The following is a 101,449-nucleotide window of genomic DNA, read 5'->3' as shown; positions in this document are numbered from 1 at the left end:
GCAAGATTATTGCCCGGATGCGTTACAACATCCCAGGGCTGAAGAACGGCGTGGATGTGACCACGACGCCGGAAGGCTTCAAGTTCGTCTTTCTCCAGTTCGTGAAGCAGCTACGCGACAAGCCGGCGCTGAAGGAAATGTATGGCCTGATTCAGGCAAGCACCTTCGACAACGAACTGAACCTGCCTGACGACTACATCGCATCACTGATGGAGTCGTACCCCGAGCAACTGATCCGCGCGTACCTGAATGGCCAGTTCGTCAACCTGACGTCCGGATCGATCTACCACGCCTACGACCGCAAGTTGAACCAGTGCTTCGACACGGTCCAGCTAGGTGAGCCGCTGTTCATTGGCATGGACTTCAACGTCGGCAAGATGGCCGCGATCACCCACGTCAAACGTGATCAAGGCCTACCGCGCGCTGTGGACGAGTTAATGGATGGCTATGACACGCCGGACATGATTCGTCGCATCAAGGAGCGGTACTGGGAGCACACCGGCAACGACTACAAGAAGACTTGCGAGATCCGGATCTACCCGGACGCCTCCGGTGATTCGCGTAAGTCGGTCAATGCGAGCCTCACCGATATCGCCATGCTCAAGCAGGCAGGCTTCACGGTCATCGCGCCGGCGGCCAACCCACCGGTGAAGGACCGAATCAACGCCATGAACGCCATGTTCTGCAACGCGCAGGGCGAGCGCCGCTATCTGGTCAACCCGTCTACGTGTCCGACCTACGCCGACGGCTTAGAACAGCAAATCTGGGCACCCAACGGCGAGCCGGACAAGAGCCAGGGAAACGACCACGCCAACGACGGCGGCGGTTACTTCATTCACCGCGAGTACCCGATCGTTAAACCGGTCACCTCAATGAAAATGGGAGTCGCCCGATGACGGACGTCACTTTTACTCGTCCCGAGTACAAGGCGGCACAGTACCGCTGGCGCTTGGTGCGCGACGTCTGCAAGGGGGCGGAAACGGTAAAGGCCGCCGGCGATTGCTATCTGCCAAGGCCGAACGCGTCGGACAAGTCTCAGGACAACCGCGACCGTTATGACGCGTACAAGAAGCGCGCGGTGTTCTACAACGCTACCGGTCGCACGAAGCACAGCCTCGTCGGCGCAGTGTTTCGTACCTGGCCTACGCTGACTGTTCCCGGCGCACTCGACTACGTATCCAAGGATATCGACGGGCAGGGCGTGAGCGTTTACCAGCAATCGCAGTCGGTGATCGGGCATCTGCTCGAAGTCGGCCGCCATGGGCTGCTGGTGGACTATGTTTCCGTTGTGGCTGGGACAGTCAGTAAGGCTGACGAGCAATCTGGTCGCGCCCGGGCGAACATCGCCAGCTACACAGCTGAGTCGATCATCAACTGGAAGACCCGCCAAGTCGGCGGCCAGCACCTGTTGAGCCTTGTCGTGCTGCGCGAAACGGTCGACGTAGATACGGACGATGGTTTCGGTAGTGAGCAGGTTGTGCAATACCGGGTACTGCGCCTTGATGTCTCCGGTCAGTACACGCAGGAAGTGTGGGAAGAGGGTTCAAGCGCGACAACTCAGAAAGTCGCGCCATTCACACCATTGAATGGTCTTGGCCGCCCGTGGCAGGTGATCCCGTTCCAATTCGTTGGCAGCGAGAACAACGACACCACCATCGACGACGCCCCACTGTACGACATGGCTGAGGTGAACATCGGTCATTACCGCAACAGTGCGGACTACGAAGAAGCTGCCTACTTGGTGGGCCAGCCTCAGCCGTGGATGGCTGGTCTTGATGAGCAGTGGCGCGATCACATGGAGGAAAGCGGCATCTTCCTCGGCTCCCGCGCACCCTGGATGCTTCCAGTAAACGGCACCTGCGGGGTTTGGCAGGCTCAGCCGAACACGGTGGCCAAGGAGGCGATGGAATCCAAGAAGCAGGACATGGTTTCGCTCGGTGCCCGGCTGATTGAGCGCGGAAGTGCGGTGAAGACCGCAACCCAGGCTGACAACGACAGCGCCGCAGAACACAGCGTTCTGTCGCTGGTGGTCAGCAACGTCAGTGAGGCCTACAGCCAGTGCTTGGCATGGATGGCTGAATTTGTGAATGTTTCCGGTGAGGTGGTCTACAAGCTCAACCAGGACTTCAGCCAAATCACTCTGGACGCGACGATCCTGGCTGCGCTGTTCAACGCAGTGCAGGGCGGCAAGTTGCCTGAAGGCGACTTCTGGCAGTACCTGCGCGATCGAGGTGTGATCAATCCGGAGAAAACGGACGATGAAATTCGGGGTGAACTCGAAGCACAAAGCACCGGGCTGGATCTGGATGACGACGACGAGGCAAACCTAAATGGCGGCAAACCAAGCGATCCTTGATGCCACGATTCGGCACGCCGTCTTCCTTGAGCAACTGAAGTCGGGGGAGGTGGCGAAGTTCGCGCCATTCCTCAAGGAGATCGACCGCTCGATTCGTGAGCGGCTGACCCGGGCGGATCTGACGGATTACACGGTCGCCCGTTTGGAGCGGCTGCTGAGCGAGGTCGACAGCCTGCTGCTGGGCATCTTCGATCGGTACAGTGAAAAGCTGAACCTAGATCTGGTGGATATCGCCAACTACGAAGCTGAGTTCGAGGCGACCAGCCTGACCCGTGCGGCACCGATGGGTGTCACCTTCGACGCGGCGGTGCCTGGCGCTGCTGCGATCCGGGCGGCAATCCTCACCAATCCGCTTAGCGTGCGTGGCGCCGACGGCGGGAAGCTACTCAAGTCGTTCATTGATGGCTTCACCGCCACCGAGCGACAACGCCTCACAGGCGCGATCCGGCAGGGCTTCTTCGAAGGCCAGACCAACTTCCAGATCATCAAGAAAATTCGCGGCACCAAGGCGCTGCAGTACAACGACGGCATCTTGGCAACGACCAACCGCAATGCCGGTTCGATCGTTCGGACTGCGGTGCAGCACGTCGCTACTCAGGCGCGCATGGAGACGCTTAAGGCGAACGCCGATGTCGTGCAGTCCGTGGAGTGGGTAAGTACGCTGGATTCGAAGACAACCAGCCAGTGCCGGACGCTCGACAAACGTCGGTTCAAACTCACCGAAGGGCCGAGGCCGCCGATCCACATCAACTGCCGGTCGACGGTGGTGGCGGTTACTCGCTTCAGCGCGCTGTTTGCCGAGGGCGCCACGCGTGCATCCGTCGGCGACTCTGGCGCGCAGCAGGTAAGGGCAGACCTCAGCTACTACGACTGGCTCAAGCAGCAGCCGGCAGCGTTTCAGGACAAGGCTATCGGTCCGGTTCGGGCGAAGTTGTTTCGAGACGGTGGGCTGAGCATTGAGCGGTTCGCTGAACTGCAGCTTGATCGCAATTTTTCACCACTGACTCTCGTACAGATGAAAGCTTTAGAGCCTCTAGCGTTTGAAAAAGCCAAGCTGTAGATTCCCAGGCTCATCAGAACGGAGCGTCTAACGTGGTTAAACATTTGACCATTTTCGAAAGGGAAATCTTGTCTGCGATCTTCAAGTGCGTCATGGCCAATCCGAATGATTCGGCTCTATGCAAGGCTAAACACGATGAGCTTAAGGCTTTGACCGAAAGACCGGTGCGCGAAGGCCGGCTTAGAGAAAACATATATGACGCAATGTTGATGGCGTTTATTCAGAACACCTGGATGTATACCAAAGGTCAGGAGCTGAAAAGTATCGAAATGGCGGAGCCGTACTATCCGTTTGGAGAGGACGAAGTGAATATTTGGCGCCTTGAGAGCGATCTCGGCCTGTAGTAACGCCTACTTAAAGACTTGTTAGAAAACCCGCTCCGGCGGGTTTTTTTATGCCCGCAGGCAGGGCCTGCACCTACGTCTCTGGGAGACAACCAATGCTGAAATTCCAACTGGATACCCTGGAAGGGGTAGATGAAGCCGTGCGCGCTCTTTACACCGAGAAGGACGGCAAGTTCGTACTCGGCATTGAAGGTCTGCCGCAGCAAGAAGATGTATCCGGCCTGAAGGCCAAGGTTGATGAGCTGCTCGGCGAGAAGAAAGCCGCCGAGAAGAAGGCGCGCGAAGCTGAAGATGCAGCGCGCCTTGAGCGTGAAGAAGCCGCTCGCAAGTCCGGCAACGTCGAAGAGCTCGAGCGTTCCTGGACTGAAAAATTTACCCGCCGCGAAGCTGAGCTGAACGGCATGTTGGAACAGGAGCGTGGAACGCTGAGCGGGCAGATCCGGGATCTGACTGTTGGCCGTACCGCTACTGATATCGCATCTGCCTTGGCTGTTCAAGGCAGCGCAAAAGCCCTGTTGCCGCACATCGAACGCCGTCTGAGCGTCGAGCAGCGCGACGGGAAGCCTGTTGTGGTCGTCCTCGACGCACAGGGCAAACTCTCGGCGGCAACGCTGGACGAGTTGAAAGCAGAAATCGCGAATGACGCGGCGTTCGCGCCGTTGATCGCGGGTAGCAAGGCATCGGGCGGCGGGGCCGGCGGTGCAGGTGGTGGGGGCGGGGCCCCGAAAGGAAAAATCGGCGGTACCAAAGAGGAACGCACGGCTGCAATCGCAAGCCGGTTCCCAGATCTCCCTCAATCGTAAGGAAATAACTCATGTCCCTGTCGCAAATGCAGGTTTTCAACGAATACATCATGCCGGCGACTCTCGAGACGCTGGATCAATATCTCGCCGCGTTCAACGCTGCGAGCCGGGGCGCTATTGTGCTTTCCCCGGACGGCTTCACTGGCGACTTCCTCCAAGAGTCGTTTTTCCAGACTCTTGCTGCTGCCCAGCGCCGCGTAGACCGCTACAGCGCCAACGCCGCCGTTGCTGCCACCGACCTGACCGAGCTGAAGAACACTTCGGTTAAAGTCGCCGGCGGCTTCGGCCCGATCCGCTACGAGCCATCGCAGATGACCTGGCTGGAGCGCCCAACCGCGCAAGGTATCGAAGTCGCGAGCCGTGCGTTCGCTGAAATCCTGCTGAAGGATCAGTTGAACACTGCGATCGCGGCGCTGGTGGCAGCAATCACGGCCCAAGCCTCCGCGGTCAACGATGTATCGGCGACCGCAGGCATCACCTACGCCGGCCTGAACAACGCCCACGCGAAGTTCGGCGACGCCAGTCAGAACCTGGTCACCCAGGTTATGCAAGGCACCAGCTACCACAAGTTGGTCGGCCAGAACCTGGCGAACCAGCAGCAGCTGTTCCAGGCGGGCAACGTTCGCGTGGTGGACATCCTCGGCAAGATCTCCGTTGTGACGGATGCCCCGGCGCTGATGCAGGCCGGCACCCCGAACAAGGAAATCATCCTGTCCCTGGTGCAAGGCGCTGCGCTGGTCCACGACGGCCGCGACATTATCAGCAACGTCCAGACCACCAACGGCAAGGAGCGTATCGAAACCACGCTGCAAACCGACTACACCTTCGGCCTGGGCCTGAAGGGCTACACCTGGGACACCACCACCGGCGGCAAGTCGCCAACCGACGCTGAGTTGGCAACCGGAACCAACTGGGACAAGACCGCTACCAGCATCAAGCACACCGCCGGTGTGGCCCTGATCGGTGACGCCTCCAAGTAACCCTGTAATGTCCAAGCCGGGACGTGTGCCCGGCTTGGCGGAGATGCAATCATGAGCAACAAAATCTGGTATCTACCCGGGCCGTTTCACCAGTACCGGGAAGACGTGAAGGCGCTGGCGAAGGAATACGGGCTGCGCATCATCGACGCGAACATCACCGAAAGTCGCGAGGGTGAGGCCGATGATGTGCCGGAGGTGACGGTGCGACAGGTTGAACCGGCACCGGTGGTGCTGATCGTCGATAGTGGTGATCACGCTGCGCTGCAGGAGCTGATCGACAAGTTGAATGCGGAGCGTGACGGCATCGTGTTGCTGATCGACGCCGCCGAAGGCCTGACTGAACTGGAACACCCGGGCGCCGGCGAACTGCCAATTCGCTTGTTCGGTGCACTGAAATCCATTCATGAAGGCTTTGAAGCGCTGACGGGGGAGCGTGACAACTTGGCGGGCGAGGTTGAATCCTTACGCGCCGAAGTCGAACGCCTCAAGGCAGCAGCGGAACCGGTCGACAATGTCGAGAAGATCGCTGGTCTCAAAGCGAAGCTCGACGCTGCCAATGTGCCGTATCGAGCGAATGCTTCGGTTGAGTCGCTGGAAAAGGCGGTCTCTGAGCTTCCGAGCGCGTGATAATCCGGGTGCGCAATCACTGGTGCCCGATTCAAAAAAACACAGCGAGCTGATTCATGACTCTCATCATCGAGGACGGTACCAGTAAGCCTGACGCCGAAAGCTACGCATCCGCTGAGGACTTGGCCATGTACGCCGTGAAGTTCGGCGTGGTCATCCCGGCGGAGGTGCCAGCACAGGAAGCATTGCTGCGCCGGGCTGCGCTGGCAATGGACGGTATGGCGTGGAAAGGGCGGAAGACCAACAGCGAGCAGGCCTTGTCTTGGCCGCGCCGAGGTGTTGAGTTGGACTACGAGATCAAACCTGACAACTACCTGCCGGCGCGAATTCAGTACGGCCAGATGGCGCTGGCTGCTGAGATCCACACCGACGACGTTGACCCGATCGACCAACGTCAAGGGGCGGTAATTCGCGAGCGAGTCGAAGGCGCGGTTGATGTTGAATACGCCCCGATCAGCAACAAAAGCGGAAGGCTATTGCCGGCCGCACCAGATCGCCCAAGCCGAACACAGTTTGCTGACTATCTGGCCAAGCGAGGCCTGTTTGCCGTGAGGGCCTGACAATGAGCACGTTCTACGACCGCACGGCTGCTACCGCTCTGCGGTTGATAACGCAGTTCAGCCAGCCCGTAACCATCAGCAAGACCGAACCGGGTGAGTACGACCCTGAGGTCGGTGGCGACACGCCGGGCGCCACCATTGAACAGACCGCCCAAGGCATCTTGCTCGACTTCACCGGTCAGGAATTCCAGAACAACAGCCTCATCAAGCAGGGCGACAAGAAGCTCAAGATCGCCGCGCAGGGGCTGGAGTGGGCGCCTGAGTTACTGAACAAGGTCGTTGTTCAAGGTCGTACCTGGTCAATCGTCCCTCCCTTGAAAGAAATCAACCCGGCCGGCACGCCGATTCTCTATGAATTGCAGGTGAGGTCGTGAGCCGGGCGGGCGCCGGTCAATCCGGCAGCTTCGCGCTGAGTTTCGCCGAGTTTGCGGCCCAGACCAGCGAAGCCATCGACGCCAGTGTGCGCGAGATCATCATCGAGGTCGGCAGCAGCCTGATCCGCATGTCTCCCGTCGGTAACCCGGAGATCTGGGCGCAGAACGCGATTGCGACCGAGTACAACAAGGCCGTCGACGACCACAACAGCGCTTTGCGCAGTGACCCGGCCAACCTCACGAAGGGCGGCAGACTGAAGAAGGGCCGCAAGTTCAACGACGGCATGGACATCAAGGCGCCAGAAGGCTACGTCGGCGGCCGGTTCCGCGCGAACTGGCATATTTCCCTCGGTGTGGTCGAAAGCGTCACCTTCGACGAGGTTGACCCGAGCGGCGCCGAAACTACCGCCGCGCTGGTCGCCGCGATGAGCGATTTCACTGCCGGCCAGATGGCTTACATCATCAACAACTTGCCCTATGCGATTCCTCTGGAGTTCGGCCATTCCACTCAGGCCCCCGGCGGAATGGTTCGGGTAACCGTGGCCCGCTTCCAGCAGATCGTGCAGGAGGCCATCAGGAACAATCAGGTATGAGTCACGCGATCATCGCCTCTATCTACGAGGCAAAGCTCATCACTTGGAATAATGCCAAGCCGCAGAAGTTGAAGATCGTCTTCGAGAACATTGCCTATACGCCGTTAGCGGATGAAACCTATCTGCGGGCGTTCACGATCCCGGGCGATACCGCGAGCAACACACTCGGCGGCGATCATCGGCTGTTTACCGGCTTGTTTCAGGTAAGCGTTATTGCGCCAGCCGGTACCGGGAAAACGAAGACTAATCCGATCGTCGATGAACTGACGAGCCTGTTCCCTCTGTACTCTCGGGACACGAAAGGAGCGGTCACTGTGGTGACTATGTCGCCAGTCGACCAAGGGCCCGGCATCACCGGTGATTCTGCGTATACCGTCCCGGTCTCGTTCTCCTATCGAGCCGACACCAACTAATCCGCCCATTGGGCAAACCCAAAACCCGCCATCGAGCGGGTTTTGTCATTTCTGAAAAGGGGAATCACCCATGGGCTACAAAATTCCGAACGGCGGCACTTTCCAGCACGCTGCTACCTATGCTGCTGCATTGGCGTTCGCTTCCATCACTAACGCCACTGAAGCGGTGGCCACGGTTGTGGGCGGTACTCTCGTCGCTGGCGATATCGTTCTGCTGACCTCTGGATGGAGCAAGCTGGACAGCAAGGTGGTACGTATTAAAGCGGCGACCGCCACGGCAATCACGCTGGAAGGCATCGATACGACCGACACCCAGATCTTTCCGGCCGGCGGCGGTGCGGGCACCATGCGCAAGGTTCTGACCTGGGTGCAGATTCCGCAAATTTCCGATGTTGCCTTCTCCGGCGGTGAACAGAACTACCTCGACGTGGTTTTCCTCGAGGATGACCAGGGCAAGCAAATTCCGACTGACAAATCCGCAGCCAGCATGGTGCTGACCCTGGCGGATGACCCGGCGCAGGACTTCAACAAGGTGCTGATGAAGGCCGACGCCGGCAAACAGGTCGAGGCTGCACGTCTGAACCTGCCGGGCAATGACACCCTGTTGTACGGCGCTTACACGTCGTTTTCCAAGCAGCCAGCAGTGTCCCGCAACAACCTGCTGACCCGCACTGTGAACCTGGCGCTTCAGGCCGAGCCGACCCGCTACCTGACCGCGGTGGTGTAACCCATGGCAAAAATCCGAATCGCTCAGAACCCGACGTTCCAAGCAATGGTGCTGATCCCGATCGTTGGCAGCGTGCCCGAAAAGATCGAGTTCACGTTCAAGTATCGCGACCGGCTGGAACTGGCCGCTCTTTTCGATGAGTGGAACCAGAATCGCAAGGAAGCCTTGGCCACGCTCGGGGATCAACCATCGCTTTCTGAAGTGGTTGCTGCTGATGCAGCCCAGCAGGTTCGGCAAATCAAGGATCTGGTGGCTGGCTGGGCCTTCGACGATAAGTTCGATGAAACGAGCATCACCGCTCTGGTGAAGTCGTGCCAAGGCGCAACCGAAGCGGTAGTCGAAGCCTATCAGGGCGCATACAACCAGGCCCGCCTGGGAAACTGACAGATGCCGCGCGCGCCCTGTATGCGCCCGCGGCGCCGGTTGAGTTGATGAGTATGTTCGGCCTCTCGCCAGGTGATCTTGAGGAGGAAACGGAGGTTTGGCCATGCAACTGGCCGGCCTTTCTCCTGTTCAACCGAATGTCCACGCAGTGGCGGGTCGGCACCGGTGGCGCCATCGGCCTTGATTACAACTGCATCCGCGACGTCGCCGGATTCCTCGGCATCAAGAAAAAGAAACTCGCTGAAATCTTCCCTGACCTTCAGGTGCTGGAAGGCGAAGCCCTGCGCGTCATGGCGGAGGAAAGGGAAAACAGCCCGTAAGCACGAGCACTTATTCAAGGTGAGTCGATGAACATTGCAGAACTCGGCGTCAAGATCGACTCGGTCGATGCGATCGAGGCCAAAACGAGCCTGGATGAGATGGCGAAGGCCGGCGGCCGGGCCGAGCGGTCCGCCGTTTCGCTGATGAACGAAATGCAGGCGCTGGAGAAGTCGCTCTCTACCAGCGCCAAGACTACGCAGGACCTTGCCAAACAGCGCGATGCGTTGGCGAAGCTGACCAAGACCGGCGCCTATGGCGAGGCTGAGGCCGCGAAGATCTCTGCGCAGCTCGACAAGCAACAGGTAGCGCTGGCCAAGTCGGCCATGGATGAACAGAAGGCACTGAACAGCCTGTTGGGCGCCATTGACCCGGCCCGCGCCGCGCTGGCGAAGCTGGATACTCAGGTCGAGCAACTGGGCAAACATCTGGATGCCGGCCGGATCAGCCAGGACGAGTACAACACCGCCCTGAGCAAGATCGATAAGGACTACGACAAACTCAACAGAACCACCACCGGTTTCGACAAACTGCGACTTGGCACGCGCCAGGCACAGGAAAACGTCGTGCAACTTGGGAATGCGCTGTCTTCGGGAGACTGGGGTAGCGGCGTTCGCGCAGTCGCACAACTGGGCGCTGGTGCAGGTGAGGGTGCGGCGGGTCTGCTGGCCATTCTCGGCCCGCTTGCGCTGGCCACCGCCGCAGTGGGTGGGCTGGCATACGCTTTCTACAAGGGCAGCGAAGAGCAGGACAGCTACAACAAATCGCTGATCCTGACCGGCAACTACGCAGGTGTGAGTGCCGGGCAATTGGGCGATATGGCCCGTCAGGTCAGCGCAACCGTTGGCACCACTGGCCAAGCCGCAGCCGTGCTGGCTCTGCTGGCCGACAACGGCAAGATCGCCGGCGAGAGCTTCACCGGAATCACCCAAGCCGCCGTGTCGATGCAGGAAGCGACAGGCAAGGCAGTGAGCGAGACAGTTGCCGAGTTCTCCAAGCTCGCCGACGACCCGGTCAAGGCGTCTGCCGCGCTGAATGAGCAGTACCACTACCTAACTGCTTCGGTTTACTCGCAGATCACCGCGCTGGAGAAGCAGGGCGACCATGCCGGCGCCGTGAAGCTGGCCACCGAGTCGTTCGCTGATGCAATCAACGAGCGCACACCGCGAATCCTCGAGAATCTGAGTTTCTGGGAGAAGGGCTACAACGCCGTTGCTCGGGCTGCTGATGGGCTGAAGAATATCGGGCGCAGTGATATCGGCGCCGATATCGAGCAAGCCCAGCGCGACTTGGCGAGCGCTCAGGCAGGCAATGTCGGCCTGTTCCAGAATAAACAGGAGATGATTGATCTCTACCAGAATCGTCTCAACATGCTGGAGGATCAGAAAGAAGCAGAAGCCGATATCGCTAAGTGGCAGGGCGAGCAGGCGAAAGCTCAGGGCGATGCCGTCTCCTCAATGGCGAAGGTCGACGCACTCACCAAGTCAGCATGGACGAATGAGCAGAAACGTACCGACGCGATCAAGGAGTACAAGCGGCAGCTCGAAGACATCCGCAAGGTAGCGCCGAACGATCCGCGCCTGAATCAGGCCGCAATCGACAAGAACCTGGCGAACATCAATGACCAGTTCAAGGATTCGAAAGCGGCTGGTTCACAGGTCGATCTGACCGGCTTCAATAACACCAAGAACAACTTGGCAGCCATCAGCGAAGAGTACAAAAACGCCCAGAAGGAACTGGACGCCGCGCAGAAGGCCGGACTCGTTTCTCAAGCCGACTATGCCCTGAAACGCGAAGCGTTGATCGGCAACGAGCGCGACGAGGTTACTGCGGCCTACGAGGCGGAGATTGCTGCGCTGGAAGCCGCGAAGGCGAAGAAGACCACTTCTGCCGCGCAAAGCATCCAGCTCGATCAGAAGATTGCCGACGCGCGCGCGGGAATGGTCAAAGCGCAGAAGGACGCGGATAGCCAACTCGATGTCTTGGCCACAAACGAGACCGGCCGTCTCGCCCGACAAGAGCGTTCAATCACCACCTACGTTCAGGCCTTGGCTCAGCAACAGCGAGCGCTGGAACTGGCAGGGCAGCGCGCCGTTCTCGGCGTCGGACAGGGCGATCGACAGAACGCACTCAACAATGAGCTGAACAGCCAACAGGATCGGTTCGCTCAGCAGTCGCTGGAACTGGCAAGCCAGAAATCAGATCCGTCGCGAAACATGTCGGAGGAGGAGTTCGCCCGGAAGTCGCAGGCTCTCGCCGATGCGAACAAAGCTGCCACCGATCAGATCCAGCAGAACTACGCCGATGTCGAGAAAGCTCAAGGGGACTGGACCAAGGGCGCAACGTCGGCCTGGGCCAATTACCTGGACTCGGCGAGCAATATTGCCGGCCAGACAAAGACCCTGTTCGGCAACGCTTTCAGCTCGATGGAAGACGCGGTCGTCAACTTCGCCATGACCGGGAAGCTGTCGTTCGCCGACTTCACCAAGTCGATTCTGGCTGACATGGCGCGGATCGCGACCCGTCAGGCCAGTTCTGCGTTGCTGAGTAGCCTCGTCGGTGCTGCCACCAGCTACTTCACTGGCGGAGGCGGAGGTAACGGGCTGGCGGCTGGATCTGCCGGTGCGACGTCTTCGAATCTCGGCGCGTCCTCGGCAGGTTACTCCAGCACCTACTTCCCGCAGGCGCTCGGCGGTGCCTGGTCGTCGGGTGTGCAGATGTTCGCCAACGGCGGCGCCTTCACCAACAGCATTGTCAGCGCTCCGACCGCCTTCGGGATGGCCGGCGGCCGGGCGGGAGTTATGGGTGAGGCGGGGCCGGAGGCGATCATGCCGCTGACCCGGACTTCCAACGGCAAACTGGGCGTTCTCGCGGCTGGCGGTGGTTCCGGGGCTGCAATCAGCATCAGCGCGCCGGTCACGGTGGTGACCGAGGATCGCAGCTCTGAAGGCATGCAGATCGACCAGCAGGCATTGTCGAGAAATCTGCAATCGCAAATGCAGGCCGTGGCCGAGAAAGCCGTCGCTGACTCTTGGCGCGCGGGCGGTACCAGCTTCCGAAATGCAAATGGGAGGGCCTGATGGCCATCGAGAAATTCACCTGGCCAACCGAGCGCGGGGAAACACCCGATATCAATTATCGGGTGCGCACCTCGAAATTCGGCAACGGCTACGCGCAGAACGTCGGCGACGGCCCGAACAACAAAGAGGATTCGTATCCGATCACTTTCGCAGGCCAGAAGGCCAAGGTGCTGGAGATCATGGCGTTCCTCGACCGGCATGCTGGAGCAAAGGCATTTCTATGGACAACTCCACTCGGCGAGCTCGGTCTGTTCACCTGTAAAAATCCAGCTCCCACACCAATGGGCGGCGGTGTCTTCAAACTCACCGCTACGTTCGAGCGGGCATTCCGACCATAAGGGGCAATCATGCCGCTGATCAGTGACATCCAGGTGCTTGAACCTGGCAGCGAAGTCCTGCTCTTTGAATTGGACGGCACGGACTACGGCGCGGACGTTCTGCGCTTCCACGGGCACGCGATTCCGCACACGGCGGCCGAGTTGATCTCCGCCGGCGACAATGCCGACCAACTGCCGGCGAAGGCAATCTACTGGCAGGGAAACGAGTACAGCGCCTGGCCGATGCAGATCGACGGCATCGAGGCGAACGGCGACGGCACAGCAGTTCGGCCCACACTGTCGGTCGGCAACGTCAACGGTCGCATCACCGCACTCTGTCTGGCATTCGAGGATCTGCTCGAGTTCAAGCTGACAATGCGGCACACGCTGGGCAGCTACCTCGATGCCGCCAACTTCCCGGCCGGCAACCCGACGGCAGATCCAACCCAAGAGACGATCGAGATCTGGTACATCGACCAGAAAACGAACGAGGACGGCGAGAATGTCAGTTGGGAGCTTGCCAGCCCGGGCGACGTTGGAAACGAGTCCATCGGCCGGCAGGCCACAACGCTGTGCCATTGGTGCCTCACCGGTGGTTATCGCGGGCCGAACTGCGGGTACACCGGGCCATACGTCACGAAAGATGGCGTCATCACCGACAATCCGGAACTGGACGAGTGCGACGCCACCTTGGGAAAAGGCTGCATCCCGCGCTTCGGCGAGGGAAACCCGCTGCCGTTCGGCGGCTTTCCCGCTGTATCCCTGATTGCAAGGAGCTGACATGCGAAAGCACATCTTGAATGCGATCCAGGAACACGCGGTCGCCGAGTACCCGAAAGAGTGCTGCGGGCTTCTTCTGGCGATCGGTCGCAAGCAACAATACTTCCCCTGCATCAATGTCTCGACTGAGCCGAACGAAGAGTTCCGTATCGACCCTGAACAGTACGCCAAGGCCGAAGACGCAGGCGAAGTAATCGGCGTAATTCATTCGCATCCGGACGCAACCAGCAGGCCGTCACCGCGTGACCTCGCCATGTGCGAAGCGACCGCAATGCCTTGGCATATCCTGAGCTGGCCGGAAGGAGACCTGCGCACCATCGTGCCGACCGGCGAGGTGCCGCTGCTGAAACGGCCATTTGTGCACGGGGCTTGGGACTGCTGGCAGGTGTGCGCCGATTGGTACAAGCGCGAGTGGGGGCTGGAATTCGAAGCATTCAAGCGCGCCGATGGCTGGTGGGAAAGCAAGGACAACACCAGCCTCTACGAGGCGAACTACGAGGCAGCCGGCTTCTACCGCGTCGACCAGCCGCAGCGCGGCGACATGATCGTGATGGAAGTGGGGCGCACCGTTTACCCGAACCACGCCGGAATATTCCTTGGCACTGATCCTGCGCTGCCCGGTGAGGATGCTGCCACTTTCGGCCCAGGTCCGTTCCTGCTGCACCACCTGTATGGCAGGCCATCTGAGGTCATTGTCTTCGGCGGGCCGTGGCTCGACCGCACACGACTGGTGCTGCGCCACAAGGGCGCGCAGTGATATCGTGGGACATTTCCACAGGAGTGACCTGCATGAAATTGATCGTAGGAGCGCTGGCGGTAGCGCTTCTGTTGGGGTGCTCCCACAAGAGGCAACCACTTGATAATCGTGACCCTTGCTTAGATTTCGGCCCCCCTGAAAGCTCAGGTTTTAAAGCCTGCTTAGATCGTCGAGCCCAAGCTCTGAAGGACCTTCTTGAGGGTACTGGTAGAAAACAGTATCAAATAGTTTTCGATGAGAAGGTCGATCCCTGACTCGAAATCACGAGCGCAACTGGAACTGGTATTGGAGCAGTAGCGCTGCGTGCCTTCAGCCGATCTGCAATCGGAGTCATAAATGGAGCTGCCTCGCTTAAACGAACTCCTTTTCGAGCACAATTGCGTAGCTGCGATCAAGCTCGAAATGGTGGATTTCAAGTATCGCCTCAGCCTGACTATGTCTTCCTCGGAAGATCCAGAAATCGAGGGTGTGACGGCTATTTTTCATGATGTCAGCTCACTGAACCTAAGCGGTTTCGGGGGCGGACTAACCCAATTCATGGACCTCGTCGTAACTCGCATCGACCGCGGTCTGGATAGAATCCGTTACGAGTTAAGGGATATCGAGGACGAAAAAATTTCGTTCTATTTCTTCACCTTCAGCGTGCGAGACCATAAGGAGTAAATATGCGGATTGTGATAGGGGCGTTGGCGGTAGCGCTGTTGGCGGGGTGTGCGACTTCGCCAACGCCTTCCAATGAAGCCAAGCAGGCGCCGGCCAGTCAGCTGTCGGCCTACCAGGCCAAGCCATCAGGGGCATATGGGACACTGCAAGTGATCCGTGACTCTGGGCAGACCGGTAGCCTTTGCGCGATGGCAGTTTTTATCGATGGCAAACAGGCCGCCAAGCTCGAGCCGGGCCAGAAAGCATCGTTCTACCTGCCGCCGGATTCGGTTTCAGTCGGCGCGGCTTACACCGGCTCAGGCATCTGCTCGATGGGGGCTGCGCGAGTGGAGCGGGAAGCGATCGTGAAAGACGGAGCGGTCAAGAAATACCGAGTTTTCACCGGAGGCGATGGGCAGATCGACATACTGCCCACGACCCTCTGAACAGACCGCCTTCGGGCGGTTTTTTATTGCCTGGAGAATGGCATGTGCTCAGCAATTACCTACACGCCGATGACGAAAGTGATGATGTCCGGTTCGCTCGCCAAGAAGTTTTTTCGAAGCAAGCAATTCCTTCTCGACGGCGGATCCGCCGTGGAAGTGTTCCGCGCGCTCAATGCAACCATCGACGGTTTCGCTGAAGAAATTAAACGGTTGGAGCGCCTTGGGCTGAAGTTTGCGATCTTTCGAAATCGCGCAAACATCGGGATGGATGGATTCGATCTCGGCGGTACGCGCGAAATTCGCATTGTTCCGGTGATTGCTGGGAGTAAGCGCGCCGGTGGACTGCAGACCATTATCGGCACAGTGATGATCGCCGCTGCCTACGTACTGTCGTTTACTCCGTTTGCAGCCGCATCGCCGTTTTTGTATGCGGCCGGCGCTTCGATGGCGATCGGCGGCGTGATCCAGATGCTCAGCCCTCAAGCCTCTGGCCTGAAGCAGAGCGCATCCCCCGAGAACTCCCCGTCCTACGCCTTCGGCAGCGCCAAGAACACCACGGCCAGCGGCAACCCGGTACCGATCTGCATCGGCGAACGCCGGTGGGGCGGGATGATTATCTCGGCCTCGATCCTGGCTGAAGACAAAGTGTAAAAAGTTTATGGCTGAGGGGAGGCGGAAGGGCGCGGTTGCTTCTTAAAGTTTGAGGTCCGAATGTACCTGGCAAGCATCCATAATCCGCTACCAACTGCGGCAAACACTAGAGCGAAAATCAATTCGGCCAATCCCTGACCAATCTGTTGGGGCGTTACATATCTGGAGAGCATTTTTACCGAAGAGGTGATGATTGTGTATGCAGTGAAAATCCACAACACGGCTGAAATTGCGTACACCGGAAGCGAAAGGATTGTTCGTAGCCAAGTTGGAGCTTTTTTCATCAGCACTTATTTCCTTGATGACTGAGTCGAGCGCCTCATCGTAGGAGGGCTCAGCATGCGAATTCTATCATCACGACTTTTACAGAAATGCCATTAGGCCGCCCGCGAGGCGGTTTTTTTATGCCTGGAGGAAAGCATGGGCGCAGCGGAACAGATGGAAATCCACGGCGAGAAGGGCGGCAGCAGCAAGCCGAAGTCGCCGACCGAAGCCAGCGACAGCCTGCGCTCGACCAACCTGGCCAAGCTGCTGATTGCCGTGGGCGAGGGTGAGTTCGACAGCGTCCCGACCGATTACGACATCTACCTGGACAACACGCCGATCCGCGATGCCAGCGGCAACTACAACTTCCCGAATGTGAAGTGGGACTGGCGTCCGGGCTCGGTGGATCAGACGTACATCCCCGGCATTCCTTCGGTGGAGAACGAGACGTCCCTGAACATTGAGCTGCGCAGCGATTCGCCATGGGTGCGCTCGATCACCAACACTCAGCTATCCGCCGTGCGCATGCGGTTGGCCTGGCCAGCGCTGCAACGGTCTGATGACCAGGGCAACGTCGGCGGCTACCGGATCGAGTACGCAATTGACGTGGCCACCGACGGCGGCGCCTATCAGCAGGTGCTGGTGGACGCCGTCGATGGCAAGACCACCACGCGCTACGAGCGCTCGCGCCGCATCGATCTACCGGACGCCACCACCGGCTGGCAGATCCGCGTGCGCCGCCTGACGGCGAACCAGAACACCAACAAGATCGCCGACACCATGCTGGTGGCCGGTTACACCGAAGTCATCGACGCCAAGCTGCGCTACCCGAACACCGCGCTGCTTTACATCGAGTTCGACGCCGAGCAGTTCACCAACATTCCGGCCGTCACTGTGAAGTGCAAGGCTCGGCGCTGGATGGTGCCGAGCAACTACGACCCGATTCAGCGCACCTACACAGGGACGTGGGACGGCTCGATGAAGTCGGCCTGGACCAATAACCCGGCGTGGATCACCTACGGCGTGTGCACCGAAGACCGATTCGGCCTGGGCAAGCGAATCAAGCCTTTCATGGTCGACAAGTGGGAGCTTTACCGGATCGCGCAGTACTGCGACCAGCTGGTGCCGAATGGATTGAATGGCGTCGAGCCGCGCTTCCTCTGCGATATGAACCTGCAGGGCAAGGCCGACGCCTGGTCGCTGTTGCGTGATATCTCGGCGATTTACCGGGGCATGACGTACTGGGCGCAAGGTCAACTGGTGATGCAGGCGGACATGCCGCGCGCGCAGGACTTCGACTACGTCTTCACCCGGGCCAACGTCATCGACGGCAAGTTCTCGTACGGCAGCGCCTCGGCGAAAACCCGGTACACCCGAGCACTGGTCAGCTACGACAACCCGGCGAACAACTACGACACCGACGTCATCCCGTTCGCTGACTTGGATCTGCAGCGCCGCTACGGCGACCGGCCAACAGAGCTGAGCGCGATCGGCTGCACGCGCGCATCCGAGGCTCAGCGCCGTGGCAAGTGGGCGATCTTGAGCAACAACCAGGACCGCACTGTGTCGTTCAAGACCGGCATGGAGGGAGTGATTCCATTGCCGGGTCACATCATTCCTGTGGCTGACTCGTTGCTGGCGGGTCGTGAAGTCGGCGGCCGGATCTCGGCGGTGGCGGGGCGGGTGATTACCCTCGATCGCGATACTCAGGCCAAGGCCGGCGACCGGCTGATCATCAATCTCCCGGGCGGCCGCGCCGAAGGCCGCACAGTGCAGAGCATCAACGGTCGCGCGGTGACAGTCACGGTCGCCTACAGCGAACCGCCGGTGGTGCAGTTGCAGTGGGCACTCGATGCCGATGACCTGGCCATTCCGCTGTACCGCGTGCTGCGCACCAAGCGCACCACCGAAGGCGACTACGAAATCAGCGCGCTCCAGTTCGAACCAAGCAAGTTCGCATTCATCGACACTGGCGCTCGCCTTGAAGAACGCCCAATCAGCGTGATCCCGATTACGGTTGTTCCGGCGCCGGCGAGCGTTACGCTGTCGTCGACTTCATCGGTTGTGCAGGGTCTGGCCGTGGCCACCATGACGATCAGTTGGCCGGCCGTGGATGGCGCGGTCGGCTACGACGTCGAATGGCGCAAGGACAGCGGGAACTGGATCAAGCTGCAGCGCACCGGGACGACCAACGTTGATGTGGTCGGCATTTATGCCGGTGCCTACGTGGCCCGCGTTCGCGCGGTGAGCGCGTTCGATATCACGTCGCCGTGGCGCAACTCAATCCTGACCAACCTCAGCGGGAAGCAGGGGTTGCCACCGGCGCTGGCGTTCCTGACCGCAACACCGTTGCTGTTCGGCATCTATCTCAAGTGGGGCTTCCCTGCTGGCGCAGAGGATAGTCAGCGCACGGAGATCTGGTACGGCCCGACGACTGAATTGGATGCCGCGACCAAGCTGACAGACTTGGCCTATCCGCAGAGCGATTTCTCAATGCTCGGGCTTGCCGCCGGCGTGACCTTCTATTTCTGGGGTCGCATCGTCGACAAGATCGGCAGCATCGGGCCGTGGTACCCGGTCGGCCTCGGTGTGCAGGGGCAATCCAGTTCTAATGCTGGCGACATTCTGGAAATGATCGCCGGCCAGATCGGGCGAACGGAGTTGGGTGAGGAAATCCTCACCGAGATCGACAAGATTCCTGGCCTTCAAGAGCAGATCGACAATATCGCCGACGCGCTCGAGTACGACCCTGCACTGACCTATCTCAAGGGCGACACCGTTCGAGTTGGTCGACGTCTCTATCAGGCTGAGCAAGCGGTACCAATCAACACGCCGCCGCCGAACCCAACATACTGGGTGGATATCGGCCAAGTGCTGGAAGAGGCGAACGCGCTGGCCGCTCAGGTTTCGCAAAACACCTTGGAAATTGAACAGCAGGGCGATCAGTTGACCGCGCAGGCGATCAAGCTCGACGGTGTTTACGTCCAGGTGAATCCCTCGCTCGCAGGTGACACAGATGGCTTCGCTGGCTCTGACCAGGTTTATGTTGGGGTTTGGTCTGAACAGTCTGCGCGGTTGGAGGATGGGATAGCTACGGCCAAGCGCGTTGATACTGTTCAGGCTGAGGTGAACCAAAACAGCGCAACCGTGCAAACGGTCAGCCAGTCCGTAGCCACGCTGGACGGAAAGGTTTCAACAAGCTGGTCAGTAAAGATGCAGGTCACCGCCAACGGGCAATATGTGGCGGCTGGTATCGGTCTTGGCATCGAAAACGGCCCGGCAGGGTTACAAAGCCAGTTTCTGGTCAGCGCTGACCGGTTCGCCATCGTCAACACCATTGCCGGCGGCGCCATCTCGGTGCCGTTCGCGGTGCAGGGCGGACAGGTCTTCATGAACTCGGCATTCATTCAGGACGCCTCGATCGGAAACGCCAAGATTGGTTTCTTTCTTCAGTCGGACAATTACATTGCGGGCGTTCAAGGATGGCGTATCGACAAGGCCGGCAACTTCGAGCTGAACAGTCCGTTGGGGGGAGGCGCTCGTCAGGTCATCAACAACAACGGCGGTAAGGTGTTCGATGAGAACGGCGTGAAGCGCTATCAGTGGGGGAATCTAAACGCATGAGTTACGGCATACGAATCTGGGGCGCCGACGGGGCGCTCCAGCTGGATGAGAATTCTTTCACCATTCGAGTTGCCTTGTCGACGCTTGTCACTTTCCCGGTCGGCCCGAAAAGTAGTCAGGACTTTTCCGTCCCCGGCGTCGGCCCTGGAAATGGAACCGCTATCGTGATTCCCAACGGCACGTATGACAGCAATCAGATGCAGTTCGAGACTGAAATGCTCGATGGTGTGGCGCGAGTTTATAACCACACGCGAACCTACGCTGCGAGCAACGTTTCGTCCGGAACGATGCGCTTGATCGTAATGAGGTGGAGCTGATGAGTTACGGAGTTCAGTTCACCAATAACAACAACGTTGTGACTTTGGATTCGGAGTTTTCAAGGTTGATGGTGATCGCGTCAGGGCGTTATACGCCCACGCAGGAAGCGGGCCTCGGTTCGGTGACCACGTTTGCGCGACCAGTCACTTCCCAAGAGCCCCCTCTGGTGTTCGTTCGCCCCGACACTTTCAACGGTGTAGCAGGGCTTTGCCGGATGAGGTTGCTTGGATCTGCAGGTAACTGGACTGGCTTTTATGTCAGGGCATACGACGTCAATGCTGCCGGTCTGAATGGGCGATATTTTGTAGCTGCGTTCGGTGCTCAGCCAGTGGCGCAGTACGGAATGAGGTTGTGGGATGCCGGCGGAAATCTGCTGTTTGACTCTGGTACGCCTAACGCAACATTCACCCGAGCATTTCAGAACTGGAACTACGTCCGCTACGACACCAGCCAGCAGGGGCTGACACGCATTTTCTATAGCGTCCCGTTCAACTTTCCAGAGAACGAATTCATGCTGTTGAACACTTTCGGCATGCCAATGACTTCGGGGAGTGGGATTCCGCGCGAGCTTTACTGCTGGTGGGATTTCCCCAACAGCACTCTCTATGCCATCACCGTTGCCGCATCGAACCCCTTCGCGTTCTTCCTCCCAGCTGTGTTTGCCAAGATGAGCGCGTGAGCGAACGCAATTAACCAATAAAATCAGGATTTTTTATGGCAAAGCAGACGATCAATCTCGGCACTGCTCCTTCGGGCGTGGGCGGTGATACGCCACGCAGTGCTTTTACCAAAACCCAGAGCAACTTCGACGAACTCTACGCCGCGCTGGGTGCAAGCGGCAGCCCTGTCGCTCTTCCGGCATCACTGCCAGTTTCCATGGGCGGTACCAGTGGCAAGACCCCGACTGAAGCGAGAGCAGGGATCGGCGCCCAGGCGGCGGACACCACTCTGACAGAGCTTTCCGGTACCGGTTTCGTTAAGAAATTCTCGGACAACAGCCAACTGACGACCACGGGCTGGCGCCGGATGCCCGATGGCGGGATCAATCAATGGGGGCTAATCGCGCTTTCTGCTGTCGGGGCGTTTAACCCGCAGACGATCGGCGGGCAGACCTGGTACACGCACTTCTACATCGTCACGCTGCCGACCAGCTACGCGTCTGCGCACCACAGCATCGTCGCGAGCCTCAACGGTGCGCCGTCCTACGCTCAATCTGCAATGACACCATTCTTTCTGACCACTGATAAACGTACCAGCAGTGCGACAGAAAGCCTTACTTCATTCACGGTCGGCATCTGCACGCCGGTCACTGGATGGATCCCCTACCTGAACTTCCGGAGTCGCGGAAAATGACGATGTTCTATTCGCCCAACACTGGCGGTTTCTACGATGACAGCTTCAAGCCATCCGACGCAATCGAGCTGGGAGACGAGGAGTACGCAAGCCTGGTCGCCAACCAGCGCGGGAACGGTTTTACCGTCAATGAGGGCGTTGTCGTGGTTGCTGAGCCACTCGAACCTCCTGTAAAGACCCCGGAACAGATGCGCGCAGAACTGGAGAGCAAACGCGATTTATTGCTGGGCGTTGCCGGCCTGCGCATCAGCCCACTGCAGGACTCGGTCGACCTGGGCAAGGCTACAGAATCCGACCTCGCCGCATTGAATGTTTGGAAGCAGTATCGAGTGGATGTAAATCGAGTCGACCTGAGTCTTGAATCGGTAATCTGGCCACCGATGCCAGAATGATTTATCTGCAAGCCCGCACCCGCCATCGAGCGGGTATTTTTTTGCCTGGAGAAAAGTGATGACTGCAACTGAAAAAGACCGCGACATCCTCGCCCGCACGCTTTACGGCGAGGCCCGCGGAGAAGGAACGGCCGGCCAGATAGCCGTGGCCTGGACGATCCGCAACCGTGTGTTCGATGGCAAGACCAATTCGTGGTGGGGCGAGGGCTATGCCGGTGTGTGCCAGAAGCCTTACCAGTTCAGCTGCTGGAACAAGACCGATCCAAATTATCAGTTCCTGATCGGCGTGAAGCAGATCCCGTTCCGCGAGCTGGCGCAGTGCCGGATCGCTGCTGACCAGGTGATCGACGGCAAGGTTCCGGATCCAACCGGCGGCGCTACGCATTACTACGCGACCAGCATCAAGGCGCCGGCATGGGCGACGAAGGCGAAACAGACGCTCAAGCTGGGCGGGCACGTCTTCTTTAAGGACGTTCCGTGATAGCCGTGCCGTGGAAATTGGTCGGCGTGCTGGCGCTGGTGCTGATCGGCGCTGGCAGTGCCTGGCAGTTTCAGGACTGGCGCTACGGAAAGCAGTTGGCCGAGCAGGCCCGGCAGCACACCGAAACCCTCAATCAACTGACTCAGACCGCCGCTACCGCGCAACAGGCCGAGCAAGATAAGCGGTTGGCGCTCGAGCAGCGATTGGCGGCAAGCGAGCAAACCCACTTCAGGAAAATGAGTAATGCCCAACGTGACCAAGATCGCCTGCGCGATCGCCTTGCCACTGCTGATCTGCGGCTGTCAGTCCTCATCGACGCAGCCGACGCTGCCAAAGGCTGCGACGTGCCAGCCACCGCCAGCGCCGGCGGCGTGGATCATGGAGCCGTACGAGCCCGACTTGACCCGACGCATGCTCAACGAATTATCGCCATCACCGACACCGGCGACCGTGGACTGATCGCTCTACAGGCCTGCCAGGCATACGTGAATAATCTGCGGCAGTGATGGCGCCGCGCCATTCTTGCGAGGTCGCAAGCCGTGAACCATCATTTAGACTCGGACGGGATGAATGGTGAACATGGACAAGCAGCTGGCGGGCTACTCAATTTTGATGACGATTATTTGGGTTTCAGTCGTTCTTTCCATCATGTATTGGATGTCGTAGTGAAGGTAATAGGTGGCTGACGTGGAAGGCGTGGTGCTGAGCGAGAAGATGCAGAGAGAAGCGGATCGGCTGCTGGCGCAGATTGTCCGGGCTGATTCGATGATCATCGCTGTGAAGGCGGGGGCACGGGCAGATGGCTTCGTGCTGGGGCTGGAAACCGGTGGCGTGTTGCGCACCGGCGATGCTGAGCGTCTTTACATCGTTTTTGAAGCAGCGCTGGTGGAGCGCCTGAAGACCCTGGCCCGGAGCTGATCATCCGACCGGTTTGATCAGGTCCGGGCCTTGGTTGTGGACATTCCCTACCGCCCGGTCAACCTTGAACCACTCGAAAACTTCTGTCGGCTCGCCCTGGTGTAGCACCATCTGTTCGGCGCGCTCTTTCGGCGTGGCCGGGTCCAGCCATTCCCGTGCAAGCTCCGGAGAAAGTGCCACCGGCCGACGGTCATGGATGTCGACCATCCCACCGGCACTGTCGGCGGTGATGATCACGAAGCCGTCGTGCTCACCGGGGCCATGTTCTTCATTCGGGTATTGGCCGATGGCGGCGCAGAGTATCGGCGACTGATCCCGATGCCTGATCAAGTAGGGCTGCTTCTTTGGCCCACCTTCGTCGACCCACTCAAACCAATTGTTGATCGCGATGATTGCGCGATGTGGCCAGATTGCGCGAAAGAACGGGCCGTGGGCGACTTTCTCAACTCGTGCATTGATCGGCGCCGCGCGATCCTTGGCCAAGTGCGGGCGCCATCCCCAACGGACCATATCGGCATGCAGGAACTGGCCTTCCTGGTGAAAGAGAGCGAGCTGCGCAGTCGGCGCGGCGTTGTACCGTTCGAAGGGCTGCCCCCCGGTCGAGTTGATCAGGGCGTTCGGCATGCTGAGCGCCGCCACGAAGTCGTGAATGCCGCTGTATTGGGAAAGTCGTCCGCACATTGCCAAGCCCTCGCATGATCTATCAGCGTAGACCCGACGGCGCGGGCTTCGTTACAAAACCTTTTCCGGCGCAGTTCGGACAGTCCTCCCGGGCATCAAAGCGATCGAGGCAGGCGGGGCACATGCAGAAGACCGCCGACTCAATGTGAGGCCGCACCTTTTCAAAGGTGCGCAGATCCCGTTCTTCATGCGCGACTTGCGCTGCATCTATAAGCGCCCGGTAAGCATCAGCATCGGAAATTGGTCGGTGCGTTACGCCAGCGATCATTCGTTCGGTCTCTACCAACTGATATCGGCGACCATTCATTTCCAACACAAGGCCTGAAATCCGTCCAGTCTTCGGAGAAAGACCCAAGGTCAGCCGCACACCGTCCGCGTCAGAGTAGACCTTGCCGTCATAAGCGAAGGAAGCGCCGCGTGGTTCATCACTTTCGAAGTTGAAGATTGACCGGCTGATAGTGCCCAGCAGATTCCCGTTGTCGATCTGAACGACGTCATAGGTCGAGGCGCCGCGGTAGTGCCCGGACGAGTTCTGCAGCTCCTCGACGGCATGCCAGTACGCTGCGTCTGCCATTTCGTTCATGTCGAACCGTTCAAGCTGGTCGATCAGCCCCTCATCGCGGAGCGTAGCTGCCATCTCGTGAAGGGTTTCCCGATGCCCCTCTGGGTTTTGCATACGGAAGTCCTGATCGTCGAGAGTCGTGCGCCATCGCTGGAGCCGTAGGGTTTTTGCCTGGTCGAAATTCATGCTGCGGGATTCGCTGTACAAATGCTGTATGCATGTACAGTAATCGAGTCGAGGCAGGTGGGCGAGGGGGAGGCGACGAGCTGTCAGTCGGGCGTCATTAAAACTGCCAAGGTCATCTTGATGAACTCTTCATTTTTGTCGATTGCCCAGAGGGCGCCGCGGACGTTCTCGGCGACGTCGGCCGATCCGCGCTGCTCGACCCAATTCGACAGCTCCATGATGGCTGCCTCGAGGGCGAGTTGGTTTTCGTTGATCTTGAAAAGCAGGGAAGGCAGTAGGTCTGAGTTTGGCATTTTGGTTTCCTCCTTGGACGAAACCAGAGTAGCAGGGGGATTCATTGTCGGCAGGACGCCGGAGGAGGGCAAACAGCTGGATCATGCAGAATCGGCATACCGCGAGCATGCAGTAGCCGATAAAACGAGAGACTTTAAACGGATTTCAGAGCCTTTTTCCGGTCCGCAATCATTTCAAGGTATGCGGAGACATTGGGCTGCATGACAGGCTTTCGAGCTTGATTGCGGACCAGAAAACATATCACAGGGTGCGGCCTGATTGATTTTCACTCGGGACTTAAAATCCCCCGCTCGTAAGGGCGTGCCGGTTCGATTCCGGCTTCGGGCACCATCTTAAATCAAGGGTTTGCGGGCGAAAGGTGATGCAAGCCCTTGTTTGTTTCTGGTCCACAATCATTTGGTTGGCATTGCTGTTTGCCCTTGCGATTCCTGATGTATGGCTCGGTCATTATCACGGTCGTACACTCAAGTTGATTCCCCGCCTGCAAAATCTCACGCTGGACTCTGCCTTGTCTGTACCTGCCTTGGCGCGCAAATCTTGCCTCTGAAACTCAGCCTTAAGCCATCCGTTCCGCTGGTCGCCGTTGGGCGCGGAGGGGAATGCATTCAGGTGGTGTGCCAGCGGTTTGATACGAGGCGGTTGTCATAGCTCGCAGTTTCATCCAAATCTCTCGATTGCCCAGCGGCTAATATCTGCAAGCTGCATGGCGTTACGAAAAGATGCCCGGACGTAGCCGGGCTTTTAGGGAAGAGTTCAGCGCGAATCCGCTTCTTTCGGAGAACGAGACGAAGTTTTTTCACTTCGTCTCCGAAGCCAGCTAAAGAACGCGTGTACCGGATGCAGGAAGGCCACAAGCACGCCGATGAGCATGATGATGAAGATGGACACAAGCGGGATGCTTTCGTGCGAGAACATGGTGGGTTACTCCTGTAGTCACTATGTCGGAACCCGCAGCCTAGACGCATCGAACCATGTTATCGATGAACGTATATTCATCCTTCAGCGCCTCGGTTGTGCTACAGCCAGGCTCACCAGTCAGGCGGTATCTGGAAATCAGCGAGCAACCAAAAGACCCTCCCGAGTTGGCTGGGTTATTTGAAATTTGGTTCGTAAAACATTCGCTGTATCGCCGCGCAACCGCCAGACAAAACCATTTGCTCAATGCTAAATCCGCTTGTGAAGTGCCTGTTCGGGTATTAGCACCCGGCAAACTGTGCGTCCGCCGGGAACCCGGTGCGTTTAAGGCATCAAGACAGAATCGACAACGTGGATCACGCCGTTTGACTGCATCACGTCTGCGATGCTGATACTTGCCTTACCGCCTTTGGCGTCCACCACCCATAGCTTGCCTTCGTACAGCTTGATACTCAGCGACTCACCTTGAACGGTTTTCAGCATAACGGTGCCGCCGTTCTTTTTGGCCTCGGCCATTATTTGTGTGGATGTGTGAGTGCCGGGCACAACATGGTAGGTCAGGATTTTGGTCAGATCGGCTTTGTGTTCAGGCTTTACCAGCGTGTCGACGGTGCCTGCCGGAAGCTTCGCAAACGCTTCGTTTGTCGGAGCGAAGACGGTGAATGGACCTTTGCTGTTGAGCGTATCAACCAGCCCGGCAGCCTTGACCGCCGCTACAAGTGTCGTGTGATCCTTCGAGTTGACTGCGTTCTCAACGATGGTTTTAGTGGGGTACATCGCTGCTCCTCCGACCATCACCGAGTCGGCGGCAAAGCTGAGCGTTGCAGTTACACAGAGAATGGCGAAGCAGGCTGCTGCAGCAATTTTTTTGTAAAAGGCATGCATGATGTATCTCCTTGGCTCTTGTGCCCTCCGAGTGAGGGTATTGGATCTACGAGCCAGCGATCAAAATGGATGCATCGGTTGTTGAAATGATTTTGTGAGTGCTGTCCGTGTCAGGCTTTTGTCCTGGTACTGGTGGCCGCTCATAAAGGTGTGCCGGTTCGGCCACCCTGAATAGCAAAGGCCTGCATGAGTTTCCTCATGCAGGCCTTTTTTGTGCCTTGCTTAAACGCACTGCTAGACGAATGCTTGCCCACTAAAGCCGCGAGGCAAGCGCTGAAGGCCGGCCATTGCAGTCAGGCGCTCGATCCACTCTGCGCGCCAGTTGGTTGCGCCGTGGGAGGTTTTGGCCTGACGGGCCATCCGGCGGGTGGCGTTGCGCTGATCCTTTCGCGCCTGTTTGTAGGCATCGGTATTGCGGCAACTGCGGCACTTCACGCGATTGAGTTCGCGGCTTGCCGACAGTTGTTTGCCTTTATGGCCGCAGGCCAGATGCCCGTCGACGTTGAAATGGATAACCATAACTGTCTCCTTTGCGACATGTATAAGTTATGACAACTCACGCACGGCAACCGTTCGCCATTTGGGCGCTGGCCAAAAAAACACCCACATGCGGGCGGGAGAGGGCGTTACTTTGCAAAGGAGTGATTTCACTGTCGTCGCGCAGATGCAGTCGTCACGTGAAAAACTGGAAAAATAGACATTACGGGCAGACACAAGCGCGGTGACTCCTGTGTCACCGCTAATGAGCAAATTCCTGACACCCTGGCCGGGTCGATGTCATCTGAACCGAGGCAGTGGCCGATCAACAGGCTTTAGCGCCGACAGCGTGTTGCGAATCAGCGGAGCATCCTTCTCGATGTCGTTCAGCCGGTCTCGGATGCGCAGGGCGGTGGGGTGTCCACCTTGGTGATCGACCCAGTCGGCGATCTCTTTGCAAGCGGCGGCGAGGCGCGCTTGTCGAGCGTCGAGCAGGGTGAGGAGGGTGGTGATGGACTCTTTTTCGGACATGGAACACCTCCGTTCTATGAAACCTGAGCTGCAGCAAAAAGCCCGCGTGTTGCGAGCCTTCTGCCGTGGGGCGCTGCTCCTTCAGCTGGTTTCAGTATAGACCCGCTTCTGATCGGCATCAGCCTGAAGACTGGCGGGCCGCTGATGGGGAACTCGCTGCGTTGAGGCGTCTGCATTCACGTCCTGCTTCACCCTCCGTGTCGTAGCCATCGCCGATGAAACCGCCAGTACGTGTGTCGCAGATGCGAAACCAGCTAGTGGCTTTCGCGGGATCATGCTGGCTGTCTTCGGCACGTCGACCGTAAATAATGATCTTGTTGCAACGCTTCACGACGAAAATGTCTTCCATGGCGTCACCGCAGCTGATTCGTGTCAGATCAACTATAGAAGCCCTCGGCAATCGTGCAAAAAATAGGCAGGTCAGCTCGTCGGTTGCCAGCGCCAGCCTTCGGGGTGCCAGGTCAAACAATGGCTTGGGTTTAACGCCTGTAAAAACGCTTGATCGTGGGAAATCGCGACAATCGCTCCGGGAAATGCCTGCAAGGCGTGTTCGAAAGCGTGCACCGACGCCAGGTCCAGATGATTGGTGGGCTCATCCAGCAGCAGTAATTGCGCGGGCGTCTGGCGCCACAACGCCAGCGCAAGGGCTGCTTTCAAGCGTTCGCCGCCACTGAGTGAGGCGCACGGGCGGTTAACGCGTTGTGCGTCGAGTTGCAGATGAGCGAGAAAGCAGCGCAACTCACCTTCGCTCAAAAGTGTTTGCTGTGCCTGCAACTGATCGACAATCGACGTGTGATCATCCAGCAGCTTCAGTTGTTGGTCGAGAAAGGCAAAAGGTACGTGCGTGGTGCACTCGCCACTTACCGGCGCCCATTCACCTGCCAGCAATTTCAACAGCGTCGATTTGCCACAACCGTTGTGACCGCTGACAGCGATGCGCATCGGTCCTTGAATGGCGAGGTCAAGGCGGGTGGTGGGCGCATCTGCCGGTAACCATGGCAAGCACGCGTCGATCAGCGTGCACACCCGCCGATTGCTCGGCACCACGCTGCCCGGCAGATTGATCAGCACGCCGTCGGCGGGCAGGACGTTTTCGTACGCCTCGCGAACACGCTGATCCAGATCGGCCTTGCGTGCCTGGTGACCGACTTTTACCTGCCCCATGATGTCCCGCGCAGCGGCTTTCAACGCTGCCCGCTCGAAGCCCGAAACGTTGGCACTTTGTGCGTGGCGACGGCTGCCGGCCGCGTGGCGCTGGATCGTGTCGTGCTCGCGTTGCAGCCGCGTACGTTCGCGCTGACGTTCGATACGGACCTGATCGAGCTGTGCCTGCGCCGCCTGTTGATGGATCCTGCGTTGCTCGGTGAAATCCGAAAACCTTCCGCTGAAAACTGTTACTCCCAACGCCGTGAGTTCGACAATTCGCTGCATCTGCTCCAGAAGCTGGCGGTCGTGACTGACGATAATCAGGCCGCCACGCCAGCGCTCAAGCAGGCTCATCAGCCATTGCCGACCGGCGCTGTCGAGGTGATTGGTGGGCTCGTCGAGCACCAGCAATGGCGCCTGACTCAGCAGTGCGCCGATCAAAGCGATTCTGGCTTGCTGGCCACCGCTGAGGTGCTCCGTCAGATCCGACCCGGTGAGGTCGGTCAGCCCGGCCCCATCGAGCATCTGGCGCAAGCGCTCGGCCAGATCCCAGCGTTCATCGATGAGGTCGAAGTCGTGCGCAGTGGCAGCACCGCATCTTAGTCGCTCCAGTGCGCTGAGCGCCGGGGCCGTCCCCGTTACATCGGCGACGGTTTGCCCGGGTGTGGCGATGAACGTTTGTGCGACGTAATGCACGCAAACCGAGCGTGCCACGCTGCCGGTGCCGGGTTGTAACTGCCCGGCAATCAAACGTGCAAGCACGCTTTTGCCAACACCATTGCGCCCGACGATCGCAGTCGGTTGATGATCGAAAGTCAGGTTCAGGTCTTCAAACAGTGTTGCGCCATTGGCGAACTGAAAGCCCAGTTGATTCAGGGAAACGAGTGCGGGTGTACGCGAGACGTGAGTCATCGGCACCTCCAAAAAATGTCGTGAAAACTGACAAGCGCCGAGAACGGCGTGTCGCGATTACATTTTTAGAAGGCTGGATTGTTCACTGCTGCGGTCGTCCGAAGGAGGAGAGGTCGCTAGCCTAGTTGACGATGTGCGGCGGATCAAGGTGCGTCGGTCATCTCGCTCATTCGCTCGAGAAACATCGCCAGCGCCACTTCCTCCGCACGCAGGCCTTTGCGCACGCGCGGGCGAGGCAGTTCAGCGAGGGCGCCGAGCATGAATTTCTCCACCACGGCGGGGTGAATGTAGCATTTTCGGCACACCGCCGGGGTGTTGCCCAACTGCTTGGCGACGCCTTTGACCATCTCCACCACATGCCGCTTGGCCTCGGTCTCGGACTCCCATTGCAACTCGCGCAACACCGCCAGCGCCAAGGCACTGCCGGCCCAGGTGCGGTAATCCTTGGCGGTGAAATCGGCGCCGGTCAGGGTTTGCAGGTAGGCGTTGACGTCGGAAGAACTGACGGTGTGTCGCTCACCGTTTTCATCCAGATACTGAAACAGGTTTTGGCCGGGAATCTCCAGGCAACGCTTGATGATGCGCGCCAGACGCCGATCCTTGACGGTGATCTGGTGTTCGATGCCGCTTTTGCCGCGAAACTGGAACAGGATCGCGCTGCCGTTGACTTCGACATGTCGGCTGCGCAGGGTGGTCAGGCCGTAGGAACGGTTGTCGCGGGCGTATTGCGTATTGCCGACCCGGATCAATGTGGCGTCGAGCAGGGTGATCACCGTCGCCATGACCTTGTCACGACTGAAGCCGGGCGCGGCCAATAGCGCCTCCAGTTGCTTGCGCAGTTTCGGCAACGCGAGACCGAACTCACGCAGGCGCGAATACTTGTCGGCATCGCGCACTTCGCGCCAGCGCGTGTGATAGCGATATTGCTTGCGGCCACGGGCATCACGGCCGGTGGCTTGCAGATGACCGCGCGGATCCGGACAGATCCACACATCGGTATAGGCGGGTGGTACGGCAAGGGCATTGATGCGTTTGATTTCATCCGGATCACTGATGCGCTGGCCGGACGGCTCGAAATAGCTGAACTTGCCACGCAGCTTCTTGCGGGTGATACCGGGCTGGGTGTCGTCGACGTAATGCAGGTCGGATGGCAGGTCGGCAGTCAGCACGGTGTCGGGCATGGCAGTTTCCTTTGATGGCGCGGCGGTCTGTAAAACGATTGACCGCACGCCGTTGCCGTGGTGCCGAATGATTTAAGCGAGGACTGCGACCGCTTTGATCTGCGCCCATAAATGCTGGCCCGGATGCACGCCCAACTGGTCCCGGGAATAGCGTGTAATACGCGCGAGCAGCGGAGTGCCGCCAGCATCAAGGCGAATCAACACGTGGGCGGCGTTGTCCGCCGATTGTTCGCTGACCACCGTCACCGGCAGTCGATTGAGGATGCTGCTGAATTCGCTGTTCTGCAGGCTCAGGCTGATATCCCGCGCGTGTACTTTGCAGCGCAGGGGCTGACCCGGTTCCATCGGCGCGTGCGTCACACGGATGCTCATCTCGGTGGCCGGCAATTGCAGGCTCAGCAGTTGATATTGCGCATCGTAGGCGCAGACCTGACCTTCAATGATCACCCCGGCGTCATCACCCATCGCCATCGGCAGGTCAAGACGTGCGAGGGTTTCGCCAATCGGGCCGCTGGCCAGCGCTTTGCCTTCGCTGAGCAAGACCAGATGATCGGCCAGTCGCGCCACTTCATCCTGGGCATGACTGACGTACAACAGCGCAATGTCCAGTTCGTCGTGCAGACGTTGCAGGTACGGCAGGATTTCACTTTTGCGCTGGCTATCGAGAGCGGCCAGCGGCTCGTCCATCAGCAGCAGTTTCGGGCTGGTCAGCAGGGCGCGGGCGATGCCGACACGCTGGCGTTCGCCTCCCGACAAATGCTGCGGATGACGCTCGAGCAAATGCTCGATGCCCAAGAGTTCGGTGGCCTGCGCCATGTCGACCCGACGCTGGGACTTGGCGATGCGCTTGAGACCGAACTGCAAATTGGCCAGCACCGACAGATGCGGAAACAGGCTGGCTTCCTGAAATACATAGCCGAGCGCGCGTTTGTGTGGCGGGACGAAAATGCCGTTATCGCTGTCCTGCCAGACTTCATCGTTGATCTGGATGAAGCCATGTTCAGCGCGCTCAAGCCCGGCAATGCAACGCAGACAGGTGGTTTTACCCGAGCCGGAATGCCCATAAAGCGCAGTCACGCCACGGCCCGGCAAGTGCAGGTCGACATCGAGGCTGAAGCCCGTATAGACCCGTTTCAAACGCACATCGATCATCGATCAGCTCCAGCCTGCGCGGGTCTTGCGGCTGGAGTACAGCGCCAGCAACACCAGAAACGAAAACACCAGCATCGCCCCGGCCAGCCAGTGAGCCTGCGCGTATTCCATCGCTTCGACGTGGTCATAAATTTGTACGGAAACCACGCGGGTCTTGTCGGGAATGTTGCCGCCGATCATCAGCACCACGCCGAACTCACCGACGGTATGCGCGAAACCGAGTATCGCTGCGGTGATAAAACCGGGGCGCGCCAACGGCACAATCACGCTGAAAAACGTGTCCCACGGATTGGCACGCAAGGTCGCGGCCACTTCCAGGGGACGGGTGCCGATCGCCGAGAACGCGTTCTGCAGCGGTTGCACCACGAACGGCATGGAATAGATCACCGAACCGATCACCAGCCCGGTGAAGCTGAACGTCAAAGTGCCCAGGCCCAGCCATTGGGTGAACTGGCCGAGAAAGCCGTGCGGGCCCATCATCAGCAACAGATAGAAACCGATCACGGTCGGAGGCAGTACGAGGGGCAGGGCGACGATCGCCCCGATCGGGCCGCGCAGCCATGAATCGGTGCGCGACAGCCACAGGGCGATCGGCGTGCCGACCACCAGCAGGATCGCGGTGGTCAGGGACGCCAGTTTCAGGGTCAGCCAGATCGCCGCGAAATCGGCGCTCGTCAGTGACATTTTAGAGCTGGTAACCGTAGGACTTGATCACCGCAGCGGCTTTCGGGCCTTTGAGGTATTCAACCAAGGCTTTGGCGGCGGCGTTGTCTTTGCCTTTGTTCAGAATGACCGCATCCTGTTTGATCGGGTCGTGCATGCTCGCAGGGACGATCCATGCCGAACCGCTGCTGACTTTGCCGTCCTTGTAGATCTGCGACAGGGCGACAAAGCCCAACTCAGCGTTGCCGGTCGAGACAAACTGATAAGCCTGAGTGATGTTCTGGCCTTCAACGATCTTGGCTTTGGTGGCGTCGGTCAATTTCAGTTTTTCCAGCACTTGCGTGGCGGCCAGGCCGTATGGCGCAGCTTTCGGATTGGCGATGGACAGGTGCTGGTATTCGTTCTTTTTCAGCACTTCGCCTTTCGCATCGACATAACCTTCTTTCGCCGACCACAACGCCAGCGTGCCGATCGCGTAGGTGAAACGCGAACCTTTGACGGTTTCGCCTTCTTTTTCGAGTTTTTCCGGGGTGGTGTCGTCAGCGGAGAGGAACACTTCGAACGGCGCGCCGTTCTTGATCTGAGTGTAGAACTGGCCAGTGGCGCCATAGGCTGCGACCAGTTTGTGCCCGGTGTCTTTTTCGAAATCGGCGGCGATGGCCTGGATCGGCGCGGTGAAGTTGGCTGCCACGGCCACCTGCACTTCATCAGCCTGAACTGTGCCGACGGCGAAGACGGCGAAGACGGCGAGCAAAGAGGCCAGGCAACCAGGGGCAAGACGTGAGGCACGAATGGTCATGTAACAGCTCCGTTATTGACGAGTGCAGCGGGCAGCTATTGTTTGAAGTGGGCTGCGCCGATGCGAGGGGTGAATTCGCTATATAGCGAAATATATAGCGAAATGCCGCCAAACAGGAAGTGTTGGTTAAAACCAGCGTGAGGATGTTTGAATCTTCACGCTGTGCAGCTTCAGCGGCGAGCGAGTTTTGCCAGTGCGCCTTCGGCCAATTGTCGAGTCAGTTCAGCGCTACCGAGGTCTTTGCCCAAGGTGAATGCCTGACCGGCCCAGAGGTTGGCAAACTCTGCTTCGTTGATCGCTCGCAGCGGCATCAGCGCACCCCCGGCCAAGGGAAATGCAGGTGCCTGGGGCGAAATCGGGCCCAGTTCACGCATGATGCGATTGAGAATGCCCCGTGCCGGCCGCCCGGTAAAAATATTGGTGATTGCCGTTTCGCTTTCCTTGGCGGTGCGCAGCGCCTTGTGGTGAGCGGCGCTGACTTTTGCTTCCGGCGTGAACAGATAGGCGGTGCCGACCTGTACTGCTGAGGCCCCCAACATAAATGCCGCCGCCATGCCGCGCGCATCAGCAATTGCCCCGGCGGCAATCACCGGTACGCTCACCGCATCGACCACCTGAGGCACCAGGGCAAACGTGCCGACCTGACTGCTCAGATCATCACTGAGAAACATGCCGCGATGCCCGCCGGCCTCGTAGCCCATGGCGATAATCGCGTCGCAGCCGTTCTGTTCCAGCCAGATCGCTTCATCGACCGTCGTGGCCGATGAGAGAATTTTCGCCCCGGTCGCCTTGACCCGCTCGAGCAAGGATTTCTCTGGCAGACCGAAATGGAAGCTCACCACTTCAGGTCGAAACTCTTCCAGCGCTTCACAGGCTGCGGCATCGAACGGCGCGCGGTTGGACACCGGCGTCGGTGCAGCGAAATCGGCGCCCAGTTCACGGTAATACGGTTCCAGTAAATGCTTCCAGTCACGTGCACGTTGCTCATCGGCTGCCGGTGGCTGATGGCAGAAGAAGTTCACGTTGAAGGGCTTGTCGGTGTGCTGGCGGATGGTTTTCAGCTCTTCGCGCAATTGCTCGATGCTCAACATCGCGGCCGGCATCGAACCCAGGCCGCCGGCGTTGCACACGGCGATGACCATGGACGAATTCGTCGCACCGGCCATCGGGCCCTGGATGATCGGCAATTCAATGCCGAGCAGATCAAGAAGACGGGTGTCTGGCCATTGGCTCATGAGGGCGGTTCTCCAAACGGTGTAGCGGGCAGGGGGCAAAACCGGTTTTTAGCAGCAAAACCGGATTCGGGGCCAGTTGGAAATTCAGAACAACCCGTGCAGTTTTTCAGCGTCGATGACATCCGCCGTTCTTTGGCCTCCAGAAGCGTGATGAAAATTGCTGGTACGCCGGTGGTCGCGGCAATGGCGAACTCTTTAAGAATTTCGGCGAAACCACGACCGTCGAAAAAGCATAGATGCGGGCCATGGAAATGCCCGGCGAATTCGCCGATTGGCGCAAAGTCGAATGTGGCAAGGTGTTGCGATGTGCTATTTCAAGGCACGACATTCTGAAAACAGTCCAGCGAGGCAGTCATGTTTAACGCCATTGTGATCGACAAAGACGACAGCGGTTATCGCGCCAACCTGCAACAGGTCAACGAGGAGCAATTGCCTGAAGGCGATGTCACCGTGGCTGTTGCGTACAGCACGCTGAACTTCAAGGATGGCTTGGCGATTACCGGCAGCAGTCCGGTGGTGCGCAAGTTTCCGATGGTGCCGGGGATCGATCTTGCGGGCACCGTGGAAGCCAGTTCACACCCCGACTATAAGGTGGGTGATCAGGTGCTGCTCAATGGCTGGGGTGTTGGCGAGAATCACTGGGGCGGTCTGGCGCAGAAGGCGCGACTCAATGGCGATTGGCTGATTCCATTGCCCAAGGCCTTTACGGCGGCGCAAGCGATGGCTGTCGGTACGGCCGGTTATACGGCGATGCTGTGCATTCTGGCGCTCGAGCGTAATGGCGTGACGCCAGAGCAGGGTGAGGTGCTGGTCACGGGGGCCAACGGCGGTGTCGGCAGTTTTGCCATCGCCCTGCTGAGCAAACTCGGCTACCGCGTCGTCGCGTCCACCGGACGGGTCTCCGAGCATGAATATCTGCAGCAGTTGGGCGCCGGCGAAATCATTGACCGTGCGACGTTGTCAGCGCCCGGCAAGCCACTGGCCAAAGAGCGTTGGGCGGCGGTGATCGATTCGGTTGGCAGTCACACCCTGGCCAATGCCTGCGCGAGCACCCGCGCCGAAGGCACCGTCGCCGCCTGTGGTCTGGCCCAAGGCATGGACTTCCCGGCGTCAGTGGCGCCGTTTATTTTGCGCGGTGTGACCCTCGCCGGTATCAACAGCGTGACCCAGCCCAAGGCCCGCCGGCTGCAAGCGTGGGAGCGTCTGGCGAAGGATCTGGATTTCTCGCTGCTGGCATTGATCAGCCACGAAATCGGCCTGAGTGAAGCCATCGAGGCGGCGCCAAAACTGCTCGCCGGGCAACTTCGCGGACGGGTTGTGGTGGACGTCAATCGCTGACAGGTTTTCAGGCTGCGTAGCATCCATTGACCGTTCACGCCGGCGTCTCGCGCTCAAGCAACTGACGCTTGCGCTCGACCCCCCAGCGATAACCGGAAAGGTTGCCATCGCTGCGCACCACGCGGTGGCAAGGGATCGCCACCGCCAGGCGGTTGGCCCCGCACGCCTGAGCCACTGCGCGCATGGACGTCGGCGCGCCGATGCGTTGGGCAATCTCGGCATAGCTGGCGGTGCTGCCGAGCGGAATCTCCCGCAAGGCTTGCCAGACGCGTTCCTGAAACGCCGTCCCCCGCACGTCCAGTGGCAGATCCAGGCCAATGGCCGGTGCTTCGATAAAACCCACGACTTTGGCGATCAACTGTTCAAACCCGCTGTCTGCGCCAATCAGGTTGGCTTTGCGAAACTGATCCTGCAGGTCGCACACCAGTTGATGCGGGTCGTCACCCAGCAAAATCGCGCACACTCCACGCTCGCTTTGCGCCACCAGAATCGCGCCCAGCGAGCATTGGCCTACGGCAAAATGGATGTCGTTGTTTTGACCGGCAGCGCGGTAGTCGCCAGGTTTCATCCCCAACAGTTGGTTGGCAGATTCGTAGAAACGGCTGTTGGAGTTGAAGCCTGCGTCGTATAGAGCGTCCGTCACCGAATTGCCGTCCGCGAGACGTTCACGCACTCTGCGCGAGCGATGGGCGGCGGCGTAGGCTCTTGGCGTCAGGCCAGTGGCGGCTTTGAACACGCGATGAAAGTGAAACGGGCTCAAACCGGCCGTCTCTGCGAGCTCGTTCAGGGCGGGCGGATTTTCGGCCATCTCGATTTGCCGGCATGCCGTGGCGACGGTCGCGGCATGCTGCGCGGCGACATCACTTTGATCCTTGCTCGCACGTTTGCTCGGCCGATAACCCGCGGCTTCGGCCTGTTGGGCGGTGTCGAAAAACTCGACATTCTGCGGTTTCGGCAAGCGTGCCAGGCTGCTCGGGCGGCAGTAGATGCCCGTGGTTTTTACCGCATAGACAAACTGCCCGTCCGCCTGTGGATCCCGTGCAAGCACGGCGGCCCAGCGTGGATCATGTTCGGTATCAAGCGGGGTCGAAAGCGTTTTCATGATGAGTAATCCGTTGACCTGTTTGATTCAGGTTATCCAGCCTCGCCAGGCAAAACACTCCGGGCCTTGCGGTCAAATTTTTCGGGTTTAGCGAGCCAGCCGAAACGTCAGATTGATCCGCTGTTGACCCAAGCGCGGATGCTGACCGTGCTTGATTGGCAATACACCGTGGTAGCGCAATCGGTCGACGCCGCCCCAGACCACCATGTCACCGTGCAGCAGCGGAATACGCCGGGTCTTGTCGCTGCGCGCAAAACCGCCGAACAGAAATATGGCAGGCAATCCGAGTGACAGGGAAACGATCGGCGCGGCGTAGTCCTTTTCATCTTTATCCTGATGCAATGACATTTTTGCGCCGGGGACATAGCGATTGATCAGGCAGGAATCTGCATTGAAGCCAGAGAAGCCAGCTCGCTCGGCTGCCGAATGCGCCAGAGCAGCGAAGGATTTCGGCATCTGCGGCCAAGGCAGCCCGTTGAGCGGGTCGACACTCGAATAACGATAGCCGCTGCGATCAGTGATCCAGCCCCACTCACCGCAACTGCTGGTGCCGACTGACATGCTGAAACCGCCCGGTGTGACCATGTGGCGCAAGGGGGCCGCTGCGAGAACGGCGTCCAGTGCCGGCAGCAATTGATCGACAATCGGCAGGGCGAAGCCGCGCAATAGCCAGGATTGCTCGCCAATCTGTTCGGCTCGGGCTTGTTGTTCAGGTTCGTGGTCAGCGAACAGGTCGAGAGTTGTTGAGGACATGGCCATCAGGTTGCGTCGTGAAAGATGATGCCTAGGGTATGCCTTTTTCCACTGTGCAGGCGACTGACGCCGTGGCGCATGGTCACCCGGTAGTCGCCGCGCACGCCTCTGACCGGGCGCTGATTCACGGCAAAGATCAGCGCATCACCTTTCGTCAGATCGAGTACGTGCGGGCGAGATTGCATGCGCGGGCGCTGCTCGGTGAGAACGAACTCTCCGCCGCTGAAGTCTTGCCCGGGTTCTGACAGAAGAATCGCCACTTGCAGCGGAAAAACCGATTCGCCGTACAGGTCCTGATGCAGGCAGTTGTAGTCCTGCGGGCCGTACTGCAACAGAAGAGGGGTAGGGCGTCGTTGACCGGCGGCATGGCAACGCTGAAGAAACTCGGCGTGGTTCGGAGGGAAACGTTCGGGCAGGTGCATGCGTTCGTACCAGCGATTGGCCAAGGGGACCAAGCGCGGATACAACGCGCAGCGAAGGCGTTCTACCGGTGTCGGCAGGGGATATCGAAAGTATTTGTACTCGCCGCGACCGAAACCGTGGCGGGCCATGATGACCTGCGATCGAAACGGTTCGGTCTGTGGATACAGCGCACTCAGGTGATCGCAGGTGTTGGTCAGCAGCAGCGAACGGATGATCGCGTAGCCGTCCTGATCCAGTTGCTGCGCAAGGCTTGCCCAGTCGAGCGAATCCAGACGCGAGGGTGACATCGACATGCTGACTCCTTGACGCTTGGTCGAAGAAAGTCAGTCTAGGCAAGGCCTGGCGGCAGAACACTCCGCCGCTTGCGGTCGAATTCGCTGCCGCGTCTTACAGTGCTTTGCTTACCGAGATTTCGCTGATCACGTCGTCACTCTGGCCGTGAAGGGCCTCCAGAGCGGCCTTGGCTTCTTCGGCAGTGCCGTTTTCCAGCTGCGCGAACTCGAAGCGGCGTTCACCGTTGAGTTTGTACTTGATGACGTATTTGGTTGTTTGGGCCACGGTCATGCTTTCCTTTCTGGTTGAGCGGTGTGTCTCAGCTGAGTTTGGTGCTGGAGCGACGGATGATCTTGATCGAGTGGGTCAGCGTCGGCTTGCGGGTTACGCTGATCGCACGGCGGTTGACCGTGTCTATGGTGATGTTCCAGAAACCGGTGCTCGGCGCGGTGATACGGGCCGGGAAGGTGTCGAAGGCGCCGCCGTGATAGGTGTGACGGCCGCCGTTCTTGAAGCTGCGGAAATTGGCGTCGTTCATCAGACGGATGTTGCACATTTGCGAGCATTGGATGACGACGATGTCGTCTTCGTTGAGGTGTTCGCGCTGGTGAATGAATTTCATGGGCGCCTCCAGAAGGGCTTTTTCTACAAAATCAAAACGATAGCTTGTAATTGCGCGCAGTTTATCAGCCCGCACGGGTTATTATCTGGCCGTCGGGCGTTGGTTTGACAATTTTGAACAGATATTCGCAATCGGATGCGGGTTAAATGCAGAAGGCCCCGGAGAAAAACGGCATTTGTGCTGTCGGACGGTCTTTAACGGAGGTTTTGTATGAAGTGGGGTGTGGTGTGTCTGCCGTTGATTCTGGCTGTGGGTGGTTGTGCGAGTGTTTCCGAAATCAATGAAACGCTGCCGACCATGAGCGTGATCTCCGGCAAGAAACCCCATGAATATGCCCAGTGTCTGGCCGATAAACTGGCAGACAGCCGCGGCGCGCTGCAAGTGCAGCCGCACAAGGACGGGGTTCGGGTCATCGTACCGGGGAAACTTTCTACGGGTGCAGCCGCGGTGTTTGATATCGAAGATCGCTCCGGTGGCAGCAGCATCAAGTTGCATGAGCGCATGTCGAATGTGCCGGTTCGCCCGCGTGACGTGCAAAAGGCCGCCAATGCGTGTATTTCCGGCTGATAGACTGACAGTCATCAGCACCGATGCCGTCGCAGTCATGCTGTGACGGCATTTTCATTTCTGGAGTCGCGATGAAGCGAGAGCAAGTACGGGAGCGCCACGTAGAGGGCCTGATCTCTGCCACCCATGTTATCCAGAACCCGGCGAATCCGGGTGAGTGGATCGTGTTTTTCAAGAAGAGCGCCGGGCGCAGCTACTTTCTGGTCGACGATAACGACGAAGTCGAATCCTTCAACCGTCTCGACGATCTGATCGAAGTCGTTCGTGGACTCGGGATCAAGTTCGCCGAAATTCATATGTAAGGTCTATTTGCAGACCACGACAACGCTGCGGTTCTTGTAGTTGCCGACATCAACGCCCAGGGTTTTGTCGCTTTCCTTGGGCTGGGGTGTGCCGTCGGTGCCAACGATTCGGTAGCCAGTGCCCGCGCAGGAGGCATCGGCTTTTTCATAGCAGGTCGCCCAGGAATTCGCTTCGCCGGAACAATCGATCGATAGCCCCTGTTCACCATTGTTCAGGTATGTGGGTTGGGAGGTGGCGCAACCGGCCAGTGCCAATACCGCGATCAGGGGCAGCCATTTTTTCAGATTCATGTTTGTGGTCTTCAGCGAGGGGGACTAGACGCTCTGACAGCGCCGGTGTGAAAAGGTTATAGCGTTTGGCCACTTGTTTGTAAGTGGGCACAAAAAAGCCCTGCTCAAGGGCAGGGCTTGGGGCGTCGCAGTCGATCAGTCCTGATCTTTGCCACGGCGCTTGGCCGATGCCGGAGTGTCGGTGAACACTGCCGCTACATCGGTCGCCATTTGTTCGCTGTCGAAAGGCCCGGCGATGTGTTCGCCATTGGTCGTGGTCAGCGTCCACTTGCCGTCTTTTTTGTCGATCACATACCCGTTGACGATTTTTACCGCAGCCATCTATCTGTCTCGTTCGCTGGTTCAAAGGCGCCATGATACCGGCAAATGCTCGCATTGGGGGGCGATGAGCGTATGGTGATTCAGTTTCTCGGCTGCTTTGAGCTACGCTGATCTGGCTGCGCCAGGATGTCGATGGAACTATCGGCGAGAATATTTCTCTATGTTGGCATCGGTTAGCCAGTGCGGGGCATTGTAAGGTGCACGCCGCCTGATTAGACTGCGCCGAAACTCGTACACACAGCCCTTTCAAGGACTTATATGATCAAGAAATGCTTGTTCCCAGCAGCCGGTTACGGTACTCGCTTCCTGCCAGCGACTAAAGCCATGCCTAAAGAAATGCTGCCGGTGGTAAACAAGCCACTGATCCAGTACGGCGTTGAAGAAGCTCTGGACGCTGGCCTGACGGAAATTTCCATCGTGACCGGTCGTGGCAAGCGTGCTCTGGAAGACCACTTCGACATCAGCTACGAGCTGGAAAACCAGATCAAAGGCACCGACAAAGAGAAATACCTGGTAGGTATCCGCAAACTGCTCGACTCGTGCTCGTTCTCCTACACCCGTCAAACCGAAATGAAAGGTCTGGGCCACGCGATCCTCACCGGTCGCCCGCTGATCGGTGACGAACCGTTCGCCGTGGTGCTGGCGGACGACCTGTGCGTCAACCTCGAAGGCGACGGCGTACTGACCCAGATGGTCAAGCTGTACAAGCAGTTCCGTTGCTCGATCATCGCCATCCAGGAAGTCGATCCGCAGGAAACCAGCAAGTACGGCGTTATCGCCGGCGAGATGATCCGCGACGACATCTACCGCGTTCACAGCATGGTCGAGAAGCCAAAGCCGGAAGACGCGCCGTCGAACCTGGCAATCATCGGTCGTTACATCCTGACTCCGGACATCTTCGACCTGATCGAACAAACCGAGCCAGGCAAGGGCGGCGAAATCCAGATCACCGACGCCCTGATGAAACAAGCCCAGAACGGCTGCGTCATGGCTTACAAGTTCAAAGGCAAGCGTTTCGACTGCGGTGGTGCTGAAGGCTACATCGAAGCAACCAACTTCTGCTTCGAGAACTTCTACAAGACTGGCAAGGCTTATTAAGAGCGCTTGAATTGTCTGTAAGAAAAACCCGCTTCGGCGGGTTTTTTTATTTTGCGCCCCCATATGATTGGCAGCGCTTGCCCAATGGGTGGCTGCAGGTATGCTGATCCCCTGCCGAGGAGATAGAAATGGCCTACGATTTTGACCTTTATGTGATTGGTGCCGGTTCCGGCGGTGTGCGTGCTGCGCGTTTTGCGGCCGGTTTCGGTGCGAAAGTGGCGGTGGCGGAGAGCCGTTATCTGGGCGGGACCTGCGTTAACGTCGGCTGTGTGCCGAAAAAGTTGCTGGTGTACGGCGCGCATTTCGCCGAAGACTTTGAGCAGGCGTCCGGTTTTGGCTGGAGCCTGGGTGAGGCAAATTTCGATTGGGCGACGCTGATTGCCAACAAGGATCGCGAGATCAATCGCCTCAACGGCATTTATCGCAATCTGCTGGTCAACAGCGGCGTGACCTTGCATGAGGCGCACGCGAAGATTGTCGGCCCGCATGAGGTTGAGGTGAATGGTGAGCGTTACACCGCGAAGAACATTCTCATCGCCACCGGCGGCTGGCCGCAGATTCCGGAGATTCCGGGGCGCGAGCACGCGATCGGTTCCAATGAGGCGTTCTTCCTCAAGGAGCTGCCAAAGCGTGTGCTGGTGGTTGGCGGCGGTTACATCGCGGTCGAATTTGCCGGGATCTTCCACGGCCTTGGCGCGAACACCACGCTGCTGTATCGCGGCGATCTGTTCCTGCGCGGCTTCGATGGTTCGGTGCGCAAGCATTTGCAGGAAGAGCTGACCAAGCGTGGCCTGGACCTGCAGTTCAATGCCGACATCGCGCGTATCGACAAGCAGGCCGATGGCAGCTTGAAAGCCACCCTTAAAGATGGTCGTGAGCTGGAAGCGGATTGCGTGTTCTACGCCACGGGTCGGCGTCCGATGCTCGACAATCTGGGGCTGGAAAACACCGATGTGCAGCTCACCGACAGAGGCTTCATCAAGGTTGACGAGCAATATCAGACCAGCGAGCCGTCCATTCTCGCCCTGGGTGATGTCATCGGTCGCGTGCAGCTGACGCCTGTGGCTCTGGCAGAAGGCATGGCCGTAGCGCGGCGTCTGTTCAAGCCTGAGCAATACCGCCCAGTGGATTACAAGATGATCCCGACTGCAGTGTTCAGCCTGCCGAACATCGGTACAGTTGGTTTGACCGAAGAAGAAGCGCGCGAGGCTGGCCACGACGTGGTGATTTTCGAAAGCCGGTTCCGGCCGATGAAACTGACCCTGACCGAGTGCCAGGAAAAAACCCTGATGAAACTGGTGGTCGACGGCAAGACCGACAAAGTCCTCGGCTGCCACATGGTCGGCCCTGACGCTGGTGAGATCGTCCAGGGCCTGGCGATTGCGTTGAAAGCTGGCGCAACCAAGCGCGACTTCGACGACACGATCGGGGTGCACCCGACGGCCGCCGAAGAATTCGTCACCATGCGTACGCCGGTCGGCGCTTAAGCGTCTTTCGGCTTGGCTGAGTCTGGCGCTGCCGCAACGGTAGCCGCCAGACGCTGACTTTCTTCCAGGCTTGCCTGAGCCTTGTTCAATTCCTTTTCCAGTGACTGGTTGAGCAGTGTCTGTTCCTCGACGCTCTGCTTGAGTGTCTGGCTTTCCAGGGTGGCCACGCGCAGGCGTTCCTGGAGGAGGGTGCGTTCGCTGTCGACGCGGGTCGCTTGCTCGAGCAGTTGATCCTGACGCTGATTGCTCTGCTTGAGCTGATCCTGCAGCAGACTCAGTTCGCGCTGCGTGCCACGGTTTTCCGTGAGCAGGCGTTCGTTGTCGCGGTGCAGTTGCGTGATCTCGTCCTGGCGGACCAATGCACTTTGCTGCGCCTGACGCAATTCGGCCTGAATCTGCTGCACCTGCGCTTCGTGGCGGCTCTGTTCCTGCTCGCGCTGCTCTTTGCTGGCGTTGCGGTAGTGCTCCAGCGCGTCACGGGCATGCAGGTGTTTTTCTTCCAGCGAGCGGATCTGCTCGTCCTTGTCCTGCAAGCGCAACTCAAAGTCGGCTAATGCCTGATTCAGCCCGGCATTGCGGGTCTGCTCCGTCTGCAGCATCGAGCGCGTGTTGTTCAGCGCTTCGGATTCACGCGCCAGTGCAGCGCCTTGAATGTCGTGCTCGTGTTCGAGCTTTTCCAGTGCCTGACGCGTCTGTTGCAGCTCCGACTCCAGTGCTTCGCGCTGCTCCTCGAACTGCTCGCGGGCTTGCTCGATGGGCTCTTGCGCTTGTTCTTTGAGGCGTTGGGCGAGCCTGGAGACGAGGGCGGTCAACTCGTCATCGATAGGCTCAGCCGAGGCTTCAACGGGCTGGGCGCCGTCATCCAGTTCTTTCAAATAGCGATGGATCGTGGTTTTCGAGCCGGTGTTGCCCATTTCAATGCGTACTGCATCGATGCTCGGGTGTTCGCCACGGGCGAGGATCGCTGTACGCGCGATCTGCACCAGTGCTTTGGTTATGCCGCCACGGGCCATGTGAACTCCTACGTTTACGTACTGTGGTACATGCCACTAAAGTACGCAGTGTACCATCTCGAAAATAAAGATAAACCTTTGATATTGAAGACGCGGGATATACTGGTATTACCCATTGTCAGGCGGCAAAATGCGCCTTTGCATTCCTGCATCAGTACGCCAGCGAGAAAACAGCCCATGAGCGATCTGGATCGCTATCTGCAAGCCGCCACCCGTGACAACACGCGCCGTAGCTATCGCGCGGCCATCGAGCATTTCGAAGTGAAGTGGGGCGGGTTCTTGCCGGCGACGGCCGACAGCGTCGCGCGGTATCTGGTAGCGCACGCCGAAGAGTTGTCGATAAACACGCTGAAGCTGCGTCTGTCGGCGCTGGCGCAGTGGCACAACAGCCAAGGGTTTGCCGATCCGACCAAGGCGCCGGTGGTGCGCAAGGTTTTCAAAGGGATTCGGGCTTTGCATCCAGCGCAGGAGAAACAGGCTGAGCCGTTGCAGTTGCAGGATTTGCAGCGCGTCATCGACTGGCTGGAGCATGAGGCGCAAACCGCAAAAGAGCAGCAGGATCGTCCGCTACTGCTCAAGGCTTATCGTGATCGCGCCTTGATTCTGCTGGGTTTCTGGCGCGGCTTCCGCAGCGATGAGCTGTGCCGCCTGCAAATCGAACATGTGCAAGCGCATGCCGGCAAAGGCATCACCTTGTATTTGCCGCGCAGCAAAGGCGATCGGGAAAACCTCGGGCAGACCTATCAAGCGCCGGCGCTGCTCAAGCTCTGCCCGGTGCAGGCCTACATCGACTGGATCACCGAAGCGGCGCTGGTACGCGGCCCGGTTTTCCGCAGCATCGACCGCTGGGGCAATCTGAACGAGGAGGGCCTGCACGCCAACAGCATCATTCCTTTGCTGCGCCAGGCGTTGCAGCGTGCCGGGATTGCCGCCGAAAACTACACCAGCCATTCCCTGCGTCGCGGCTTTGCCACTTGGGCACACCAAAGTGGCTGGGATCTGAAATCGTTGATGAGTTACGTCGGCTGGAAGGATATGAAGTCGGCGATGCGCTATGTTGAAGTCAGCCCATTCCAAGGGATGGCTCGGATTACGGATAACCCGGCTTCGTCGTAGATATCGTTTTCTTCTATTAATACAGTCGGCTAATAGCGAAAACAAATCAGCAGCATCAGGTTTGCCAATGAGCCATCCGTCGAGTGAGTGGGTAGGATTCACCCATCGAATTCACAACCCTGACGGAGAGTCATCAATGCCTATCATCAACAGCCAAGTTAAACCGTTCAAAGCTACCGCGTTCAAAAACGGCGACTTCGTTCAAGTCTCGGACGCTGACCTGAAAGGCAAGTGGTCGGTTGTATTCTTCTACCCAGCCGACTTCACCTTCGTTTGCCCAACCGAGCTGGAAGACCTGGCTGACAACTACGCTGCCTTCCAGAAACTGGGCGTAGAGATCTACAGCGTTTCCACCGACACCCACTTTGCCCACGCTGCCTGGCACAACACTTCGCCAGCCATTGGCAAAATCGAATACACCATGATCGGCGACCCGACCCACGCCATCTCCCGCAACTTCGACGTGCTGATCGAAGAAGCTGGTCTGGCTGACCGTGGCACCTTCGTGATCAACCCAGAAGGCCAGATCAAAATCGTTGAACTGAACGATGGCGGCGTTGGCCGTGACGCTTCCGAGCTGCTGCGCAAGATCAAGGCTGCTCAGTACGTTGCTGCTCACCCAGGCGAAGTTTGCCCAGCCAAGTGGAAAGAAGGCGAGGCCACTCTGGCACCGTCCCTGGACCTGGTCGGCAAGATCTAAGTCTGTGACACGCAACTCGGGGCGGATCTCCGCACCTACTTAAGTTAGCTGCACCGCCCCATAAAAATGCCCGGGCGAGATTCGCTCGGGCTTTTTTTCGCCTCAAATAAAGGAAATCGCCCGTATGTTGGACGCCAATCTTAAAGCCCAGTTGAAATCGTACCTGGAACGGGTCACCCAGCCGATCGAGATCGTTGCCTCCCTCGACGACGGTGCGAAATCCCGTGAAATGCTGGAACTGCTGAAAGACGTTGCCAGTCTTTCGAGCCAAATTACCCTGATCGACAGCGGTGACGATGCACGCAAGCCATCGTTCTCGATCAACCGCCCGGGCGCCGACATCAGTCTGCGTTTCGCCGGTATCCCGATGGGCCACGAGTTCACCTCGCTGGTGCTGGCCCTGCTGCAAGTCGGCGGCCACCCATCGAAAGCCAGTGTTGAAGTGATCGAGCAGATCCGCTCGCTCAAAGGCCAGTTCAGCTTCGAGACCTACTTCTCGCTGTCCTGCCAGAACTGCCCGGACGTGGTCCAGGCGCTGAACCTGATGGCTGTGCTCAACCCGAACATCCGCCACGTCGCCATCGACGGTGCGCTGTTTCAGGACGAAGTCAACGATCGCAAGATCATGGCCGTGCCGAGCATCTACCTAAACGGTGAGAACTTCGGTCAAGGCCGCATGGGCCTGGAAGAGATTCTGGCCAAACTCGACACCGGTGCCATCGAGCGTCAGGCTGAGAAAATCAGCGCCAAAGAGGCCTTTGATGTGTTGGTCGTCGGTGGTGGCCCGGCCGGTGCGTCGGCAGCGATTTACGCTGCACGTAAAGGTATCCGCACTGGCGTCGCCGCTGAGCGTTTCGGCGGCCAGGTGCTCGACACCATGGCCATCGAGAACTTCATTTCCGTACAGGAAACCGAAGGACCGAAACTGGCCACGGCGCTGGAAGAACACGTCAAGCAATACGACGTCGACATCATGAACCTGCAACGTGCCGACAAGCTGATTCCGGGCAAAAACGGCGAGCTGCACGAAGTCCGTTTCGCCAGCGGCGCGACCCTCAAAGCCAAGAGCGTGATTCTCGCGACCGGTGCGCGCTGGCGTGAAATGAACGTGCCGGGCGAGCAGGAATACCGCAACAAAGGCGTGGCGTACTGCCCGCACTGTGACGGTCCGCTGTTCAAAGGCAAGCGCGTGGCAGTGATCGGCGGCGGTAACTCCGGCGTTGAAGCGGCCATCGACCTGGCCGGCATTGTCTCGCACGTGACGCTGCTGGAGTTCGACGTACAGCTGCGCGCCGACGCCGTATTACAGCGCAAACTGCACAGCCTGCCGAACGTCACGGTGATCACCAGTGCGCAAACCACTGAAGTCACCGGCAATGGCGAGAAGGTCAACGGCCTGCGCTACAAGGATCGCAACACCGATGAGTTGCGTACCGTCGAGCTGGAAGGGATCTTCGTGCAGATCGGTTTGCTGCCGAATACTGACTGGCTCAAGGGCACTATCGAGCTGTCGCCACGGGGCGAGATTATTGTCGATAACCGGGGTGAAACGTCGATCCCGGGCATCTTCGCTGCCGGCGACGTGACCACCGTGCCGTACAAGCAGATCGTGATTGCGGTGGGCGAGGGCGCCAAGGCTTCGTTGAGTGCTTTTGATCACTTGATCCGCACGTCGGCTCCGGCATAACTGTCAGGCCAGAAATGAAAAAACCCGTGAGTGATCACGGGTTTTTTATTGCGCGTTAAAAGCAGCCCCTCACCCCAGCCCTCTCCCAGGGAGAGGGAGCCGACCGAGGTGTCTGGCGTTGTCCGTCGACCTGAACAATCCAGTCGATTATGGATTCAATGCCAATCGTTCAAGTCGGCGTAGTTCTCCAATATCCCCCAATCAGTTCCCTCTCCCTATGGGAGAGGGTTAGGGTGAGGGGCTTTTCAGCTTTTACAGCGGCGCAGGCTGAATGATCTCGACCCAGTAACCATCCGGATCCTTGATGAAAGCCAGGCTCTTCATGCGGCCATCGGTCAGGCGCTTCTGGAAGTCACAGCCCAACTCTTCAAAGCGCGCACAGGCCGCGACGATATCCGGCACCGAAATGCAGATATGACCAAAACCACGCGGGTCGGTATTGCCGTTGTGATAGACAAAATCCGCATCGTTTTCGGTGCCGTGGTTATGGGTCAATTCGAGAATGCCCGGGATCGACTTCATCCACTCAGTGCGGGCAGCCGCGTCGGCCGGGATCTGCGCTTTGTCGACCAGTGCGAGGAAGTACAGGCTGAACTCGGCTTCCGGGAAATCGCGTTTCTCCACCAGCGAGAAGCCCAGGACGCGGGTGTAGAAGTCCAGGGATTTAGTGATGTCTTTGACGCGCAACATGGTGTGGTTGAAAACGAAGTTGCGGGTTGCGCTGTCTGGGGTGGCGGTGACGCCGGGGAACGTATTGAGTTCGTGCAGGCTCATGAGCCCTCCAATAACTATGGGCGAGTGAATGGACGCAATGATACGCATGCCTGTCGGCATCGCCAAATGAAAGGGCAGGCTTGCCCTGCGTGCGGGCGAGCCTCAGACTTTACGGTTCAATCTGCGAGTGCGTCCGGCAATGATCCGACTGTTCAAATCCGTGTTTGTTTTTTTTGTGTTGTCGCTTGTGGCGGTCTGCGCGTCAGCGGACGAACCAAGCATTACCTGGCCAGCCGGTTGGCAAGTCGAGGCGCTGCCCGAGGCGGCTGCACAGGTTTCCCGTCAGCGCGCGGTCAAGAATGACGCCGATGGCAATCAGGTGATGGTCATGGAATTGACCATGACTCATGTCGAAGCAGGGCATCAGGTCAATTTGCAGGGCGTGCTGCTGGAGATGCGCAAGTCGATACAGAAGGACTTCTTCCAGGGCGGTTACCAAAGTGTCTGCAACAAAGTGCATCCGGCGACGCTGGGTACTTTGTCGGCGCTGGAAACCACTTGCACCATCACCGAAAACGGTCGGCATGTGTTGTCGCAAACCCTCGTGGCGGCAGTCGAGGCGGACAAGGCTTATGTTCTTTCCTACGCCGGGCAAGCTGAGATTTATAAGGCCAGCGCAGACGAGATAGTGGCGCTGAGAAACAGCTTGAAACTTTAAGGCGCTGTACTCTTCACGGAGGAGGTTAGATACCCGAACGGATTAAGCACAAAGTTTAATGGCGGCCTTGATCGCAACATCGCGCCGCAAAATGTTTAGCTTTCTGACTCAGCAACGTTACAGAAAACCCGCAACTTGTTCGATGAAATTCATTTCATTTGTTAGATATTGTCAACAAAAAAGCCCTGCGTCATGCAGGGCTTTTTTATTGGCGTTGGATTAACCGCGCAACCAGGAATCAACGGTGGCTGCACCGTATTGTTCCTTCCAGGCTTTCAGGCCACGGTGATTGCCGCCCTTGGTTTCGATCAGTTCACCGGTATGCGGATTCTGATAAACCTTGACCACGCGAGCGCGGCGGGTTTTAGGGGCTGCAGAAGTCTGCAAAGCGGATTTTGCCGGGTTCGGATCGAGGATGGCGACGATGTCCTTCAGGCCTTTGCCGTAGGTTTTCATCAGCCCCTGGAGCTTTTCTTCGAATTCGATTTCTTTCTTGAGCCCGGCATCGTTCTTCAGCGATTCCAGCTGTTTGAGCTGTTCCTGAAGGGCCTTTTCAGCTGCACGAAATTCAGCGAGTCTGGACAATATCTTTACTCCAATAGTGTGTTTGGCTGATACCAACCGCAAACAAAGCTAATAAGCCAAGAGCCTTGAAGCGACTCGGTGATAAATGGCTCACCTGCCAATCTTGCTCAGGTTGAAAAAATTGTAGTAGTTAATGCGCCAAGAGTAAATCCTGATGTTGTCCTCATGTAACAACAGCGGTCTTTTGTATCAATTTGGTGCGCCTGGCCGGTACGCTCGTCTTAATCCGGCTTAGTTAATGGTGAGTTAATGCGCTGATGAATTCCGTAGCCGGCATCGGTTTGCCGAACAGATACCCTTGCAGGAAGTTGACGTGATGTGCTGTCAGATAATCGGCTTGCGCCTGAGTTTCGACACCTTCGGCAACAATACCCAGATCAAGCTTGGCCGACAGGTCGATAATGGTATCGAGAATGTGTCGGGACAACGCATCGACACCGATCATGGCGACGAAACTCTGATCGATCTTGAGGAAATCCACATTGAATTTGCGCAAGTAGCCCAGGCTTGAGTGGCCGGTGCCGAAGTCGTCAATCGCGATCTTCACGCCCAGCGCGTGCAGTTGCTCGAACAGCTGGCGAGTGATGTCGGTCGGCTCGATCAATTCGCGCTCGGTCAACTCCAGCACCAGGTTGATGCTGTCGGCGGCGAACGCGGCGAGAAACGTTCGACAATCCTCCACCAGTTCCAGGTCTTTGCAATGGCTCGCGGTGATATTGATGCCGATATGAAATGGCGCGGTGAACGTTGCTGATAGCGGCCCCAGCAGCGCGGCAGTTTGTTGCATCAGGGCGCGGGTCATCGGCACGATCAACCCCGAATGCTCGGCGAATGGAATAAACAGATCCGGACGTACCAGGCCTTCTTTCGGGTGAGTCCAGCGCATCAACACTTCAGCTCCCGACCATGCCTTGCTGTCGCCATGCACCACGGGCTGGAAGTAGGGAATGAACTCGCCAGCCTCGAGCGCGCGGAGCATTTCGTGGCTCGGCGAAGTGGAGCGCTTCTGCAGGACATGCCCGATGGCCCCCGACACCACGCCAAAAAAGATCAGCAGACTGAACAGCGGCGGATATTCATCGACCATGTAGCGCCAGGTTTCGCCCTCGGGAAACCCGGCAGAAACACTGAACGCATAACGGGAGGAGGCCAGGGTGTTTTGCGCTATCGGCAGCGTGGGGAGGGTACCGGTGTGGACTTTGCCGTCGGCCGACAGCCAGTTATCGCCCACTTGCAGCACCAGCAACATGTGCCGGCCGATCAAACGCAACATATTGCTTAGATGGTAACCGTCCAGTGTCGTCAATGCGCCGCCGCGACCTTCGCTGAGCCGATAAACCAGCAGCGCGGTGTTGGGGGTGACCGGATTGCCGTTCATCAGCCACAACTTGCCCTGGTTGTAGTCGCCCGCGTTGACGGCTTCCTTGAAGTCGCCAAACAAAGAGCTGCAATAAAGGTTGTCGTCCCACACCAGATTGGTCGAGCGCACGAACGGGCGGCGGGTTACTTGCTCGCGCAAGGCGAGTTTGACGTTTTCGCAATTCTGACCGGCCAATGGCAGCAATTCGCGCGCCGCTTGCGCGGTGTTGTCGAGCATCAACTCGAACTGCTGCAGTGCCTCTTCGGCGGTCTGTTGTGAACCTTGCTCCAGCGTGCGTCCGGCCTGGATGTAAAGAATGGCGCTGCCCAGCAGCACCGGAAGCAAACCGCTGAGTAGTGTGACGAGAATGCGTGTGCTGCGTTTGCGGCGGAGTCTGACGGTCAACGGCATGGGCGCATCCTGTCGCGGTGGAATGGAACTATTGAATTCAGGCCGGATAACGGCGCGCCGCTGAAATAACTTCAGCCAGAGGGGAGGATAGATGGCAGAAGGCGCTTGCGCCGCTCATCAGTGCTTCATTCGCGTCGCCAGCGCGATAAAGGCCAGAGCGGCGGGAGATGCCTGGCGCCGATCAAGCACGGCGAGTCCGACCTGACGTTGTACGGCGGGCAGCAATGGCCTCTTTACGTAGCGAGGCGCTGCCTCTTGCGGCAAAGAACCTTCGGCGACAATCGTGATGGCGTCGCCACGGCCAACCGTATCGAGTGTGCTGAGCAACTGCGAGCAGCGATAGCGAATGTTCGGTTGCAAACGCGCGGCCATGAACAGTCGCGACACCAGCTCCGCAGAACCCGCTTCGGTCAGGACAAACGGTGCATCGCACAAATCCTTGAGGCTCAACGCGGTTCGGGCTGCCAGCACATGGCCCACCGGGAGAAGCGCAACCATCTGGTCTTCGATCAAGGTGAAGGTGTCGAAGCGCTCCTCTGGCAGCACCACGAAGCCGATGTCGATCCGCCGCTCCTCCAGCCATTGCGTCACTTGTCGATCCGGCCCTTCATCGATGTGCACTTCGATGCCCGGATGCGCCTCGCGATATTGCCGCAGAATGTTGGGTAGCAACTTGATCGACGAAGTCGGGCCGAACGAGCCGATGCGCAAGGTGCCGCTTTTCATGCCGCGCGCATCGGCGGCTTCCTGGCGCAAGGTGTTGGCCAGCCCGAGCATGGCGCGGGCGCGCAGCAGCAATTGCTCACCGATGTCACTGAGCTCCACGGACGACTGATGCCGGCGCAGCAGTTCGACACCCAGTTCCTGCTCCAGCGACTTCATTGCGTGGGACACCGCCGACTGCGAAATCCCCAGGCGATGGGCCGCGAGGGTGAAACCGCGCAGTTCGGCGACCAGCGAGAAGATTTCCAGTTGTGTGAGGGTCATGAGTTTTTGCTCATTTTACGATGATGTGAAATGAGGTGAATGATACGGCATTCCTCAAAAGCTTTGGTCTGGAGCCTCATGCGCAACGTCGGGCAACTGCACACAACATCATCCGACATCCCGGTTTATCTGACACTCGCGATGGTGACTATGGTTTGGGGTGGCACCTTTGTCGCTGGACGTTTTCTCGCCGGCAGCCTGAGTCCAGTGTTCGCCGCCAGCCTGCGTTTCCTGCTCGCCAGTGCGGTGCTGCTCGGCTTTCTGTGGCTGGCGCGGATCCCTTTGGCACGGCCGACTCCACGACAATGGCTGCACCTGGCGCTGCTGGGGTTCTTCGGGATCTTCTTCTATAACCTGTGCTTTTTTTACGGCCTGCAATACATCAACGCGTCGCGCGCTTCGTTGATTGTGGCGTTGAACCCGGCGGTAATCGGTCTCGCCTCGTGGTGGTTGTTTAAAGAGCGTCTGGGAAGACTTGAAACTGCTGGTATCGCGATCTGTATTGGCGGTGCTGGCCTGGTGATCGTCAGCCGCAATCCGCAATGGCTGGCCGCAACGCCGCAGGCATGGATCGGCGATCTGTTGATTCTCGGCTGTGTGCTGGGGTGGGGCGTTTATTCGTTGTTTTCCCGTGATCTGAATCGGACGTTAGGGCCGGTGCAGACCGTGACGTACTCGATCCTGATCGGCACACTCATGTTGTGGGCTCTGGCGGCGGTACGCGGCGAGCTGAGTTGGCAGGCGCTGAATAATCTGGGCGTGGCGCAATGGCTGAGCCTGCTGTACCTCGGTGTCCTGGGCTCGGCGCTGGCCTACATCGGCTATTACGATGGCATCCGTAAAATCGGCGCGACGCGCAGCGGGGTGTTTATCGCGCTTAATCCTTTGACGGCGGTCATCCTTGGCGCGCTGCTGCTGGGCGAACAGTTGACACCGGCCATGTACCTCGGTGGCGCGCTGATCCTGAGTGGCATCTACCTGTGCAACAAACCCCTTGCACCGGGCGCGAAAAAGCGGATTTTATAGGGAGGGCAGACAAGCCTATTTACGCTGTGTAGAATCGGGTTACGCATACAATAATAATCGTCTTCTGGCAGCAGAAGCCTCGCCCGCAAGAGCCTTGGGTCGACAATGAAGATATTCGGGTTTCAACTGATCTACGGTGACTTCCTCGCCCGCAGTGTGCGTGGCATCTCCTGCGCGCCACCCACCGACCTCGCATGACTGACAAATAACCCTGGTTAATTGATAAGAAATGATGAGGCGCCACCATGGCAGATTTATACGAAAACCCAATGGGCCTGATGGGCTTTGAATTCATTGAGCTCGCATCGCCGGTGCCGGGCACCCTGGAGCCGATCTTCGAGATCATGGGCTTCACCAAAGTCGCGACCCACCGCTCCAAGAACGTGCACCTGTACCGTCAGGGCGCGATCAACCTGATCCTCAACAACGAACCGAACAGCGTGGCGTCGTACTTCGCCGCCGAACACGGCCCATCCGTGTGCGGCATGGCGTTCCGCGTCAAGGATTCGCAAAAAGCCTACAACCGCGCACTGGAACTCGGCGCTCAGCCGATCCATATCGAAACCGGTCCGATGGAGCTGAACCTGCCGGCGATCAAAGGCATTGGCGGCGCGCCGCTGTACCTGATCGACCGTTTCGGCGAAGGCAGCTCGATCTATGACATCGACTTCGTGTTCCTTGAAGGCGTTGATCGCAACCCGGTCGGTGCCGGCCTGAAGATCATCGACCACCTGACCCACAACGTCTATCGCGGTCGCATGGCCTACTGGGCGAACTTCTACGAGAAGCTGTTCAACTTCCGCGAGATCCGTTACTTCGACATCAAGGGCGAGTACACCGGCCTGACCTCGAAAGCGATGACCGCACCGGACGGCATGATCCGCATCCCGTTGAACGAAGAGTCGTCCAAAGGCGCTGGCCAGATCGAAGAGTTCCTGATGCAGTTCAACGGTGAGGGCATCCAGCACGTTGCGTTCCTCACCGATGACCTGATCAAGACCTGGGATCAGTTAAAGAAGATCGGCATGCGCTTCATGACCGCGCCGCCAGATACTTACTACGAAATGCTCGAAGGTCGCCTGCCGAACCACGGCGAGCCGGTTGATCAACTGCAATCGCGCGGCATCCTGCTCGACGGCGCCTCGGAGCAGGGCGACAAGCGCCTGCTCCTGCAGATCTTCTCGGAAACCCTGATGGGCCCGGTGTTCTTCGAATTCATCCAGCGCAAAGGCGATGATGGTTTCGGCGAAGGCAACTTCAAGGCCCTGTTCGAGTCGATCGAGCGCGATCAGGTGCGTCGTGGTGTGCTTGCTACCGAGTAATCGGCCACTGAAATGAAAAAATCCCGGCCTGCTGAAATGCAGAGCCGGGATTTTTTTTGTAGATCAAAAGATCGTAGCCTTCGCTTTTAAGGACGGCGTTGGCGCATCAGGTGTTTGAAGCCTTCGAAGACCAGCACCACAACGGCCAGCCAGATCGGAATGTACGTCAGCCACTCCCCGGACTTGATGCTCTCACCGAGCAACAACGCCACACCGAGCAACAGCACCGGCTCAACATAACTCAACAAACCAAACAGACTGAACGGCAGCAAACGGCTGGCAATGATGTACACCACCAGCGCCGATGCGCTGATCAGCCCCAGTAACGGAATCAGCCACATCAGCCCCGGGTACTGGTCAAACACGCCAAAGCCTTGCTCGCCACCCTGCACAAACCAGTACGCCACCGGCAGCATCAAGGTCATATCGACCCACAAGCCACCCAGGTTGTCAGTCTTGAGGTATTTGCGCAGCACGAAGTACAGCGGATAGCCGACCACCACCACCAGCGTCGCCCAGGAAAACCCACCGACCTGATACAGCTCATTGAGCACGCCCAAACTGGCGAAGAACACTGCAATTTTCTGCAAATAAGACAGGCTCTCGCCGTAGGCAATCCGCCCGGTCAGCACCATCGCCAGTGGCAGCAGGAAGTAGCCCAGCGACACGTCGAGGCTGTAGCCATTGAGCGGCGCCCACATGAACAGCCACAGTTGCACGCCGAGCAGGGCAGAGGAGACGAGCAGGCCGGCGATCAATTTCGGTTTTGCCGCCATCAACCGCACCAGCTCCAGCACCCGCCGCCATTCTCCGGACACCAGCATGAACACGGTCATGCACGGTACCGTCAGGAGCATCCGCCAGCCAAAGATCTCCACGCCGCTCAACGGTGTGAGCAACGAGGTGTAGTAATACATGACGGCAAACAGCACCGAGGCTGAAACCGATAGAGCGATACCTTTAGACAAACTGTCCTCGCGGGTTGATGGTCAAACGGGGCGCGAAGGATACGTGGTTTTTGTGCTGAATATTGGGCAGATGCTCAATATTCTTCACACATATACCGTCTAGGCGTTGCCGCACACTGCGATCTTTTGGTCTTGCCTTTAAAAGTCGAAGATCGCAGCCTGCGGCCATTCCTCCACAAGCGTAGTCAGTGCCAGGAAAACATCACTGAGCAACCTTCAACGGATTACCGAAGCGCTTGAGGTACATCTCGCCGAACTTGTAAGAGGCGTAATCGGTGACGTGACCAATATCACGATAGACCGGCAAGCCATCGACGGTGGTCATACACGCGTCGTCTTTGCATTGCACGATTTTCGGGTCAATGACGATCAAGCCGGGATATTCAGCCTTCAGGTCATTGAAGAGTTTTTCCAGCACCGGCTCTTTGGCACCTGACCATGGCGCTGTGGCGCAGAGACTGCTTTGCTCGGCACTGCCCATCAAGCCGCGCAACTTGACCTGTTGCAGCAGGCAGGTGTTGATCCCGGCAGGCATGGGCAGCGTGTTTTCCAGAAGGACCGGCGTAGCGCCTGACTCGACAATCTTGTCCAGCGCCTTGCGGATCGCGGTGCCGAGGCGTTGTTGCGACAGTTCCGGGCTGCGCGGGTCGTCCCGTCTGGTGACGATGTCGTCGTCGAGATAGGCCTCCCAGAACTGACCCACGATCACATACTTGAAATGCTGCTTCGCAATCATCTCGTAATAGCGTTGAGTGGCGTTATGGCATTTTTGATACAGCCCGTTCGTGTATTTACTCTCGTCATAGAGGTAGATCCCGGGCAAGGCCAGGCACGCCGGGTAGCCCTGTGTGAGGACGGCAAGGTTGGCATCCCTGGCCAGTGTTTCAACGAAACCCCAGTAATGATTCGAAAACGAATCGCCCATCAGCAATATTTGCGGCGCGGCCTGCACGGCGCCTGATATGCAGCCAGGATCGGCGCCATCGCTGACGCCCAGGCATCCTTCCCGATTGGCTGGAACAGAGGCTTTCAAGCCATTGAACACCTCGTTATAGCCTTGGTTGAAACGGTCGGGCCAGCCTTCATGCCTGACACTGGCAGCGTGGAGCAGCGACAGACCGATAGCCGGTACGATCATCAGCACGACCAGCGTTTTGGCAAAGCCGAGCCTGGCCTTTCGAAACCGGTTTTCGACCAGCACATAGCAGAGCCAGGCCATAACGAACGTCGAAACAAAGTAAAAGATGGTCATCGGCAGGGTGAGGGCGATGCCCATGTAACTCATCACCGCCAGTATCGGCCAGTGCCACAAATACAAGGAGTACGAGAGCGTGCCGATAAACACCAGCGGTTTGAAGGCCAGCAGTTTCGAGGTGATGCTCGCATCACCAATACCCTGAAACAACAACGCTGCAGTGGCCAGGCACACGGCAATGGCGTGGTACTGCGGGAAGCCCGGCAGGATATCGTCGAGGGTGGCGCAATAGATGATGGTGACAAGCGCAAGTGCACAGACCAGAGAGGCGCTCAGGCGATTGAGCCTGAACTTGCCTGTGCCGAAGATGACTGCGCAGCAGCCAATCATCAATTCGAAAATTCGCGCGGTGAAGAAGTAGTAATTTTTTTCTGGATTGGCGTAAGACAGGTACAGCGCGAGCGCCATTGCCGCCAGGGTCAAACCGAGCACCGCCGCTTTGAAAACGCTTTTTGCCAGATAGCGGTTAAGCAACCAGAGGCCCAGCGGCAGGGCCAGATACCACTGCCATTCGATGGCCAGTTACCAGGTGTGCAGCAGTGGCAGGCTCGCCGTATCCGGCGTGGCGTAACCCGTTGTCACTTTGGAAAAGTATTGGTTGGAGATGATTAACGACGTGTACTTTTCGCTTTTGAGAAAATCGACATAGTCATCGGGCAAATACAGCAGCGTGCTGACTATCAGCGTAACGACCAGCAACGCAATCACGGCCGGTTGCAAGCGCCAGATTCGACGCGTGTAGAACCCCGAGAAAGTGAACGTGCCGTTGTTCAGCGATTTCATGATGATCGCGGTCGTCAGATAACCCGAGATCACGAAGAAGATATCGACGCCAATAAAACCGGACGGAAAAAACGTCAGACCACCGTGAAAAATCAATACCAACAACACCGCGATTGCGCGCAGTCCGTCAATATCCGCACGGTATTCAATCGACGGTTTGCGTTTACCGGTAGCCGCATTCGCTTGCGATGAAGAGCGCAGCTTATCGCCTGGCAGTTTGAACAGCAGACTGCGCAAAAGCTTGCTGGAAACCGCAATGGGGCGATTGGGCATTTATCAGTCCTTGGTTATTTCTGAACGATCAATCAACTCATTCCGTTTGATCGCGCTTTGACCGCTGAAAAAACAGCCGAGGGTGTCGGTTGTCGAAGGGAGGCGGGCAAACTCAAGCCTGGTGCGGTTTACGCCCCGACACAAAATGACTCACATCGTTGAATCCAGGTGTCGATGAGTGCCCTGGCGTGACCAGCGAATCGATAAAAGCCTCATCTTCAGCGCTGATCTTCACGGCCTGCGCCTTGGTGTACGCATCCCATTGCTGCTCCGTCCGTGGTCCGACGATCGCCGACGTCACAGCACTGTTGTTCAACACCCAAGCGATCGCAAACTCCACAGTTCCGACGCCGCGCTGCTCGGTGTACTGCTGAATCTGTTGGGCAATACGCAGCGACTCGACGCGCCATTCGGTTTCCAGAATGCGCTTGTCCTGACGCCCGGCGCGGCTGTTGGCGTCCGGTTTGGCGTCCGGTGCGTATTTGCCGCTCAGCACGCCCCGGGCCAGCGGGCTGTAAGGCACCACACCAAGACCATAGCTTTGCGCTGCTGTGATCTGCTCGGTCTCGGCCTGACGGTTAACGATGTTGTAAAGAGGCTGGCTGATCACCGGGCGGTCAACACCGAGTTTATCGGCGATACGAATCACCTCGGCGATCCGCCAGCCGCGATAGTTGGACAAACCCCAGTAGCGAATCTTGCCCTGACGGATCAGATCGCCAATCGCCGACACGCTGACTTCAAGCGGTGTGTTGTGGTCTTCACGGTGCAGATAATAAATGTCGAGATAGTCGGTGCCGAGCCGGGTCAGGCTGGCATCGATGCCATTGAAGATATGTTTGCGGCTCAAGCCGCTGCGGTTTGGCACGCCGTCCACCGGGCCGAAACCGACCTTGGTCGCCAGCACCCATTCATGCCGATGCCGGGCAATTGCTTCACCGACGATCTCTTCGGAGCGGCCGTTGGTGTAGACATCGGCGGTGTCGATGAAATTGATCCCCTGATCCCAGGCTTTGTCGATGATGCGCAGCGAATCCTCTGCGCTGGTCTGCTCGCCAAACATCATCGTGCCGAGGGTGAGGGTGGACACCTGCAAGCCCGAGTGCCCGAGTGTGCGAAAGCTCATGCCGAAATCCTTTTGTCGGTGGGAAAGGGTTAATCAAATACCAGAAGCGTGCAATGCGGCAAAGTGAATTATTGGCTAGACACAGCCCTCACCCTAACCCTCTCCCGGAGGTAGAGGGGACCGACCGAGGTGTTTCAAAGAGGTACGCCGACGTGCAATACCGAGTCGAATTCAGATCCTGAATAGCCCGGCAATCGGCTCCCTTTCCCCCTCGCCCCCCTAGGGGAGAGGGCTGGGGTGAGGGGGAAAAGGATCTACAGAACACCACAAACTCCAAGCCGAACCCCCAATAAAAAACGACCCTGAAAAGGGCCGTTCTTCCGCGCATCAAAAACTCAAGCCCGCAACGTCCGCGTCATGCGCAACGCCAGCAGACTCCCGCCCACAATCACACCCGCCAACAGATACAACGCCGCATCGGTCGAACCGGTGCTGTCCTTGACCCAACCCACCAGGTACGGACTGAGGAACCCAGCCATCTGCCCCATCGAGTTGATCAACGCCAGACCACCGGCCGCAGCTCCGGCGCTCAACATGGCCGTCGGCACTGGCCAGAACATCGGCAGGCCGGTCAGTGCGCCCATGGTGGCAATGGTCAGACCGAGAATCGCAATCGCCGGATTAGCCGCAAAATTCACCGCAATCACCAGACCGATCGCGCCCATCAGCATCGGCACCACCAAATGCCAGCGACGTTCTTTACGAAGGTCCGCCGAGCGCCCGACCACCAGCATGAACACCGCCGCCAGCAGATAAGGAATCGCACTCAGCCAGCCAATCACCAGGTTATCGCTGAAGCCAAGGTTCTTGATAATCGACGGCAGCCAGAAGTTGATCGCGTACACGCCGCTCTGGATGCAGAAGTAAATCAGGCCGAACGCCCAGATCGCCGGCTTCTTGAACACCGCCAGCAGCGAGTCGGAGGTGGTTTTCGGTTTGTTCGCCAAATCTTCGGCCTGATCCGCTTCCAGCACTGCACGCTCATGCGGGCTCAGCCACGTGGCGTTGGCGAAGCTGTCGCTCAGCAGGAACCAGGCGAGGGCGCCGAGGATTACCGTTGGAATGCCTTGCAGCAGGAACATCCACTGCCAACCGGCCAGACCGCCCTGGCCTGCAGCAAAGTGATTGAGGATCCAGCCCGAGAAAGGGCTACCGAGCAAACCGGACACCGGGATCGCCGACATGAACAGCGCCATGATCCGGCCACGGCGGAAGGTCGGAAACCACTGCGAGAGGTACAAAACAACGCCCGGGAAGAACCCGGCTTCAGCCGCACCGGTGAACAGGCGCAGGGTGTAGAACTCGGTCGGGGTGGTGACGAACAACAGGCAGGTCGACAGCGTGCCCCAGGTGATCATCATCAGCGCGATCCAGCGCCGTGGGCCGAATTTGGTCAACGCCAGATTGCTCGGTACGCCGCACAGCACGTAGCCGATGAAGAAGATACCGGCACCGAGGCCGTACACGGTTTCGCTGAATTTCAGGGCATCAAGCATCTGCAATTTGGCAAATCCAACGTTGACCCGGTCGAGGTAGTTGAACAAGTAGCAGATGAAAATGAAGGGGATCAAACGCAGGGTGATGCGTTTATAAACGGCGTTTTTACCGTCATCGATGGTCTGGGTAGCTGCGGCGCTCTGCGACATAGCGGCTCTCTCTTTATTATGATTTTTTGCGATGCAAAGGTTAACGTTGATCGCCCCGAGAGTCTCGGCCACCTTTGGCTGGATTGTCTTTGTGCCTGCGCACAGGGTTTGCCGTCAGACCCTGTGCGGGTGAACAACCGCCAGTGCCATAAATCAAGGATTGCCGCCGCTATGTTTGAACTCGATCACGACCTCGCCCAGGACATCGTCGACCGGGCCATGGCCATTTTGCCCTACAACGTCAACGTGATGGACAGCCAGGGGTTGATCCTCGGCAGTGGCGAACCGGAGCGCATCAATACTCGTCACGAAGGTGCGCAACTGGTGTTGGCCAATGGGCGCGTGGTGGAGATCGACGCGCAGACCGCTGTGCATTTGAAAGGCGTGCAACCGGGGATCAACCTGCCGCTGTTGCTCGATCAACGCTTGATCGGAGTACTTGGCATCACTGGCGAACCGGAGCAGTTGCGCACTTACGCCGAACTGGTGCGCATGACCGCCGAAATGCTCGTTGGCCAGCGCAATCAACAGGCCGAGCAACAATGGCGGCGCCAGCGTTGTGATGATTTGCTGGCGCTGCTGCTGAGCGAGGCGGGGGACTCGCCGCGTCTGGTCGATGAGGCGCAGCAACTTGGGCTCAAGCCGCAATTGACGCGAGTGCCGTATCTGTTCGAGCTGGGCCTTGAACATGGGCCGGGGCAAACCGTCGAGGCGTTGAGTGCCTGGCTGACGTCGCGTTATCCCGATAGCTGGTGCGTGAGTTCGGCGAAGTCATCGCTGTTGTGGTGCCGCCCGGCAAGTCAAAACGTCGAGCATGATCGCCTGCTGGAAAAACTCGACAGCCTCGGCTGGAAGATTCTGCGCATTGCCGTGGGCGGGCAGGCCGATGGACTCGCCGGGCTGCGCCGTTGTTATCGCCGCGTGGGCGACTTGCTCGCCTATGGTCGCGAAGTGTTGCCGCATTCGCGATTGCTGACGCTGAACCGTTATCGATTGCCAGTGATGTTGTGGCGGCATCGTAACGATGATGCACTGGACGAATTGCTTAAGCCGCTGCGCAAGGTGATCGCTAAGGACGGCAACGGCCAGTTGCTGGCGACGCTGCGCAGTTGGTGTGAGCACGATGGCCAGAGTCAGGCCTGCGCCGATGCCTTGGGCATTCATCGCAACAGTTTGCGTTATCGGATGGAGCGGATTGCTGAACTGAGCGGGGTTGATCCGCTGCGGCTCGATGGGATGCTGGCGCTGTATCTCGGGGTGCAGTTGCTGCCACAGACTGATCCGGGTTAATTGGGCGTCTTCAAAGACGCCATCGCGAGCAGGCTCACTCCTACATTTGGAATGCATTCCCCTGTAGGAGTGAGCCTGCTCGCGATGGCGGCGGTACATTCACCGCACAGCCTTTTGTGAAAATGAACAATAAACGCCCCCGCCACTTGTGCAGCGGACAGGCGTCAAGGCGCATGCCGACTGGCAGCATGAGGGGCATTGCAACCGGAGAATTCCCATGAAGATCGTCATCGCCCCCGACTCGTTCAAGGACAGCCTCAGTGCCCAAGGCGTCGCCGAAGCCATTGCCCTCGGCCTGGCCCAGGTCTGGCCGCAGGCAACGATGATCAAATGCCCGATGGCTGATGGCGGCGAAGGCACGGTCGAATCGATTCTGGCTGCTTGCGAAGGCGAACTGCGCCGCACCCGCGTGCGTGGCCCGCTGGGCACAGCCGTCGACGCCGCGTGGGGCTGGTTGCCGCACAACCACACCGCAATCATCGAAATGGCCGAGGCCAGCGGCTTGCAATTGGTGCCGCTGGGACAACGCGATGCCTGCATCAGCAGCACTTTCGGTACCGGCGAACTGATTCGTGCGGCGCTGGATGCTGGTGCGCACCGGGTGATTCTGGCGATTGGCGGCAGTGCCACCAACGATGGTGGTGCCGGGGCGATGCAGGCGTTGGGTGTGAAATTGCTCGATGCGCAACATCAGTCGCTGGTGCCCGGCGGCTTGGCACTGGCGCAACTGGCGCAACTGGACCTGAGCGAACTCGACCCGCGTCTGGCGCAGGTGCGTTTCGATATCGCCGCTGATGTGAACAATCCGCTGTGTGGCCCACACGGTGCCTCGGCGATTTTCGGCCCGCAGAAAGGTGCATCGTCGGCGCAAGTGCAGCAACTCGATCAGGCGTTGGGGCACTTCGCCGAACTGTGTGCACACGCGTTGGGCAAAGACGTCCGCGATGAACCGGGTAGCGGTGCGGCGGGCGGTTTGGGCTTTGCGGCCAAGGCTTTTCTCGGCGCGCAATTTCAAGCCGGGGTTGAAGTGGTTGCCGAACTGGTGGGCCTCGCCGAAGCGGTCAAAGGCGCTGATCTGGTGATCACCGGAGAAGGGCGATTCGATGCGCAGACGTTGCGCGGCAAGACCCCGTTCGGCGTCGCACGGATTGCCAAGCAACACAACGTGCCGGTGATTGTCATCGCCGGGACATTGGGCGAGGGTTACCAAGACCTCTACGATTACGGTATCGATGCGGCATTCGCCGTGACCAGCGGCCCGATGACGCTGGAGCAGGCCTGCGCCGAAGCACCGCGCCTGTTGCGTGAACGGGCGACGGACATCGCCCGCGTCTGGCAGATGGCCGCCAAACGCTGAGCCAGATCGGCAGCTCCTACACCAAGCGACCAACTGTGTTTCATTGTTGTAACACCCTGAAAAATAATTTCTCTTGACCCGCAATCTTCCTAAAGCCTGGCCGATACAGCTAACAGGCGCGCACCAAACTTCCTGAAAACAGCGACGCCAGACTGAGCCCGTCCCCCTAGGGCCAGTGACGACGCATGGACGCTCGTGGTTTCTATCTTTCGAGAGCTCAACTATGTCCCTGCGTAACCTGAATATCGCGCCCCGTGCCTTCCTCGGTTTTGCCTTTATCGCCTTGTTGGTGATCGTGCTCGGCGTGTTTGCCGTCAACCGCATGAGCACTATCCGTCAAGCCTCGATCGACATGGAGACCAACCAACTGCCCAGCGTGACGAACCTTGGCGTGGTGACGGAAAACGTTCTGCGTCTGCGGATTCTGTCGTTCCGGATTCTGGTCAACCGTGACCCTGCCGGTCTGCAAGAGGCGCAAACACGCATTGGCGTGCTGGTAGACAAGGTACGCAGTGCTCAGGCGAGTTACGCTGCGCTACCTGCCGAGGCCGATGAGCGTGCCTTGTATCAGGCTTTCGCGACGACGCTCGACAACTACCTGCAAGCGCAAAACCAGATGATGGAGCTGTCGCGTCAGGACAAGGTCGATGAGATGCGCACGCTCATCAACACGCGGATCAAGGACGGCACCGACCAGATGGGCGAACAGCTCAACAAGCTGATCGCAATCAACGCCGCAGGTGCGAAAGTCGCCTCGACTCAGGCCGGTGAGCATTACGACAGCGCCATTACCGGCATCGTCATTGTTGCCGTGATTGCAGCGTTGGCGACGGTGTTGTTGGCACTGCTGCTGACCCGCAGCATCGTCACCCCGCTGAACCGCGCCGTACTGGCCGCGCAAACCATTGCCGACGGTAACCTGAGCAAAACCATCGAAGTCGACGGCAAGGACGAAGCGACGCAGTTGCTGCAGGCGCTCGCCACCATGCAGAGCAACCTGCGCAAAACCATCGAACAGATCGCCGGTTCCGCCACACAACTGGGCGCCGCTGCCGAAGAACTCAGCGCGGTGACCGAAGAAGCTTCCCGTGGCCTGCAGCAGCAGAACAACGAAATCGAGCAAGCCGCCACCGCTGTCAACGAGATGACCGCCGCTGTCGAAGAAGTGGCGCGCAACGCCGTGTCGACCTCCGAAGCCTCGAACCAGTCGACCCACGCCGCCCGCGAAGGTCGCGATCAAGTGGTGAAAACCGTCGACGCGATCCAGACGATGACCCACGACGTGCAGAACACCGCGCAGATGATCGAAGGCCTGGCCGCGCAGGGCCGTGATATCGGCAAAGTGCTCGATGTGATCCGCGCCATCGCCGAACAGACCAACCTGCTGGCCCTCAACGCAGCGATCGAAGCCGCCCGCGCCGGTGAGGCCGGGCGCGGTTTTGCCGTGGTCGCGGACGAGGTTCGGGCATTGGCTCATCGCACCGCGCAGTCGACCCAGGAAATCGAAAAAATGGTCGCCGGCATCCAGAACGGCACCGGCGAAGCGGTGTCGTCGATGCAGCAAAGCAACCAGCGCACCCAGACCACCCTGGAAATGGCCCGCGCCGCTGGGGTTGCGCTGGAGCAGATCACCCAGTCGATCCATCAGATCAACGAACGCAACCTGGTGATCGCCAGTGCCTCGGAAGAGCAGGCGCAAGTCTCGCGCGAAGTCGACCGCAACCTGGTCAACATCCGCGATCTGGCCACGCAATCGGCCGCCGGGGCCAACCAGACCAGCGCCGCGACCCACGAACTGTCACGTTTGGCAGTGGATTTGAATGCGATGGTGGCGCGTTTCGTGATTTGAAAAAAATGGAATTGTCTGAAGTGGGCTGAAACAGATTATTGCTTCAGCCCGTTTTGACAAATCGCTGTTTCAAGGAAGGTCTACATGAATATTCACGAAGGCTGAGAACGGACCGTAATTTCCTGCGCGATCCTTGATTCTGTAAAAAGCAAGTTTATTGCCGGAGCCATGCGCACGGATAATCTCGCCACTCAGTTTAATAACAGTAGGTGAGTTCGAGTCATGCACCGTAGTAATGATGACAGGACTATTCGTAAATGAGCCATAGTGACATTCGATACTGTCGCAGGCTCGTTGCTGCAGATAGACGGGAATGATTCCCAAAACTTCATCGCCGTGCTCGTCTAGATACTTCTGTGTAATCCCGTCACGGATGATCTCTGGCGGAAACTGTACGATTTCTCCAGGATTGCCGTAGTTTGGAGCTGTTCTATCGATCGTAAAAGGCGTGCTCTCTGACGTCGCTGGATTCCCTGCTGTATTCACTATGTACGAAACCTCGTGTACGCCTTCCTGTTGCAGGTATTGCTCGAGGATATAGACTGAAAATGGAAAAAGCCCTGGATCAATAGGCGTCGTGAAAGAAACTTCTTCCACTCTGGTCCCGTTTAAAAGCAGCGTCAATTTTACGGGTACGCTAACTGGATGATCTGAATTCGCCCATTTCTGAATCACTATTTGCAGGGATGCTGCCAACGCACTCAATGGCAACAAGTTAATTTGACTGCCAGGGAAGTTTACTAACGCGGCGGGGATTTCCGGTGGGGCCAGTTCGAGAATTTCTTTATTAAGATTTGTCATTGTTTAACGCTCCGTTGTTTCGATAAGAAAGACCTGCAAATGTTTCCGCAGGCTAATTAAGGGGGCGTTCTTGAAATTGGTCTACTGTCAACTCTGACAGGTAGGCATCCGACCGGAAATCGAGCACAGTACGAAGTTTTTCTTCAAATCCATCTTGCGGACAAAACGGCTGGCGCGTTTCGTGATTTGAGATACGGTGAAGGCTGGAGACCGCGCAATCAGGAGACGTACATGCGCTATTCAGCCTTGACCCAACGAATCGCCGGGGAGGGAGCCGCTGCCTGGCAGATTCACGACCGAGCGCTGGAGCTGCGCGCCGAGGGTGTCGATATCCTGCTGCTGAGCGTGGGCGACCCGGATTTCGATACACCGCTGCCGATTGTCCACGGCGCGATCGACAGTTTGCTGGCGGGCGATACCCATTATTCCGAAGTGCGTGGCCGTTTGGCGCTGCGCAAGCTGATTGCCGACCGCCATCGTCGGCGCAGCGGTCAAACAGTCGATGCTGACCATGTGATCGTCATGCCCGGCGCGCAATGCGCGGTGTATTCAGTGGCGCAATGCTTGCTGGATCCGGGCGATGAAGTGATTGTTGCCGAACCGATGTATGTCACCTACGAAGGCGTGTTTGGCGCTTGCGGCGCGACGGTGGTGCCGGTGCCGGTGCGTCCGGAGAACGGCTTTCGCGTCGACCCGGTCGATGTCGCTGCGCGCATTACGCCGAAAACCCGCGCGATGCTGTTGAACAGTCCGAACAACCCCAGCGGCGCGAGCCTGTCACTGCTGATCTGGCAAGAACTGGCGGCGTTGTGCATCCGCCATGACTTGTGGCTGATCAGCGACGAGGTCTACAGCGATTTGCTTTACGAAGGTCAGCACGTCAGCCCGGCGAGTCTGCCGGGCATGGCCGAGCGCACGGCAACAATCAACAGCCTGTCGAAATCCCACGCCATGACCGGCTGGCGCATCGGCTGGATGATCGGGCCGAAGTCGTTGGCCGAGCATTTGGTCAATTTGTCGCTGAGCATGTTGTTTGGCCTGCCGGATTTTGTGCAGAAAGCCGCAGAGATTGCGTTGCAGTCAGACCTGCCGGAAGTGACGCAGATGCGCGAGGAATATCGCCTGCGCCGGGATCTGGTGTGCGAACGTTTGAGCGGTTGCCCGGGGCTGTATCCGATCCGTCCGGATGGTGGCATGTTCGTGATGGTCGATGTGCGCCAGACCGGTCTCGGCGCACAGGCGTTTGCCGAACGGTTGCTGGAGGGCTATGGGGTTTCGGTCCTCGCCGGTGAAGCGTTCGGGCCGAGTGCGGCGGGGCATATTCGTATTGGTTTGGTGGTCGATCGGGTGAAACTCGCGGATGCCTGTGCGCGGATTGCCTTGTGTGCGGCGCAGCTTTTACAGGCGCGTAGTGCCTGATGGTTTTGGGTTGCCTGTCCAGGCCTCTTCGCGAGCAAGCTCGCTCCCACATTGGATATGCATTCCCCTGTGGGAGCGAGCTTGCTCGCGAAGGCGGCATGACTGCCACCCGAGAATTCAGCCCTGCCATGCCAATTGATTCACCAGATTCGCCGGCTTCTCCCCACTCAACGCAGCCAACAGATTCTCCACCGCACACCGCGCCATCGCCTCGCGCGTCTCATGCGTCGCCGAACCCATGTGCGGTGTCGCCACCACATTATTCAGCTGCAATAGCGGCGAATCGTGATTCAGCGGCTCACGCTCAAACACATCCAGCCCCGCCGCTCGAATCCGTTGATGACGCAGCGCATCGATCATCGCCGCCTCATCGACCACCTTGCCCCGCGAGATATTGATGAAGATGCTTTCCGGGCGCATCAGTGCAAACTGCTCGGTGCCGATCAAGCCTTCGGTCTGCGCCGTCAGCGGCAAGGTCAGGCAAATGAAATCGGCCTGCTTGAGCAAGTCTTCAAGGCTGCGATAGTGCGCATCGAAACGCGCCTCGACCGCCGGTTTGCGCGACTGGCTGTGATAGATCACCGGCATGCCGAATCCGAAATGCCCACGCTGCGCCAACGCCTCGCCGATACGGCCCATGCCGATAATCCCCAGCGTCTTGCCATGCACGTCGGTGCCGAAATGTGCCGGGCCGATATTGCGGTTCCATTGGCCGCTGCGCACCATGTTCGCCAGTTCGACCACACGCCGCGCGGCGGCGAGGATCAGGGCGAAACCGGTGTCTGCGGTGGTTTCGGTGAGCACGTCCGGGGTGTTGCTCAGCAAGATCTTGCGCTGACTCAGGTAATCGATGTCGTAGTTATCGACGCCGACTGAGACGCTAGCGATAGCTTCGAGTTGCGGCGCCAGATCAAGCAACGCGGCATCGAGCTTCAAGCTGGCGCCGAGCAAGCCGTGGGCACGGGGCAGGGCATCGCGCAGTTGCATGAGGCCGTCGGCGTCGAGGCTTTCGATCAGCGTCACTTCGCATTGTTCTTGCAGACGCGCCATCAGCGCGGGCGAAAGTTTCTTGTACAACACGACCTGTTTTTTCATGGCAAAAATCTCTTCAGGAATGCGCCGGCACGGCAGGCGTGGCGACGGCTTTGGCAACGACGCGATCACTGGCGCCGGGCTTGAGAAAAATCGTCAGCACCACCGACAGCAGCAACGCGCCGCTCATCAGCAGGTAAGAAGCGCCGGGCGAACCGGTGGAGCTGTTCAAATAACCGACCAGATACGAGCCGCCGAACGAGCCGAGTGCGCCCATGCTGTTGATCAGTGCCATCGCGCCACCGGCGACGTTGGCCGGAAGAATCTCCGGGACGATGGCAAAGAACGGACCGTAAGGTGCGTACATGCAGGCGCCGGCAATCACCAGCAGCGTGTACGACCACCAGAAGTGTTCTGCGCCCAGCGCGTAGGAGCCGTAAAACGCGATGGATGCGATCAGCAGTGGCGGCCAGACAAAGCGTTTGCGCTTCTGCAGCTTGTCCGAACCCCACGACACCAAAAGCATGCCAATCACCGCCGCCAGATACGGCAGCGCCGACAGCCAGCCGGCCTCGATCATGTCCATTTGCGCGCCGGCCTTGAGAATCGATGGCAGCCACAGTACAAAGCCGTAAACGCCGATGCTCCAGCAGAAAAACTGCAGCGCGAGAATGATCACCTTCGGCGAACGGAACGCCTCGGCGTAGTTCTTCACTGCTTTGATACCGACCTGTTCAGCAGCCAGTGCGCTTTCCAGATCCTGCTTTTCCTGCTCGTTGAGCCACTTGGCCTGCGCTGGACGATCATCGGCCAGACGCCACCAGATAAACGCCCACAGCACCGCCGGCAGGCCCTCGATGATGAACATCCAGCGCCAGCTGAAATGCTGCACCAGATACCCCGAAACCACCGACATCCACAGCATCGTCACCGGGTTGCCGAGGATCAGGAAGGTGTTGGCCCGTGAGCGTTCGGCACGGGTAAACCAATGGCACAGATACACCAGCATCGCTGGCATCACCGCTGCTTCAACCACGCCGAGCATGAAGCGGATGACGATCAGCCAATAGGCGTTGGAGACCACGCCGGTCAACGTGGCGAGAGCACCCCAGAGAATCAGGCTGACGAAAATCAGCTTCTTCACGCTGTGTTTTTGCGCGTAGATCGCACCCGGCACCTGGAAGAAAAAGTAACCGAGGAAGAACAGCGCACCGAGCAGCGATGACAGGCCCGGGGTGATCATCAGGTCTTCGGCCATGCCCGATGCAGCGGCGAAGCCGTAGTTGGCGCGATCCAGATACGCCAGGCTGTAGGTGATGAACACGATAGGCATGATGTACCACCAGCGGCGGGTGGCGAGGGTTACGGTTTTCATGGGTCTTGCTCCTGAGCTTGTTGTTTTTGTCGCAGCAGGTTCAATTATTTGCGCTGACTAGGCTGGCCTCTTCGCGAGCAAGCTCGCTCCCACAGTGTCCGTGGCGTACACAAAACCTGTGGGAGCGAGCTTGCTCGCGAAGTCGGCCTGAAACTCAACCGATAACTCCTGGCGGGTCGGCAACCCCTCCATATCCCCGCGACTCTGCACCGCCCGACTGCCAATCCAGTTCGCACGCTGCACCGCCTCGGCAAAACTCTGGTGCTCAAGCAGGGCACTGATCATCCCCACCGCAAAACCATCACCGGCACCGACCGTGTCGACGACATGCGCCACCGGCACACCGGAGACAAATCCCGATGCCAGATGCGTTCGGTAATAAGCGCCTTGCGGGCCAAGCTTGATCGCCACCGCTTCGGCACCTTGATCAAGATAAAACGCAGCAATGTCCGCCGGGTCTTCGAAACCGGTGAGCAAACGACCTTCGCTCAACCCCGGCAGCACCCAATGGGCGAGGGCGGCGAGGCGGTTGATCTCGCGGATCATTTCGCCCTCGCTGGCCCACAGGCTCGGGCGCAGATTGGGATCGAACGACACGCTGCGTCCGGCGTTGCGCATGCGTGTCATCAGCTCAAAGGACATCTCCCGCGCCGAGGCCGAGAGCGCTGGAGGAATGCCGGTGGCATGCAGATGCCGAGCACTCAGCAAACTGGCCGTGATCGACTGTGGCGACAAATGACTGGCCGCCGAACCGCGCCGGAAATACTCGACCTGCGGGTCGCAGCCATCGTCATTGCGCGATTTGAACTGGAAACCGGTCGGGTGCTGTTTGTCGACGTCGACGTGACTGCAATCCAGACCCTCCTTGATCAAGGTCTCGACCACAAAACGCCCGAGCGAATCATTGCCGACCCGGCTCAGCCACGCGACGTTGAAACCCAGGCGCGACAGCCCGATCGCGACATTGCTGTCGGCCCCGGCGATACGCTTGTGAAAGTGCTCGACCGCCGCCAGATCACCGGTCTGCTCGGCGACCAGCATCGCCATGGTTTCGCCGAACGAAAGAATATCGATCTCAGACATGAGCAGGCTCCAGACGCGATTGGCCGAGGCGGGCGAGGGCGGCGACGTGCTCGGAGGTCAGTTGCACCAGATCCTCGCCCTGCAACGGATATTCGGCGGCGCGCATAACGCCTTGGGCCATGTGCCGCAACAGTTGTTCCCATAGATGCAGGTCACCGACGGCCGGCGGCACCGCCACCAGTTTTCCGTCGGCGCGACGGGCCACGGCTTTGCAGTGCACATAACCGACATGCCGGCCGAGCAGGCGGGCGGCGCTGGCAGCGGACTGGTCCTGCCACTGCCAGTTGCCGATGTCGAAGGTCATCTTGATTGGCAGGTTGTGCTGCTCGACGGCGGCGAAGAAGCGCTGAAATGGCTCAATCCGACCGCCGTGCAGAGTCTGGTCGTTTTCCACCAGCAACTGCACCGGGCTGAGCTTCAAGCGTTCGGCCAGGGCTTGCAGATCGTTGGTGTCGGTGAAGTAGCCGAGGGAGACTTTCAGCCATTTCGAGCCGAACGCTTCGGCTTGTTGCAGTGCGGTGATCAACTCGGGATTGGGCAGCGCCTGCCCGGCCAGCCACAGTTCGGTCGGTGAGGAATAGATGCTTAGCAAGCCCTGCGCCTGCGTGGCCTGCGCCAGTTGCGCCGGGTCTTCGCGCGTCAGCAGCTCTTCGCGCCATTCGATGCGATTGGCCCCGGCGGCAGCCAGAACATCAATGAAAGCATCCTGCCCGCGCTGACGCACAAGCTCGGCGCCGTAGCTGGACAGGCTGATGGAAACGTCGGGTTTATTCATTGTTATTGACCTCTGAAACCGGTTTCATTTTTGTTCAAAAAAATATCAGGTGTTTCTGTGTTGTTCTCTCGGGCGCTATCGCGAGCGGGCTCACTCCTACAGGGGAACGCATTCCAAATGTAGGAGTGAGCCTGCTCGCGATAGCGTCAGCTCAAACAACGCTAATCCCCAAGGTTGACCCACGCTCAACCAGCACCGGCGCAAAATCCACCACCCGCGCCACCTCATCATCCCCACGCAACCGCTTGAGCAAACACTCAAACGCCCGCGCGCCTATCTCCTGCGTCGGCTGAGCCAGCGCGGTAATCCCGCTGCCCACCAACGGATACCAATCCAGATCATCCAGGGCAATCAGCCCGACATCCTCAAACAACCGCACACCCATCTCCCGCAATGCCGTTGTGGCAGTAAGCGCCGCCACACCATTGGCGCAAAACAATGCTTTCGGGCCGTCGCCGGGAGTGTTTAAAAAGGTTTGAAGTTGCGTGTTCAGGTCATCGCCGGTTTCCAGCACCGCCCCGGCCAGGTTCGAATGCAGCGCGATCTGCGCCTGAAAACTGCTGACCCGCTCGATCCGCGAGCTGGTGCCGTCATACGGTTCAGTCACCAGCACCAGATCCCGATAGCCACGTTGCTGTAGATGCGTAAGCGCCATGCCGACAGCCTGCGGGTTGTTCAACCCAACCATGTCGCTGTCCAGTCCGTCGACCTTGCGATCCACCAGCACCAGCGGCATCTCCCGGCGCAGCTCGTGCAGTTCGTCACGGTGATGGCCAAGGGTGTTCACGATCAGCCCTTCGATGTTGTACGAACGCAACAGCGCCAGGTGCTGGCGTTCCTGCTCGTCATCGCGGTCGGTGTTGCACACCACCAGGCTGTAGCCGTGCGCACGGCAAGCGGTTTCCACCCCGTGCATTACGGCAATCGAATAAGGGTTACGGATATCGGCGACGAGCATACCGATCAGGCGCGTGCGTCCACGTTTCAGGCCGCGCGCCATCTGATTGGGGCGGTAGCCGAGCTCGCTGATGGCCTGTTCGATGCGCAGGGCGATTGCATCCGAGAGCAGGACGCGATCATCGCCGATGAAGCGCGAGACGCTGGCTTTGGATACGCCAGCGCGTTCGGCGACATCAAGCATGGTCACGCGGCTGCGCTGGGCGGCGGAGAAGTCGTTCATTGCGGACCTTTTTGTTATTGGGTGGTACTGAAACCGGTTTCAGAAAACAGTATTTGCCGGAAAGCGTCAAGTAATAAACCTCCGAGCGCAGGGGGAGATTCCGATGAACGGTCGAATTACCTGTCAGATCTGACAGTAGGCAAGAAGTTAAAGCAAGCGCCTAATTTGTTGCAGGAACGCTTTGAAAGTTCGCCTGTGGAGATGGTCATGCCGCCTAGTGAAATCCTGCTGTACAACCCGCCAAAAGTAGTCGGAGTTGCAGATGATGATTCTGACGGGCATATCCCGCTGGAGTTGTTGATTACAGGAATAGAAGTGGTTGTTCCGATTTGGCCGGTGCAATCACCAGATGGAAGGCAAGACACGCTTATTGTGCGGATGAGACGGGGAACAGTCATTGAATTTGATTGGAGCCAAACTTACACCACGCCGATCACCGAGCGTGAGTTTGTGATTCCGATTGGTCCTGAGTATTTAACGACGGATGGTGTAGTTGAAGTCTTCTATCAAACCCGTAACTACGTTCAAAATCCGTCAAATTCTCTGCCTCGCAAGCTAACTATCGATCACCTGCCGGTCGTGAGGGATTTAAAGGCGGTAACGTATCCGAAGGCGAATTTACATGGATATCTTAACTGTAAAACAAAGCCTCCGATCTGGACAGGTATAGAGATAAAAGTACCACCTCTTCCCGCGTTTGTGCAAAGTGGAGATAGATGCGAAGTCGAGTGGATTGGTTATCTGAGTCCAAATGGCAGTGGCGTGGCTATCGATCGGACCTATAAGAAAATCATCAAGAGTTCATTGACTCAGGCAGAAATTGATAAAGGTTTTTCTGTCGTTGTTGAACCCTTTGTTCCGCATATTGAACCCATGATCAATAAGGCATCGGCGATTACGACGTACTCCATCTACCAGGGTTTAAAGTTGATTGGTACATCAAAAAAAGGACTGGTAAGGATAGATCGGGTCGTTACGGGAGAAGACTTACCCTGCAGTCCTTGAAACGGGTGGTACATAGTGCTGTGAAAATGAGTGCCGATGTACGCTGAAAGCCTGGCGTGGCGCAATCGTATGTTTAAAAGGAGCAATTACATGAATGCGAAAGTTGAAGGTTCGACATTGGCTCAGAAAATATCGCTAACGAGTGCTGGCAATATTCTTGTAGATCCGGCAAAGATTCCGGCTCAGAATTTGCCTGGCGGTGATTTGCGCATCCCGATTGCATCGCTTACGGCTCCGTTGGAATACCAGATCCCCCAACCTACAGATCAATTCCCCCGGGATAGGCTGACCGTCGATTTGCGGGTAAAAGGCACTGCAACCCTGATTCCAATCGTTCCCAGGCTGGATTTGGGGGCTGTCGCTGACCGTGTATGGCCATTGCCATTATTTATTCCCCTCTCTGAGCTGAGGGAGCTTGCAACGCCTGAAGCACCCACCGAGTGGGAGTTGATCTATATATTATATGCAAACGGAGTTAACCCGAGTCTTCCGATTATTACTGAGTACCACATCGATAGAACCAAACCTTATCAAACCAAAACACCGGCGACCGATTTTTCCCCGCCAGCCATTTCATTTCCCGCCGACTTGCCACCGACCAAGGATATCGATGATGCCTATCTGGGCGCGAATCCTACAGGCATTAAGGTAACCGTGACGCTTGCGGCCAATGCCAATCCCTCAGACGTTTGTGACGTCTATTGGGGGGTGCCTTCGGACCCTGCTTACGCAACCCCCGTCATGAAAGACATTCCATTGCCCCCTTCGGGTGAAATACTGATCCCGGTTGATATTTTTCAGAAATCGACAGAAGGTTTGAATACGCTGACTTTTATTGTCAGAGATCTTGCAGGCAACATTAGCAGGCAATCCAAACCCAATCAGCGCAATGTCCGACGCTTGGCGCCACCCGTACCGTTGCCGCCTGTTGTACCGTTGGCAGATGGCACTGACGGGGATACGTTGATTGATGTGGCTGACTGCAAACTGGGTGTAACCATTGAAGTACCGGTTCCATTGCCAAACTCGCCGTCTGACACCATCATAGCCGAGTGGCAGGGTATCTCACTACCAGAGCAACGAGTCGGCACCAGTACAACTCTGATTTTTCCTGTGGATTACACCACTGTGATCAAGGTTGCCTATGGTTCAACTGATGGGCCGGTGCCTACGACCGTCAGTTATGACATGTTTCGCGGCTCGGGTGCTCCCGTCGCCACAGAGAAAGCAGATATCTCCGTGGATATTTCTTACCCCGGTCCTGTGAATCCGGATGAACCAAGTGAAGTCAATCCGTTGCTTGAGTTGCCTCGGTTGGTGTCGTCACAAGGTGTAGATAATGAGCTTGATGATAATGACCACGGCGAAGACGCCGAGATTTTCATTCAACTCTATGCTGCGCCTCCTACCGAGTCAGCGCAGAGCGTCACGGTCTTTTATGACGATCAGGAGTTGACGCCACCTTGGTTATTGCAGCCGGGTGAAGAGGGTAAAGAAATCGGCCCGTTTACTGTTCCCTGGTCCGTTATCGAAAAGAAACAGATCGCGGATGTGAAGATCAAGTGGCGGTTGACGGCGGTGGGGGGGGCTAATCCGGTATTTTCAAATGAAGAAACGGTTGTCGTTAATATCACCAAAATCGATTTGCCCAAAGTACTGGTGCAAGGTCTCATTTTTGATGAGATTTCCTGCCCGACGCTTAATTTTCTGCCAGTCGATGACCCAAGCTTTCCGGGTGATGGCACTAATCGTCGCAATCTCAAAGTCATTATTCCGTTTAGCGCTTCGCTGATCGATGGGCGGACAGTGACACTGAAGTGGCAAGGCTATGAAGATGAAAGTGCAACGAGACCTATTACTGGAACTTTAGTTACCAGAGACATAGCTATTAGCGGAACTGTACCTCCTGAAGGTATTGAAACGGATATTGGTGCGTACATGACCCATTTCAAACCTGTTTCCGATGGCTACGGAAAACTTACCTATACCATCACCGGTGTTGTCCCAGAGTCTGATGCGGCTGTCCATTTTGTGTTCTTGCTGGATAACGACGGCGATTACTGTGAGATAGCCAATCCGGTTCCTTGACCTATGAATACGGTGGGCACCGAGCAGCGCTTTTGTGTCCGCCGTAGTCGTTTCCCAATAGGATGGAGGTTTCGTCGATTTTTCCTTACGCATTAGGGATAAGTCCTACATAACAACGCGTAATTACTCTTTAGCCTAGCGAACCTTTCAGATGCGCGAGGTTTCATTGAAATCTCGTCAATGAAGTCGATCCTTTTCTCGAGGCAGGTTGTCAGTATGCAAATACCTTTCAGGTCCTTTATTTCCCCCCCTTCCAGGATGACAGCGCTGTGTGTCTCGCTTGTGTTGCCATCTTCCTTTGTATCCGCGGGTTCGTTGGTAGGGGGAACTGCCACTGTCAACAACGGCGATGCCATCGAAAGCTGGTTCCTGACGCAAAACGCAACGCTGAATATCAACAATGCACAGACTCTTGGTATCAACGCGGATAGCTCGAGGGTCAACATAAGCGCGGGCAGTAGTACCAGGGAAATCAGTGTCAGCGATAGTTCCACTCTTTCCATCGATGGGGCGACGGTCACGGGAACAAACGGACAATCAGGTCTGCTCCTAATTTCAAGTCAGGGTAACGTCAATAACAGCACCGTCAGTGGTGAAGAGTTTGGCGCCTCAGCCGTGCGGTTTTCTACTGCTCAGGCCGGTTCCATCCTGAACATAACGGGTAACAGCACCATCACTGGTGTTGACGCTGGAGCATTCGCAACCTCGCATAGCTTGATCAATATTGCGGACTCCACGTTGGTTGGAACGGGCTCTACCAGTTATGGCATGTGGTTGCAGAGTGCCGATGCGATCGTCAGAAGCAGCACGATCACTGGCAACCAGAACGGCGTATTGATCGAACTGGATATCACGGGTACTGCACCTGCGACGCTTGATCTTGATAACACCACTGTCCATGGCGTAACCGGGTCGGCGATTGTCGTCGATTTCGGCAATGTGGCTGTGGAGACGGCCACTTTGACGCTGAATAACTCCCGTTTGTTAGCGGGCAATAACACGTTGTTAGAGGTCAAAGGCGGCGCGACTGCATTGATGACGGTCAACGCGAGCACGTTGAATGGCAACATCATTGTTGAAAACGGAAGCCATTCCGAGTTGACCCTGCAGAACAACTCCGTTCTCACCGGGCGTCTGGAGAACGTCAGCAGTGCGACCATAAGTGATACGTCCCAATGGGTGTTGGTTGACAATAGTCAGGTTGAAAAACTGGTGCTTAATGGTGGCTCGATCAAGTTTGGTGACAACAATGCGTTCTACCAACTGAACGTGGCCGAATTGTCCGGGAGTGGCAAGTTCATCATGGCCACTGATCTGGCGACGGGGCGCACGGACCTGTTGAATGTCACTGGAACCGCCAGTGGTTCGCACCAGTTGCTGATCGAAAGTAGTGGTACGGAACTGCCGGCAGGTCAACCGGTTACGGTCGTCAAAACCGCTGGGGGCGATGCGGTTTTTACGCTTCCCCGTAATGTCGATCAGGGCGCTTATTCCTACGGTTTGGCCAAAAGTGGTAATGACTGGATTCTGGATCCGGAAACACGGGTTATCAGCCCTGGAGCTCGTTCGGTGCTCGCATTGTTCAATACGCCGTTGCCAGCCTGGTACGGAGAGCTGACCTCTTTGCGTACTCGAATGGGCGAATTGCGATTGAACGGTGGCAAGGCGGGCACGTGGGGACGCACCTATGGCAACAAGTATCAAATTGCCGATGGATCCGGTGTCGGTTACGAACAGACCCAATACGGTTTCACGCTTGGGGCGGACACACAGTTGCCGATCGGTGATGGACAATGGTTATTGGGAATCATGGGTGGCCATAGTCAATCCGATCTCAATCTCGATGCGGGCACCTCAGGTAAAGTCGACAGCTATTATCTCGGCACCTATGTCACCTGGCTGGATGCCGCGAGTGGTTACTATCTCGACGGGGTTATCAAAGCGAACCGTTTTCGCAATGATGCGAAGGTCGGTCTGAGCGACGGGGAGCGCGCCAAGGGTGGCTACGACAATACGGGAGTAGGTGGTTCGATCGAGTTCGGCCGGCATATCAAATTCGATGACGGTTATTTCATAGAGCCGTTCACAAAATGGTCTGCCGTGGTTATTCAGGGCAAGGATTTTTCTCTTGATAACGATTTGCATGCCGAAGGTGATCGCGCGCGCTCGCTACTGGGTGAGGCAGGAATTACAGTAGGCCGGAACTACTCATTGAACAACGATATTGGGGTGCAGCCCTACCTGCGTGTGGGGGGAGCTTACGAGTTCGCCAAAAACAATGAAGTTCAGGTCAACAATAACGTGTTCAAGAACGATCTTTCCGGTGCGCGGTCGTTGCTCGGCGCAGGGATGTCCGTGTCAATGACAGACAAGCTGCAAATGCATGCAGATTATGAATACAGTGATGGCAAAAATTTCCGCCAACCGGCGGGGCTAACCCTGGGGCTTCGTTATTCGTTCTAACGTAACGTTGGTAGTCAATAAAAAGGAAGCCTTGGCTTCCTTTTTTTATTGACTACAAGCAACTAAATCAGCAACCCACAACCTTGGCAGATGGGCGACGATGGATTTTTTTGGCAGGTACGCGTTGATAGGCTTCGAAATCAACTTTTACATCAATAGTCCTGCGCGTATCTTCGTCCATGTTTTCGAGAGTTACGCTGATTTGTCCGGAAAAAGTATGGCTCTGGGCGTCGAACGCCACTCGTGCCTGTCCCTGATACTGCGAGTAAACGACGGGTTTCTCGGGATCGCTGTTATCGACAAAAAGTACCCGCACCGTGTAGGCATCCGGAAAGAGACCATATGTAGCGTCCGGCTTCCCTTTTGAAAATGAGATTTTCAGTTCTTTGGTCGTGTAATCAGGTGCAGGCGTCCTTTGCGTTGCGAGCATGACATGAGCTTCACCGTGCGGCGGTGGATAGATGGCATCGAACATCTCAACCAACCCAGCATCGAAGGGTTCTATTCCGTTTACTAAACCGTGGCATTTTCCTTGAAACGTAGATGATGCGACCTTTGCAAGTGCGTTCATTATTCAGTCTCCGCTGTCATGACAAGTGATATCTCGCCTTCAGGAATAAACTGGCGGGATCAGCTTATCTAATGCCAAGTCAACAACTTTGTAACCTGTAAGACCTGACAGTTTACAAACCAGGTTTAGTGTGAAGCTTTATCAAAACGCCTGTCAGTCCAATGTGCGTTTCGAAGATAGCCTTCCGTATTAGCCATTCATCCAAACAACCCTGCTGCAATATTGATCGAAAACCCCAGGATTGCTGTGTTGAAAACAAATCCGATCAACGACTGCGCCAGCACGATTTTCCGTATATCCCGAGTCGCCACGCCGACATCGGCTGTCTGCACCGCTACGCCGATGGTGAACGAGAAGTACAAGAAGTCCCAATAGTTAGGCGTGGTCAGCCCTTCGGCAAAGCGCAGCGCCGGCTCCTTGCCATCCCAGGTGTAATACAACCTCGCGTAGTGCACGCAGAAAATCACCCCGATCAGCAGCCACGAGCCGATCACTGTCAGCGCGGTGAAACCGTAATGCATGAGTTTGCGCGTGGTTTCCAGATCCTTGCTGCCCGCCAGTTCGAAGGTAATGGTCGCCAGACTGGCCAGCGCGGCGATGCACACCACAAACAACACCAGCCCGGCGTTTTCGTCTTCGACCTCAGCGATACGTTTGACGTCCGGCGCCTTGGCACGCACGGTCAGCCAGAACATCAGGATCAGGTAAGTCCAGACACCGGCGTTCCAGCCGATGAGGATTTTGCTGACGATGGAATCGGCGGGGGCCAACAGACCAGTGGCGAGGCCGAAGAGGGCGGCGGCAGACAGGCGAGGGTGGGTGCGGGCGAGGAAGCGCATGGGGACTCGATGGGCCAGGGTAGTTCAGACACCTTAGCCCAGCGATGGCCGGTGTGACCACAGTGCTGGATGTTTGCAGAATCTCTGTGGGAGCGAGCCTGCTCGCGAAGGCGTCCGGTCAGTCAACATCGACGTTGAATGTACCGACGCTTTCGCGAGCAAGCTCGCTCCCACAATTGGTATCAGTGGGGTTTGGTGAAGCGTTGTACGAGCTTCATGACGACGACGAAGAAGACCGGCACGAAGATCACCGCCAGCGTCGCGGTAATCATCCCGCCGATCACTCCTGTACCGATCGCTTGCTGACTCGCCGAACTGGCACCCGTGGCAATGGCCAATGGCACCACGCCGAGAATGAACGCGAGCGACGTCATCACGATCGGCCGCAAGCGCAAGCGAGCAGCCTGCAACGTCGCATCAATCAGATCGTGACCTTCGTCGTACAAGCTCTTGGCAAACTCGATGATCAGGATCGCGTTCTTCGCCGACAGACCGATGATGGTGATCAGACCAACCTTGAAGAACACATCGTTGGGCATGCCGCGCAATGTCACCGCCAGCACCGCGCCGAGCACGCCCAGCGGCACTACCAGCAACACCGAGGTCGGAATCGACCAGCTCTCGTACAGCGCCGCCAGACACAGGAACACCACCAGCAACGACAGCCCAAGCAGGATCGGCGCCTGGTTGCCGGACAAGCGTTCCTGCAACGACAGCCCTGTCCATTCCTGGCCCAGACCTTTCGGCCCCTGCGCCACCAGACGTTCAATCTCCGCCATGGCCTCACCCGTGCTGTGCCCCGGCGACGGTTCGCCGGAAATCGCAATCGCCGGATAGCCGTTGTAACGGGTCAACTGTGCCGGGCCTTGAATCCAGTTGGCCTGCACGAACGCAGACAGCGGCACCATGTGCCCGGTGTTGTTACGTACATGCATTTTCAACAGATCGGCGACCTGGCTGCGTTGATCACCTTCGGCCTGCACGACAACACGCTGCATGCGCCCCTGATTGGGGAAATCGTTGATGTAGCTGGAGCCGACGGCAGTCGACAGCACATTGCCGATATCGGCGAACGAGACGCCAAGGGCATTGGCCTGCTTGCGGTCGACCACCAATTGCACTTGCGGCGCTTCGGCCAGCGCGCTTTCACGCACATTCATCAGTACCGGGCTTTTCTCGGCGGCTGCGAGCAGTTCGGTGCGCGCTTGCATCAAGCTCGCATGGCCGAGGCCGCCGCGATCCTGCAAACGGAACTCGAAACCGCTCGATGTGCCGAGGCCATCCACGGGCGGTGGCAGCACCGAGAACGCCATGGCGTCCTTGATTTCAGTCAGTGCGATATTGGCGCGATCGGCAATCGAGCTGGCGGCATCATCACTGCTGCGCTGCGACCAGTCCTTCAGCGTCGAGAACGCCAAAGCTGCGTTCTGGCCGCTACCGGAGAAGCTGAAACCGAGAATCACCACCGTGTCACTGATCCCCGGCTCGCTGGCGTTATGTGCCTCAAGCTGTTCAGCCACGGCCACCGTGCGGTTCTTGGTAGCGCCGGGCGGCAGTTGAATATCCGTGATGGTGTAGCCCTGATCTTCCACCGGCAGGAACGAGGAGGGCAGACGCGCGAAGCACAGGCCCAGTCCAACCAGCAGCACAGCGTAGATCAGCAGGTAACGGCCGCTGCGTTTCAGCGCATAGCCGACCCAGCCCTGATAGCGATCAGTCAGGCGCTCGAAGCGGCGGTTGAACCAGCCGAAGAACCCGGATTTTTCGTGGTGTTCGCCCTTGGCAATCGGCTTGAGCAGCGTCGCGCACAATGCCGGCGTCAGGGTCAGGGCGAGGAACGCCGAGAACAGAATCGACGTCGCCATCGACAGCGAGAACTGCTGGTAAATCACCCCGACCGAGCCTTGCATGAACGCCATTGGAATAAACACCGCGACCAGCACCAGCGTGATGCCGATGATCGCGCCGGTGATCTGCGTCATCGCTTTGCGTGTGGCTTCCTTGGGCGACAGGCCTTCGGTGGCCATGATCCGCTCGACGTTCTCCACCACGACGATGGCGTCGTCCACCAGAATACCGATGGCCAGGACCATGCCGAACATGGTCAGCACGTTGATCGAGAAGCCCAGCGCGAGCATGGTCGCGAACGTGCCCATCAGCGCCACCGGCACCACCAGCGTCGGGATCAACGTGTAGCGCACGTTCTGCAGGAACAGGAACATCACCGCAAACACCAGCAGCATCGCTTCGCCCAAGGTGTAAATCACTTTGGTGATCGAGACTTTGACGAACGGCGAAGTGTCGTACGGAATCTTGTATTCCACGCCCGCCGGGAAGTAGCGCGACAGCTCATCCATCTTCGCCCGCACCAGGGTCGCGGTGTTCAGCGCGTTGGCGCCCGGCGACAGTTGCACGCCGACAGCGGTCGACGGTTTGCCGTTGAGACGCGTCCCGAACTGGTATTCCTGGCTGCCGATCTCGACCCGCGCGACGTCACCGATGCGCACGGTGGAGCCGTCGCGATTGGCCTTGAGCACAATGTCGGCGAACTCTTGCGGTGTCGACAACTGACCTTTCACCAGAATCGTCGCAGTAATTTCCTGGCTGGACGGATTGGGCAAATCGCCGATGCTGCCGGCGGACACCTGAGCGTTCTGCGCGACGATGGCGGCGTTGACATCGGCCGGCGTCAGGTTGAACGCGATCAGCTTCTGCGGATCGATCCAGATGCGCATGGCCCGTTCGGCGCCATACAACTGCGCCTTGCCGACGCCCTCCAGACGCTTGATCTCGTTCATCACGTTACGCGCCAGATAATCGCTGAGCGCTACGTCATCGAGCTTGCCGTCGCTGGAGGTCAGGGTGATCAGCAAGAGAAAACCGGACGAGACTTTTTCAACCTGCAAACCCTGCTGAGTCACCGCTTGCGGCAGACGCGACTCGACCACCTTGAGGCGGTTTTGCACGTCGACTTGCGCCAGCTCCGGGTTGGTGCCCGGCTGGAACGTGGCTTTGATCGTCGCACTGCCGAGGCTGCTTTGCGATTCGAAGTACAGCAAGTGATCTGCGCCGTTAAGCTCTTCCTCGATCAGGCTGACCACACTTTCATCGACGGTCTGTGCCGAGGCGCCGGGATACACGGCGTAGATTTCGATTTGCGGCGGGGCGACGTCGGGGTATTGCGCCACCGGCAACTGCGGGATGGCCAGCGCACCGGCCAACAGGATGAACAGCGCGACGACCCAGGCAAACACAGGGCGGTCGATAAAGAACTGCGGCATAGAAAAGCGTCCTGCTTACTGACCAGAGGTCTGGGCAAGTGGAAGAGGGGTGTCGTCGATCTGCACGGTTTCGCCGGGGCGGGCGTGTTGCAGGCCTTCGATGACGATGCGGTCGCCGGGCTTGAGGCCGCCGGTGACGATCCAGCGATTGTTCTGCACCGCACCCAGTTGCACCGGTTGCTCAGCGACGCGCATCTGCTCATCGACGGTCAGCACCTGAGCAATGCCGGCGCTGTCACGCTGCACGGCACGCTGCGGCACGGTAATGCCGTTCTGGATGGTGGCCTGCTCCAGACGCACGCGGATGAAACTGCCCGGTAGCAAGTCGAGATCCGGGTTGGGGAATTCGCTGCGCAGGATGATCTGACCCGTGCCCGGGTCGACGGTGATGTCGCTGAAGAGCAATTTGCCTGGCAGCGGATACAGGCTGCCGTCATCCTGAATCAGCGTGGCTTTGACCTGATCCTGGCCGACTTCCTGCAGTTGCCCGGAACGGAACGCGCGGCGCAACTCGTTGAGTTCACGGGTCGACTGGGTGAGGTCGGCGTGAATCGGGTTGAGCTGCTGAATCAGTGCCAACGGCGTGGTTTCGTTCTGCCCGACCAGTGCGCCTTCGGTGACCAGCGCACGGCCGACGCGACCGGAAATCGGCGCGGTGACGGTGGCATAACCCAGATTGAGTTTCGCCCGCTCGACGGCAGCCTTGTTGGCCGCAACGTCAGCGGCGGTTTGCCGGGCATTGGCGCGGGCGTTGTCGTAGTCCTGAGCGCTGATGGCTTTGTCATCGATCAACTGGGCGTAGCGTTGCTCTTGCAGTTTCGCTTGAAAGGCATTGGCTTCTGCCTTGCGCAGCGCAGCTTCGGCGCTGTCGAGGTCAGCCTTGAACGGCGCCGGGTCAATGCGGAACAGCACATCGCCTTTTTTCACGTCGCTGCCTTCGCGGAAGGTGCGTTGCAAGACCACACCGGCCACCCGTGCGCGCACTTCGGCGATGCGTGGCGCGGCGATGCGGCCGCTGAGTTCGCTGCTGATCGTCAGGGGATGCGCTTCGAGCGTCTCGATGCGCACCGTGGCCGGTGATGCCTGATCCTCGGCTTTCGAGGATGAATCACAGGCGCTCAGTGTCAGCGCCATCGCGATCAGGCCGAGTCCGGCCAGCAGTTTCTTCGACATGTACAACCCCCAATATTGATGTCCGCATCCTACGGGCAGACGCCGAGATTAGCGGTGAAGCTTTGTAGGCGCTGTGTGAAATTGTGTAAGGGTTTTGCTCAGGGATGGGCGAGGGCGTATATCCTTCAGGTCTTGAATTCTTTTGTGACGGTTAAACCGCTTTCGCGAGCAAGCTCGCTCCCACATGGGTTTTGTGAACAGTGCAAAACCACTGTGGGAGCGAGCTTGCTCGCGAAAGCGGTCTGACATCCACCACAGCAATATCTGGATCACCCATGCCCAACATCCTCCTGGTCGAAGACGACACCGCCCTCGCCGAACTGATTTCCAGCTACCTGGAACGCAACGGTTATTCCGTCAGTGTGATCGGCCGTGGCGACCACGTGCGTGAACGGGCGCGGGTCAATCCGCCGGATCTGGTGATCCTCGACCTGATGCTGCCCGGCCTTGATGGACTGCAAGTCTGCCGTTTATTGCGCGCCGATTCGGCGACGCTGCCGATCCTGATGCTGACGGCTCGCGATGACAGTCACGATCAAGTGCTGGGCCTGGAAATGGGCGCCGACGATTACGTCACCAAACCGTGCGAGCCGCGCGTGTTGCTGGCACGGGTGCGCACCTTGTTGCGCCGCAGCAGCCTCGGCGAACCGCTGACCGCCAATGACCGCATTCTCATGGGCAATCTGTGCATCGACCTGTCTGAGCGCACCGTGACGTGGCGCGATCAGCCGGTCGAGCTGTCCAGCGGCGAATACAACTTGCTCGTGGTGCTGGCTCGCCATGCCGGCGAAGTGTTGAGCCGCGACCAGATCCTGCAGCGTCTGCGCGGGATCGAATTCAACGGCACCGATCGCTCGGTGGACGTGGCGATTTCCAAGCTGCGCCGCAAATTCGACGACCACGCCGGCGAGGCGCGCAAGATCAAGACCGTGTGGGGCAAGGGCTATCTGTTCAGCCGCTCAGAGTGGGAATGCTGAGCTGATGTTTCGCATCCTGTTTCGCCTGTATCTGGTGACGATCGTCTCCTACAGCGCGGCGATCTATCTGGTGCCGGATCTGGTGGTCATGGCGTTCCGGGATCGCTTCGTCACTTACAACCTCGATTATTCGCGCGGTCTGCAATCGCTGATTACCCGTCAGTTTCACGCCGTGCCGCAGGAGCAGTGGCCGGCGCTGGCGGCGTCGATGGACAAGGATTTTCAGCCGCTGCACATCGTCCTCGCGCGGATCGACGATGCCGGGTTCACCGCTATCGAGCAGCAACGCCTGCGCCGTGGTGAAAACGTCGTTCGCATTGGCGACTGGGGCTGGCGCACGCTGGCGGTGACGCCGCTGGACGACACCACCGCCGTGCAAATGGTCGTGCCGCCGGATCCGCTGGACGTCAATCTGTTGTACTGGAGCATCAACGTGCTGATCGGCGCGAGTCTACTCGCCTGCCTGTTGATGTGGCTGCGCCCGCACTGGCGTGATCTGGAACGCCTCAAAGGCACTGCCGAACGCTTCGGTAAAGGTCACTTGAGCGAGCGCACAAAAATCGCCCCGAGCTCCAACATCGGCAGCCTCGCCAATGTTTTCGACACCATGGCGGGCGATATCGAAAACCTGCTCAATCAGCAACGTGACCTGCTCAACGCCGTGTCCCATGAACTGCGTACGCCACTGACGCGCCTGGATTTCGGCCTGGCTTTAGCCCTGTCCGATGACTTGCCGAGCGCCAGCCGCGAGCGCTTGCTGGGACTGGTCGCGCACATTCGCGAGCTGGATGAGTTGGTGCTGGAGTTGCTTTCTTACAGCCGTTTGCAGAACCCGGCGCAACTGCCGGAGCAGGTCGAGGTGTCGCTGGATGAGTTCATCGACAGCATTCTGGGCAGTGTCGATGAAGAGCTGGAGTCGCCGGAGATCGTTATTGATGTATTGCTGCACGGTCAGTTGGAGCGTTTTTCGCTCGATCCACGCCTGACCGCGCGGGCGATCCAGAACCTGCTGCGCAATGCCATGCGCTATTGCGAGAAACGCATTCAGATTGGCGTGCAGGTCAATGCCGAGGGCTGTGAGATCTGGGTCGATGATGACGGCATCGGTATTCCCGATGATGAGCGAGAGCGGATTTTCGAGCCGTTCTATCGACTTGATCGCAGTCGGGATCGGGCTACGGGTGGGTTTGGTCTTGGTCTGGCGATCAGCCGTCGCGCGCTGGAGGCACAGGGCGGCACGTTGACCGTTGAGTCTTCACCGTTGGGCGGGGCACGTTTCCGGCTGTGGTTGCCCAATAACGCCTGAGCTGCGTGACGCTGAAAATCTACCTGTGGGAGCGAGCCTGCTCGCGAAGGCGTCGGGTCAGTCAACGCATACCTGGCTGACATACCGCCTTCGCGAGCAGGCTCGCTCCTACAGGGAATTGCGTTGTTCAGACCAGCTCTGTGGATTGAATCAACCCGACCCCGGCACTTCGCATCCGCTCAATCGCTGCCGCCAGTGATCCATTCAGATCGATCGCCCGGCACGCATCCAGCACCACATAAGTATTGAACCCCGCCGCCCGCGCATCCAGCGCCGAAAACATCACGCAGAAATCCAGTGCCAGCCCCACCATGTAAACCGTATCGATCCCGCGCTCTTTCAGGTAACCGGACAGCCCCGTGGTGGTGCGGCGATCGGCTTCCAGAAAGGCTGAATAGCTGTCGATATCCGGATTGCAGCCCTTGCGAATGATCAGTTGGGCGTGAGGCAGGTCAAGTTCCCGGTGAAACTCGGCCCCCGGTGTCGATTGCACACAATGGTCGGGCCAGAGCGTCTGCTCGCCATAAGGCAATTGGATGACATCGTAGGGCTGGTGCCCGGGATGACTGGACGCGAATGAGGCGTGACCGGTCGGGTGCCAGTCCTGTGCGACGACAACCTGGGTGAACTGGCGGGCGAGCCGGTTGATCAGCGGCACAATCAGGTCTCCTTCGGGGACCGCTAATTGACCGCCGGGGGTGAAGTCGTTTTGAACGTCGATCACCAGTAAGGCAGAGCGGGATGAATCTGGCATCGTGGAGGCATCCTCGGAAAAAATACGCGCTGAGCATAGTGCAGGAACTAGCTAGTGATTAAGCGGCTTTTTAACAGTTTTGCCTTGTCTTCCAGCGCCATCGGGGCGTCGTGTCCGATCAGCATCCAGGCGTGTTCACGTTCAGTCCAATACACCACGTTCATCTCTCGCCGACGCTCATGGGCCAACGGCTGACTGCCGCTGTTCGAGCGGGTCACACACAGCGCCAATGGCCCATGTTTCGCATCCAGATAAACGATCTGCGCAATCGGTACGCCGTCGTACTCCAGCATCTGCGCCCGTTTGAATTCGGCATCAGGCAGCTTCAAAGTGGCTGGCGCAAGGTTCAGGCCCAGGCGCGCATCGACGGTGCGCAGTTGCGCGCGTTGGGAGGCTTCGTCGGTGGGCAGGTGATCGAGCGTTTGCGGCACATACAGCGCCATGTAATCGCCCACCAATGCCCGCCAGTTGTTCGATTGCGCGGCGTGCCAGCCGAGGAATAACCGGTCGGCCAACACGCCACCGGCCAACAGCGCAGCGGCGGCGCCACCGATAAACCAGCGGCGATTGAAGCCCGGAGGCTGCGGCGCTGGAATGGCGTCCAGCCGCGCTTGCAGACGCTCCAGCGGGGCCTGTTGCGCCAGCTCGTCATAGGCGTTCTTGTACGGCAGGTTGCTGCGGCTGAGCCATTGCACGCGCAGACTCAGCAGTGAGTCTTCGGCAATGGCGTTGTCGAGTTGATGGCGATAGTCGCCGTCGAGTTCGCCGTCGAGGTAGGCGACCAGTTGCTCATCCGAAGGTGGGTTCATGATCGGTCTCCTTCGGTGGATTTCGGCACGGTCTGCAGCGGTGGGTATTCGGCGAGTTTGAGGCGGGCGGTGGCCAGACGGCTCATGACCGTGCCGATCGGCACTTGCAGGATTTCAGCGACTTCGCGGTAGGACAAGCCTTCGACATAGGCGAGGTAGACCGTTTCGCGCTGGGTCTCGGGCAGCGCATCGACGCGGCGGATCACTTGCGCGGCCATCACATGCGTCTGCGCGGCGTACTCACCATCAAACGCCAGTTGGCCATCGGCATCGACCTGGCCCGCACCCTGACGCACGCGCCGAGCGCGCACTTCATTGAGCCAGATCGAATGCAGAATGCTCAGCAACCAGCGATCCATGCGCGTGCCGGCGATGTACTGATTGGCGCGCTCCAGCGCTCGCACACAGGTGGCTTGCACCAGATCCTCGGCCACATGCCGATTGCGCGACAGCAGTAGACCGTAGCGCCACAGTCGCGCCAGGTGCTGCCCGAGTTCTGCTCTGAATGCCTGATCGTTGAAGATGATGGCGGCCCTTATAAGTGCTCAGGTTTTCGATGAGTCGTTGATGGCTTCGGCCAGGTCCTGATATTCCTCGCACGACGTGCCGCAAATCGATTGGATCTGCTGCAACTGCTCCTGCGCCAGGTCAACGCGGCCTTTGATCACATAGGCCTCGCCGAGGTATTCGCGCACTTGCGCGTACTGCGGATCGAGTTTCACCGATTGCAGGTAATAACCGATGCCCTCGTCAGTGCGCCCCAGTTTGCGTGTGGCGTAGCCGCGATAGTTGAGAGCCTTGGCGGTGTGCGGTTGCTTCAGCGTGTCGAGCAACGCCAGGGCCTCTTCGTAGCGACCGACCTTGGCGAGGCGATAGGCATAATCGGTACGGTCGGCATCCGAAAGTGCTTTGCTGACTTGCATCACACACTTCTGGGTTTTGCTGTCCCAGACCTGGCCTTTCGGGCATTCCGGTTTCTGCACCGGCGCTTCTTCATCACCATTGGCCAGGGCCAATTGGCTGGACATCGCCGCGACCAGTAACAACGGGGCGGCGAACATAACGGAACGGATAGTCATGGGCAAGGCTCCACAGAAAGTTATGGTTCACTTTGAACACCACAGGGTGAATTTTTATTCATTGCTTTATCAGTGACTGTTCAAGGTAAGCGTAAATTCAAGCGCTATGCTCGGGAGCGTCTGCCGTCGATCCGATGTTTTGCCGTAAGGAGAGTTGCCATGACCGATCACGTCCATCATTCAGCCGCTGTCGGTTACAAAAGCGCTGCCGACACCTATGTGAAAGGTCGGCCGGACTATCCGCCGCAGGTCAGTGAGTGGTTGGCCGCGACGCTGGGCCTGGATGGGCATAAAACGGTGATTGATCTGGGTGCCGGCACCGGCAAGTTCACCGGACGCTTGGTGGCGACCGGCGCGCAAGTGATCGCGGTTGAACCGGTGCCGCAGATGCTGGAAAAGCTGTCTGACGCCTGGCCTGATGTGCTGGCCGTGAGCGGCACGGCGACCGATCTGCCGTTGCCGGACGCTTCAGTCGATGCAGTGATTTGCGCGCAAGCGTTTCACTGGTTCGCCAGTGCAGAGGCGCTGACCGAAATCGCTCGAGTACTCAAGTCCGGAGGCAAGTTGGGGCTGATCTGGAACCTGCGTGACGTCGACGTCAGTTGGGTGCCGAAACTGGACGCCATCGTCAACGCACTGGAAGGGGACACGCCGCGCTATTACACAGGTGCCTGGCGCAAAGCGTTTCCGCACCCGGCATTCGCGCCTTTGCAGGTCGAGCGGTTTCACCATGGCCATACCGGCTCGCCAGAAGACGTGATTCTCAATCGGGTGCGCTCCACCAGTTTCATCGCCGCGCTGCCGGAGGCGCAACGGGCGAAAATCGATGAACAGATTCGTGCGTTAATCGCCACAGAGCCGGAACTGCGTGGCAGGGATGTGGTGACAGTGCCGTATGAAACGGCGGCGTTCGTCGCCGTAAAAAAGGCCTGAATCCCAAGACATTTCAGTGTAGGAGTGAGCCTGCTCGCGATACCGGACTGTCAGTCACCTCATCTTTGGCTGACACTCCGCTATCGCGAGCAGGCTCACTCCTACAGGGTTTTCAGGTGTTCATAGTATCTGGCTGCACTTTTCCACCGCCTTGCGCCGCTCGCGAACCCCACGCACCACCAGATACAACAACGGCCCGATCGATACGAAAACCGCCGTCAACAACAAATATGGCACCACCGACCAGAGCGACTGCCCACGCGACCGCGCATCCTTAACCATCCAGATACCCGCCAGTGCGGCCAGCAGATACAGATCAATCACCACCTGCGCGGTGTCGGGCCGCGACATCAGGCTGATGCCGAAGTCGATCAACGACTGTTCAGCCTGGAGCATCACCGAAACGGTGTAACCGCTAAACGCGAGCAAAGCCGTGAGGGGCAGGGCGATCGACATCATGCATTCCTTCCGTGGTGTGATGAGAGAGTCGCCAGACTAACGCCGCCGCGCAAAATTGGCCATTGACTCGCCAATAGCGCACAGGCTAATTTCCAGCCCATGACTTCGACTGTATCGCGTTGCCAGCCAATGATTATTACCGCCATTCCTCATTTGGCGGGCTAGCTCACGACTGCAGCACCCAACCCGCCCTAGAGGCGGGTTTTTACTTTCTGTCTCCGGGGTTTTGAAAAATGTCAGGAGACGACCATGCCGCACAGCCCCGATCAGCAAACCCTGCTTGAGCACTACGTGAAAAAGATCCTCGCCGCGCCGGTGTACGACCTCGCGGTGCGCACGCCTTTGCAAGCGGCGCCGGCGTTGTCTGAGGCGCTGGGCAACCGGATTCTGCTCAAGCGTGAAGACCTGCAACCGACGTTCTCCTTCAAGATCCGTGGCGCCTACAACAAACTGGTGCAACTCACCGAGGAGCAAAAGGCGCGCGGGGTGATCACCGCATCGGCCGGCAATCACGCGCAAGGTGTGGCGTTGGCAGCGCGCGAGCTGGGTATCGCGGCGACTATCGTCATGCCGGCGACGACGCCAGAATTGAAAGTGCTGGGTGTGCGCAGTCGTGGCGCTGAAGCGTTGCTCCACGGCGAGAGTTTCCCGTTCGCCCTGGCGCATGCGCTGCAACTGGCAGAACAGAGCGGACGCACCTTCGTGTCACCGTTCGATGACCCGGAGGTGATCGCCGGGCAGGGCACCGTGGCGATGGAAATCCTTCGTCAGCATCAAGGTTCGCTGGATGCGATTTTTATCCCGGTAGGTGGTGGCGGTCTGATCGCGGGCATCGCGGCCTACGTCAAATACCTGCGCCCGGAAGTGCGCATCATCGGCGTCGAATCCGAACACTCAGCGTGCCTGAAGGCCGCGCTCGAAGCCGATCAGCGCGTCGTGCTGCCGAATGTTGGCACCTTCGCCGATGGCGTGGCGGTAGCGCAGATTGGCGCGTTCGGCTTTGAGGTTTGCCGTTTCTGCGTCGATGAAGTGATCACCGTCAGCAACGACGATCTCTGCGCGGCGATCAAGAATATCTACGACGATACCCGCTCGATCACCGAACCTTCCGGCGCCCTGGCCGTTGCGGGGATCAAGCAATACGTAGCGCGAACCGGGGTGCGCGAGCAGACATTTGTAGCGATCGACTCGGGCGCCAATATCAACTTCGACAGCCTGCGCCACGTTGCCGAGCGCGCCGCGATGTGCGGCGTCTCGGCATGATGAGGCTTACGGCAGCAAGGGGCGCAGGAAGCTGCGCTCGTAGCTGACGATGAACTTCTTCTCGACCAGGCTGGCCACCAGTGCGGTGCTCTCCGGGTCGGTCATCGCGATGTGCCGATAGCTTTCGTAATCCGCCAGTGACGGAAAACTGAACAGGCAATAAGCGATGTTGCTCGCGCCCTCGGACGGCAGGAAGTAGCCATGATGGGTGCCGCCCAAGCGCTCGACGATGCCGAGCCAGGCCTTGGCGTAGGCTTCGAACTCAGGCAATTGGTATGGATCAATGACATATCGGACGTGGCAGGTAATCAAACGACGCACTCCTTGTTCGGGTTATTCCTGCAGGGCTGTACCGACTTTGTCCGACGCCGACCAGATGCGATAACGCACTTCGACATCGGACGGCGCATACATCACGACCGGCAACTTGCTGTTGTACCGCAGCATGAAGCCGTCACCAACGACCGGCACGAAGGCGCGTTTCTTCTGGCTGCCGGGTGGGCAGGCCATCATCGTGCTCATCGGCCCAATGACTTTTTCCAGCCGATAGAACGGATAACCCCAGCCTTCAAGATTCTTCTCATCGAGAACACCGCCCAAACGCTGACGGTTGCAATCCACTTCAAGGGTTTTGCCGGCGAGGATTTCCACCTGGAAGTTTTCTTCCTGCTCCTGCTTGGGCAAGTGAATGACCTGGCGGGTAAACCCTGCTTCAGCTTTTGGGTACGGCGCGACGTCTTCAAGCTTGGCGGCGTGGGCGAGGGTGGACAGGCTGGCGATGATCAGCCCGGTGGTCGCGTAAACGCGGAAAGAACCCATGGAAGCCTCCGTGCGGGTGTAGGGTGGATTACGGGCATTCTTACCGTCATGGGCCGTGATTGCAAACCAGCGTCGAGTTGCAAATTGCAGTACCCGCCGAGGCCATTCTTGCAAATTGCAAGTAGCCAAATACTGGCGCCGCCGCCAAGTGCTTGATTTCATGAGGGTGAAAATGAACCGATGAAAGGCACGCTTTATGCGTCTTTTCAGTGCGGCGCACCGGCCTTGGGCGCCTACACTCCAATGGGCATTTCGCAGTACCACCGCTTGTCGCACCAGGGAAACAGCGGGGACACACCCGTGCAGGGGCAGCAACGGTCAGCGTGAATACTTGATTGGCATCTCACAGTAAGGAGAGGGTTTCGCCATGTTTCTGTCTGCCTTGGAACTACGCAATATCATTGAAAGCAGTTTTCTGCCGAAACGCTGCCAGTGCACGCTGTCGCCGGACTTGTCGATGACCGTCAAGGTTTTCGGCGATCACCAGACCGATCAAGTCGATCTGTTGGTCAGTGGCATCGACGCCAGCCACCTCAATGGCTGTCGTGAAATCAACGAACTGATCGCCGGGCTGCGCTCGGATCTGAACCAGCAAACTGTGCAACATCACTACAGCCCACGCTCCAGAGTCGTTTAACGCACCGTTTCACCCAGTTCGACCGTCACGCGCCGGGCCTGCACAAAACCAAGGCCCAGCGCGAACTCGACCAGCACCGCGAGCAAAATCCCGGGGCCGGCATGACCGTTCAGCCATTCCGCAAAACCCAGCACCGCCAAACCAAAACAACCGACGATAAACCCGTTGCTCAGCGCATTGCGCCCCAGCGACGGCGGCGCGTTGCGCACCAGATAAAACATCACCCCCAACGCCGCAAACAGCACCGCACTGCGCCGCGCGACAAACCCTGCAGCGTCGGAATACTCGATGCTCCAGATCGCCAGCAGGCTCTGCGGGAAAACGCCCCAGGCCAGCGCCAGCAAAAAACACAACGAACACGTGAAGCCCGACAACGTGCGAAACGACAACTGCATGGCGAATCCTTGCGGCAGTGAGGAGGGCTCCGAGCATAACCGCCGAAACTCCCCACGCCTACCGCAAACCCGCAAATCAGACGTTTCTGTCAGTTCTGGAAGTTGCACGCGTCAGACAATTTCCGATAGCTGATTTCCTCAGGCTTACCGGCGTTGTCGATGTACTTCATATCGGCCGTAACCACTTTGCACAGTTGCGTTGGTGGCTCGGTCAACGACACTACTTTGGCCACCTGCAGCGGCATGCCGTACTCATACGGCACGGCTTTGGACGTGGCGGAAGTGTCGTTGGCCTGGGCCAGCCCGGTAAACGCGGTGCAGGCGAGGGCGGCAGTGAGCAATAAAGGACGAATGTTCATGAAAGGACTCCCGAGTGGCGGTACTAGAGTTCGGCGTGATGCACCCGAACCTGCCGCACTGGGCAACAGCCAGAATGGCTGAGGGCGTGCGGTTCAGTAGAGTTTTTGACCACGGCGTTAAGGGATGGTTAACCGAGCTGAACGCCGGCTGTCAGGGAGTGCGGCGGTTTTCTCAGGAAGGTTTGGCGAATTCCTACAAAGGCTGGTGCCTTGTCTGCTTTCGGCGGCTGGAGCGGGGCGGTTATTGTCGGTTGCCGCTGCAAAATCAGTGGTTCGGGTTTGGTCACCTGATAACTTCCCTTATTGCAGATGTGCCATCATTTGCGCTGCGGACATCTGTGTCCGTGCGGTGCATAGCTGTGGCGGCTGTGTGCAGGACGCCTTCGGGCGAGCTGAGTTGGGGTTGTTCTCGGTTGACCAAGCCTGCACACAGTCCGCCTCCCACTGTTTGGTCACAGTGCTGGCGGTTACTTTCGACCCAATTGAGTAATCACCTATGCCGATAATCAAACTGCTACAAAACCGCTACCTCCCCCTCACAAGCAACGTCACCGAAACCCCGACACTGCTCATCGACACCCAAGCCAACCCGAAAGACATCCTCGAAGCCGCCGTCCAGCGCATCCGCGCCGCCGCCGACCTGCTCGAAACCCTGCATTGCCTGTGCTTCAAGCACGCCGACGTGCAAGACATTCCACACATCACCCATGCGCTTTACCTGCTGACGCAGGATGGCAATGATTTGCTGCAGGTGGCGCAGCAGCAGATGTTGAACTGGAAAGCGCCTGCCTGAGTTCACCCCTCAAAAAAGCCTGCCGTCGAAAGAGGGCAGGCTGAGAGGGTGGGTGGGGGATGCACAAGCTCATTGCGATTGCTGGCTGCGAGCGTATTCGACCAGATCCTTGGGGTAGATCATGTGATCGATTTTGCTGTCGTCTATACCGTATAAAAACGCGATGGCAGCAGCCTCGAAAGCCCAATAACCAACGTAATTGCCGTCATGGTCTTCAATGTCGAGATGACTGTCATGCCAGTTAGTTTGTAAATCTTCGAAGCCTTGGTACCAACCGTCACAGTATTGCTCAAGTAGCTCGCTGGACTCTTCAGCGCTCTCCGCGTAAATCGCCCGAATCAGCGGCGTGTACAAATCGTGATACCACTCATCAAGGTCAGCTCGCCCGGGCAAGCACTTGCGCAGCAGATCCTCATATAACGTGTCCTCGCCTGCGTAGCCGGCTCGATCAATCAGGGCGGAGAACCTGGCCAGTAAATCGATGCGATGCAGCAGGATGCACAAACTCATGACTTGGACGCATTCTTCGTACTGCTCCGGCCAATCATCGATTGCCAAAGGCGAAACGTTGGGTACATCGTTCAGAGCAAGCGCTTGCTGATTGATTTCATAGCGATCTACGAGCTTCTCCAGTCGCGGAACCAAAGAGGCTATCGGTTCGCCTGCCGTGTAACTGACCAACCAAGCGTTGAACGCGGCATCTTTGAAATAAGTAGTGCGCAACGCCTGCTCTTCAGCAGCGCTATCCGCCTGCATGGTCTCGCCCACCCAGCGGGACTCGGTTTCATCATAGAGTCGGATGGATTTTCGATAGTACGAGTCAGTGAGAAACGCTTGGCGTTTACGCACTAGGGGATCTTCCTTTTCCATAAACCTGCTCAAGATCGAGAACTGAAAAGTCTTTTTGAGATATCCGCTACGAAGGTTGAACGTTGTTGGTGGGCCGTTGGCTTCTTGCATACTCGACTCCCCTGACCAATGCCAGAGTGTGTCGCCCCGGCGAGAGTCGGTGATGTTAGGCAAGATCTCACCCTGTTGAAATTGTCTGGGAGAGTTTTCTTGGGTTGGCGTAAACCAATAACCTCGCTCAGCGCTCAAAGGACAAACCCGAATAAATGGTTGTTACTTCAGATCGAAAACCTCAAAACCTTTTCGACCGGGCAGAGTGTTGACACCTTTCGGTTCCTCTGGCTGCCCTTTGATTGCGACGTAGTCATAGACAAGGAATTTTGAGGGATCTTCATAACCCTCATTCGGTATCACTAAGCGCATTTGTTGTGCATTTAAGTACAACAGGCTCGGAAGCGCTTTTTCGGCGAAATCGATTCGCTCCAGGTTTTTAGTCTTTGGATTTTTGCGTACAACGGCTCCTTTCAAGTAGGGGGAGCCATAGTTCAGAGCGTAAATCAGACTGGCTCCTGAGCATCTTGCTAATACGATGTCGCCAACGAAGTTTGTATCTGGCATGTCCGGAAAAGCGGTATCGACATTATCGCCAATCATCACGAATAGCTGTTGCCCATCCTTACTTGAGCTGGCGAGCAAGGCCGCACTGGTTCCGTCGGGAAATGGGCAGTCCAGGACGACTTTCTTAGGATCAGCTAAAAGCGGACGACAAAAAATGGCAAAAACTAAAACGATCCACAAGTTTTTCATTGTAATGCCGTCCGCAAAACGTCCATCGAGTCAGGATTCGCCGCTAGTTTTTTGGCGCACTCACTTATTTTTTTGTAATAGACTCCATTGGTTTTGCCCCGGTATTTTTTATACGCCTCTTCCGTTGAACTGGAAATATCCAGCCAGTACTGCATGTACTCTGTTCCCAGTTGAATATTCTGAGCTTCGTCCCATATGGATTGGGATGCGTAGAAGGCTGCCCCAGCCGCAAAGGCTTCTTCAGTCTGAGCATCGCTCGGAGAACGTCCCAATTGTTTTTTCTTTCGGTACTTATAGACTTGTTTTACTGCAGGCTCTTGCATCTGCATAAGGCCTCGGGCTGAATGTTTACCTAAACCCGCATTCGCGTCAAAGCGTGACTCCATATAAATCTGGCAAATCACCAGGTTATTTCTAATTTTTCGGTGTACGAGATGAACAGTTTCTTTAAGGCTGCGTTTTTGAAGCGCGTAGCTCTTAAAGAGGCTTCTTGCTCTGGAGTGTCTGACTCGAATGTATTGTTCGCCCAGAACTCTTTGGTTTCGTCGCTGTAAGCGAGAAAGTCGTTATATCTGACCTCGGTTAAAAAATCTTGTCTTCTGTTCATAACAGAGTTTTTACTCAAGAGTGAAAGTGATAGTTACGCTATTTCTTCGTGAAACGTTTTTTTGTTTAATGCAGATAGTTTGACTTCGCCTCCGTTAGGGAGTGCGAAGTGGTCCTGAAAGTGCGTCCAAGTATATTCATTTTCCGTTCTTAGACGCTTCGCTCAGCGCTCAAAGCGCTAGCGCCGAGCGAAGGGTAAAGCAGCTTATTCTTCGCCTGACCAATACCAAATAGTGTCCCCCCAATGAGAGTCTTTGATGTCAGGCATAACCTCACCTTGAATGAAGTGACGACGAGACTCAGCTTTGGCAGGGGTAAACCAATAGCCAGTTTTGCTACATGGCTGACCAGCGTCAACACGAGCAACCTGTGACCCATTTGTTGGTCGATAATTTCTAGCGTACTCGACCAAGTCTTTGGGATAGACCATATGGTCTATTTTGCTGTCGTCTATGCCATATAAAAATGCAATAGCTGCTGCTTCGATGGCCCAGTACCCGACATAATTTCCATCCTCTCCTTGTAAGTGAGTATCGTGCCAAGGAGCCTGTTTAAAGGCTGGGTACCATTGTTGGCAATATTTTTTTAGAAGCTTTGAAGATTCTTCTTTATTATTAATGTATAGGGCTTGTACAAGTGGTGTATATACGTCGTGATACCAACGATCGACGTCGTGACGGTTTGGCAGAACTTTCTTCAATAAGTCTTCGTAAAGAGTGTCATCACCAGCATACCCCGCTTGGTCAATGAGTTTTACGAAGCGAGGTAATAAGTCTGTTCGGTGCAACAAAATACAGAGACTGATAACTTGAACCGCTTCCTCGTATTGGTCCGGCCAGTCGTCTAGTGCCAGTGGCGATATTTTTGGTGATTTTTCATATTCGGCTAGAGTCTTTTGACGGATCTCGTATTTTTCAATTAGGTCCTCCAACAGAGGGACGAGGTTCTCTATGTTTTCCCCTGCGGTATAGCTGGCAAGAAGCTTGTCAAGAGCTAGAGTCTGAAAAAAAGCTGAGCGAAGTGATGCTTCTTCCTCTGCAGTGTCGGATTTGAATTTATTGCTCTTGAAGAACTCGATTACTTCATCGTGTTCTCTCAGAAAATTTTCGTAGTGCTTTTCACTAAAGAATTTCTGTCTTTTATTCATAGTGTTCATAGCTCAATTTTAAGGGTGTCCAACGCGCCGTGTTTTTTGGCTAAGGACTTTTTGCGCTTATTCACAAAACTTTTAACCTCAGCTTCGCCGTAGTGGAAGGCTTTATGGTCCGTATGTTCAGTTTCACTTGAGTTGTTTAGCCTTGCCTCCGCGTGGTTCTTAGGGCTTGAACTAGGATGATACAGCGGAGAATAAAAGAGATGGCGGCTATAAGAAGCTTCTACTTGTCCAAGAAGCGATCGACCAGCAATGGCTTTGCTCAGGTTCCTAAGTATCCATTGGGTGCTCATTTGGACTAAGATTTGTTTGTCTTTGTTGGGATTGGTTTCTGAAGTTTTACTTGGTTTTGCTGCTGCTCGGCCAGTTCTTGCGGAGCGCGTTTTTGTACCAGTAGTTGCACTTTGCTCGGCTTCTATAGGTTCAAGCAGTGCACTGGGATCGCTCAATCCCGATACACCAAGTTTAGAACTGATGCCCGGTTTTCTCGTGTTATTTGGTTTGCGCATAAATTTCGGCGCATCTTCATCGCGGCTAGCCTTCGCTTCTACAATGGCGAACTTTTCGCCGCCATTGTTGGCCGGGTTGGCGCGCCAAACAGCATCGATGCCCGTTCCGTTTGCGCCGTCAGACAATTTATAAAGCACATGCTTCGCCTTAGGACTCCCGCCTGCCGAAAGCTTGCCCATCTTGCTCCCACTCGGCACGCCCTCGAGCCACTTCCCATCAGCACCCTTGTCATGCCCGTCCCAATCCTTGCCCCAGCCAAACTCCACTGCGCAGATGTAGTCCGCAATGTGTTCGCCGCTCACTCCCAAACCTTCGTTCAAAATGCTGGAAGGGGCCTGAAGGCCCATTTTCGAGGCTTCGACCTGATTGGAGTGGGTGCCACTGGCGCCATCGGTGCCTTTCGCTGCAACCGAGGAGTCTTTGTTGGCGGGTTTTTCTGCTCTTTTCGGGTGGCTGGAGCCGGAGCCGGCCGCTGAGCTATTGCGCTGCATGCCTTTCCATTTCACCAGTCGTTTTTCAACGATCCCGACCATGGCCGGCATGTTGTCGCGGGAGGAGGCGAGGACGGTGACGACGGAGGTTTTTGCCCAGTTGGGCAGGCTCTGGAACGTCGAGGATCCTTTGACGCCGGTGATGATTTCATCGAGTTCGCCGCGTAGCTTGCCAGCGTTGAATATCTGCTTGAGCAGTTCTTCCGGGCTGGTTTTGATTCCGCACTCTTGCAGGACGAAGCGGAGCAGGTCGAACAGTACCGGGGCATAGCGCTGCGGGTCTTTATTGACGATGCGCAGGCTTTTTTTCAGGCCGTCGCCGGGACCTGGAATCCAGCCGATGACGGCCATCAGCAGGTCGAACTGTGCGTCTTCCTTGCCATCGGTCGACTCTGCGTTGTAGAGGACGATTGCGGACTCAATGGTGTCGTAGGCATCGATGGCTTGCCCCAGGAACGGCACTGCGCCTAGCGCGATGCCTTTTGCCAGCTCAACGGCGGCTTCTTGATAGGCGGCGCTACGGTCTTCGCCGCCGTCGTTTGCGCTCTCAGCTACTGCCTCGCTCATGTCAGCCTCCCTGCGGCTTTCTCCACTAATGCTTGTAAATCAACCTGGTTCGGGTCCAGGCCGAGCTTGCGTAAATCTTCGTTAACTTTTTCGTCCGAGTTCTGCACCACCGCGACACTTTCGCGGCTGAACGGCCGTGGATCTTCGCCGTAATAGACTTTGGCTGGTCCTTTCGGCACGTCTTCCAACCGGGCGAAGCCGTCATCGTCCAGCACGCCTTCACGGGTCGAACCATCGGCAAAATCAACGCGATAAGACGCGCCCGGCACCGGTTCCAGATTGTCGTAGTGCAAATTCAACTCAAGCCACGTCGGGTTGGCCTTGGCTTTTTCCATCAGCCTTCCGGCGATGTCCGCCGCTGCCAACCCCGGAATCAACGGCACCAAAATCCCGATCCCGGTGCCCACGCCAGGTGCGCCGCCGGTATTGACCTTCACTTCAGCGCCGCTGATGGTCACGCCGCCGGCGTCGACCTTGACGAAACTGCCGCCAGCCTTGGCGGTGAGTTCCATGCCGGCGTCTATCACGACCTTGTCGCCGGCGTGGTAGTGGATTTCGCTGCCGGCTTCGACGAATTGAGCGGTGCCGATTTTTACATGCTGGGTCACGCCGACGGTCAGGTGCTCGTCGGCGCGCATTTCGCTGATGCGATCCAGATGGGTGATGCGGTGTTCTTCAACCTTGAATTCGCTCAGCGTGTTGGCTTCGACGGTGTCGTGCCGTTCGTTGCCGACGCGGATTTTCTGGTCGTGCTCGATGTTTTCGTCCCAGTCGCGTTGGGCGTGGATGTAGATCTGCTCGACGCCTTTCTTGTCTTCGATACGGAATTCGTTGTAGCCCTTGCCGCCCGGTGA

The 101,449-nt window shown here is 57.8% G+C and carries 107 protein-coding genes, 1 tRNA gene and 2 pseudogenes (1 of these 110 only partly in view); 55 read left to right on the top strand and 55 right to left on the bottom strand.

The window, feature by feature from the left end:
* The 30 genes from CLU80_RS30075 to CLU80_RS29925 all read left to right on the top strand — a co-directional run.
* Positions 1 to 896 (top strand): phage terminase large subunit family protein (locus tag CLU80_RS30075; RefSeq protein WP_099759440.1); only part of this gene is annotated, 896 nt, incomplete at its 5' end.
* Positions 893 to 2,356 (top strand): DUF4055 domain-containing protein, encoded by a 1,464-nt coding sequence (locus CLU80_RS30070; RefSeq protein ID WP_099759322.1) that lies wholly within the window; start codon positions 893 to 895, stop codon positions 2,354 to 2,356. The genes CLU80_RS30075 and CLU80_RS30070, both read left to right, overlap by 4 nt.
* Complete coding sequence (locus tag CLU80_RS30065) at positions 2,331 to 3,416, top strand: minor capsid protein (protein ID WP_099759321.1); 1,086 nt, start codon at positions 2,331 to 2,333, stop codon at positions 3,414 to 3,416. Before CLU80_RS30070 ends, CLU80_RS30065 begins: the two co-directional genes overlap by 26 nt.
* Before the next feature lie 32 nt (positions 3,417 to 3,448).
* Positions 3,449 to 3,760, top strand: coding sequence for a hypothetical protein (locus CLU80_RS30060; RefSeq protein WP_099759320.1), 312 nt, complete (start codon positions 3,449 to 3,451; stop codon positions 3,758 to 3,760).
* A gap of 95 nt (positions 3,761 to 3,855) precedes the next feature.
* Positions 3,856 to 4,563, top strand: coding sequence for a hypothetical protein (locus CLU80_RS30055; RefSeq protein ID WP_099759319.1), 708 nt, complete (start codon positions 3,856 to 3,858; stop codon positions 4,561 to 4,563).
* Between the two features lie 11 nt (positions 4,564 to 4,574).
* Positions 4,575 to 5,543: a major capsid protein gene (locus CLU80_RS30050; protein WP_099759318.1), complete on the top strand. Its 969-nt coding sequence runs from the start codon at positions 4,575 to 4,577 to the stop codon at positions 5,541 to 5,543.
* A gap of 51 nt (positions 5,544 to 5,594) precedes the next feature.
* The gene (locus CLU80_RS30045; protein ID WP_099759317.1) at positions 5,595 to 6,170 is read left to right on the top strand and encodes a hypothetical protein; all 576 of its coding nucleotides are present in this window, start codon (positions 5,595 to 5,597) and stop codon (positions 6,168 to 6,170) included.
* Between the two features lie 56 nt (positions 6,171 to 6,226).
* The gene (locus tag CLU80_RS30040) at positions 6,227 to 6,730 is read left to right on the top strand and encodes a DnaT-like ssDNA-binding protein (protein ID WP_099759316.1); all 504 of its coding nucleotides are present in this window, start codon (positions 6,227 to 6,229) and stop codon (positions 6,728 to 6,730) included.
* Between the two features lie 2 nt (positions 6,731 to 6,732).
* Positions 6,733 to 7,104 carry a hypothetical protein gene (locus CLU80_RS30035; RefSeq protein ID WP_099759315.1) on the top strand — a complete coding sequence of 124 codons (372 nt, stop codon included), beginning with the start codon at positions 6,733 to 6,735 and terminating at the stop codon, positions 7,102 to 7,104.
* A complete protein-coding gene (locus CLU80_RS30030; RefSeq protein ID WP_099759314.1) occupies positions 7,101 to 7,697 on the top strand; it encodes a hypothetical protein in 597 nt (198 codons plus the stop codon). The genes CLU80_RS30035 and CLU80_RS30030 overlap by 4 nt, the downstream gene beginning before the upstream one ends.
* Positions 7,694 to 8,110, top strand: coding sequence for a phage tail terminator-like protein (locus CLU80_RS30025; protein WP_099759313.1), 417 nt, complete (start codon positions 7,694 to 7,696; stop codon positions 8,108 to 8,110). Before CLU80_RS30030 ends, CLU80_RS30025 begins: the two co-directional genes overlap by 4 nt.
* A gap of 70 nt (positions 8,111 to 8,180) precedes the next feature.
* The gene (locus CLU80_RS30020) at positions 8,181 to 8,837 is read left to right on the top strand and encodes a phage tail protein (protein WP_099759312.1); all 657 of its coding nucleotides are present in this window, start codon (positions 8,181 to 8,183) and stop codon (positions 8,835 to 8,837) included.
* Between the two features lie 3 nt (positions 8,838 to 8,840).
* Positions 8,841 to 9,221 (top strand): phage tail assembly chaperone, encoded by a 381-nt coding sequence (locus tag CLU80_RS30015; protein ID WP_099759311.1) that lies wholly within the window; start codon positions 8,841 to 8,843, stop codon positions 9,219 to 9,221.
* Between the two features lie 47 nt (positions 9,222 to 9,268).
* Positions 9,269 to 9,541: a DUF1799 domain-containing protein gene (locus CLU80_RS30010; RefSeq protein WP_099759310.1), complete on the top strand. Its 273-nt coding sequence runs from the start codon at positions 9,269 to 9,271 to the stop codon at positions 9,539 to 9,541.
* Between the two features lie 27 nt (positions 9,542 to 9,568).
* Positions 9,569 to 12,619 carry a phage tail tape measure protein gene (locus tag CLU80_RS30005; RefSeq protein WP_099759309.1) on the top strand — a complete coding sequence of 1,017 codons (3,051 nt, stop codon included), beginning with the start codon at positions 9,569 to 9,571 and terminating at the stop codon, positions 12,617 to 12,619.
* Complete coding sequence (locus CLU80_RS30000) at positions 12,619 to 12,957, top strand: phage tail protein (RefSeq protein WP_099759308.1); 339 nt, start codon at positions 12,619 to 12,621, stop codon at positions 12,955 to 12,957. The genes CLU80_RS30005 and CLU80_RS30000 overlap by 1 nt, the downstream gene beginning before the upstream one ends.
* 9 nt (positions 12,958 to 12,966) lie before the next feature.
* Positions 12,967 to 13,716, top strand: a complete 750-nt coding sequence (locus tag CLU80_RS29995) for a phage minor tail protein L (RefSeq protein ID WP_099759307.1) — start codon at positions 12,967 to 12,969, stop codon at positions 13,714 to 13,716.
* A gap of 1 nt (position 13,717) precedes the next feature.
* Complete coding sequence (locus tag CLU80_RS29990) at positions 13,718 to 14,473, top strand: C40 family peptidase (protein ID WP_099759306.1); 756 nt, start codon at positions 13,718 to 13,720, stop codon at positions 14,471 to 14,473.
* A 32-nt stretch (positions 14,474 to 14,505) separates the two neighbouring features.
* Positions 14,506 to 14,727: a hypothetical protein gene (locus CLU80_RS29985; RefSeq protein WP_099759305.1), complete on the top strand. Its 222-nt coding sequence runs from the start codon at positions 14,506 to 14,508 to the stop codon at positions 14,725 to 14,727.
* 82 nt (positions 14,728 to 14,809) lie between these two features.
* Positions 14,810 to 15,136: a hypothetical protein gene (locus CLU80_RS29980; protein ID WP_099759304.1), complete on the top strand. Its 327-nt coding sequence runs from the start codon at positions 14,810 to 14,812 to the stop codon at positions 15,134 to 15,136.
* A gap of 2 nt (positions 15,137 to 15,138) precedes the next feature.
* Entirely contained in the window at positions 15,139 to 15,561 is a 423-nt protein-coding gene (locus CLU80_RS29975; protein WP_099759303.1) for a hypothetical protein, read from the top strand.
* A 42-nt stretch (positions 15,562 to 15,603) separates the two neighbouring features.
* Positions 15,604 to 16,212: a tail assembly protein gene (locus tag CLU80_RS29970; protein ID WP_099759302.1), complete on the top strand. Its 609-nt coding sequence runs from the start codon at positions 15,604 to 15,606 to the stop codon at positions 16,210 to 16,212.
* 420 nt (positions 16,213 to 16,632) lie between these two features.
* Positions 16,633 to 20,100: a TipJ family phage tail tip protein gene (locus tag CLU80_RS29960; RefSeq protein WP_099759300.1), complete on the top strand. Its 3,468-nt coding sequence runs from the start codon at positions 16,633 to 16,635 to the stop codon at positions 20,098 to 20,100.
* Between the two features lie 8 nt (positions 20,101 to 20,108).
* Positions 20,109 to 20,417 carry a hypothetical protein gene (locus CLU80_RS29955; protein ID WP_099759439.1) on the top strand — a complete coding sequence of 103 codons (309 nt, stop codon included), beginning with the start codon at positions 20,109 to 20,111 and terminating at the stop codon, positions 20,415 to 20,417.
* Complete coding sequence (locus tag CLU80_RS29950) at positions 20,417 to 21,097, top strand: hypothetical protein (RefSeq protein ID WP_099759299.1); 681 nt, start codon at positions 20,417 to 20,419, stop codon at positions 21,095 to 21,097. The genes CLU80_RS29955 and CLU80_RS29950 overlap by 1 nt, the downstream gene beginning before the upstream one ends.
* A gap of 35 nt (positions 21,098 to 21,132) precedes the next feature.
* Positions 21,133 to 21,771 carry a hypothetical protein gene (locus CLU80_RS30485; RefSeq protein ID WP_286079810.1) on the top strand — a complete coding sequence of 213 codons (639 nt, stop codon included), beginning with the start codon at positions 21,133 to 21,135 and terminating at the stop codon, positions 21,769 to 21,771.
* A complete protein-coding gene (locus tag CLU80_RS29940) occupies positions 21,768 to 22,163 on the top strand; it encodes a tail fiber assembly protein (RefSeq protein WP_286079809.1) in 396 nt (131 codons plus the stop codon). Before CLU80_RS30485 ends, CLU80_RS29940 begins: the two co-directional genes overlap by 4 nt.
* 58 nt (positions 22,164 to 22,221) lie before the next feature.
* Positions 22,222 to 22,644 (top strand): cell wall hydrolase, encoded by a 423-nt coding sequence (locus tag CLU80_RS29935; RefSeq protein WP_099759297.1) that lies wholly within the window; start codon positions 22,222 to 22,224, stop codon positions 22,642 to 22,644.
* On the top strand, positions 22,644 to 23,150 hold the full coding sequence (locus tag CLU80_RS29930; protein WP_099759438.1) for a lysis system i-spanin subunit Rz: 507 nt from the start codon (positions 22,644 to 22,646) through the stop codon (positions 23,148 to 23,150). Before CLU80_RS29935 ends, CLU80_RS29930 begins: the two co-directional genes overlap by 1 nt.
* A 181-nt stretch (positions 23,151 to 23,331) precedes the next feature.
* Entirely contained in the window at positions 23,332 to 23,562 is a 231-nt protein-coding gene (locus CLU80_RS29925; protein ID WP_099759437.1) for a hypothetical protein, read from the top strand.
* Here CLU80_RS29925 and CLU80_RS29920 read toward each other — a convergent pair whose 3' ends face one another.
* From CLU80_RS29920 to CLU80_RS29910, 3 genes are all read right to left on the bottom strand, one after another.
* Positions 23,563 to 24,243, bottom strand: coding sequence for an SOS response-associated peptidase family protein (locus tag CLU80_RS29920; protein ID WP_099759296.1), 681 nt, complete (start codon positions 24,241 to 24,243; stop codon positions 23,563 to 23,565).
* Between the two features lie 22 nt (positions 24,244 to 24,265).
* Positions 24,266 to 24,991, bottom strand: coding sequence for a hypothetical protein (locus tag CLU80_RS29915; protein WP_099759295.1), 726 nt, complete (start codon positions 24,989 to 24,991; stop codon positions 24,266 to 24,268).
* 83 nt (positions 24,992 to 25,074) lie between these two features.
* Complete coding sequence (locus CLU80_RS29910) at positions 25,075 to 25,284, bottom strand: hypothetical protein (protein ID WP_016774031.1); 210 nt, start codon at positions 25,282 to 25,284, stop codon at positions 25,075 to 25,077.
* 253 nt (positions 25,285 to 25,537) lie between these two features.
* On the opposite strand from CLU80_RS29910, the gene CLU80_RS30480 reads away from it, so the two are divergent.
* Positions 25,538 to 25,615 (top strand) — tRNA-OTHER (locus tag CLU80_RS30480).
* Positions 25,616 to 26,038: 423 nt separating this feature from the next.
* Here CLU80_RS30480 and CLU80_RS30475 read toward each other — a convergent pair.
* The 11 genes from CLU80_RS30475 to CLU80_RS29855 all read right to left on the bottom strand — a co-directional run bounded on the left by CLU80_RS30475 (position 26,039) and on the right by CLU80_RS29855 (position 35,181).
* Complete coding sequence (locus tag CLU80_RS30475) at positions 26,039 to 26,200, bottom strand: hypothetical protein (RefSeq protein WP_177413104.1); 162 nt, start codon at positions 26,198 to 26,200, stop codon at positions 26,039 to 26,041.
* 324 nt (positions 26,201 to 26,524) lie between these two features.
* Positions 26,525 to 27,085, bottom strand: a complete 561-nt coding sequence (locus tag CLU80_RS29900) for a fasciclin domain-containing protein (protein ID WP_099759294.1) — start codon at positions 27,083 to 27,085, stop codon at positions 26,525 to 26,527.
* A gap of 234 nt (positions 27,086 to 27,319) precedes the next feature.
* Positions 27,320 to 27,604, bottom strand: coding sequence for a hypothetical protein (locus tag CLU80_RS29895; RefSeq protein ID WP_093431037.1), 285 nt, complete (start codon positions 27,602 to 27,604; stop codon positions 27,320 to 27,322).
* A gap of 258 nt (positions 27,605 to 27,862) precedes the next feature.
* Entirely contained in the window at positions 27,863 to 28,093 is a 231-nt protein-coding gene (locus CLU80_RS29890; protein WP_008082703.1) for a hypothetical protein, read from the bottom strand.
* A gap of 118 nt (positions 28,094 to 28,211) precedes the next feature.
* Positions 28,212 to 28,442: a hypothetical protein gene (locus CLU80_RS29885; RefSeq protein ID WP_099759293.1), complete on the bottom strand. Its 231-nt coding sequence runs from the start codon at positions 28,440 to 28,442 to the stop codon at positions 28,212 to 28,214.
* A gap of 71 nt (positions 28,443 to 28,513) precedes the next feature.
* Positions 28,514 to 30,151, bottom strand: coding sequence for an ABC-F family ATP-binding cassette domain-containing protein (locus CLU80_RS29880; protein WP_099759292.1), 1,638 nt, complete (start codon positions 30,149 to 30,151; stop codon positions 28,514 to 28,516).
* A gap of 143 nt (positions 30,152 to 30,294) precedes the next feature.
* A complete protein-coding gene (locus tag CLU80_RS29875; protein ID WP_099759291.1) occupies positions 30,295 to 31,332 on the bottom strand; it encodes a DNA topoisomerase IB in 1,038 nt (345 codons plus the stop codon).
* A 72-nt stretch (positions 31,333 to 31,404) separates the two neighbouring features.
* Entirely contained in the window at positions 31,405 to 32,484 is a 1,080-nt protein-coding gene (gene modC / locus CLU80_RS29870; RefSeq protein ID WP_099759290.1) for a molybdenum ABC transporter ATP-binding protein, read from the bottom strand.
* Positions 32,485 to 32,487: 3 nt separating this feature from the next.
* Positions 32,488 to 33,168, bottom strand: coding sequence for a molybdate ABC transporter permease subunit (gene modB, locus CLU80_RS29865; RefSeq protein WP_093431052.1), 681 nt, complete (start codon positions 33,166 to 33,168; stop codon positions 32,488 to 32,490).
* A gap of 1 nt (position 33,169) precedes the next feature.
* The gene (gene modA, locus CLU80_RS29860) at positions 33,170 to 33,946 is read right to left on the bottom strand and encodes a molybdate ABC transporter substrate-binding protein (RefSeq protein WP_099759289.1); all 777 of its coding nucleotides are present in this window, start codon (positions 33,944 to 33,946) and stop codon (positions 33,170 to 33,172) included.
* A gap of 170 nt (positions 33,947 to 34,116) precedes the next feature.
* On the bottom strand, positions 34,117 to 35,181 hold the full coding sequence (locus CLU80_RS29855; protein WP_099759288.1) for an NAD(P)H-dependent flavin oxidoreductase: 1,065 nt from the start codon (positions 35,179 to 35,181) through the stop codon (positions 34,117 to 34,119).
* A gap of 354 nt (positions 35,182 to 35,535) precedes the next feature.
* Here CLU80_RS29855 and acuI point away from each other — a divergent pair, with 354 nt between their 5' ends.
* Positions 35,536 to 36,519: an acrylyl-CoA reductase (NADPH) gene (acuI, locus tag CLU80_RS29850; protein ID WP_099759287.1), complete on the top strand. Its 984-nt coding sequence runs from the start codon at positions 35,536 to 35,538 to the stop codon at positions 36,517 to 36,519.
* A gap of 34 nt (positions 36,520 to 36,553) precedes the next feature.
* On the opposite strand, the gene ada is transcribed toward acuI, so the two are convergent.
* The 5 genes from ada to CLU80_RS29825 all read right to left on the bottom strand — a co-directional run bounded on the left by ada (position 36,554) and on the right by CLU80_RS29825 (position 39,692).
* Positions 36,554 to 37,621, bottom strand: coding sequence for a bifunctional DNA-binding transcriptional regulator/O6-methylguanine-DNA methyltransferase Ada (gene ada, locus CLU80_RS29845; RefSeq protein ID WP_095126348.1), 1,068 nt, complete (start codon positions 37,619 to 37,621; stop codon positions 36,554 to 36,556).
* An 87-nt stretch (positions 37,622 to 37,708) separates the two neighbouring features.
* On the bottom strand, positions 37,709 to 38,374 hold the full coding sequence (gene alkB / locus CLU80_RS29840) for a DNA oxidative demethylase AlkB (RefSeq protein ID WP_099759436.1): 666 nt from the start codon (positions 38,372 to 38,374) through the stop codon (positions 37,709 to 37,711).
* 5 nt (positions 38,375 to 38,379) lie between these two features.
* Entirely contained in the window at positions 38,380 to 39,090 is a 711-nt protein-coding gene (locus tag CLU80_RS29835; RefSeq protein WP_099759286.1) for a 2OG-Fe(II) oxygenase, read from the bottom strand.
* 94 nt (positions 39,091 to 39,184) lie between these two features.
* Positions 39,185 to 39,355: a hypothetical protein gene (locus CLU80_RS30470; RefSeq protein ID WP_093431686.1), complete on the bottom strand. Its 171-nt coding sequence runs from the start codon at positions 39,353 to 39,355 to the stop codon at positions 39,185 to 39,187.
* Positions 39,356 to 39,389: 34 nt separating this feature from the next.
* Positions 39,390 to 39,692, bottom strand: a complete 303-nt coding sequence (locus CLU80_RS29825; RefSeq protein ID WP_007912251.1) for a DUF1883 domain-containing protein — start codon at positions 39,690 to 39,692, stop codon at positions 39,390 to 39,392.
* A gap of 210 nt (positions 39,693 to 39,902) precedes the next feature.
* On the opposite strand from CLU80_RS29825, the gene CLU80_RS29820 reads away from it, so the two are divergent.
* Positions 39,903 to 40,259, top strand: a complete 357-nt coding sequence (locus CLU80_RS29820) for a hypothetical protein (protein WP_093431070.1) — start codon at positions 39,903 to 39,905, stop codon at positions 40,257 to 40,259.
* A 71-nt stretch (positions 40,260 to 40,330) separates the two neighbouring features.
* The gene (locus tag CLU80_RS29815) at positions 40,331 to 40,561 is read left to right on the top strand and encodes a hypothetical protein (protein WP_008082673.1); all 231 of its coding nucleotides are present in this window, start codon (positions 40,331 to 40,333) and stop codon (positions 40,559 to 40,561) included.
* Positions 40,562 to 40,564: 3 nt separating this feature from the next.
* On the opposite strand, the gene CLU80_RS29810 is transcribed toward CLU80_RS29815, so the two are convergent.
* Positions 40,565 to 40,852: a hypothetical protein gene (locus tag CLU80_RS29810; RefSeq protein WP_093431076.1), complete on the bottom strand. Its 288-nt coding sequence runs from the start codon at positions 40,850 to 40,852 to the stop codon at positions 40,565 to 40,567.
* A gap of 135 nt (positions 40,853 to 40,987) precedes the next feature.
* The gene (locus CLU80_RS29805; protein WP_090283267.1) at positions 40,988 to 41,173 is read right to left on the bottom strand and encodes a hypothetical protein; all 186 of its coding nucleotides are present in this window, start codon (positions 41,171 to 41,173) and stop codon (positions 40,988 to 40,990) included.
* Positions 41,174 to 41,431: 258 nt separating this feature from the next.
* Between CLU80_RS29805 and galU the strand changes: the two genes are divergently transcribed.
* Positions 41,432 to 42,271, top strand: a complete 840-nt coding sequence (galU, locus tag CLU80_RS29800; protein ID WP_093431079.1) for a UTP--glucose-1-phosphate uridylyltransferase GalU — start codon at positions 41,432 to 41,434, stop codon at positions 42,269 to 42,271.
* 128 nt (positions 42,272 to 42,399) lie between these two features.
* Positions 42,400 to 43,758, top strand: coding sequence for a glutathione-disulfide reductase (gene gorA / locus CLU80_RS29795; RefSeq protein ID WP_099759285.1), 1,359 nt, complete (start codon positions 42,400 to 42,402; stop codon positions 43,756 to 43,758).
* On the opposite strand, the gene CLU80_RS29790 is transcribed toward gorA, so the two are convergent.
* Positions 43,755 to 44,771, bottom strand: a complete 1,017-nt coding sequence (locus CLU80_RS29790) for a DNA-binding protein (protein WP_099759284.1) — start codon at positions 44,769 to 44,771, stop codon at positions 43,755 to 43,757. The two genes, gorA and CLU80_RS29790, sit on opposite strands and share 4 nt — an antisense overlap.
* Before the next feature lie 177 nt (positions 44,772 to 44,948).
* Between CLU80_RS29790 and CLU80_RS29785 the strand changes: the two genes are divergently transcribed.
* From CLU80_RS29785 to ahpF, 3 genes are all read left to right on the top strand, one after another.
* Entirely contained in the window at positions 44,949 to 45,887 is a 939-nt protein-coding gene (locus CLU80_RS29785; RefSeq protein ID WP_093431088.1) for a site-specific integrase, read from the top strand.
* A 136-nt stretch (positions 45,888 to 46,023) separates the two neighbouring features.
* Positions 46,024 to 46,587 (top strand): alkyl hydroperoxide reductase subunit C, encoded by a 564-nt coding sequence (ahpC, locus tag CLU80_RS29780; RefSeq protein ID WP_034154256.1) that lies wholly within the window; start codon positions 46,024 to 46,026, stop codon positions 46,585 to 46,587.
* A 124-nt stretch (positions 46,588 to 46,711) separates the two neighbouring features.
* Entirely contained in the window at positions 46,712 to 48,274 is a 1,563-nt protein-coding gene (ahpF, locus tag CLU80_RS29775; RefSeq protein WP_038368199.1) for an alkyl hydroperoxide reductase subunit F, read from the top strand.
* 252 nt (positions 48,275 to 48,526) lie between these two features.
* Here the strand turns inward: ahpF and gloA are convergent, their stop codons facing one another.
* Entirely contained in the window at positions 48,527 to 49,048 is a 522-nt protein-coding gene (gene gloA, locus CLU80_RS29770; RefSeq protein ID WP_093431095.1) for a lactoylglutathione lyase, read from the bottom strand.
* Between the two features lie 139 nt (positions 49,049 to 49,187).
* Here gloA and CLU80_RS29765 point away from each other — a divergent pair, with 139 nt between their 5' ends.
* Positions 49,188 to 49,706 carry a DUF4946 domain-containing protein gene (locus CLU80_RS29765; protein ID WP_093431098.1) on the top strand — a complete coding sequence of 173 codons (519 nt, stop codon included), beginning with the start codon at positions 49,188 to 49,190 and terminating at the stop codon, positions 49,704 to 49,706.
* Between the two features lie 219 nt (positions 49,707 to 49,925).
* Here the strand turns inward: CLU80_RS29765 and CLU80_RS29760 are convergent, their stop codons facing one another.
* The 3 genes from CLU80_RS29760 to CLU80_RS29750 form a co-directional block, all read right to left on the bottom strand.
* Positions 49,926 to 50,291, bottom strand: a complete 366-nt coding sequence (locus CLU80_RS29760) for a histone-like nucleoid-structuring protein, MvaT/MvaU family (RefSeq protein ID WP_093431101.1) — start codon at positions 50,289 to 50,291, stop codon at positions 49,926 to 49,928.
* A gap of 235 nt (positions 50,292 to 50,526) precedes the next feature.
* Complete coding sequence (locus CLU80_RS29755; RefSeq protein ID WP_099759283.1) at positions 50,527 to 52,062, bottom strand: EAL domain-containing protein; 1,536 nt, start codon at positions 52,060 to 52,062, stop codon at positions 50,527 to 50,529.
* Between the two features lie 117 nt (positions 52,063 to 52,179).
* On the bottom strand, positions 52,180 to 53,049 hold the full coding sequence (locus CLU80_RS29750) for a LysR family transcriptional regulator (RefSeq protein WP_093431107.1): 870 nt from the start codon (positions 53,047 to 53,049) through the stop codon (positions 52,180 to 52,182).
* Between the two features lie 78 nt (positions 53,050 to 53,127).
* On the opposite strand from CLU80_RS29750, the gene CLU80_RS29745 reads away from it, so the two are divergent.
* Entirely contained in the window at positions 53,128 to 54,075 is a 948-nt protein-coding gene (locus CLU80_RS29745) for a DMT family transporter (RefSeq protein ID WP_099759282.1), read from the top strand.
* Positions 54,076 to 54,320: 245 nt separating this feature from the next.
* Complete coding sequence (hppD, locus tag CLU80_RS29740) at positions 54,321 to 55,397, top strand: 4-hydroxyphenylpyruvate dioxygenase (RefSeq protein ID WP_093431113.1); 1,077 nt, start codon at positions 54,321 to 54,323, stop codon at positions 55,395 to 55,397.
* 86 nt (positions 55,398 to 55,483) lie between these two features.
* Here hppD and rarD read toward each other — a convergent pair whose 3' ends face one another.
* The 4 genes and pseudogenes from rarD to CLU80_RS29720 all read right to left on the bottom strand — a co-directional run bounded on the left by rarD (position 55,484) and on the right by CLU80_RS29720 (position 61,448).
* A complete protein-coding gene (gene rarD, locus CLU80_RS29735; protein ID WP_093431116.1) occupies positions 55,484 to 56,365 on the bottom strand; it encodes an EamA family transporter RarD in 882 nt (293 codons plus the stop codon).
* Between the two features lie 202 nt (positions 56,366 to 56,567).
* Positions 56,568 to 58,676, bottom strand: a pseudogene (locus tag CLU80_RS30760) (acyltransferase family protein).
* A gap of 112 nt (positions 58,677 to 58,788) precedes the next feature.
* On the bottom strand, positions 58,789 to 59,802 hold the full coding sequence (locus tag CLU80_RS29725; RefSeq protein WP_099759281.1) for an aldo/keto reductase: 1,014 nt from the start codon (positions 59,800 to 59,802) through the stop codon (positions 58,789 to 58,791).
* 335 nt (positions 59,803 to 60,137) lie between these two features.
* A complete protein-coding gene (locus CLU80_RS29720) occupies positions 60,138 to 61,448 on the bottom strand; it encodes an MFS transporter (protein WP_099759280.1) in 1,311 nt (436 codons plus the stop codon).
* 171 nt (positions 61,449 to 61,619) lie between these two features.
* On the opposite strand from CLU80_RS29720, the gene CLU80_RS29715 reads away from it, so the two are divergent.
* From CLU80_RS29715 to CLU80_RS29705, 3 genes are all read left to right on the top strand, one after another.
* Positions 61,620 to 62,738 carry a sugar diacid recognition domain-containing protein gene (locus CLU80_RS29715; RefSeq protein WP_093431128.1) on the top strand — a complete coding sequence of 373 codons (1,119 nt, stop codon included), beginning with the start codon at positions 61,620 to 61,622 and terminating at the stop codon, positions 62,736 to 62,738.
* Between the two features lie 217 nt (positions 62,739 to 62,955).
* A complete protein-coding gene (locus CLU80_RS29710; protein ID WP_099759279.1) occupies positions 62,956 to 64,095 on the top strand; it encodes a glycerate kinase in 1,140 nt (379 codons plus the stop codon).
* A 223-nt stretch (positions 64,096 to 64,318) separates the two neighbouring features.
* On the top strand, positions 64,319 to 65,944 hold the full coding sequence (locus CLU80_RS29705; protein ID WP_099759278.1) for a methyl-accepting chemotaxis protein: 1,626 nt from the start codon (positions 64,319 to 64,321) through the stop codon (positions 65,942 to 65,944).
* A gap of 69 nt (positions 65,945 to 66,013) precedes the next feature.
* Here the strand turns inward: CLU80_RS29705 and CLU80_RS29700 are convergent, their stop codons facing one another.
* Positions 66,014 to 66,745 carry a hypothetical protein gene (locus CLU80_RS29700; RefSeq protein WP_099759277.1) on the bottom strand — a complete coding sequence of 244 codons (732 nt, stop codon included), beginning with the start codon at positions 66,743 to 66,745 and terminating at the stop codon, positions 66,014 to 66,016.
* Positions 66,746 to 66,976: 231 nt separating this feature from the next.
* Between CLU80_RS29700 and CLU80_RS29695 the strand changes: the two genes are divergently transcribed.
* A complete protein-coding gene (locus CLU80_RS29695) occupies positions 66,977 to 68,164 on the top strand; it encodes a pyridoxal phosphate-dependent aminotransferase (RefSeq protein ID WP_099759276.1) in 1,188 nt (395 codons plus the stop codon).
* 117 nt (positions 68,165 to 68,281) lie between these two features.
* Here the strand turns inward: CLU80_RS29695 and CLU80_RS29690 are convergent, their stop codons facing one another.
* From CLU80_RS29690 to CLU80_RS29670, 5 genes are all read right to left on the bottom strand, one after another.
* Positions 68,282 to 69,259, bottom strand: a complete 978-nt coding sequence (locus CLU80_RS29690) for a 2-hydroxyacid dehydrogenase (RefSeq protein WP_099759275.1) — start codon at positions 69,257 to 69,259, stop codon at positions 68,282 to 68,284.
* Between the two features lie 13 nt (positions 69,260 to 69,272).
* Positions 69,273 to 70,571, bottom strand: a complete 1,299-nt coding sequence (locus CLU80_RS29685; protein ID WP_099759274.1) for an MFS transporter — start codon at positions 70,569 to 70,571, stop codon at positions 69,273 to 69,275.
* A 57-nt stretch (positions 70,572 to 70,628) separates the two neighbouring features.
* Complete coding sequence (locus CLU80_RS29680; RefSeq protein ID WP_099759273.1) at positions 70,629 to 71,654, bottom strand: sugar kinase; 1,026 nt, start codon at positions 71,652 to 71,654, stop codon at positions 70,629 to 70,631.
* The gene (locus CLU80_RS29675) at positions 71,647 to 72,429 is read right to left on the bottom strand and encodes a sugar phosphate isomerase/epimerase family protein (RefSeq protein ID WP_099759272.1); all 783 of its coding nucleotides are present in this window, start codon (positions 72,427 to 72,429) and stop codon (positions 71,647 to 71,649) included. The genes CLU80_RS29680 and CLU80_RS29675 overlap by 8 nt, the downstream gene beginning before the upstream one ends.
* A gap of 151 nt (positions 72,430 to 72,580) precedes the next feature.
* Positions 72,581 to 73,609 (bottom strand): LacI family DNA-binding transcriptional regulator, encoded by a 1,029-nt coding sequence (locus CLU80_RS29670; protein ID WP_099759271.1) that lies wholly within the window; start codon positions 73,607 to 73,609, stop codon positions 72,581 to 72,583.
* Between the two features lie 165 nt (positions 73,610 to 73,774).
* Between CLU80_RS29670 and CLU80_RS29665 the strand changes: the two genes are divergently transcribed.
* From CLU80_RS29665 to CLU80_RS29655, 3 genes are all read left to right on the top strand, one after another.
* Entirely contained in the window at positions 73,775 to 74,614 is an 840-nt protein-coding gene (locus CLU80_RS29665) for a hypothetical protein (protein WP_286079806.1), read from the top strand.
* Positions 74,615 to 74,704: 90 nt separating this feature from the next.
* Positions 74,705 to 76,702, top strand: a complete 1,998-nt coding sequence (locus tag CLU80_RS29660) for a hypothetical protein (protein WP_099759269.1) — start codon at positions 74,705 to 74,707, stop codon at positions 76,700 to 76,702.
* Positions 76,703 to 76,918: 216 nt separating this feature from the next.
* Positions 76,919 to 79,165 (top strand): autotransporter outer membrane beta-barrel domain-containing protein, encoded by a 2,247-nt coding sequence (locus CLU80_RS29655; protein WP_099759435.1) that lies wholly within the window; start codon positions 76,919 to 76,921, stop codon positions 79,163 to 79,165.
* A gap of 67 nt (positions 79,166 to 79,232) precedes the next feature.
* Here the strand turns inward: CLU80_RS29655 and CLU80_RS29650 are convergent, their stop codons facing one another.
* The 4 genes from CLU80_RS29650 to CLU80_RS29635 form a co-directional block, all read right to left on the bottom strand.
* Positions 79,233 to 79,736, bottom strand: coding sequence for a hypothetical protein (locus tag CLU80_RS29650; protein ID WP_093431160.1), 504 nt, complete (start codon positions 79,734 to 79,736; stop codon positions 79,233 to 79,235).
* Between the two features lie 197 nt (positions 79,737 to 79,933).
* Positions 79,934 to 80,575 carry a DUF1345 domain-containing protein gene (locus CLU80_RS29645; protein WP_016984456.1) on the bottom strand — a complete coding sequence of 214 codons (642 nt, stop codon included), beginning with the start codon at positions 80,573 to 80,575 and terminating at the stop codon, positions 79,934 to 79,936.
* 182 nt (positions 80,576 to 80,757) lie between these two features.
* The gene (locus CLU80_RS29640; RefSeq protein ID WP_099759268.1) at positions 80,758 to 83,856 is read right to left on the bottom strand and encodes a multidrug efflux RND transporter permease subunit; all 3,099 of its coding nucleotides are present in this window, start codon (positions 83,854 to 83,856) and stop codon (positions 80,758 to 80,760) included.
* Positions 83,857 to 83,871: 15 nt separating this feature from the next.
* Positions 83,872 to 85,029, bottom strand: a complete 1,158-nt coding sequence (locus tag CLU80_RS29635) for an efflux RND transporter periplasmic adaptor subunit (protein WP_099759267.1) — start codon at positions 85,027 to 85,029, stop codon at positions 83,872 to 83,874.
* A gap of 275 nt (positions 85,030 to 85,304) precedes the next feature.
* On the opposite strand from CLU80_RS29635, the gene CLU80_RS29630 reads away from it, so the two are divergent.
* Positions 85,305 to 86,006: a response regulator gene (locus tag CLU80_RS29630; RefSeq protein ID WP_007912171.1), complete on the top strand. Its 702-nt coding sequence runs from the start codon at positions 85,305 to 85,307 to the stop codon at positions 86,004 to 86,006.
* A 4-nt stretch (positions 86,007 to 86,010) separates the two neighbouring features.
* Positions 86,011 to 87,312 (top strand): ATP-binding protein, encoded by a 1,302-nt coding sequence (locus tag CLU80_RS29625; protein WP_093431171.1) that lies wholly within the window; start codon positions 86,011 to 86,013, stop codon positions 87,310 to 87,312.
* A 127-nt stretch (positions 87,313 to 87,439) separates the two neighbouring features.
* On the opposite strand, the gene pncA is transcribed toward CLU80_RS29625, so the two are convergent.
* The 4 genes from pncA to CLU80_RS29605 form a co-directional block, all read right to left on the bottom strand.
* Complete coding sequence (pncA, locus tag CLU80_RS29620; RefSeq protein WP_099759266.1) at positions 87,440 to 88,066, bottom strand: bifunctional nicotinamidase/pyrazinamidase; 627 nt, start codon at positions 88,064 to 88,066, stop codon at positions 87,440 to 87,442.
* Between the two features lie 47 nt (positions 88,067 to 88,113).
* Positions 88,114 to 88,875, bottom strand: coding sequence for an anti-sigma factor (locus CLU80_RS29615; protein WP_099759265.1), 762 nt, complete (start codon positions 88,873 to 88,875; stop codon positions 88,114 to 88,116).
* Positions 88,872 to 89,330: a sigma-70 family RNA polymerase sigma factor gene (locus CLU80_RS29610; RefSeq protein ID WP_256573860.1), complete on the bottom strand. Its 459-nt coding sequence runs from the start codon at positions 89,328 to 89,330 to the stop codon at positions 88,872 to 88,874. The genes CLU80_RS29615 and CLU80_RS29610 overlap by 4 nt, the downstream gene beginning before the upstream one ends.
* A gap of 90 nt (positions 89,331 to 89,420) precedes the next feature.
* Positions 89,421 to 89,954, bottom strand: a complete 534-nt coding sequence (locus tag CLU80_RS29605) for a tetratricopeptide repeat protein (protein ID WP_099759264.1) — start codon at positions 89,952 to 89,954, stop codon at positions 89,421 to 89,423.
* Between the two features lie 159 nt (positions 89,955 to 90,113).
* On the opposite strand from CLU80_RS29605, the gene CLU80_RS29600 reads away from it, so the two are divergent.
* Complete coding sequence (locus tag CLU80_RS29600; RefSeq protein WP_099759263.1) at positions 90,114 to 90,887, top strand: class I SAM-dependent methyltransferase; 774 nt, start codon at positions 90,114 to 90,116, stop codon at positions 90,885 to 90,887.
* A 120-nt stretch (positions 90,888 to 91,007) separates the two neighbouring features.
* On the opposite strand, the gene CLU80_RS29595 is transcribed toward CLU80_RS29600, so the two are convergent.
* Complete coding sequence (locus CLU80_RS29595; protein ID WP_099759262.1) at positions 91,008 to 91,346, bottom strand: DUF2834 domain-containing protein; 339 nt, start codon at positions 91,344 to 91,346, stop codon at positions 91,008 to 91,010.
* A 249-nt stretch (positions 91,347 to 91,595) separates the two neighbouring features.
* Here CLU80_RS29595 and ilvA point away from each other — a divergent pair.
* Positions 91,596 to 92,591, top strand: a pseudogene (ilvA, locus tag CLU80_RS29590) (threonine ammonia-lyase, biosynthetic); the annotation flags it as partial.
* 24 nt (positions 92,592 to 92,615) lie between these two features.
* Here the strand turns inward: ilvA and CLU80_RS29585 are convergent.
* Both CLU80_RS29585 and eco read right to left on the bottom strand, forming a co-directional pair.
* The gene (locus CLU80_RS29585; RefSeq protein WP_064362707.1) at positions 92,616 to 92,921 is read right to left on the bottom strand and encodes an NIPSNAP family protein; all 306 of its coding nucleotides are present in this window, start codon (positions 92,919 to 92,921) and stop codon (positions 92,616 to 92,618) included.
* Between the two features lie 21 nt (positions 92,922 to 92,942).
* Complete coding sequence (gene eco, locus CLU80_RS29580; protein WP_099759260.1) at positions 92,943 to 93,428, bottom strand: serine protease inhibitor ecotin; 486 nt, start codon at positions 93,426 to 93,428, stop codon at positions 92,943 to 92,945.
* Between the two features lie 367 nt (positions 93,429 to 93,795).
* Between eco and CLU80_RS29575 the strand changes: the two genes are divergently transcribed.
* The gene (locus tag CLU80_RS29575) at positions 93,796 to 94,065 is read left to right on the top strand and encodes a DUF1652 domain-containing protein (protein WP_007912157.1); all 270 of its coding nucleotides are present in this window, start codon (positions 93,796 to 93,798) and stop codon (positions 94,063 to 94,065) included.
* Here the strand turns inward: CLU80_RS29575 and CLU80_RS29570 are convergent.
* Together CLU80_RS29570 and CLU80_RS29565 are read right to left on the bottom strand one after the other, a co-directional pair.
* Positions 94,062 to 94,460: a hypothetical protein gene (locus CLU80_RS29570; protein ID WP_095050875.1), complete on the bottom strand. Its 399-nt coding sequence runs from the start codon at positions 94,458 to 94,460 to the stop codon at positions 94,062 to 94,064. The genes CLU80_RS29575 and CLU80_RS29570 overlap by 4 nt on opposite strands.
* An 89-nt stretch (positions 94,461 to 94,549) precedes the next feature.
* Positions 94,550 to 94,819 (bottom strand): DUF2790 domain-containing protein, encoded by a 270-nt coding sequence (locus CLU80_RS29565; protein WP_099759259.1) that lies wholly within the window; start codon positions 94,817 to 94,819, stop codon positions 94,550 to 94,552.
* A 496-nt stretch (positions 94,820 to 95,315) separates the two neighbouring features.
* Between CLU80_RS29565 and CLU80_RS29555 the strand changes: the two genes are divergently transcribed.
* Positions 95,316 to 95,612 (top strand): hypothetical protein, encoded by a 297-nt coding sequence (locus CLU80_RS29555; RefSeq protein ID WP_093431206.1) that lies wholly within the window; start codon positions 95,316 to 95,318, stop codon positions 95,610 to 95,612.
* Between the two features lie 69 nt (positions 95,613 to 95,681).
* Here CLU80_RS29555 and CLU80_RS29550 read toward each other — a convergent pair whose 3' ends face one another.
* The 6 genes from CLU80_RS29550 to CLU80_RS29520 all read right to left on the bottom strand — a co-directional run.
* Entirely contained in the window at positions 95,682 to 96,572 is an 891-nt protein-coding gene (locus CLU80_RS29550) for a PoNe immunity protein domain-containing protein (RefSeq protein WP_256573862.1), read from the bottom strand.
* 162 nt (positions 96,573 to 96,734) lie between these two features.
* Complete coding sequence (locus CLU80_RS29545) at positions 96,735 to 97,268, bottom strand: hypothetical protein (RefSeq protein ID WP_093431212.1); 534 nt, start codon at positions 97,266 to 97,268, stop codon at positions 96,735 to 96,737.
* Positions 97,265 to 97,597, bottom strand: a complete 333-nt coding sequence (locus CLU80_RS29540; protein ID WP_286079805.1) for a hypothetical protein — start codon at positions 97,595 to 97,597, stop codon at positions 97,265 to 97,267. The genes CLU80_RS29545 and CLU80_RS29540 overlap by 4 nt, the downstream gene beginning before the upstream one ends.
* A gap of 482 nt (positions 97,598 to 98,079) precedes the next feature.
* A complete protein-coding gene (locus CLU80_RS29530; RefSeq protein WP_099759434.1) occupies positions 98,080 to 99,021 on the bottom strand; it encodes a PoNe immunity protein domain-containing protein in 942 nt (313 codons plus the stop codon).
* Between the two features lie 5 nt (positions 99,022 to 99,026).
* Positions 99,027 to 100,595 (bottom strand): hypothetical protein, encoded by a 1,569-nt coding sequence (locus tag CLU80_RS29525; RefSeq protein WP_099759256.1) that lies wholly within the window; start codon positions 100,593 to 100,595, stop codon positions 99,027 to 99,029.
* Positions 100,592 to 101,449, bottom strand: the 3' portion of a protein-coding gene (locus tag CLU80_RS29520) for a type VI secretion system Vgr family protein (RefSeq protein WP_099759255.1). 1,434 nt of this gene lie beyond the right edge of the window; the window shows 858 of its 2,292 coding nt (coding positions 1,435–2,292); the start codon falls outside the window, past its right edge; it ends in the stop codon at positions 100,592 to 100,594. The genes CLU80_RS29525 and CLU80_RS29520 overlap by 4 nt, the downstream gene beginning before the upstream one ends.

Origin of the sequence: Pseudomonas sp. 29 (assembly GCF_002754355.1) — a bacterium.
Taxonomy (GTDB): Bacteria; Pseudomonadota; Gammaproteobacteria; order Pseudomonadales; family Pseudomonadaceae; genus Aquipseudomonas; species Aquipseudomonas neuropathica.
Note: the sequence above shows the minus strand (reverse complement) of the source record. Positions and strands in the feature narration are given on the sequence as shown.

Excerpts from the sequence above, each read along its gene's own strand:
- CLU80_RS29935 (WP_099759297.1), top strand. The coding sequence starts at position 22,222 with ATGACTGCAACTGAAAAAGACCGCGACATCCTCGCCCGCACGCTTTAC.
- CLU80_RS30020 (WP_099759312.1), top strand. The coding sequence starts at position 8,181 with ATGGGCTACAAAATTCCGAACGGCGGCACTTTCCAGCACGCTGCTACC.
- CLU80_RS29785 (WP_093431088.1), top strand. The coding sequence starts at position 44,949 with ATGAGCGATCTGGATCGCTATCTGCAAGCCGCCACCCGTGACAACACG.
- pncA (WP_099759266.1), bottom strand. The coding sequence starts at position 88,066 with ATGCCAGATTCATCCCGCTCTGCCTTACTGGTGATCGACGTTCAAAAC.
- CLU80_RS30065 (WP_099759321.1), top strand. The coding sequence starts at position 2,331 with ATGGCGGCAAACCAAGCGATCCTTGATGCCACGATTCGGCACGCCGTC.
- CLU80_RS29975 (WP_099759303.1), top strand. The coding sequence starts at position 15,139 with ATGCGGATTGTGATAGGGGCGTTGGCGGTAGCGCTGTTGGCGGGGTGT.
- CLU80_RS30045 (WP_099759317.1), top strand. The coding sequence starts at position 5,595 with ATGAGCAACAAAATCTGGTATCTACCCGGGCCGTTTCACCAGTACCGG.
- CLU80_RS30035 (WP_099759315.1), top strand. The coding sequence starts at position 6,733 with ATGAGCACGTTCTACGACCGCACGGCTGCTACCGCTCTGCGGTTGATA.
- CLU80_RS30055 (WP_099759319.1), top strand. The coding sequence starts at position 3,856 with ATGCTGAAATTCCAACTGGATACCCTGGAAGGGGTAGATGAAGCCGTG.
- CLU80_RS29565 (WP_099759259.1), bottom strand. The coding sequence starts at position 94,819 with ATGAACATTCGTCCTTTATTGCTCACTGCCGCCCTCGCCTGCACCGCG.
- CLU80_RS29655 (WP_099759435.1), top strand. The coding sequence starts at position 76,919 with ATGCAAATACCTTTCAGGTCCTTTATTTCCCCCCCTTCCAGGATGACA.
- CLU80_RS29910 (WP_016774031.1), bottom strand. The coding sequence starts at position 25,284 with ATGCCAAACTCAGACCTACTGCCTTCCCTGCTTTTCAAGATCAACGAA.
- CLU80_RS29995 (WP_099759307.1), top strand. The coding sequence starts at position 12,967 with ATGCCGCTGATCAGTGACATCCAGGTGCTTGAACCTGGCAGCGAAGTC.
- CLU80_RS29695 (WP_099759276.1), top strand. The coding sequence starts at position 66,977 with ATGCGCTATTCAGCCTTGACCCAACGAATCGCCGGGGAGGGAGCCGCT.
- CLU80_RS29725 (WP_099759281.1), bottom strand. The coding sequence starts at position 59,802 with ATGAGCTTTCGCACACTCGGGCACTCGGGCTTGCAGGTGTCCACCCTC.
- CLU80_RS30025 (WP_099759313.1), top strand. The coding sequence starts at position 7,694 with ATGAGTCACGCGATCATCGCCTCTATCTACGAGGCAAAGCTCATCACT.
- CLU80_RS30015 (WP_099759311.1), top strand. The coding sequence starts at position 8,841 with ATGGCAAAAATCCGAATCGCTCAGAACCCGACGTTCCAAGCAATGGTG.
- CLU80_RS29720 (WP_099759280.1), bottom strand. The coding sequence starts at position 61,448 with ATGTCGCAGAGCGCCGCAGCTACCCAGACCATCGATGACGGTAAAAAC.
- CLU80_RS29875 (WP_099759291.1), bottom strand. The coding sequence starts at position 31,332 with ATGCCCGACACCGTGCTGACTGCCGACCTGCCATCCGACCTGCATTAC.
- ahpC (WP_034154256.1), top strand. The coding sequence starts at position 46,024 with ATGCCTATCATCAACAGCCAAGTTAAACCGTTCAAAGCTACCGCGTTC.
- CLU80_RS29625 (WP_093431171.1), top strand. The coding sequence starts at position 86,011 with ATGTTTCGCATCCTGTTTCGCCTGTATCTGGTGACGATCGTCTCCTAC.
- CLU80_RS30485 (WP_286079810.1), top strand. The coding sequence starts at position 21,133 with ATGGCAAAGCAGACGATCAATCTCGGCACTGCTCCTTCGGGCGTGGGC.
- CLU80_RS29940 (WP_286079809.1), top strand. The coding sequence starts at position 21,768 with ATGACGATGTTCTATTCGCCCAACACTGGCGGTTTCTACGATGACAGC.
- CLU80_RS30070 (WP_099759322.1), top strand. The coding sequence starts at position 893 with ATGACGGACGTCACTTTTACTCGTCCCGAGTACAAGGCGGCACAGTAC.
- ada (WP_095126348.1), bottom strand. The coding sequence starts at position 37,621 with ATGAAAACGCTTTCGACCCCGCTTGATACCGAACATGATCCACGCTGG.
- CLU80_RS29855 (WP_099759288.1), bottom strand. The coding sequence starts at position 35,181 with ATGAGCCAATGGCCAGACACCCGTCTTCTTGATCTGCTCGGCATTGAA.
- gorA (WP_099759285.1), top strand. The coding sequence starts at position 42,400 with ATGGCCTACGATTTTGACCTTTATGTGATTGGTGCCGGTTCCGGCGGT.
- CLU80_RS29635 (WP_099759267.1), bottom strand. The coding sequence starts at position 85,029 with ATGTCGAAGAAACTGCTGGCCGGACTCGGCCTGATCGCGATGGCGCTG.
- CLU80_RS29900 (WP_099759294.1), bottom strand. The coding sequence starts at position 27,085 with ATGCATGCCTTTTACAAAAAAATTGCTGCAGCAGCCTGCTTCGCCATT.
- CLU80_RS29700 (WP_099759277.1), bottom strand. The coding sequence starts at position 66,745 with ATGACAAATCTTAATAAAGAAATTCTCGAACTGGCCCCACCGGAAATC.
- CLU80_RS29835 (WP_099759286.1), bottom strand. The coding sequence starts at position 39,090 with ATGTCGATGTCACCCTCGCGTCTGGATTCGCTCGACTGGGCAAGCCTT.
- CLU80_RS29960 (WP_099759300.1), top strand. The coding sequence starts at position 16,633 with ATGGGCGCAGCGGAACAGATGGAAATCCACGGCGAGAAGGGCGGCAGC.
- CLU80_RS29745 (WP_099759282.1), top strand. The coding sequence starts at position 53,128 with ATGCGCAACGTCGGGCAACTGCACACAACATCATCCGACATCCCGGTT.
- CLU80_RS29820 (WP_093431070.1), top strand. The coding sequence starts at position 39,903 with ATGAAGTGGGGTGTGGTGTGTCTGCCGTTGATTCTGGCTGTGGGTGGT.
- CLU80_RS29790 (WP_099759284.1), bottom strand. The coding sequence starts at position 44,771 with ATGGCCCGTGGCGGCATAACCAAAGCACTGGTGCAGATCGCGCGTACA.
- CLU80_RS29970 (WP_099759302.1), top strand. The coding sequence starts at position 15,604 with ATGTGCTCAGCAATTACCTACACGCCGATGACGAAAGTGATGATGTCC.
- CLU80_RS29895 (WP_093431037.1), bottom strand. The coding sequence starts at position 27,604 with ATGGTTATCCATTTCAACGTCGACGGGCATCTGGCCTGCGGCCATAAA.
- CLU80_RS29605 (WP_099759264.1), bottom strand. The coding sequence starts at position 89,954 with ATGACTATCCGTTCCGTTATGTTCGCCGCCCCGTTGTTACTGGTCGCG.
- CLU80_RS29615 (WP_099759265.1), bottom strand. The coding sequence starts at position 88,875 with ATGAACCCACCTTCGGATGAGCAACTGGTCGCCTACCTCGACGGCGAA.
- CLU80_RS29595 (WP_099759262.1), bottom strand. The coding sequence starts at position 91,346 with ATGATGTCGATCGCCCTGCCCCTCACGGCTTTGCTCGCGTTTAGCGGT.
- CLU80_RS29530 (WP_099759434.1), bottom strand. The coding sequence starts at position 99,021 with ATGAATAAAAGACAGAAATTCTTTAGTGAAAAGCACTACGAAAATTTT.
- modC (WP_099759290.1), bottom strand. The coding sequence starts at position 32,484 with ATGATCGATGTGCGTTTGAAACGGGTCTATACGGGCTTCAGCCTCGAT.
- CLU80_RS29645 (WP_016984456.1), bottom strand. The coding sequence starts at position 80,575 with ATGCGCTTCCTCGCCCGCACCCACCCTCGCCTGTCTGCCGCCGCCCTC.
- CLU80_RS30010 (WP_099759310.1), top strand. The coding sequence starts at position 9,269 with ATGAGTATGTTCGGCCTCTCGCCAGGTGATCTTGAGGAGGAAACGGAG.
- CLU80_RS29630 (WP_007912171.1), top strand. The coding sequence starts at position 85,305 with ATGCCCAACATCCTCCTGGTCGAAGACGACACCGCCCTCGCCGAACTG.
- CLU80_RS29885 (WP_099759293.1), bottom strand. The coding sequence starts at position 28,442 with ATGGAAGACATTTTCGTCGTGAAGCGTTGCAACAAGATCATTATTTAC.
- CLU80_RS29555 (WP_093431206.1), top strand. The coding sequence starts at position 95,316 with ATGCCGATAATCAAACTGCTACAAAACCGCTACCTCCCCCTCACAAGC.
- CLU80_RS29815 (WP_008082673.1), top strand. The coding sequence starts at position 40,331 with ATGAAGCGAGAGCAAGTACGGGAGCGCCACGTAGAGGGCCTGATCTCT.
- CLU80_RS29990 (WP_099759306.1), top strand. The coding sequence starts at position 13,718 with ATGCGAAAGCACATCTTGAATGCGATCCAGGAACACGCGGTCGCCGAG.
- CLU80_RS29680 (WP_099759273.1), bottom strand. The coding sequence starts at position 71,654 with ATGTCTGAGATCGATATTCTTTCGTTCGGCGAAACCATGGCGATGCTG.
- CLU80_RS29570 (WP_095050875.1), bottom strand. The coding sequence starts at position 94,460 with ATGCAGTTGTCGTTTCGCACGTTGTCGGGCTTCACGTGTTCGTTGTGT.
- CLU80_RS29920 (WP_099759296.1), bottom strand. The coding sequence starts at position 24,243 with ATGTGCGGACGACTTTCCCAATACAGCGGCATTCACGACTTCGTGGCG.
- CLU80_RS29765 (WP_093431098.1), top strand. The coding sequence starts at position 49,188 with ATGATCCGACTGTTCAAATCCGTGTTTGTTTTTTTTGTGTTGTCGCTT.
- CLU80_RS29980 (WP_099759304.1), top strand. The coding sequence starts at position 14,810 with ATGGAGCTGCCTCGCTTAAACGAACTCCTTTTCGAGCACAATTGCGTA.
- CLU80_RS29915 (WP_099759295.1), bottom strand. The coding sequence starts at position 24,991 with ATGAATTTCGACCAGGCAAAAACCCTACGGCTCCAGCGATGGCGCACG.
- modA (WP_099759289.1), bottom strand. The coding sequence starts at position 33,946 with ATGACCATTCGTGCCTCACGTCTTGCCCCTGGTTGCCTGGCCTCTTTG.
- CLU80_RS29710 (WP_099759279.1), top strand. The coding sequence starts at position 62,956 with ATGAAGATCGTCATCGCCCCCGACTCGTTCAAGGACAGCCTCAGTGCC.
- CLU80_RS29705 (WP_099759278.1), top strand. The coding sequence starts at position 64,319 with ATGTCCCTGCGTAACCTGAATATCGCGCCCCGTGCCTTCCTCGGTTTT.
- CLU80_RS29985 (WP_099759305.1), top strand. The coding sequence starts at position 14,506 with ATGAAATTGATCGTAGGAGCGCTGGCGGTAGCGCTTCTGTTGGGGTGC.
- CLU80_RS30475 (WP_177413104.1), bottom strand. The coding sequence starts at position 26,200 with ATGTTCTCGCACGAAAGCATCCCGCTTGTGTCCATCTTCATCATCATG.
- CLU80_RS29755 (WP_099759283.1), bottom strand. The coding sequence starts at position 52,062 with ATGCCGTTGACCGTCAGACTCCGCCGCAAACGCAGCACACGCATTCTC.
- gloA (WP_093431095.1), bottom strand. The coding sequence starts at position 49,048 with ATGAGCCTGCACGAACTCAATACGTTCCCCGGCGTCACCGCCACCCCA.
- CLU80_RS29750 (WP_093431107.1), bottom strand. The coding sequence starts at position 53,049 with ATGACCCTCACACAACTGGAAATCTTCTCGCTGGTCGCCGAACTGCGC.
- eco (WP_099759260.1), bottom strand. The coding sequence starts at position 93,428 with ATGGGTTCTTTCCGCGTTTACGCGACCACCGGGCTGATCATCGCCAGC.
- hppD (WP_093431113.1), top strand. The coding sequence starts at position 54,321 with ATGGCAGATTTATACGAAAACCCAATGGGCCTGATGGGCTTTGAATTC.
- CLU80_RS29550 (WP_256573862.1), bottom strand. The coding sequence starts at position 96,572 with ATGCAAGAAGCCAACGGCCCACCAACAACGTTCAACCTTCGTAGCGGA.
- CLU80_RS30040 (WP_099759316.1), top strand. The coding sequence starts at position 6,227 with ATGACTCTCATCATCGAGGACGGTACCAGTAAGCCTGACGCCGAAAGC.
- CLU80_RS29660 (WP_099759269.1), top strand. The coding sequence starts at position 74,705 with ATGAATGCGAAAGTTGAAGGTTCGACATTGGCTCAGAAAATATCGCTA.
- CLU80_RS29685 (WP_099759274.1), bottom strand. The coding sequence starts at position 70,571 with ATGAAAACCGTAACCCTCGCCACCCGCCGCTGGTGGTACATCATGCCT.
- CLU80_RS29690 (WP_099759275.1), bottom strand. The coding sequence starts at position 69,259 with ATGAAAAAACAGGTCGTGTTGTACAAGAAACTTTCGCCCGCGCTGATG.
- acuI (WP_099759287.1), top strand. The coding sequence starts at position 35,536 with ATGTTTAACGCCATTGTGATCGACAAAGACGACAGCGGTTATCGCGCC.
- CLU80_RS29805 (WP_090283267.1), bottom strand. The coding sequence starts at position 41,173 with ATGGCTGCGGTAAAAATCGTCAACGGGTATGTGATCGACAAAAAAGAC.
- CLU80_RS30005 (WP_099759309.1), top strand. The coding sequence starts at position 9,569 with ATGAACATTGCAGAACTCGGCGTCAAGATCGACTCGGTCGATGCGATC.
- CLU80_RS29525 (WP_099759256.1), bottom strand. The coding sequence starts at position 100,595 with ATGAGCGAGGCAGTAGCTGAGAGCGCAAACGACGGCGGCGAAGACCGT.
- modB (WP_093431052.1), bottom strand. The coding sequence starts at position 33,168 with ATGTCACTGACGAGCGCCGATTTCGCGGCGATCTGGCTGACCCTGAAA.
- CLU80_RS30050 (WP_099759318.1), top strand. The coding sequence starts at position 4,575 with ATGTCCCTGTCGCAAATGCAGGTTTTCAACGAATACATCATGCCGGCG.
- CLU80_RS29540 (WP_286079805.1), bottom strand. The coding sequence starts at position 97,597 with ATGCAGATGCAAGAGCCTGCAGTAAAACAAGTCTATAAGTACCGAAAG.
- CLU80_RS29950 (WP_099759299.1), top strand. The coding sequence starts at position 20,417 with ATGAGTTACGGAGTTCAGTTCACCAATAACAACAACGTTGTGACTTTG.
- CLU80_RS29545 (WP_093431212.1), bottom strand. The coding sequence starts at position 97,268 with ATGAAAAACTTGTGGATCGTTTTAGTTTTTGCCATTTTTTGTCGTCCG.
- CLU80_RS29715 (WP_093431128.1), top strand. The coding sequence starts at position 61,620 with ATGTTTGAACTCGATCACGACCTCGCCCAGGACATCGTCGACCGGGCC.
- ahpF (WP_038368199.1), top strand. The coding sequence starts at position 46,712 with ATGTTGGACGCCAATCTTAAAGCCCAGTTGAAATCGTACCTGGAACGG.
- CLU80_RS30000 (WP_099759308.1), top strand. The coding sequence starts at position 12,619 with ATGGCCATCGAGAAATTCACCTGGCCAACCGAGCGCGGGGAAACACCC.
- CLU80_RS29650 (WP_093431160.1), bottom strand. The coding sequence starts at position 79,736 with ATGAACGCACTTGCAAAGGTCGCATCATCTACGTTTCAAGGAAAATGC.
- CLU80_RS29890 (WP_008082703.1), bottom strand. The coding sequence starts at position 28,093 with ATGTCCGAAAAAGAGTCCATCACCACCCTCCTCACCCTGCTCGACGCT.
- CLU80_RS29880 (WP_099759292.1), bottom strand. The coding sequence starts at position 30,151 with ATGACTCACGTCTCGCGTACACCCGCACTCGTTTCCCTGAATCAACTG.
- CLU80_RS29670 (WP_099759271.1), bottom strand. The coding sequence starts at position 73,609 with ATGAACGACTTCTCCGCCGCCCAGCGCAGCCGCGTGACCATGCTTGAT.
- CLU80_RS29600 (WP_099759263.1), top strand. The coding sequence starts at position 90,114 with ATGACCGATCACGTCCATCATTCAGCCGCTGTCGGTTACAAAAGCGCT.
- CLU80_RS29640 (WP_099759268.1), bottom strand. The coding sequence starts at position 83,856 with ATGCCGCAGTTCTTTATCGACCGCCCTGTGTTTGCCTGGGTCGTCGCG.
- CLU80_RS29675 (WP_099759272.1), bottom strand. The coding sequence starts at position 72,429 with ATGAATAAACCCGACGTTTCCATCAGCCTGTCCAGCTACGGCGCCGAG.
- galU (WP_093431079.1), top strand. The coding sequence starts at position 41,432 with ATGATCAAGAAATGCTTGTTCCCAGCAGCCGGTTACGGTACTCGCTTC.
- CLU80_RS29575 (WP_007912157.1), top strand. The coding sequence starts at position 93,796 with ATGTTTCTGTCTGCCTTGGAACTACGCAATATCATTGAAAGCAGTTTT.
- CLU80_RS29825 (WP_007912251.1), bottom strand. The coding sequence starts at position 39,692 with ATGAAATTCATTCACCAGCGCGAACACCTCAACGAAGACGACATCGTC.
- alkB (WP_099759436.1), bottom strand. The coding sequence starts at position 38,374 with ATGTCCTCAACAACTCTCGACCTGTTCGCTGACCACGAACCTGAACAA.
- CLU80_RS29810 (WP_093431076.1), bottom strand. The coding sequence starts at position 40,852 with ATGAATCTGAAAAAATGGCTGCCCCTGATCGCGGTATTGGCACTGGCC.